The organism is Pontibacter ruber, assembly GCF_023630205.1.
GTDB lineage: Bacteria > Bacteroidota > Bacteroidia > Cytophagales > Hymenobacteraceae > Pontibacter > Pontibacter ruber.
This window is the reverse complement of record NZ_JALPRR010000001.1, coordinates 1094257-1209326: the sequence shown is the minus strand read 5'-3', so window position 1 is coordinate 1209326 and position 115070 is coordinate 1094257. Positions and strand designations below refer to the sequence as shown.

Here is a 115070-nt window from a genome sequence, read left to right as displayed (position 1 = left end):
CAGAAGACAGTACCAAAGTACATCAGTATACTTACAGCGACTTGGATGGAGGGAAGTATGGCCTTGGAACTGTGGATGGTCCCTTCTTTGAGTGGTACAAGAGCGGGAAGTTAAAACAACAGATGGATTATAAGGGTAACGACCTGCAGGAGTATAAGCACTGGTATGAGAACGGGCAGCTTCATTACAGAAGAAAGTATAACAGTGGTCTGACAAAAGATACCCTTACGGCTTATTATGAGTCCGGAAGAGTACGAAGACTGGAAGTTTATGAGAAGAATAAATTAATCTCTGGGAAACTGTTCGATGAAGCTGGCAAAGAATTAAAATTCTTTCCGATGGAGCAGATGCCGGAATTTCCTGGCGGCGAGAGCATAATGCTTAGGTGGCTTGCTATGAACATCAAATATCCTAAAGCTGTTCGAAAGGCTGAAGCACAAGGTTTGGTTGTTATATCATTTGTGGTAAGTAAGGATGGTAACGTAGAAGATGCAGAAGTGATAAAGGGGTTTCATCCTGATGCTGAAGCTGAAGGGCTACGGGTTGTGAATAAGATGCCGAAGTGGAAGCCTGGCTTGCAAGAAGGAGAGCCTGTTCCTGTACGCTATACTTTGCCTTTGAAATTTTCCTTCAAATAAATCAGCCTATAAAACCATGAAAAAACACCTGCTTACCTTGCTCTTTACCTGCGGCCTGATCTATACTTGTTTTGCTCAAACCACCGTCCCGCAACAGGATGTGGCCACCATAGAAGCCATCACGGCAGCCGGCCTGAAGATTATTTCCGGGCCGAAAGGGCAGAAGCGGGACATGGAACAGTTTAAAGCACTGTTCCTGCCGGACGCGCAGATGGGAGGCGTGTTCTACAAAGGTGACAGCAGCTTCGTACGGATCACGACTGTTGCCACTTTTGCCGAAAAAAACGGACCGTATTATGAGAAAAACGGCTTTTACGAAAAGCAACTGAGCCTGAAAGTAGAGCAGTTTGACAACCTTGCTACTGCCTTCCAGGTGTATGAAACCCGCTACACACCCACTGGGAAAGTAGAAGCCCGCGGCGTAAACACCTACCAACTGGTATTTGACAAAGGCCGCTGGTGGATCGCCAGCCTGCTCTTTACTCCCGAGACGCCGGAGCACCAGATCCCGAAAAAGAACCTGAAATAGGCAGTCGGAAGTATAGTACCCTATGACGCGTTACCTGCTCTTTTTCCTGACCGGCTTTGCCCATGTGCTTATCATCCTGCTCTACAAAGAAGTGTCAGGAGGGCCTGCTTCCTTTTACCCCATACTTGGTATGGCGGGCGCCGTACCGCTCTTTGCCTTCGCCTCCTGGCTAACACTGTTCAGCATGCGGTTGGGAGCCGTGGTAGCGCTGTTGAGCCTGTTGCTGCTCATACCGTGGTCTGTGGCAGCTGTTATGCAGGCCTTGCAGCAGGATACCGCCTTAGACCAGGTTATCATCGTTATCCATGCTATTCTGATCCTGTTTGCGCTGTCCGCCTTGATCACGAGTGCCCGTTATACTTTCCGGAGAAGCTTGCCGTGGGGACTTGGTACCCCCAAGCCCGGGAATGTGCTAAAAGTTATACTTGCCCTGATCCCGATCATGATGGTTGTAGCCCTGGCAGTAGGCATGCAATGGGTATAGGTATGCTCCTAAATGAGAAAAGCCCCGCCAAAATGGCTGGGGCCTTCTCTCACCTTAAAACAAACTAATCTAAACTTTAACTAACCTTATCTTTATCCGCATCAAAGCGGTGTTTTATTGTCTTATGCTAAGTTGTGGTAATACACAACAAATTATTTTTCAAAAAAGTGGAGAGATGGTTTGCGTTTATGAAATATTAATCTCATATTAGCTTTCCAATATTCCCTCTGCCTTAAATCGGGTGCAAAATTAGTGTTTTAGTTTTCTAAAAAAAAGAAAACACAAAAAAGATTATTACAATTTTTTCCATTTCTCTTCCGGCTCCCTTCTTTGTAAGTATAACACTTTGATCCTCAGTACACATATAGCTGTTCCTATACTTTGATGCGGCCAAAAAAATTTTCTGATAAGATCATAAATTATTAAATCTGCTGTGCATCCTGCCGGGGTTTTGAGGTGGAATGCTGTTTAAACGCTGGTAAAGTAGGGTGCTGACGTGTGGGACCAAACAAAACGTATGGTTTAAGCGGAAGAAAACATACCTTTGGTAAAGCGCCTGTGAGCGCCTTGCTTTACGGGAAGTATGACTTGGGTCTGTTGTTACCAGTGGTGCTACGCATGCCACGTATGCCACCTTCAGGCTGCTGACCGCTTACTTGAATATTGCTGTATGAGTCCTTACCAAGATGCTGCGGAAGCGAAAATAGTATGCCCTCACTGCAAAAATGAAGTGCCTCTGGCAAAGCAGTGCCCCGTGTGCGGGCAAATACTTCCGAAGCCGAAAAAAGAATGGAAGATGCCCAAGCTTACACCTGTGGAGATATTTCTGGCAGTATTGGGCAGCATTATGTTATTGGTAGCATTAATAGCGGTCTAAAACCGCAACTATAGCAGAATACGCTTATGGCTACGCTACGACATCCTGCCTTTATTCTTGCCGTTGCGCTTTTTTGTATAAACCAGGCCCTTGAGCTGGCAAACGTTTATATCAGGCCGTTGCACACCTACCTCGATGACTTGCTGTGTATGCCTGTTATACTTACGCTGGCACTGGCAGCAGAGCGCGCCTACTTCAGAAACAACCGGTTTGTATTCCCTTTCCATTACATAGCAGGCGCCGTATTGGGCTACAGTATTTGTTTTGAGCTGCTCCTGCCCCAGCTCTCGCCAAAGTATACCGCCGACCTCCTGGATGTAGTGGCATATACATTGGGTGCCGTTCTGTTCCGCTATACCATCAACAAGCCGTTAAAACAAGCCGGTTCAGCTCCAGTGTAGCGCGCTTGCTGTTCCACATGAAAATAGTTTCAGGCACATTCCTACGCTATACTTTAAGCACACGGTAAATTTTCTTCTAAAAACATACAGGGCAGAAGCAACCTTTGCAGCTGCACAGACATCTTTTATCCGGAAACTGCCTGAGCAGCCTCGTGCATCAGTTTCCTGAAGAAGAAACCAAACACTTAATAATCTATAAACTATGAAAATTGTAAAGTTCTACGCAACCACACTGGCTGTATTCGCACTGACACTGCTGTTAACAGACGTGCCTGCCCTGGCACAACAGCTAAGAGGAAATGGCAAAATCATCACCCAGGAGAGGCAGGTATCCGGTTTCACAGGCATAGAGATAGGCGGTGGTTTCCAGGTGGAAGTAAGTAAAGGAAGCAAAGAAGGTGTGAGGCTGGAAGTAGAAGAGAACCTGATGGACAGGGTAAAAACCGAAGTGAAGGACGGTGTGCTGCACATCTACAACGACGGCGGTATTACAACTTCAAAGGGCATGAAAGCCTACATTACGGTTAAGGATTTGAACAAAGTAGGTGTAAGCGGCGGAGTAAAACTGACAGGCAAGTCAACTTTTAAAGCCAACACGTTTGAGCTGGACCTGAGTGGAGGCTCTAAAATTGCGCTGGCCATCGACACCAAAAAGCTGAAAGCAGACATGAGCGGCGCCAGCAAAGTAGATCTGGCAGGCAAAGCCGACGAAGTAGAGATGGACATGTCCGGCGCTTCGAGTGTGGATGCGGAAGAGCTGGAGACAAAGCGGATGAAGATAGGAGCCAGTGGCGCCAGCAAAGTAAAAGTATATGCAAAAGAGTCGCTGGATATAAGTGCTTCCGGGGCTTCTTCCGTCCAGTATAAAGGCAGTCCTAACATCACCTCCGACGTGTCGGCGGCAGCGCGCATTTCAAAACTCTAAGAGAATACAGACTATATACTACCTGGTAAGAGCAACCCCACGGGGTTGCTCTTTTATTTTATCCTTTGGCTGTGGTGCGCGTATAGTTAAACCAAAATAAAGTGTAAGAGATACGTACTAAAACTATGAGCGAAGCTAAGAAAACAACAAACCGCAAAGAAATAGAAGAGTGGGCCAAAAAGCACGGAGGGGTTCCTTCGATCATTAAAGGCACTGAGAACGACGGCAAAGGAGAAGGTGTGCTGCGCATTCACTTTCCGAAGAAAAGTGACAGCAACGAAAGCTTTGAAGAGATTAGTTGGGATGAGTTTTTTAAGGAGTTTGAGCACAACAAACTAGCCTTGCTTCATGACCCGAATGGCAACTTCAACAAACTGGTAAACAGAGACTAGGTATAAAAGAGAAGGCCGGTGTGAGTATACACCGGCCTTCTCTTTTATTTACTGCTTTGCAATAATTCTATAGTATGGCTAAGCAGGGATTGGTCTCCCCAGGGGCCATGGCTAGGTACCACCATCTTTGCTTTGGGGTACCGGTGTTGCAGACGCACGATGGCCGTTGGCCAGTTCTTCAGGTCTGCATCCGCAACATTGCCCAGGTTTTTTGCCTGCCCATCTTTCACAAGGCAACCGCCAAAAAGGATGCGTTGTTTTGGTAGGTACACCACCACGTTATCGGCGGTATGGCCGCCGCCCGGATAATATACTTCCACCAGCTGCCTGCCTACACTAAAAGTAGTATCTGAAGCAAACGTAACATCTGGTGTGCCCTTCTTATTTTCGGCGGCAAGTAAAGCTGTGAGCTCCGAAGCCATCAAAGGAATACCCTTGGTTTGTAGCGCATCAATTCCTCCCATCTTATCTTCATGGAAGTGAGTTGCCACACATGCCTTTACCGGTTGTTTCAGGTTGGTTTTTATCCAGGCCAGCAGCTGTTCGGTTGGCTCGTTCCCCCAGCCGGTATCTACCAGTACAACACCATCTTTCGAGGAGATGATCATGCCATGCGATGGAAACAGTACGCCGTTATACCGGTTAAAGGTAGTATGGATGTACACATCCGAGGCTATTTTAGTAACCTGCAGTTGCGGCTCCTGTGTCTGTGCCCGCAAAGCAGTGGCAGGCCACAGGAGCAACAGGCAAAGGAGTACGTTAGATAGTCGCTTCATTAAAGTATGAATGCTTAGCGCACCGGCACCGGCAGCACCGGCAAGCTGGTATGGCCATCGGCGTCTACGGCCTGTACAGCAAAAAAGTAGTTGTCTTTAGAATAGCCAATGGTGGTTTTGGTATCCTTCACAAAAAACTTTTTCTCCCACACCGGGCTGTTGGTCTCGCGCATTAGCACATAATAACCGGCCGGCTTCTTGCCTTTGGTTGGAGCCTCCCACTGCAGATCTGTTTTATTGGTTAGGTCAGCGGTGAGCACCCCAACTTTTTCCGGAGCCATTGGTGCACGGCCCAGGTTCGCCATGGTAGCCAGGTTCACGGCCGTGTTCTTACGCAGGTAATCAAAGTCCATGTACTCAACTAAGTCGCCGTACTGCTTGCCGTTTTCTTTGCGGATGTCCTGGTGCTGGTGGTCAAAGTCTTCGTTCATCTCGCTCATGCGCACCGCAGCATAACCTTGCTGGTTGAATGGGGTGTGGTCGCCACCGCGCAGGAAGCGGTCCGGACGATAACCTAGTACTACCTCCAGCTGATCCACGTACTGCTCGCCGGTGGTTTTCATGTAGCGGGCCAGGTTGCGGCTAGGGCCGTCGTTCTCGGAGCCAAGGGTACGGCGCAGGCGGGCCTGCTCTTCTGTTTCGTTGGAAGGTGTAGCCTCGCTGAACACACGCACGCGGGTATTGTCGTGCAGGCCGGTTTCAGCCGAGTAAGAGTTGCCTACGATGTCGTTGTTCAGCACCGCCACCAGGTTCCAGTTTTCTTTCTTTACGCGCTCTGCCAGGTGACGGGAGCCATAAAGTCCTTGCTCTTCGCCCTGGAAGGCCACAAACACCAGTGTAGCCGGGAACTGGCGTGAAGCCATAATCCGGGCCATTTCCATGACAATAGCAACCCCAGAAGCGTCGTCGTTAGCGCCCGGAGCTTTGCTCTTCGCATCCATCACGTCGGTTACGCGCGAGTCCAAGTGGCCGCTTACAAGGATCACACGGTTGTCGGTTGGGTCAGTTCCTTTCAGGGTTGCCATTACGTTTGCCATTTCCACATCCTGCGGTATGCGACGGCCGTCAGCTTTTACGGTGTAGCGGTCCATCTCCACGGTCATGCGGCCACCGGAGGTTTTGGCATACTTCTCAAATTCTGATTTTACCCATTCGCGGGCGGCACCAATACCTGTTTTTTTGCTGGTAGTGGAACTCAGCGAGTGGCGTGTTTCAAAAGAAACCATCTTCTCCACGAGCGCCTTCAGGTTCGCTGCAGATACCTCCTGTACCATCTTCTGGATCTCCTCATCCTGAGAGGCGGGTGCCTGTGCAACAGCAGTTGTATTCGTTAAAAAGAAACCTGCCAGCAGGACAGGCGCCAGCAGCCGGGTGAGTTTTGTTTTAAAAGTCATTTGTACTTGGTGAGTTTGTATTAGAGTTGAAATATAAGGAGGAATTGGGAAGTATAAAAAAGAAGGCTGTTTTTGAATAGAATGCCTGTTGCTTCTAAAACCGGGAGAGGTATGCTTTTAGCTGAAATTTATACTTTCTTTTTCTGTCATTTCGAACGGTAGTGAGAAATTTTATACTTGTAGCTGAAGTTTATACTTTATAGCCAGCAAGCTTTAGCTTTGTAGCTGCGTCTGTTCCTCAGTCTTATAAGCTTCTCGTTCCATAGTTCATTTTGGCTCGCTCAGGGCCGCGGGGCCTCGCCTTTGCGCCTCGCGCTGTCTATTGAAGCTGCCATCGCTGCGCTGCAGGCTGCCCTTCGGGCACCGCAACAATAGAAGGCGCTCAACGCAAAGGCTGGAAAGGACACTGCTTCGTGAGCGGCTATGCAACTGGAACAGATAAGGAAACAAAATCAGGATTCCCTCCTTGAGGAGGGCAGGGAGGTGTTTTATACTTCTACCATTAATACTTATACTTCGAAGTATAGCTATAACAGAAATTCCCCTCTTGGGAGAGGGGCGAGTTTATACTTTAGCAATCAGGTAAACGAAAGCCTGCATCGCTCTCCTTCCAGAAGGTGTAGTTCCTGCTCTACAGCCAGCACGTTCTTGGCAGCAATAAATTCTGACTGATAGCGCTGCGAGAGCTCGCGCCGTTTAATGGCTTCTAGGAAGCGGCGGGCGTCTTCCTGGCTTTCCAGGGTCAGGCCCGGCACCTGAGTGGGTTTGTCGTCTTCGCCTTTAGCCACCATCGTGAAGTAGGAGGTGTTGGTGTGTTTAACTACACCCGTCTTCACGTTCTCCGCAATCACTTTAATGCCCACCATCAGCGAAGTATTGCCTACGTAGTTCACCGAGGCTAGCAGCGATACCAACTCGCCTACCTCTACCGGCTGCAGAAAATGCACACCATCTACTGTTACGGTTACGCAGTAGTTGCCGGCATGCTTGGCGGCACAGGCGTAGGCTACTTTGTCCATTAGGGAGAGCAAAATACCGCCATGAATTTTGCCACCGAAGTTGGCGTAGCTCGGGATCATGAGCTCTGTTAGCGTGGTGCGGGAGTACGAAACAGGGCGAAATGCAGGTGTGGTCATGGCTATTTTATACTTTGGGAAGTATACGATAGCTATACTTTCTTTGTCTGAATCAGGATTTGCAGAATTAAAGGATTGACAGGATTTTAAGACCTCGCAGCGTGTGCAGCTTCTGCGAGCGTCGTTGTTGACATTAAGATAATCATCGGACTATAGGACGCAGTGAAATTTGTGAGATAATCCGGTTCATCTTTTCACATCCTGCAAATCCTGATTCAGACTACAGAAACACTACGTCCTTCACCACTTCATCGCCAATAGCGCGGTTCAGCAGTTCCACTACCTTGCTCTTCGACATGTTGAGCTCGTGCTTGAGCGGGGCAGAAGTAAGGCGTACAAAAAGCTTGTTATCTTTAAAGTATAGCTCCTTGGTTTTAATGGCAATCGGCTTGCCCATGATCTCTTCCCAGCGCTGCACCAGGTTCACCTCGTTCAGTTTGCCTTGCAGACGGTAAGCCTTCATCAGCGCTTTTATACTTTCGCCAATGGGCTGCACATCGGCTTTGCGCCTGTCAATCTCCTCTTTCTTTTTATAGTAGCGCACGGGTGGGGAATTTTTGAATGAGTGGTTGAGTGAATGAGTGAATACAAAAATAAGCCCGAACTGCTAAATAAGTATGCTTGCCGTGATTATTTATAGGACATCGTCTGATTCAGAAACAAAAGACAGCTGGATTTCTCATCAAGCTATTTTAGCTCTGATTTTTAATAATATGTAGACAGGTATAGCCAACATCGCAGAAAAGATTAATCCAGTAAATACAGATAAATTCCTGCCTGTATCACTAACCAATTGCTGCATAGCCGTTTTCTGTGCTGCTGTTATTTCTTCTCCTCCAAAGAGTCCGTCACCATTCAAATCATACCTGTTCAGTTCTCTTTGATAGTATATATCCGAACATGCTGCATTGCCAACGGTCAGTGCATAAACAGCCAAGAACAAAATAGCTGAGATCCAGATATGCCTGGAGCTATGTGTTCTAAATAACTCCTTTCTTTTCCTCAGTATAAGTGTTATCAGGAGTATGCTAATTATAGAAGGTATGAAAAGATGGTAAGGTATAGTAACCTGGTTCATAAGTATTGCTCAAATTAACTACACCTACCCAATCAATCTTACCTCCCCCTCTTTCACCTCAAATCTACGGATACTTTCGGAGAGGCCTTCCAGAATTTTATCTGTCCTTTCTAAATGAGTATCAGTTAAAAAGATCTGCCCGAAAGTATGGGCGGCTACCATTTGCATAAGCTTGGTGATGCGCTTCTCGTCGAGGCGGTCGAAAATATCGTCGAGCAGGAGCAGGGGCTTGTGGTGCTGCCGTTCGGCCATCACCTCGAAGTGCGCCAGCTTCAGGGCTATCACATAGCTTTTCTGTTGCCCCTGCGAGCCAAAGTGCTTCACGGGGTTGCCATCCATCAGGAACACGAAGTCGTCTTTGTGCGGCCCTACCGTAGTGCGCTGCAGCGCCAGGTCCTTGCGCTCGGCCTGTAGCAGCAGTTGGGTAAAATCAGCCCCCGGCAACTGGCTTTTGTAGGTAAGCGTTACCTCTTCGTGGCTGTCGGAAATATGGCGGTAGTGCTTCTGAAAAACAGGCACAAACAGCTCCAGAAACTTCTCACGCTCCTGCGCCAGCTGAGCCCCCAGCGGCACCAGTTGCTCATTGAGAATGTGCAGGTAATCGCGGTCGAAGTAGTGGCGCTCGGCAAACTGTTTAAGCAGCGAGTTGCGCTGTTTCAGAATGTAGTTGTACTGGATAAGCTGCTCCAGGTACGTGTGGTCGAGTTGCGAGATGAGGCTGTCGAAATACTTGCGGCGCTCCTCGCTGCCTTCGCGGATCAAATCAGTATCGTAAGGCGAGATCAGCACCACCGGGAAACGGCCGATGTGGTCGCTCATTTTCTCATACACTACCTTGTTGTGCGTTACCGTCTTTTTCTGCCCGGCTTTCAGGCTGCAAATGACCGTGTGCTTTTCACCTTCAATGGTAAAGGTACCTCTCACCATAAAATAATCCTCGCCCTGCTTGATGTTCTGGGCGTCGGAGCTGTTAAAGGCGCTCCGGGTCATGGAGAGGTAATGGATGGCATCGAGCAGGTTAGTTTTGCCGCTGCCGTTGTCGCCGATAAAGCAATTGATGTGCGGAGAGAAACTAACGGCTGCTTCGTCGTAGTTCTTGAAAAAGAGCAGACTGAGATTTTCGAGTACCATTAGTTTCTTCTTTGATTTCTTTTTCCTTAATTTCGCAAGCTGAACCCGTAAGCGGCTGTTTTGCCGCCGTTTTTAGCTACTGATGTGGCTGAGAGCGCTTCACGGTTAATACAAACGAATTTACATTTACCATGGCTGATACGAAAGAAAAGGCAAAAGCGAAGCCGGCGAAGGCAAAGGTACAAGCTGAACCAAAGTTTTCAAAGGAGACTTACATGAGGTGGTTTGAGTCGATGAAGCTCATCCGCCGCTTTGAGGAGAAAACCGGTCAGTTGTATGGCCAGCAGAAGATCAAAGGTTTCTGCCACCTGTACATCGGTCAGGAGGCTTGCGTAGCTGGTGCTGTTAGTGCCCTTACAAAAGACGATAAATGGATTACCGCTTACCGTGATCACGCGCACCCGCTGGCGCTGGGCACCAGCCCGAACGCGATCATGGCTGAGATGTTTGCAAAAGTTACCGGTTGCTCTAAAGGCAAAGGCGGCTCTATGCACATGTTCGATAAAGAAGTTAACTTCATGGGTGGCCACGGTATCGTAGGTGGTCAGGTGCCACTTGGTGCAGGCGTTGCCTTTGCCGAGAAGTATAACAACACTGGCAACCTGTGCATCTGCTACATGGGCGATGGTGCCGTACGTCAGGGTGCTTTCCACGAGGCGCTGAACATGGCCATGACCTGGAAGCTGCCTGTGATCTTTGTGATCGAGAACAACGGTTATGCGATGGGTACTTCGGTAACGCGTACTTCCAACGTAACGGAGCTGTACAAGCTGGGCCTGTCTTACGACATGCCATCTGAGCCGGTAGAGGCCATGAGCGTAGAGAACGTGCACGAAGCCGTAGCAAGAGCTGCCGAGCGTGCCCGGGCCGGTGAAGGACCAACCCTGCTTGAGTTCAGAACTTACCGCTACAAAGGCCACTCCATGTCGGACCCTGCCAAGTACAGAACCAAAGAGGAGCTGGAAGACTACAAAGGCCGCGACACCATAGAGGCTGTAAAGGCAACCATACTTAAGAACGGCTGGGCAACAGAAGAAGAGCTGGACCAGATCGATGAGCAAGTGAAGCAGCAGGTAGCTGAGTCTGTGAAGTTTGCAGAAGAGTCTCCGTATCCGGATCCTTCTGAGCTGTACACCGACATCTACGTAGAGAAGGACTACCCATACATAATGGATTAATTATTATAAACTATTGACGAATAGGAATTAAAAATTATAAATTTGTTGTTCTGCACTTGGCTGTAGTAGCACAAATTGATTTTTAATTCCTATTTTTGAATTTATTATTCAACCAATCTAATGGCAAAAGAAACAGTAAAAAAGCACAGCGAGTTTGAGGAGATCGTAGAGAATCCGGATGTGCTGGCAGAGCGCCTGGCGCAGTCGGAGGATTTCGTTAAAAAGAACAAATCAAAGCTACTCGGTGTGTTTGCCGCGATTGCCGCTCTTATTGTAGGTGGTTTTCTGTATTACAATTACCGCACCACTCAGAACCAGGAGGCACAGGATGCTTTGTTCCAGGCTGTTTATTACTTTGAGGCCGACTCAATGAGCAAGGCCTTGAACGGTGACGGTCAGTACGACGGCCTGCTTAAAATTGCCGATGACTACAGCGGAACAGACGCCGGTAACCTGGCCAATTTCTATGCCGGTGTGGCGTTGCTGAAAGAAGGCAAATTTGCTGAAGCACAGGATCACCTGGAGGATTTTAAATCAGACGATTTCCTGATGCAGGCCCGCGCCTATAGTTTGGTTGGAGATGCGCTGCTGGAGCAGGGTAAAAACAAAGAAGCTGCCGATATGTACAAAAAAGCAGCGGATCATAATGCAAACCAGTACTTCTCACCACAATACCTGATGAAAGCAGGTATCGCTTACGAAGCTGGCAACGACTTTAAAGCTGCCGCAGAAGTATACGACAAAATCATAAAGGATTTCGTAGCTTCAGCTGAAGTAGCAGACGCTAAAAAGTATAAGGCTCGAGCCGAAATGCTGGCTGGTGGCAGCAACTAACATATAAAAAGGCGTATGCCTAACGTATAAAGTACTAAGCGCTTTTGTCACACCGGCAGGAGCGCTTTTTTATTGGTATTTTGCCAAACTTGTACAGTAAAGAGGCTTCGCTATCTATGCTATACGAAACATAAAAAACGATTATCGAATAACGACCTATGGCTACAGCATTAAAGAATCTGAACGAATACAGCAACGAGCGTTTTACAGATATCTCAGAAAAGAAATTCGGTATTGTAGTAGCCGAATGGCACACCGAGATAACCGATGCCCTCAGCAACGGCGCCATCGAAACACTGCTGAAGCACGGAGCGCAGAAAGAGAACATCTACCGCAATACCGTACCCGGCAGCTTTGAGCTGACGCTGGGCGCGCAGTTCCTGGCGCAGCAGGAAGAAATTGATGCCGTAATTTGCATCGGCGTAGTAATCAAAGGCGATACCAAGCACGATGATTACATCAACCATGCCGTTGCACAGGGCCTCACCACTGTATCGCTAAAGTATAACAAGCCTGTTTCCTTCGGCCTGGTGACCACCAACAACCTGGAGCAGGCGCTTGACAGGGCTGGTGGTAAACACGGCAATAAAGGTGTAGAGGCTGCTGCTGCAGTCATTCACATGCTCAGCTTCTAAAACAAAGTATAAAATACAGCAAACGATAAATAAAAAGAGGCGCCATACCTAGACGCCTCTTTTTATTTATCGTTTATACTTGTTAAATATAGCGAAACAGTTATATATTTCTAATGCATAGTATAACGGCTATACCGGACAAAGTAACTCCCAAAAGGGAGGTAATTTGATCAGAAACTGGTAAGTTACTTAAGATGATGTAATTATTAATTTTGCATCCGGCATAGCTTATTAAAATGATTAGTCTTATTTTTGCACGAAATTTAGCTAAAATGCTACTATATAGCACGATAGTTGCATTGGAGTAGCATAGTTGGCAGTAAATAAACTAAAGCGCGATTGTTGTTGTTATGGCGGCAAACGAACTGTGTAGAAGTGCAAAGGTTAGTTTATCTAAAGCTAAGATAAAACGGAAATATAGTTCTAAAACAATAGAATGAACACAAACGAAGAAAAACAGCGTTATTCCAGAGAGGAACTGGCAGAATTTGAGAATATCATCCTGGAAAAACTGACGAATGCCCGTAAGGAAGTAGCTTTTATCAAAGAAACCCTGAGCCGCAGAAACGATTCAGGAACTGATAACACAGCTTCTCCTACAAAAGTGTTGGAAGATGGTGCAGATACTGCTGAGAAAGAAAGCCTAAACCAGCTGGCCTCCCGCCAGATGAAGTTTATCCAGCAGCTTGAAAATGCCCTGATCCGTATTAAAAACGGCACTTACGGCGTTTGTATCGTAACAGGTAAGCTTATCCCTAAGGAAAGACTGCGTGCCGTGCCTCATACACAGCACACAATCGAAGCTAAACTTCAGCGCAACGACTAGTTCCCTTTTACACTTGAATATCCTGCAGAACCATATTCAGGCACTCGTATTCTGTGCCCAGTCGCCAATAAGCATCGAGGAGATACAGCGCTGCCTTACCGAGTCGCTCGGAATGGAAGTGCTGGTGAGCGACGTGCTGGAAAGCATTGAAGCAATAAACGAGCAACTGACAGAAACAGGCTTTGCCTTCCAGATCTATGCCATCGGGGGTGGGTACCAGTTCCTGACAAAGCCGGAGTACCAGGATACGGTAAGTGTATACCTGAAACATAAATCAAAGAAAAAGTTGTCAGCGTCTTCTCTGGAGACGCTGGCAATTATTGCCTACAAGCAGCCAATTACAAGGTCGGCAGTAGAGCAGATACGCGGTGTGGGTTGCGACTACGCCATCCATAAACTTTTAGAGAAAGAACTCATTGAAATAAAAGGGAAGGCCGAAACCATAGGAAGACCCGTACTGTACGGCACGTCGCAGAAGTTCATGGATTATTTCGGCATCAACCACATCAAAGACCTCCCACAGCTGAAAGACTTTGCATCTGAAGAGAATATGATCGGCGAAGTAGCTGATTAGTATTACAGACCAGTCTTTTATACTTATAGGTATACTGACATACCTCCAATTTTATTACTGCACACAAAGGTACAGTAGCGATACTGCACCGCAATTATTTATACAATGGCAAGAAATTACGAACGACCTGACCGCGACGATAGCGGCGAAGATAAAAGAGGCTCCGAAAGAAGAACTTTCGGACGGCCATCTGGTGACCGCGAAGAAAAGAAAATTTTCAACAGAAGAGATAAAGCAGACAGATCAGATAACCGCGAAGGCAGAGAAGGCCGCTCGTTTGGTGCTGACAGAAGAGAAGGCGGTGCCCGAAAAACGTTTGGCGACCGTCGTGAGGGAGGCGAACGACGCAGCTTTGGTGGCGACCGCCGCGAAGGTGGTGAAAAACGCAGCTTCGGCTCTGACAAACGCGAAGGCGGCCGCTACGGCTCAAACAACAGAAGAGAAGACAGCGGCGAACGCAGATCTTACGGTAATGACCGTAGAGAGGGCGGAGAAAGACGCTCTTTTAACGGTGATAGAAATGAAGGAGGCGAAAGACGCTCGTTCAATTCTGACAGAAGAGAAGGTGGCGAGCGGCGTTCTTTTAACTCCGACAGAAGAGAGGGAGGCGAAAGACGTTCCTTCAACTCAGACCGTCGTGAAGGCGGGGAAAGAAAATCTTTTGGAAGAGGCGAAAGAGAAGGCCGTTCGTTTGGCGGTAACCGCGAAGGCGGCGAAAGACGCTCTTACAACAGCGACCGTCCAAACCGTTACGAAGGCAACCGCGAAGGCGAAGGCCGCAAGTATGGCGCTGACCGCAGAGAGGGAGGCGAAAGAGGCGAGCGCCGCTCGTTCAACTCCGACTTCAAAAAAGATCGTAACGATAGAGGCGACAGACGCGATAACCGCGGCTTTAACCGTGAAGAACGCGAAGACAAGCCTTTTTCAGGAGAGAAACGTAGCTTCAACAGCGATAAGAAGCCATTTGAGCGTAACCCGCGCCTGGGCCGTAATGCAGCTGAACGCGGCAAGCGCTACAACAGCGACAGAGAGGATAAACCGGAAACGCCGGACTATAACCTGAGCCGTTACAAGGATAACCCACGCATCAAGAAAACCAACCGCAAAGAGGAGGAAGATGGAACGATCCGTCTGAACCGCTACATCGCCAATGCCGGTGTTTGTTCGCGCCGCGAAGCCGATACACTGATTGAGGCAGGCGAGATAAAAGTAAACGGCGAGGTGATCACAGAGATGGGGTATAAAGTACAGCCAGGCGATACGGTACAGTATGGCAAGCAGGTGCTGAGCCGCGAAAAGATGGTGTACGTGCTGCTGAACAAGCCAAAAGATTTTATCACCACTACAGAAGATCCGGAAGGCAGAAAAACGGTGATGGAGCTGGTAGATAAGGCATCTACGGAGCGCATTTTCCCTGTTGGCCGCCTGGATCGCAACACCACAGGTCTGCTGCTGTTCACAAACGATGGCGAGGTAGCGCATAAACTGACGCACCCTTCCAACAACATCCGCAAGATCTACCAGGTGGAGCTGGACAAGCCGATCACCAAAGAAGACTTCAGAAAGATTGTTGAAGGCCTGGAATTGGAAGATGGTAAAGCAGAGGTAGACGACTTGGCCATCATCGGGGACTCCAACCGGTTCCTGGGCATTGAGATCCATATTGGCCGTAACCGCATTGTGCGCCGTATTTTCGAACACCTGGGTTACGACGTGGTATCACTGGACCGAGTGCAGTATGCCGGCCTGACCAAAAAGGACCTGCCACGCGGCAACTGGCGCTATCTTTCTGAAAAAGAAGTGATCCGTCTGAAGTACTTCATGTAAGAGCACATGCAGAGCGTTGCCATCGACATAGGAAACACGGGCAGTAAGTATGGCATCTTTGAAAGAGGCATACTGGTAAAACAGGCTTACTTTGAAGATCGGGAGAAGCTGCCGCAAGCGCTGCTGAACCAGACCTTCGATCATGCCATAGTGTCCTCGGTGGCAGGAAATGCACATACCATAAAGGAAAGGCTGGCTGTGTCAGGGAACTTTATAAAGCTCTCGGCACAGACAGCCTTGCCGTTTACAAGCCTTTACAAAACGCCTGAAACACTGGGCGCCGACAGGAAAGCAGGTGTAGCAGGAGCGGCTTATTTTTTTGAAGGACGCAACTGCCTCGTAATAGACGCTGGCACCTGCATCACCTACGACTTCCTCGACAGCAGCGGTAGGTATCATGGGGGCGGCATTTCGCCGGGTCTGGACATGAAATTTAAAGCGCTCCATACTTTTACCGGGCGCCTGCCGTTAATTCAGCGGGTAAATAATGCCTTTCCGCTAACCGGGCAGTCCACACAGGAGTCCATTCAGAGTGGAGTACAGGCAGGCACCATCGCCGAAATAGAAGGAATTATTTCTGCTCATACTCAAAAAGCAGGCAATCTTGTGGTTATACTTTGCGGAGGCGACGCAGGATTTTTTGAAAGTAAGTTAAAACAACCCATCTTTGTAATTCCTGAACTGGTCTTGATTGGCCTTTATAGAATATTGACATATAATGTATAAAACGCTCCGTGTACTGATTTGTGCTGCCGTGCTATGCCTTTCGCAGGCTGTGCAGGCGCAAAATATAGGCAACACCCCTTATTCCCGCTACGGCCTGGGAGAACTCAATTATAATCTTGGCACCATCCGTAACCTTGGCATGGGAGGCATTGGTGTAAGTGCCGGCAACAGCCTGCAAGCCAATACGGCTAACCCTGCACTGCTTTTCTACAACAGCACCACCGTGTTCGACATGGGGGTTGCAGGGCAGTTTAAAAGCCTGAAGGACGGAGAGAAATCGCAGCTGGATGGTAATGCAAACCTAGCATACATCACATTGGGCTTGCCTGTTACCAAGCGCTGGAGCACTGCTGTCAGTCTGCGTCCTTACAGCTCAGTAGATTATCAGATTGTTGCCTCGGAGACGTTGGAGAGCAAGCCCGATGCAACCAGCAGAAGTTATTATGAAGGCGATGGAGGCCTTTCGGAAGTATACTTTGGCCATGGCGTTAAAATCGCGAAAGGCCTGACGCTGGGAGTAAGCGGTTCTTACATTTTCGGCACCATTACCAAAGAATCGTCTTCCATGATAGAGGATACAACACTGGTTGACCCGATTCAGGACCTGGTGATCCAGAGCGAGCGGATCCGCTACAACGACCTGCTGCTCAGAGCAGGGGCAAACTACAGACAAGAGCTGAATGAAAAGCTGTTCCTGAGCGCAGGAGCCGTGTATACTTTGCCGGTAGACCTTGGTGCTAAACGCGTTACCTCTTATGAGCGAAGAACCATATATGACGAGGTAAGAGAAGAAAACATAATGCCGGATACCCTGAGTAAGTATGTTACAGTGCCTTCCAGCCTGCGGGCAGGCCTCAGCCTCGACAATGGCTCTAATCTGACGGTAGGGGCAGAGTTTTATTCTCAGAAGTGGTCTGCATACAGAAATATAGATGGAGAGCAGGAGCTGGCAGATAGTTACAGAATAGGGCTTGGTGCAGAGTATACGCCTAACGCCAACGCCATCGACAGTTACTTCAAGCGAATTACGTACCGTGGCGGCCTTACGTATACCAACACACCTTACAAGGTAAACGGAGTACAGATCAAAGATAAAGCCGTGACAATGGGCTTCACGTTTCCAATGGGTCGCCAGTCTTTCTCCGATCTTTACCAGTTTAACACAGCATTTGCAGTGGGCCGCCGTGGCGAGACCGGCAATGGCCTGATAGCAGAGAACTACCTCCAGTTCAGTGCCGGCATTACAGTCAACAGCCGCTGGTTCATGAAACGCAGGATAGAATAAACCATTCTGGTTTAAAAAGCATTATCTGGGAAGAGGCCGTTTTTGTAGCGGCCTTTTTTATGTACCGGCCAGGCACCACAACAAGTGGGCTGAGGTGAAAAGGTGCACGGAACAGATATAATTATTAACTTCACCTATAAATCAACGACCGGAACCAATGCTTAAAGCATGGATGTGGGGTATAATGGTTGCTGTAGTCGTTTTAGGCACTGCCTGCAACGAAGACCTGAAAGACCCAGATAAAGACAAGAAGTATAGCGGGCCGCTGATCGAGAACAACAACGTGATCACACTCTTCAGCGACTCGGCCAAGCTAGTCATAAAACTACAGGCGCCGGTGCAGCAGGAGTTTGAAAACGGAGACGGCGTTTTTCCGAAAGGGCTCTTTGTGGAGTTCTATGAGAAGCCGGGCCCCGTTTCGTCTACTCTGAAAGCCAACTATGGCAAGCAGCAGCGCGACAAAGACCTGTACCTGGTACGAGGCAACGTAGTGGTGGAGAACCTGACGAAAAAAGAAAAGCTGGAGACCGAAGAGCTCTATTGGAATAAGAGAAAAGCGGAGATCTATACAGATAAATTTGTCAAGATCACCACGGCAGAAGAAGTGCTGATGGGCCAGGGTCTGCGGGCCAACCAGGATTTTTCGCAATACAGGATCCTGAAACCTACCGGCATCATTAACCTGAAAGAAGAATGAACCAAAACCTGATTAACACCATTTTACTTTCATTGGCGTTTGTGGTGATTGTAATTGGTATTCACAGAAGCATTGAGGAGGCCGATATTGCCGGTAATTACTGGATCTTTATGGTGTCTTTCGTGCTTTTTATTATTTACCGTCACCGGAAAAAGAAAAACAGCGCCTGATGTTTCTTTTGTAGCATTACATGATAGACCCCAGTCAGATTATTATACTTGTAGTTGCGCTGCTGTTCGCTGCCTTTTTTGCAGGCATCGAGATCGCTCTGATGGCAGCCAACAAGATCCAGATAGAGCTAAACGAGAAGAACGGCCAGTTATCTGACCGTATTCTGTGGCACCTGTTGCAGCGCCCGTCGCACCTGATGGGAACTGCCCTGATCGGCAACGTACTGGCGCTTGTGTTGTATGGCTTTGCAATAGCCGCTGTGCTCCACACCTTGCTGGAGCTATACTTACCTGCACCGTTGCAGCTCAGTCCGCTTATCCTTATACTTCAGATCATCATTGCCTCGGTAGTTGTGTTGCTCACGGCCGAGTTCCTGCCGCGCAGCCTGTTTGTGGTTAACCCAAACCGCATGCTGCAGGTGCTGGCCATCCCGATCATGTTGTTTCATTACCTGCTTTACCCGGTCGTGTTCCTGATCGTGGCGATGAGCAAATGGATGGCAGAACGTGTTTTTAACGTTGAGTTTTCAGAAGATAAGCCGGTATTTGGCCTCACGAACCTCAACGCCTACATCAAAAACAGGCTCTACCACCCGGTAGCGGAACAGGCACCGGAAGTAGATGAGCAGATCTTCCACAATGCCCTTGAGTTCCGGACAGTAAAAGTGCGGGAATGTATGGTGCCGCGTACCGAGATTGAGGCTGTGGAACTGGAAGACAGCATTGCCACTCTCCGGCAGGCATTTGTACAGACAGGACACTCCAAGATCCTGGTGTACAAAGGCACAATTGACAACATTGTCGGTTACTGCCACCAATTGGCCATGTTCAGGCAGCCTAAAAGCATTTCAGAAGCACTGTCGCCGGTAAGTATGGTGCCGGAAAGTATGCTGGCCAGTGAGCTCTTTGTACGCTTCGTGGCCGAGCACCGGTCGGTAGCTGTGGTGCTGGACGAATTCGGAGGTACGGCAGGCATTGTGACCGTGGAAGATGTAATCGAGGAGATTTTCGGGGAGATACAGGACGAGTATGACCACGACGCACTATTGGAGCAGGTGGCACCCGATAGGAGCATGTACCTGCTGAGTGCCCGCCACGAGATCGATTACCTGAACGAGAAGTATGAGCTTGATCTGCCGGAAGGCGATTACGAAACACTCGGCGGGTTCATCTTTTCGGTGCTGGGCGAAATCCCTTCCCCTGGTGAGGTGATTGAAGTGCCGCCTTTCAGGATCACAGTCCTGTCGATGGACGATAACCGGATCAATGCTGTGAAGCTTGTTAAAAACACAGATTCTCAAGAAGATACTGCTTTTTAAACAGAATTAGACAAAATTTTGAATATTAGCGCGATTAACCTTATTTTGCACATCCTTTTTAAGTTGTATAACAAATGGCATTAATTAACAAGATTAGAGAAAAGTCTGGATGGGCTGTTGGCCTTATCGCCGCAGGACTTGGTTTATTTATAGTTGGAGGCGACTTGGTTGGCGGTAACTCAAAATTATTTGGGAACGATGCCACCATAGTTGGCGAAATAGCCGGCGAGGAAGTGGATTACCAGGAATTTGATGCGATATTCCAGCAGGTAAAGGCCAATTACGAGGGCCAGATTGGCCGTGCAGCCAACGAAGGCGAGCTGGCGATGGTACGTGAGCAGGCCTGGAACCAACTGATCTTTAAGATTGCCTTACAAAAAGAATACGATCGCCTTGGGCTGGAGGTAACAGAGGAAGAACTGGCAGACATGGTACAGGGTAACAACATTCACCCTTCCGTAAAGCAGGCTTTCACCAACCCACAAACAGGTGAGTTTGACCGCAACCAGGTAGTGCAGTACCTGCAGAACCTGGACCAGATGGGCCCGGAGGCGCGCCCAATGTGGACAAACTTTGAGCAGAGCCTTTTTGCCGACAGATTACAGGCAAAATATGCTAACCTGCTTGCCAAGTCGGTGTACGTTACCAACGCAGAAGCAAAAGACTATTACAACGCCCAGAATGCGTCAGCAAACCTGAAGCTGTTGTACGTGCCTTACTTCAGCATAGCAGACTCTGCGGTTAAGGTAACCGACGACCAGCTAAAAGACTACTACAACCGCAACAAAGAACTTTATAAGGTAGAGGAAGGCCGTTCCATCGAGTATGTAACCATACCGGTAAGCGCTTCAACCGAAGACAAAACATACATTGAGCAGGAAGTAAAAACGCTGACGCAGCAGTTTGCCCAGGCTACCAACGACTCTGCCTTTGTTAACACAAACTCTGATGTACCTTTTAACGGTACATACCTGACAGCCGGAGAGTTGCCGGAGCAGCTGCGCAACAGCCTGCCGCTCGAGAAGGGCAAAGTATACGGACCGTTTACTCAGGGCCAGACTCTGTCAGTTTTTAAGGTAGTTGACGCGAAAGAAGGTGCTGCCAGCACAGTAAGAGCAAGCCACATCCTGATCAAGCCGGAAAACGATACACCGGAAGCAAAAGCTGCTGCACTGGCAAAAGCGAACGACGTACTGGCACAGATTAAAAAAGGTGCTGATTTCGCTCAGATGGCTGCCCAGTACGGTACCGATGGTACTGCCTCTGTAGGTGGTGACCTGGGATACTTCTCAGAGGGCAAAATGGTGCCTGCTTTCGAGAAAGCTGTATTCGGAGCATCTTCAGTAGGCCTGCTGCCTAACCCTGTAGAAACAGAGTATGGTTACCACATCATCAAGATCACAGCTCCTAAAACAAAGCAAACCTATAAGATTGCAGCCGTGCAGCGTAACATCGAAGCTAGCGAAACAACCCGCGATGCCGCTTATGCTGTTGCTGATGAGCTTTCTGGTACAAGCGGTAGCTTAGAAGAGTTCAGATCAAATGTTGCAAAGAACAAATCGCTGGCCAAAGAGGAAGCTGCCAACATCGGTAAAAACAACATCCTGGTAAACAACCTGAACAATGCACGCGAACTGGTGCGTTGGGCTTATTCTAAAGATACTGAAATAGGCGACGTATCCCCTGTATTCGAGATCGAAGATCAGTTTGTGGTGGCAACGCTTACCGGCAGCCGTGAAAAAGGCTATGCCAAAGTAGAAGACATCAAGGAAGAACTGACTGCCGCTGTTCGCAACGAAGTGAAAGCAAAGCAGATTATTGCCAAACTTGAGAACGCAAAAGGCTCGCTCGACGAGATCGCTGCCAAGTATGGCCCTGATGCGCTGATCAGAACTGCAGATAATACATCTTTCGGATCTGGTATCATAGCAGGCGTTGGCGTTGAGCCGGTAGCTGTTGGCAAAGCCTTTGGTCTGAAGCCAGGCGGCCGCACAGGCGCTTTCGAAGGCCAGGGCGGTGTAGTTATGCTTGAACTGGTACAACTGAACAAAGCCCCTGAAACAAAAGACCTGGCTGCAGTAAAACAACAGCTGAGCACTGCACGCACTACCCGTGCCCAGTCTAACGCTTTCGAAGCCATCAAAGAGAAAGCGAACATAACAGACAACCGCGTGAAGTTCTTCTAATCACGTAATGTATAAAGTATAAACGACAAGAGCCGCTCCGAGAGAAGCGGCTCTTGTCGTTTATGGCCACTTGCAAACATAAAAGGTTATATTTATACTTTGTAAATAAAACAAGTATCAACTTTCGCCAGTACTTCGTTCTATAGTTTACATATGCCGGCAAAACTCCTCTTCTCTTTTGTATTGACGCTGCTGCTTTTGGTAGCCGCTCCTGTGGCCATGGCGCAGAACCAGGAACTGGAGCTGGCGCGGGAGTACCTGATGAAAGGCGACTACCAGAAAGCAGAAGGCATTTACAGCAAGCTCATAGACGAGCCACGATTATTTGCTGTGGTATACCCCGATTACCTGAAGACGCTGCTGGCCCAGCGCAACTACAAAGAGGCTGAAAAGCTGGTAAAGAAAACCATCAAACGCAATCCGGACATTTCTAACTATGCCATTGATCTGGGTATAGTATATGATGCGGCAGGCGATAAGGCAGCTGCCGAAAAGCACTTCGACAAGATCATTTCGCAAATGACAGCCGACCAAACGGTGGCTGTCGCCAGTGCCTTTATTCAGAACGAGCTTTTCGATTACGCTGAAAAAACCTACCTGCGCGGACGTGCGCTGAGCAAAAATCCGTACGAGTTTAACCGCCCGCTCATTGCTCTTTATACTTACCGGCAGAAGAACGAGAGCCTGGTAGGAGAGGCCCTGAACCTGCTGCAGGAAAACGAGCAGGAACTCCCATACGTGCAGAACATGCTTCAGAACAGCCTTCGTGACGAGAAAGCCTTTGATGCGCTGGAGAAAGAGCTGATCGTGCGCGTGCAGCAGCAGCCGGACAACCTTTCTTTTAACGAGTTGCTGATCTGGCTATACATACAGCGGCGCGACTTTTACAGTGCTTTGATGCAGGCCCGCTCTGTAGACAAGCGGACGCGCAGCGGGGGCACCCGCGTCATGGAGCTAGGCGCCATCAGCGCTAAGAACAAAGACTACCAGGGCGCTATCGAAGCTTTCGAATACATGGTAAAAGAATACCCGGGAGGGCCTTACTACCTGCTGGCCCGCCAGCGGCTGATCAATGCCCGCGAGGAACAGGTAGAGAATACGTTTCCGGTGGACCTGGCAAAGATACGCGCGCTGATAGCTGACTACGATGCCCTGCTGAAAGAAGTAGGACGTACCCCGCAAACGGTAGAAGCACTGCAGCACATGGCGGATCTGTATGCCTTCCACCTGGATGAAAAAGATAAAGCTATTGCCCTGCTGCAGGAAGCTATCAACATGCCGCGGGCTAACCCGGATATGGTGGCGGAAAGCAAACTGACGCTCGGAGATATTTACCTGTTGAAAGGAGAGCCCTGGGAGTCGACGCTGCTGTACTCGCAGGTGGAGAAATCGCATAAAGAGACACCCATTGGGCATGAGGCCAAGCTGCGTAATGCACGGCTTAATTATTACAAAGGTGATTTTGAGCTGGCACAGGCGCACCTGGATATCCTGAAGCTGGCTACCAGTCGCGAGATCGCCAACGATGCCATGGACCTGAGTCTGCTGATCACCGATAACACCGGGCTGGATACCTCTACAACAGCTATGAAAGAGTATGCCGCCATCGACCTGCTGATCTTCCAGAACAAGCTAGAGGAGGCACAGAAGAAGCTGGATGGCATGCTGCAGAAATACCCGGGCCACAGCCTTACAGACGAGATATATTTCCAGAAAGCCAGCATTTACGAGCGCACCGGTGATTTTCAGCAAGCTGTAGCTAGCCTGGAGAAAATCGTAGGCAACCCGCAGGTAGACATCCTGAGCGACGATGCCCTGTACAAAATGGCCTTTATTTACGAGGAGAACCTGAAAGACACCCAGAAAGCCCAGCAACTATACAACGAGCTGCTGGTAAAGCATCAGGGCAGCATTTATGTAGCAGAGGCACGCAAACGCTTCCGGAAGCTGCGCGGCGATGTGGCTAATTAATTGGCGCTAGTCGCCAAAGAAGATGAAGAGAATGAGCAGGAACAAGATGAAGAAACCATACATCACCATGTCCAGCGAATAATCTTTCCATTTCTCATAAAACTCTCTGAATCGTTTCATGCTTATTCCTGTTATGCTGGTACAAAAGTATAAAATTTTAGAGGAACGTCTAAGGCTGGGTGTGTGGTCTGGGCAGAAGTCCTAGAGAATTTAGCTACCTTTGCAATCAGTTAACAGTACTTGTAGTAGCGCATATGGAGAAACGGTGGGTATACAATGAAGAGGCATCGCCGGAGGTGATCAATGGTTTAGCCGAAAGCCTTAAAATAAGCCCGACACTGGCCAGCATTTTGTGCCAGCGCTCCATTTGTACCTACGAGGAAGCCAAAGCATTCTTCCGTCCCTTGCTAAGCGCTTTGCACGATCCCTTCCTGATGAAGGACATGGACAGGGCAGTAGATCGGCTAAGCGAAGCACTGCACAAATCAGAAAAAATACTGGTATATGGCGATTATGACGTGGATGGTACCACTTCGGTAGCGCTCATGTATAGTTTCCTTCGCCAGTACACTCACCAGATTGAGTACTACATCCCCGACAGGTACAAGGAAGGCTACGGCGTTTCAACACAAGGTATAGACTATGCTGCCGAGCACGGGTTCAGCCTTATCATAAGCCTCGACTGTGGCATCAAATCAGCGGATAAGGTAGCCTATGCCTCCCGTTTAGGTATAGATTTTATCATCTGCGACCACCACCTTCCCGATGAAGATGTTCCTCAGGCGGTAGCAGTACTCGACCCGAAGCGTATAGATTGCCCTTATCCATACAAAGAGCTCTCCGGCTGCGGCGTCGGCTTTAAACTGATCCAGGCCTTTTGTATGCAGCAGGGAATCCCTCAGGAAGAAGCCTATAAGCTGCTCGACCTGCTGGTAATAAGTATAGCTTCCGATATTGTGCCTATCACAGGCGAGAACCGCATTCTGGCACACTATGGTTTGCTGCACCTGAACGGTCCGCAACCCATGCGCCCGGGCCTGGATGCCCTGAAAGAGCTTGCCGGCCTCAAAGGGGATATGGATATCACCAGCATCGTGTTTGGTTTTGCGCCACGCATCAATGCGGCCGGACGTATGGGAGATGCCAAGCGTTCTGTTCGGATGCTGCTTGCCCAGACAAAGGAAGAAGCCTTTCAGGTTGCCGACATCATCAACGAATCGAACAAGGAACGCCGCGACAAAGACAGCAACATTACCAAAGAGGCGTTGCAGATGATCGAAGAAGACGAATTCGTGCGTGGCGCTAACTCAACGGTACTTTATAAGGAAAGCTGGCATAAAGGGGTGATCGGTATTGTAGCATCCCGCTGCATCGAGAAATACTACCGGCCTACCATCATTCTGACACACTCCAATGGCAAAGCATCAGGCTCGGCACGCTCGGTACACGGCTTTAACGTGCACAGCGCCATCGAAAGCTGCTCCGACCTGCTCGATCAGTTTGGGGGCCATATGTATGCTGCCGGCCTTACGCTTCCCGTAGAAAACGTCCCTGCCTTCCGGGAGCGCTTTGAGCAGTTTGTTTCCAGCACCATCACCAACGAGCAGAAAGTACCGCAGATTGAAATTGACGGGAAAATAAACCTGAACCAGATTACGCGCAATTTCTATAACATTGTGCGGCAGATGGAGCCATTTGGCCCGGGTAATATGCGGCCCGTGTTTGTTTCAGAGTGCGTGTACGACACCGGTTCTGTGCGGGTGGTAGGAGATTCTCACCTGAAGCTTCGCCTTACGCAAGACGGTTACTATAGCATTGATGCGATCGGTTTTGGCCTGAGCGACTATTATAACACCATATCCAAAGGCATTCCGTTTGACGTGTGTTATACGATAGAAGAAAACGTATACCGGGGCGTGATCACACTGCAGTTGCGGATCAAAGACATCCGGATAAAATAAAGAAAGGCTCCTTTAACGGGAGCCTTTCTTGTTTATAAAGTATGTTTGGTTCTACTGCAACGGTGGCATTTGCTCCTGCCATGGCAGTGCTGTATCGTCAGAAGCGGTAATCTCTGGCAGGCAAAGCTCGTGCAGCGTATCCCAGTCGCCGGCAAAGAAGTTCATGTCTACAGCCGCTGTTATTCCCGGTATTTTGCCACGGTCAGAATACTGCCAGAAAAGCCATTTGTCTGTCTGGTGTATTTCAGGCTCCACGGTGTTGTAACGGGCAATCCAGAAATGATAATCCTGGAAGTGGCCCTGCAGCCAGCGGCGGTAATAGCCCTGGTTCGTATAGATGATGGGCTTTACGCCATAATGTTCTGTGATAGCCTCCAGCCAGATACGGATGTTGCGGCGCATCTCGTCAGCACTTACACCTTTGTTGATCACTTCTACATCCAGCACCGGAGGAAGGTCGCCGGGCTCCAGCCGTACATTACTTTTAAAGATATCGATCTGGCCTTGTATAGGGGCTGCAGGAATAAAAAAGTGATAGGCTCCGCGCTTGATACCTACACGCTTTGTTTCCTCCCAGTTCCGTGTAAAGTATGGGTCTAGTCTGTAGTCGTCCTGTGTTGCCTTTACAAAGGCAAAGGTTACATCGGCCTCTTTTACCAGTGGCCAGTCTACCTCTTTCTGCCACTTAGACACGTCAATGCCCTTTAAGCTGGAGGGGCTGAGCGTAGTTGCAGTGGCAGCAGCTGTTTTGTTTCCATTTTTGGTGTTCTCAGAAGAAGCTTCGGCAAACAAACCTGCTACTCCAACATAAAGTATCAGGCCACTATATGCCAGTTTATGAAAAGCAGAAACGAGTAAATTTACTACCATGTAAAGGGGGAATTGAATTGGTATTACAAACTATTAATTGAACGAGATAAAAACAAGTGGATGTTACAACTTTCCTAATAAATGTTTTTATAATTAAAATATGGCAAAGCTAATATTCAGAAGCAGTTACGTAATCTTGTAGCACATTAAAGGCAAGAAGGTACCAGATGGTTCCATACTTTGCAGGGCGCATCTATATTATGTAACTTTAACCCAATGAAACTTCGAGCAGAACATTTATTCAAGAAATATAAATCGCGCACCGTAGTGAATGACGTGAGCGTGGAAGTGAACCAGGGAGAAATTGTGGGGTTGCTGGGGCCGAATGGTGCGGGTAAAACTACTTCTTTCTACATGATTGTTGGGCTTGTAAAGCCCAACAGTGGCCATATCTACCTCGATTCGGAAGACATTACAGACCTGCCTATGTACCAGCGAGCCAAGCGGGGAGTGGGTTACCTGGCGCAGGAAGCTTCTGTGTTCCGCCAACTGACGGTGGAAGAAAACATTATGGCCGTGCTGGAAATGACGGATAAGACCAAGCAGGAACAGCACGACAAGGTGGAAGAGCTTCTGGAGGAGTTTTCATTAACGCACGTGCGCAAAAACAAAGGCATCGTACTTTCCGGTGGCGAGCGCCGGCGTACGGAAATTGCCCGCGCACTGGCTGTAGACCCTAAATTCGTTCTGCTGGATGAGCCTTTTGCCGGCGTAGACCCCATTGCGGTAGAGGAGATCCAAAGTATAGTTGCCAAGCTTAAAAATAAAAACATTGGCATCCTTATTACCGACCACAACGTAAACGAAACCCTTTCCATTACCGACCGCGCCTATCTGCTTTTCGAAGGCAAGATCCTGAAAGCTGGTACTGCCGAAGAACTGGCCGCCGACGAACAAGTACGCCGCGTATACCTGGGCAAGCACTTCGAGCTGAAGCGGAAAATCTGATCAGTTAGCATTTATCAGTAAACAGTAATCAATTGCACAACTTTATGCTGTCTGTTCCGATAGGTATAGCTTATCAAGATTTGGTATGGACAGCAACAATCTTTATAAAAAATGTTATGCTTTTGCTATTAGGATCGTAAAGGCACATCAGCATCTGAGTACAGGAAAAAGAGAATTTACACTATCGAAGCAACTTTTACGTAGTGGTACCTCTATTGGAGCTAATGTGGCAGAAGCAAATGGAGGAATCTCTGTTGCGGATTTCTCATCAAAAATTTCATTAGCCTATAAAGAGAGTTTGGAAACAAAATATTGGCTAAGTTTATTGAAAGATACTGGTTACCTGGAGGCACCTATTGCCGAAAGTATGTTAGTAGATGCCGATGAACTCAGTAAGATTTTATTTTCTATATTGAAGTCTACAAGGATCAGCTCTAAAAACGCCGGAAAGTAGGCAAAAAATCTGTTTACTGTTTATTGTTAACTGTTAACTGCAAGAGTGGAGATTATTAATTCAATCGTGACGTGGGTCATGAAGAAGCGGATCCATGATATTGATCTGTTTCGCAAGTACCCGCATGAGGTGCAGGCCGAGCTGTTTCAGAACCTGATCAGCACAGCTAAAAACACGGAGTGGGGCAGGAAGTATGGCTATGCCGATATCACCACCATGGCGCAGTTCCAGGAGCGGGTGCCTGTTTCCACATACGAAGGTTTGTACCCATACATCGAGCGGGTGATGAAAGGCGAGCAGAACCTGCTTTGGCCAAGTAAGATCGAGTGGTTCGCCAAATCGTCGGGTACAACCAATGCCCGCAGCAAGTATATTCCGGTAAGCCCTGAGGCACTGGAAGAATGCCATTACAAAGGGGGCAAAGACATGCTCTCCATCTACGTTAACCTCTACCCCGAAACCAAACTGTTTACAGGCAAAGGCTTGTCTATTGGCGGCAGTCATCGGCCTAATGAGTTTAACACCAAAACTTCCTGTGGAGACGTGTCTGCTGTGATCATGCAGAACCTGCCGATCTGGGCAGAAGCCATGCGTACACCACCCCTGAAGGTTGCCCTGATGGACAACTGGGAAGAGAAGATCGAAAAGATGGTAGAGCTGACGGTACAGGAGAACGTGACAAGTATGAGTGGCGTACCCACCTGGACCTATGTACTGCTGAAGCGCATTCTGGAAGTGACGGGCAAAAGCAACATTCTGGAAGTATGGCCAAATCTGGAGCTGTTCACGCACGGAGCCGTGGCTTTTGGTCCTTACCGCCAACTGTTCCGGGAGATCATCCCTTCCGATAAAATGAATTACCTGGAAGTATACAATGCTTCCGAAGGATTCTTTGGCATACAGGACCAGGCAGGCACCGAAGACGAGATGCTGCTGATGCTGGACTATGGGGTATACTACGAGTTTATACCGATGGATCAGTTTGAGGAAGAGAACCCGAAAACGCTGACTCTGGACCAGGTAGAGCTAGGCAAAAACTACGCACTGGTGATCTCGACAAATGCCGGTCTGTGGCGTTACAAGATTGGCGACACCGTGAAATTTACTTCCCTTGACCCCTACCGCATTAAAATATCCGGCCGCACAAAACACTTCATCAATGCTTTTGGCGAAGAAGTGATCGTTGAGAATGCAGAGGAAGCTATTACCAAAGCCTGCAATGCGACGGGCGCCATCATCACCAACTTCACGGCTGCTCCAGTGTACATGGAGAGCGGCAAGCGAGGCGGACACGAGTGGCTGATCGAGTTTGAGAAAGAGCCATCGAGCCTGCAGCGGTTCACGGAGGTGTTGGATACGACCCTGCGCGAGATCAACTCTGATTACGATGCCAAGCGCCAAAAAGACATTGCCCTACAGGAGCCGATTGTGCACGCCATGCCCCCGAACAGCTTCATGAACTGGCTGCGCCACAAAGGCAAGCTGGGTGGGCAAAACAAAGTGCCCCGCCTCTCCAACTCCCGCGAGTACCTGGAGGAGATCATGGAGGTGAATGGAGTTCGGGGGATCTGAGTCCCGAGTTCCGAAATAATAGAGAGCATAAACTAAAAACCCCGGCAAGTATAAATTGCCGGGGCTTTTAGTTTTTATTATAGTTATACTTTAGAAGTACAACCCATTCATAATTTTTAATTTCTAATTCATAATTGGAGCAAAGCGACCTCTATTCCAGGAAGCTGCTCATAAAGCCACCTTCTTTGTTGGCGTTTGCACCGGCAGGCATTAGGGCTTCGATAAGCTTCTTCACCGGCATCGACTGCAGCCATACACGGCCTGTGCCACGCAGGGTAGCCAGGAACAAGCCTTCCCCGCCGAAGATCATCGACTTCAACCCGCCGGCTCGCTGCACGCTGAAATCTATACCAGGCTCGAAGGCAACCACACAGCCGGTATCTACGCGGAGGGTTTCGTTGTTCAGCTGCTTCTCTATTACGGTGCCACCGGCATGTATAAAGGCCAACCCGTCGCCGGAGAGCTTCTGAAGTATAAATCCTTCTCCCCCGAAAAATCCGGCACCCAGTTTCTGGTTAAAATGCAGTGCTACTTTTGTGCCCAGTGCTGCCGCCAGGAAAGCATCTTTCTGCACGATCAGGCTGTTGCCGCGTGCTTCCCGAAGATCAACCGGCAGAATAGTGCCCGGGTAAGGGGCCGAGAAAGCTACACGGCTTTTGCCATGCCCGTGGTGGGTAAAGTGCGTCATAAACAGCGACTCGCCCGTTAGCAGGCGGCTGCCCACGGAAGCCAGCTTTCCTAAAAAGCCCTGGTTTGGGTTGGAGCCATCACCCATTTTGGTCTGAAAGTCGATGCCTTCTTCCATGTATACCATTGCGCCGGCTTCGGCGATAACGGTTTCGTTGGGGTCAAGCTCTATTTCTAGCATCTGGATGTCGTTGCCAACAATTCTGTAGTCGATCTCGTGGGAGTTTCTCATAGTTGTGCGATGTAAAAGATTGTTTATAGTAGCAATATATAAAGTTTGCTACTCCTCTTCCTCATCCTTGCTTCGCTTTTTGCGCGCCTTTGGCAAATCCTCCTCATTCTCTTCATCCGACACAGAACTGGTGTTGCGCACAAAGTCTTCTTCTGTTTCTTCTACCTCCTGGCTTTCCTCTATATGGTACTCTTCCTCTTCCTCCCGTTTGGCACGCTCTGCAGCATCGCGCTTCAGCAGTTTCTTGTCTTCCACGTTGCGGTTCAGGAACTCGTTGATCTGGTCGATGTTGTAATTGGAGGTAATTTCGCCCTGCGGGTTTACTTTGATCTCAAAACCTTCCAGGTCTTTGTGCACGCGGCTTTTCTTTTTGCCCTTGCTCTCTTTTTTATTTTTAGCCATAGTGATATCAGGTTAATACTTCTGATTTATAAGGCTAAAAGAGTAAATAGTTGCGATAGCCGCCGGATAGTTGCATACCTGGCTGTTTTGTCTGTGGCTTCTGCTGGCCTTTTAGCAAGTATGAAAAACTAAAAAGGCCAACCTGAACGGCTGGCCTTTTTTATACTTTGAAGCTATCCTTTATACTTAGGCAGCTGCGTACTGGCTAAGCTTTTCGATAGCAGTTTCGATGCGGGTGATGGTTTCTTCACGGCCAATCACCTCGATGATGTGCATCAGGTCCGGGCCGGCTTCTGCGCCAGTAACTGCCAGGCGAAGCGCCTGCAGCACCTGTCCGATCTTCATGCCGTGGCGCTCCAGAATGCTCATCAGCAGTTCTTTCACAGTATCTGCATTGAAGTTTTCCAGCGTCGGCAGCTCGTTCTTGAAGTCCTCGAACACGGCTACTGCCTGGCTGTTCCACTTCTTAGATGCTACTTTTTCGCTGTACTCGGTTGGTGCAACAAAGAAGTAGGCCGCCTCACGCCAGAAATCCTGCGGGAAGCTTACGCGCTCCTTCATCAAGCCAGCAATTTTCTCAGCTTTTTCCGGAGAGCAGGAAATGTTATGCTCTTCCAGCGCCTTCAGCAGGTAGCCTGCCAGTTCGTGGTCTGGTTTAGCGCGCAGGTACTGCTCGTTGAACCAGCGTGCCTTCTGAATATCGAAACGTGTGCCTGACTTACCGATACGCTCAACCGAGAATTCCTCTGCCAGTTCGTCCATCGAGAATATCTCCTGCTGCGTGCCCGGGTTCCAGCCCAGGAAGGCCAGGAAGTTAACAAAAGCCTCTGGCAGGTAGCCGCTCTCACGGTAGCCTGAAGATATTTCGCCGGTGAAAGGGTCCTGCCAGCGCAGCGGGAATACCGGGAAGCCCAGCTTATCGCCATCGCGCTTGCTCAGCTTGCCGTTTCCGTCCGGCTTCAGGAGCAGCGGCAGGTGCGCAAACTGTGGCATGGTATCTTCCCAGCCCAGGTAGCGGTACAACAGCACGTGCAACGGGGCAGATGGCAACCACTCCTCACCACGGATCACGTGGGTGATCTCCATCAGGTGGTCGTCTACGATGTTAGCCAGGTGGTAGGTTGGCATACCATCAGACTTCATCAGTACTTTATCGTCGATGGAAGAAGAATGTACCATTACCCAGCCACGGATCAGGTCTTTCAGGCGGATTTCCTCTTTGCGCGGTACTTTCAGGCGGATTACGTAAGGCTCACCGCTTTCCAGTTTCTGCTTCACTTCATCTTCCGGCAAAGTGAGGGAGTTCTTCATGGTCATGCGCGTGATGGCGTTGTACTGTGGTGTTGCCACCTTAGCAGCCTTCAGACGTTCACGCATTTCTTCCAGTTCCTCCGCTGTATCAAAAGCATAGTAGGCATGGCCGCTCTCGATCAGCTGCAGGGCATACTGCATGTACATTGGCTTGCGCTCCGACTGGTGGTAAGGCGCATACGGACCACCATCCCATGGGCTTTCGTCCAGCTTGATGCCGCACCACTCCAGCGACTGGCGGATGTAGTCTTCGGCACCCGGCACAAAGCGGTTCTGGTCGGTATCCTCAATGCGTAAGATCATTTTACCGCCGGTTTTCTTGGCCAGCAGGTAGTTGTAAAGGGCTGTGCGCACACCGCCGATATGGAGAGGCCCGGTCGGGCTTGGGGCAAAGCGTACTCTAACTTCTCTTTCCATGTATTGTTATCTATTCAATGCTTTCTGAAACTGGTGCAAAGGTACAAAATAAAGTGGCGTTTCGGTAACTGTAGTACAGCCGTGTTGCGCTTCCTATACTTTGTTGCCTGGAACTGAGTTTGGAAAGGCTAAAATAAACATAACCAGCAGGTTCCGTATTGGTAATGTATAGTTATACTTGCTAGCGATGGTGCGAAAGCGATTACATAATATCTGGTGCCTGCTCAAGGAGACTTCTCTTGAGTTTGTAGACAATAACTCTTTTCAGAAAGGAGCTGCACTGGCATATTACACTATTTTCGCGCTGCCCCCCATGCTGATCATCATCATCAGTGCGGCCGGCTATTTCTTTGGCGAACAGGCTGTCAGGGGTGAGATTTATGATCAGATAAAGGGTGTGGTTGGTTCTGCAGGAGCCTTGGAGGTGCAGCAGATGGTGGAGAACGTTAAACGCTTTCATGCGCTTAACTTTGCGGCTATCATCGGTGTGGTCACATTTTTTATAGCGGCCACGGGCGTTTTCGTTTCTTTGCAGGACTCGCTCAACGAAGTATGGCAGGTGCGGCCCAAGCCAAAGTATGGCTACTTAAAGCTGCTGCTGGACCGTGCCCTGTCATTTGGCATCATACTCTTTATTGCTGTTCTGCTGCTTGTTTCGCTGCTCGCCAATACTGTTTTAATCATGGTTGGTGATTTCCTGAAGGCGCATCTGGAGGGTTGGATCTTGTACGTGCTGCACCTGGCTGACTTTTTATCGTCGCTGGTGATCATCACGTTTATGTTTGCCTGCATCTATAAATTTTTGCCGGACGCCAAGATCATGTGGCGCGACGTGTCGGTAGGAGCACTGGTAACAGCACTGCTCTTTACGCTTACTAACAGGTTAATTGTCTTATACCTGGGTAGCAGCGACTTAGGGACAGTCTATGGTGCTGCAGGCTCGGTAGTGGTTATACTTTCCTGGGTGTTTTTCACCTCACAAATCGTTTTCTTTGGAGCTGTGTTCACGTTTGTGTACTCGCGCAAGTATGGCTTTAACATATATCCGGCAGAGTATGCGGTGCGGGTGATACGCGAAGAGGTGGAGGTTGGCGCATCTCCAGTTAATGCAGAGCCGGGCAAACATGCCAAGGAAGTTTATGGAGAAGAGGAAGTAAAGGCGCCAGTTCCGGAGGAAGACAAATCGGCCGGCGAGAATATTTGATAGAATTACGAATTATTGCCCCTAAGTATAATCAACGAAGATATAAGGAAGTATAAAGCCTGCTCTTATTGGGGAGCAGGCTTTATACTTTGTTTTTATTTAGCGGCGATGCAGGAGATCTCTACGTTCACGTCTTTTGGCAGGCGGCTCACTTCCACCGTTTCGCGTGCAGGCGGGTTGCTGGTAAAATAGCTGCCATAGGTTTCGTTGATGCGGCCAAAGTTATTCAGGTCTTTCACGAAGATGGTGCACTTGAGCACGTTGCTGAAATCCATGCCGGCTTCCTCAAGTATGGCCTGCAGGTTCTTCATCACCTGGTGTGTTTCATTTTCTATGCTGTCGTTGATCAGGTTGCCGCTTTGTGGGCCCAGCGCAATCTGGCCTGAAGCATACAAAATGCCGTTAGCCATTGTTGCCTGGCTGTAAGGCCCGATAGGGGCTGGAGCATTAGGAGAGTTGATAATGGTATGTGCCATAAACAGATTTGTTTAAATGTGTATCTTTACCACCAAAAGTACAGAAATATGCACATAGTTGTTTTATCCGGCCCCGAAATGGCGGCAGAGTTCCGGCTGAAGTTTCCGGAAGGACAAGGCGCAAACCGCTTCACGTTTCTGCATAGCCAAAGCCTGAGCGATTGCCAGCTGGAACCGACGGATGTGGTATTTGATTTCTTGCTGCATGAGCAGCCGGAGCGGATAAGTTATTATGCACCCGGGCAGATTGTTTTCTGTAATGCTGCTACAGTGCAGCTGGCAGCGCTTGCAAAGCAGGCCGAGTTGGAGCAGCTCTGTACCTTGATTGGCGTAAACGGATTACCGTCTTTGTTCAACCGCCCGATGCTTGAGGTAAGCCTGCTACAGCCCTCTGATGAAGGAAAGCTCCGCGAGGTATGTGAGCAATTAGGTACAGAGTATTTGATAGTAGCTGACCGGGTAGGGATGGTGACGCCGCGTATCCTGTGCATGATCATAAACGAGGCCTGTTATACGCTGCAGGAAAAAACTGCCGGTATCGCAGACATTGATCTTGGCATGAAGCTGGGTACCAACTATCCAAAAGGGCCTTTTGAGTGGGCAAACCAGATCGGTATCGTCAATGTATACCGGCTGCTCGAGGCGGTTTATGAAGATACGAAAGAAGAACGTTATAAGATCTGTCCGCTGCTGAAGACCAAGTACCTCCGCGGGGAGCAGTTCGAAGTATAAACGAATAATGCACTTTTGCTAAAGTATAAAAGGGCCGACTACACTTATGTAACCGGCCCTTTCTCTTTATAGCTTATCTGACTTTAAGTAGAATATGCTGCTAAAAACAGAAAAGGAAGCGTTAACGGCTTCCTTTTCTGTTGATTTATATTTTATACTTACTATTCCACGGTTACAGACTTAGCCAGGTTTCGTGGCTGATCTACGTTACAGCCGCGCATTACGGCGATGTGGTAAGAAAGTAACTGCAACGGAATTACAGAAAGCAACGGCGTCAGGTGCTCGCATGTTTCCGGGATCTCGATCACGTAATCTGCCATGGCCGGGATAGTTGTATCGCCTTCAGTAACGATCGCGATAACCTTGCCTTTGCGGGCACGCACCTCCTGCACATTCGATACGATCTTCTCATAAGAGCTGTCTTTTGTGGCAATTACCACAACCGGCATGTTCTCATCGATCAGCGCAATTGGTCCGTGCTTCATTTCTGCTGCCGGATAGCCTTCTGCGTGGATGTAAGAGATCTCTTTTAGCTTCAGAGCGCCTTCCAGAGCAACCGGGAAGTTATAACCACGGCCCAGGTATAGGAAGTTGGTCGCGTTTTTGAAGATGTCAGAGATGTTCTGTATCTGCTTGTCTAACTGGAGTGCCTGCTCCACTTTTGACGGAATGTTCTCCATTTCCACCATCAGCTGGCGCAACTTGGTTGTCTCCAGTGTTCCGCGCTTGCTACCCAAAATCATGGCAATAAGTGTAAGCACGGTTACCTGTGCGGTAAACGCTTTGGTGCTTGCTACCCCGATCTCAGGGCCGGCATGCGTATAGGCACCGGCGTCTGTTGCGCGCGCAATAGAAGAGCCCACCACGTTACAGATACCAAAAATAGTAGCACCTTTCGACTTGGCCAGCTCAATTGCCGCCAGTGTATCGGCTGTCTCTCCGGACTGGGAAATGGCAAGCACAATATCACGTTCGCTGATGATTGGGTTGCGGTAACGGAACTCTGAAGCATATTCTACTTCTACCGGTATGCGTGCCAGATCCTCGATCAGGTATTCTGCCACCAAGCCAGCGTGCCACGAGGTACCGCAGGCAACGATGATGATGCGTTCCGCATTCACGAACTTGTTCTCATACTCACGTAGGCCGCCCATCATCAGGTGACCGTTTTCTGCGATCAAGCGTCCACGCATGCTGTCTAAGATTGAGCGTGGCTGCTCGAATATTTCCTTCAGCATGAAGTGCTCGTAGCCGCCTTTCTCAATAGACTCGAGTGCCATTTCAAGACGCTGGATGTAAGGCGTCTGCTTAACGTCCTCTTTCGTACGGATCTCCATCTCGCCATCTTTGATCACCACGATTTCGTAGTCGTTCACATACACCACGTCGCTGGTATATTCAATGATAGGGGTAGCGTCTGAAGCCAGGAAGAACTCGCCTTCTCCAACACCAACTACCAAAGGGCTTCCTTTTCTGGCAGCTACCAGCTGATTCGGATCTTCTTTCGACAGAACAACAATAGCATAAGCGCCTACTACTTCATGCAGTGCCAAACGAACAGCTTCTGCCAATGAACAGTGGCTGTTTGTCCGGATGTCTTCGATCAGGTTAATGAAAACCTCAGAATCAGTTTCGCTTTGGAACGTATGTCCTTTGCTGATCAGGAGGGTTTTCAGGGCTGCGTAGTTCTCGATGATGCCGTTATGGATAATGGCGATGCTACCGGAGGTAGAGTAATGCGGGTGCGCGTTAACGTCGTTCGGCTCGCCGTGAGTGGCCCAACGGGTATGGCCCATACCAATATGGCCATGTACATCTTGATCTGCTATAAACGCCTCAAGCTCTGCTACTTTGCCCTTCTTCTTGTATACGTTGAGGCCACCGTTCATCAGCGCAATGCCGGCACTGTCATAACCTCTGTACTCCAGGCGCTTCAGGCCTTTCAACACAATTGGGCATGCGTCCCTATGCCCTACGTAAGCTACAATTCCACACATAGTTCGTTTTACTTTATAATGGTATTAAGGTATAAAAAGGTGTATCTTCTATAAAGTAGAATAGGTACCTTTAGGGGTACCTATTTTTGTATTAAGACGTTTTAACTTTTACTTTATTTTTGAATAATAAAGCAGAAGCTTCACACGGTTTGCGTCTGTATTGCTAAAGATAGCACGATAAGACCGTGGCTCCGTCTGTATCTGGCGGGTGCCGTTCTGGGCACTCGATACTACAGCAGGTGCTAGCAAGAGTCCGTCGTTTGGTTTCTTGTCCAGCAGCATGGCCTGTACATACGAGGTGATGTTAACGCTATAGTAATCCTTCTTCGCATCCTTCGTTACAACAACAGGAATTTGGGTGGTATTCATTGTGGAGGCTCCCTCTTGCTGAACAGACAACGGTACACCAGTGTTATTTTTCAGTATACGGTTCGAATTATTCGTCTGGTACAGCACCATTTGTGGTGGTGTAGGCAGGTTGTTGCTGGTAGAAGAGCCTTTTACCGGCAAGATTAACTCAGCGCGGTTCACGATAATGTTTGTACCGTTTTGCTCTTTTAGCTTGTTCAGGTACGGGAACGTAAGTTTGGTAAGCAGTTGCGTAGTAGCCTGTACATAGCTGTCGCCGCCTGTTTGGCTCGATGGTATATACATGCCTTTGGTAAGCTCTGCTACCGAAGTGCCGGTGCGGTCAGCTTTCACCAAGGTAGAGTTACGTACGTTGCTTCCGTCAAATGTAAACACATGCTTCTGTACCTTCTGCTCCGCTCCTGATCTGTAGGTCAACGTAATTTTGGTAGAGTCTGAAGCCAGGTTAAGGCCGATAAGACTACCCGTAGAACCTTCCGAGGCTACAATCGCCAGGCCATTCAGCAGGTTTATAAAGTTTTGCTGCGTCTTCAGCGGGTCTTTTCCGGACTGGGCAATCAGCTCATTGGCAAGCGCTTGCCCAAGGTTTATTTTAACCAGTCTGGTGCGCGTTACCGTTACGTCTTTGCCGTCCTTATCTTTCTCAACTACCTTTTCTCTGAGCGGGCGGAAAGTCTGAGTACCAAGGGGCGTGCTTTCGTAGGCAAGCTCGGTGTTGGTAAAGTATGATTTCTTGTCGTCATATTTTTCGGTAAGCCTGTGCGCACTTACCGTCATGTCCTGAAGCGTGTCGCCATACTTAAAGCCGTAGTCCAGGGTAAGCTCCAGCGATTGAGCAACCGGGTTTTCGCCGAAGTTAAGGTTAGACCCACCCAGACCTACTTCTGTGAACGTGGTAGCAGAAACAGTGCCTAATACCGGGTCTGCATACCTGCCTACCTCGGCCACCGACTGGTTGAACGACAGAATGGAGTCATTCAGCAGCACAGTGCCTGTATTTACAGTAAGTGTATCGGTATAATCAGTGCCTATCTGGTTTTTGTCCTGTAGTTCTAATCCTATGTCACTAGGGTCGTCGCAGGCTGTAAGGGCAGCAAATGAAAAGAAGAAAAGGAATAATCTTCTAGCGGCTAAGTTCATTATATAGATTGTAGTATGAATCTAAAAGGTTGTCGTCGGCGCTGATCGTGCTGATGCTCTTGGTCGGCATGAACTCGTTGAACAGGGCGCTGATGTTTTCACTGAAGTTCTCGTTCGTTTTGATTACAGAATCGGCATACTCCATACCTATTTTAATGAAGCTGTCGATGTCGGCAGACTCCAGATTGGTCAGCATGCTATCTTCTATATCCAACATTTTTACTTTTTCCATCAGGTCGCTGCCGAACTTATGCTTGTATTCGTGGTTATAAACCGTGAACATAGACTTGGCATCCTTGAAGATCGGGTCTTTCTTGTAAGTTGTCTTCAGGTACATCGGGATCAGGCCTGTCATCCAGTCGTTGCAATGTACAATATCTGGCTGCCAGCCAAGTTTCTTCACTGTCTCCAGCACGCCTTTGCAGAAGAAGATAGCCCGCTCGTCGTTGTCCTGGTGGAAATTGTTGTTTTTGTCAACGAAAACGGATTTTCTGTGGAAATAGTCTTCGTTATCAATAAAATATACTTGTAATTTGGCATTGGGAATAGAAGCCACCTTGATTACCAGGGGTTTCTCGTCGTCTCCAACGGCAATGTTGATGCCCGAAAGGCGAACCACCTCATGCAAACGGTTCTTACGCTCGTTGATAAGCCCGAATCTTGGAACGAAAATGCGGATTTCCATACCGCGCTCCTGCATCCCTTGCGGCAATGTATTAAGAAATTCTGCTACTTTCGTGGTTTGTAAGAAAGGAAGGATCTCGGTGGCGGCGTATAAGATTCGCAATTTAGACATGGTATGAAATTAAAAAATTAAAAGGCAACAGTATTGGGACGTGCAAAATTAGCAATTTTTATTCTAATTTTCAATTTTATCTTCTATAACTTACTTTTGCCGGCCTTTAACAAGAGTATCATACAACAACACACATGCAAGTTATAGAGCAGGCCAGCGTTATGCGGCAAACAGTGCAGGCGCTGCGTTGCGCCGGAAAACGAATCGGGTTTGTGCCTACCATGGGCGCCCTGCACGAGGGACACCTGCAATTGCTGCGCGCTTCTATAAAGGAGAACGATGTTACCATCTGCAGCATTTTCGTAAATCCGACACAATTCAACAATCCGGAAGATTTCAGGCTCTACCCCCGCACCTTACAAGACGATACAAAGCTGCTGCAGTCAGTCGGCTGCGACTACCTGTTTGCACCTGAAGTTTCGGAGATATACCCAAAACAGACGTTGCTGCGGTTTAGTTTCGGAGAGCTGGAAGAGGTAATGGAAGGCGCGCAGCGACCGGGGCACTTCAATGGCGTGGCAACCATCCTGAGCAAATTCTTTCACATGGTGCAGCCTCATAAGGCATATTTTGGGCAAAAGGACCTGCAGCAGGTAGCTGTAGTGCGGCAGTTGGTACGAGGCCTCAGCTTTGACCTGGAGCTGGTGTGCCATCCAACGGTTCGTGAGGAGAATGGGCTGGCCATGTCATCGCGGAACAGGCGCCTGACAGCCGAGCAGCGCCAGCTGGCAACCAGCTTGTACAAAGCCTTGCAATTAGCCGGTTCCCAACTTAAAAGCAAGCCGCTGGCAAGTATAAAAGAAGAGGTGGCAACCTACCTGCAAGGAGTAGAGCAGGTGCAGCTGGAGTACTTTGAAATAGCAGATCCGGAAACCCTGCAAACATTGCACGACCTGTCTCAGGTAGAGGAAGCGGCACTTTGCATTGCTGCCTTTGTAGGGGAGGTGCGCCTGATCGACAACATACTGGTGAATCTAAAGGAAGTATAAGTTGTTTGTTCTTTAGAAAGCAGGGGTAGGCGCTGCCAAGATGTTGATAGTTAATCTGCAGCTTATTGCCTAACTTTGCCGCGTTATTACAAAAACACATCATGCAGATTGAGGTTTTAAAATCAAAGATCCACCGTTGTAAGGTTACACAGGCAGAACTGCATTACGTAGGCAGTATCACCATTGATGAAGACCTGATGGATGCCGCCAACATCGTGGAGAATGAGAAAGTGACGATCGTAAACATCAACAACGGCGAACGCTTCGAGACTTATGTGATCAAGGGAGAGCGCGGTACCGGTACTGTTTGCCTGAATGGTCCTGCCGCCCGTAAGGTGCAGGTAGGTGATATTGTAATTGTTATTTCCTACTGCTCTATCCAATTCGAAGACGCCCGTAACCACAAGCCTACGCTCGTTTTCCCTGACCAGCACAACCGCCTGGTATAACGCACTGCATGAAAAAGCTGCTCTCTTTTCTAAGGTATGTATTGCTCTTCGGCGTATCCGCTTTCCTGATGTGGTATGCCCTGAAGGAGCTCGACTTTGAGAAGATGTGGGCAGAGCTGAAAAATGCCGATTATTTCTGGGTGTTCATTTCCCTGCTGATGGGTATGGCAGCATTCGGCAGCAGAGCCTACCGGTGGCAGATGCAGATTAAACCTACCGGCTACAGCCCTACACTTGCCAACACCTACCATGCTACCATGATAGGCTACCTGGCCAACCTGGTGCTGCCACGCATGGGAGAGGTGGTCCGATGCAGCGTGCTACGACGCACAGACGGCCTGCCGGTAAATACAGGTTTTGGTACCGTTATCGCAGAGCGCTTCATTGACATGATCATGCTGCTGCTGTTTATGGGACTCACGCTGCTGGTAGAGGTAAGCCGCATCAGTGATTTTTTTCTTGGGCTTCTTGCCGATAAGTACAATAACTTAGAACAAAACCTCGGCTCCCTGTACTGGGTGATCGTGCTGGGCTTAGCGGCTTTTGTTGCCACGCTTGTTTTAGGCGTGCTATACCTGAAGCGGTTGCGTAAGAATACATACTTCCAGCGTCTGGTTGCCTTTGTAAGAGGAATGCTGGAGGGAATATTCAGTATTGCACGGATTGAAAACCAGGCTACGTTCTGGATGCACACCCTGTTTGTCTGGGTCATGTATTACGGCATGAGCGTCGTGGTTTTCTATGCATTACCCGGCACATCGCACCTTTCCCTCTCCGCCGGCCTGGCCGTTTTTGTAATCGGAAGCCTGGGGATGGCAGCTCCTGTGCAAGGCGGAATAGGAGTATACCACCTGTTGGTGCAGACTGCTTTGCTGTTATATGGGGTGCCAAAAGAAGCAGGTATGGCCTATGCTCTGCTGGCGCATACTTCACAAACTCTTTTGGTTGTTTTACTGGGAGTGCTTAGTTTTATAGCAACCATGCTGCAGCGTACCAAAGCGCCTGCACCGGTTACGGATGCTTTAGCAACAACCCATGAATACGAGCGATAAGATCTATACTCTTCCGCAACTGCAAGCCAGGCTACAGGAATGGCGAAACCAGGGGCAAAAGGTTGTTTTTACCAACGGCTGCTTCGATCTGTTACACCTCGGTCACGTCGATTACCTCGAAAAAGCCAGACAAAATGGCGATAAACTGGTGGTCGGTCTCAACACAGACGCCTCCATCAGTCGTATAAAAGGCCCAAGCCGCCCGCTTCAGGACGAAATGTCACGTGCGCGTGTAATGGCATCCTTATTGTTTGTGGATGCAGTAGTGCTCTTCGACAGCGATACGCCGCTGCAGCTTATTGAGGCCCTACAGCCCGATGTGCTTGTAAAAGGAGACGATTATACGGTCGAGCAGATTGTAGGGCACGAAGTAGTGTTAGCCAGAGGAGGGCAAGTCAAAACAGTTCCGCTCGTAAAAGGTTACTCTACTAGTAATATCGTAAAGAAGATTGAGAATCAACTTAAAGAAGAATAAAGTATAGCTATGGCTGGTATTTATTTAATAGGTATAATTTTTATGCTGTTAAGCGTAGCGGTTAGCTGGCGCTTAAAAAGCAAGTTTCAAAAGTATTCACAGATTCCGTTGCAGTCCGGGCACACAGGCAAAGAGATAGCCGAGATGATGCTGGCAGACAATGGTATTTATGATGTGAAAGTGATTTCGGTAGCCGGTCGCCTGACCGACCACTACAACCCGGCTGATAAGACCGTTAACCTGAGCGAGTACGTGTACGAGGCAAGAAGCGCCGCCGCCGCTGCTGTTGCTGCTCACGAATGTGGCCACGCTGTGCAGCATGCCAAAGCATACAATTTCCTTAAGTTCCGTTCTGCCATGGTACCGGCCCTTAGCATTGCATCGCGCTACATGCAGTGGATCATCCTGATTGGTATCCTGATGCTACAGACAACACCAATTCCGTTAACGATCGGAGTTGCACTGTTTGCACTTACCACCATCTTCAGTTTTATAACACTGCCCGTAGAGTTTGACGCCAGCAAGCGCGCCCTGGCCTGGATCCAGAATAACAACATCGTAACACAGCAGGAATATGCCATGTCGAAAGATGCGCTGAAATGGGCTGCCCTTACTTACGTGGTGGCCGCACTGGGCTCTCTGGCAACGTTGCTTTACTACGTTTCGCTGTTAATGGGACGCCGTGAGTAGTACTAAGACAAACTTCTTATTCTGCCAATAGTTTGCGCCACCTGTTCTTCATGTGCAGGTGGCGCTTTTTATATGGCATAATCCTGATTTGTACTTTTATACTTTTTTGGTCAATCGCTATAATAGAATAGTATAATTATGGCAAAAGAGGTAACAATTATTACTATTACCAGTTGAATAAATAGTAGTGAATTTCATAGTTTTGTGCCCGAATAACCTTAATTAATTGCATCATATACTTACATAAGCATGAATTTTCAACTTACAGAAGAACATTTGGCAGTACAGGCTGCCGCGCGTGAATTTGCACAGGCCGAACTGTTGCCAGGCGTAATAGAGCGTGACGAGCATCAGAAGTTTCCGGCTGAGCAGATCAAGAAGATGGGTGAGCTCGGGTTTTTGGGTATGATGGTGGATCCGAAGTATGGCGGCGGCGGTATGGATACCATATCCTATGTGCTGGCCATGGAGGAGATCTCTAAAGTAGACGCCTCTGCTTCTGTTGTCATGTCGGTGAACAACTCGCTGGTGTGCTGGGGACTGGAGAAGTATGGAACAGAAGAGCAAAAGCAGAAATACCTGACACGTCTGGCAACAGGTGAGATCATCGGTGCTTTTTGCTTGTCGGAGCCGGAAGCGGGTTCAGACGCTACTTCGCAGCGTACTACTGCTGAAGACAAAGGCGATTACTACCTGCTGAACGGTACCAAGAACTGGATCACGAACGGTAGCACCGCATCGGTATACCTTGTTATTGCACAGACAGACGTAGCCAAAGGACACCGCGGCATCAACGCCCTGATTGTGGAGCGTGGCATGGAAGGTTTCGCGATAGGACCGAAAGAAAACAAACTGGGCATCCGTGGTTCTGATACGCACTCCCTGATGTTTACAGACGTGAAGGTACCAAAGGAAAACCGCATTGGCGAAGATGGTTTCGGCTTTAAGTTCGCCATGTCTACGCTGGCTGGTGGCCGTATCGGTATTGCCTCGCAGGCTTTGGGTATTGCGTCCGGTGCATACGAACTGGCAGTGAAATACTCTAAAGAGCGCAAGGCTTTTGGTGTGGAGATCGCGAAGCACCAGGCAATCCAGTTCAAACTGGCGGATATGGCGACTAACATTGAGGCTGCCCGCCTGCTCTGCCTGCAGGCAGCTTATGACAAAGACACGCACGCTGACTATGGTAAGTCTGGCGCAATGGCAAAACTTTTTGCATCAAAAGTGGCGATGGATACTACTATAGAAGCCGTACAGGTGCACGGTGGTTATGGTTTCGTGAAAGAATACCATGTGGAGCGTTTGATGCGCGATGCAAAAATCACACAAATTTACGAAGGTACCTCTGAGATACAGAAAATAGTAATTTCGAGAGAACTACTCAAGTAAATTAAACCTTAACTGCCTGTTCCTGTGTTGTTTAAGCCAAGAATAGTCTTTATTGAATTAAAATTTAATTTAAAAAATAATTTGAATTTTAATTAGATTAATCTTAGCTTTAGGCCATAAATAAAGGGTTTATAGTATAAAAGTTAGTTGGTAACACACATGGAAGATTACAATAAGATTATTGAGTCGCTTGGGGTGCGGTTCATTAAGGCTAAGAATCTGGTGTTGCAGCAGCCGTTTACGGTGCGCAACTACTACGATGTTGGCAACAATTTAATTCTGCTTCACAAGGGTAGTATTTTCTTTGGCGATGAAGAACAAATGGTAGAAGAGGGCGAACTGCTCTTTATACCGGGCGGACGCAGCACTAAAGTAACTTACGGCACCACCGAAGGCAGAACTATCTCTAACGATGATCTGATCACAAACAAGGAGAAGTTCTTCAAGAGCAACACAGATCTTGACCTGATCGGTGATGCTGAGGAGAGCCACAGCTTTGTGAGCTTCGAGGCTAAAGTTTTCGATTCAGTAAACTTCTTCGCCTCGCTTGACCTTCCGGCATTCCTGATCTCGGGCAACAACAAGTTGGCCAACCTGGTGATCAAAGTGGTGGAAGAGAGCTTGCAGGACTTGCCAGGTAAAGAGCGCCTGATCAACATCTACACCGAGAATATCGTGGTAGAGATCATCCGCCACATCCTGCGCAACCGTATGTTTGTAGAGCAGCTGGCAACAAACAGCACGTACTTTAAAGATCCGCGCCTGATCGATTTGTTCAACTACATCAAGGAGAACCTGGGTGGCGATCTTTCTAACAAAGTGCTTTCGAACGTAGCCAACGTGTCTGAAGATTATGTAGGGCAGTATTTCAAGATGCTGACTGGCATCAATCCTCAGGACTATATTGAATACCAGCGCATGGAGCGTGCCGTATTCCTGCTGCGTACTACCAAGAAGAGCATCCGTGAGATTGGTAAAGATGTGGGCTACAAAGACACAGCTTACTTCTGCCGTCGCTTCAAGATGATGTTCGGTATACCTGCCGGTAAAATGCGTCGCCGCGAATCAGCGATGAATATCTAAGGCAACGTTGTACGAAGCCACAAGAGTAGAAACCTCGGCCAAAAAGCCGGGGTTTTTTTCTATGTGGTTGCCTACCACAATTACATCGGCACCAGCCTCCAAAGCAGCCTGCGCTTTTTCTGCCGTGTTGATGCCTCCGCCAACTATAACCGGAACTTCCACTGCATTGCGCACGGCTGCGATCATCTCAGGGCTTATTGGCTTTAGAGCGCCGCTGCCGCCATCCATGTAAATGTAACGAAGCCCCAGTTGTTCGCCGGCCATGGCGGTGCAGGCAGCAATAGCAGGTTTGTCGTAAGGGATGGGGGTAGTGCCGCTCATGTAAGAGGCGGTGGTTTGGCGGCCGGTGTCTACCAGCATGTAGCCGGTTGGGTATACCTGCAGCTGGCTGGCTTTAAGTATAGGTGCCGATAGTACGTGCTGCCCGATCAGAAACTCCGGGTTGCGGCCTGAGATAAGCGAAAGCAGCAGAATGCCATCGGCTTGCTTGTCGATGTGCAGGCTGTTGCTCGGGAAAAGTATAACCGGGATGTTGCTGTTGGCTTTGATGAAACGGATGAGGTCGGCCTGATTGTCAGAGGTGATCAGGCTGCCGCCAACAAAAAAGAAATCTACATGGTTTGCTTCACTTAACGTGAGCAGGTGCAGGCAGGAGGCATCGTCTGTGTTGTCCGGATCGAGCAGTACAGCGAAATGCTTCCTGCCTGTTTTATGCTGCTTTTGCTTGTAAGGTTCGTTAAATGGCATCCTCTTCGGGAATAATATACTCAGTAGTTTGTACTTCCGTCACCTCTATTGGTCTTGCCGCAATATCGTGATTTTTAGACACACTACTTAAGTATTCTTCCACCTTTTTGGTAAGGTATACCATCAGGAGGGCTGCCAGCTGGTGCGTGATCATCTGTACCAGTTCGGAGCTCATGAAGGGCTTTGCAACGCCTGTATCGGGCTGCTGGTGGTGTGCGTGGTGCATGCGCTCCGAGGATAAGGTATATGCGTCTTCCTGCTCATGCACCATCGAGTCGTAGTCGTGCAGGGTGGCCGAGGCAGGAGGATACGTGGTATGGCTGATAAAAAGGTCTTTATCTTTCGCGCCTTTCTTTACCTTTTTTGTCTTTTTTTTTTCGCCGCCACTGAACATGCGGCGGATCAGGAAGCCTGCCAGCAAAACCCCTCCGGCAATAGCTACTTTTTTGCCGATCTCCTGGCTTTGCGACTTTATCTGTTCCACATCGCCCATCAGGGCATTTTTATACTCTTCTTTTTGTCTCTCCAGTAACTCCCGCTCGTTGTCAAACAGTGGGTTGCTTAGTTCGCTCATATAGTTTTTTCTCGTTTATCAGTCTTGTAGATTGTATTGTCAAAGGCTTTGTCGGCTACATTGTTGAATACCTTCTTGTCGAGCCCGATAACCAGGATGACCAGCACCGCTACATAGAAAAGTGCTATGATGCCAAAGCCCCAGAAAGAGCTGTCGAGAAGATGGTTTAGCAGCAGGCCCAGAAAAATGCTCACGAAAATAAAGCTCATAAATCCGAAGAAACCCAGCAGCACCGCATGTAGTAAACTTACAAACGATGTCTTGAGTTTTTCCTGAATTTCCAGCCGGATAATATCGATGCGGGTGTCGATATACCCCATCAGATTCTCAATGATATGTGTTTTTTCCCGTGTTCCGTTGTCCTGATTAGCCATAGTGCTAAGCTTTTTTTAGTGTTTTTTCTGTATACGCTTGAAAGTTCAAATATTTACGCAAACTGTCTTAAATTAAAAGTGTAGTACGGAATTTGGGGTATATTGTCGGTGTTAAAGTAAGTTAAGTAGTCATACTTTGTCATAAGCGCCTCTTTGGATCAGAACTTTTATACTATCCTGGGTATTAGTCCCACCGCATCCGCGCAGGAAGTGAAGCTGGCGTATAAGCGGCTCGCGCTCAAGTATCATCCGGACAAAAACCCGGGTAATGCACAAGCCGAAGAGCAGTTTAAGCTGGTGAATACGGCTTACCAGACACTTTCCAACCCGGGCAAAAGAGCTCGCTACGATCTGAAGCTGGAGTACCTGCGGGAGCGCCGCCGCGTAATGGAGCAGCAGCAACCCTACTATAACCCGCGTTATCGGCAAACTCGCGAGCCGGCCTCTGTATCCGAACGCTACTATTACAACATCCCTACCAGGCAGGAAAGGCGCTTTTCGCGCAAGGACCTATACATCACGCTGGGTTTTGTTGGCTTTCTTTTTCTGTTCAGCCTGCTGCTGAAAGTGGTGATGGACCATGTAACCGGCGAGGATAAGTATAAAACCGCTTTGACCTACATAGAAGGTGGCAAGTACAGCAGCGCTCATAGTTTGCTTACCGATGCGATTCATTTTATGCCGAAGCACACTGAAGCCTACCTGACAAGAGCCACCATTGAGATGAACGTGTATGAGAATTATGCGGCAGCCGTTAACGATCTGAATCAGGTGCTGGCCTTGCAGGAGCAACCTGTAGCTGAAACGTATTATATGCGCGGCAAATGCTACGTCAAGCTGTCTTACCACAAGCAGGCAGAAAACGATTTCAGCCGTGCCTTGCAGATAGACAGTACTTTGCACACAGCTCAACTGGAGCGAGGAGAAGTGCGCCTGTTTTACCTGAGAAAGTATGAGCAGGCCATCAACGATTTCAATGCTGTTCTAAAGCATAGCAAGCAGGGCGAAACCTGGGCAAAAGCGCTTACCTACCGTGGCTTTGGCTTCTATAAAATGGATAAGTATACGTTGTCGGAGGCTGACTACCGGCAGGTGCTGCAGTCCGATAAAAGCAACGGGCGTGTCTACTACTTGTTGGGTCGCACGGAGCTGTCTCAGCAACAGCAGGACTCTGCCTGTGCTCATTTCAACGATGCTTACCGCCTGGGGTATAGTGCAGCCTTGCTGGAGTTGCGGGCCAACTGTCAATAAACCTGTCATAGAAACATTCCTGTTTTCTGAGTCGATCTCCTTGTCAATTGCCGGGAGTATGTGCTAGATTATTTCCCTTCCGGTTTGTAAACTTAAATACCTGCTACAGGTTTTTACAGTGACAGGCCAATTTTTAGATAAGCAGGTATAAAGTCGGCCCTATGAACTAAACAATTACCTGGTGGGGAGCAGCCGTTTTAAACTTCCGCTAAAGTATAGCAGGCTTCGTTTTTGGACTAAAAAAGGTATAATACAAAAAACCCTTACCGGTTAGGGTAAGGGTTTAAGCTGGTGGTGATGATTGGAATCGAACCAACGACACAAGGATTTTCAGTCCTTTGCTCTACCAACTGAGCTACATCACCAGGGCACTTTTTAGCCTGTATCTACCACTGTGAGACAGCAGATGAGACAGTAACCTTTAAAGAACTGTCTTATGTTTACTGATCCACAAATTTACAATCCAGATCAATTATCCAAACGCAGCTTTATCAATTTTTACTTTGATGGCGAACGCTGTCGCTTCTATCATGGTAAGGCTATAGGTGTCTTTATATACCCTAATAAGGCTAAATCATTAACTGAGAGAACAAGACTACTAAGTCAGCTTAATAAGGCCTTTACAAGAGCTCTGTTGAAGGGTTGGAGTCCTAAGGAAGTACTTTACCAAACTAAGGAGAAAGTTCATCAAAAAGCCTTTAAAGATGTAGTGGAGCATATTGTTAGCGAAGTACAACGCAGTTCTTTCAGCAGCACTTATAAAAGAGATATTTCCAGTGTAGCTAATCAGCTTTTAAAGTGGTTACAGGAACAGGGAAGGGAGTATACTAATACAAATGAAATCACTGCTGTTGATATAGAGTGCTTCCTGCAGCAGTTTTCTTCTTCTGGTACCTACTATCAGAACAAGCGCAGAACGTTGGCTGGCGTGTTCTCTAAGCTTATGAAACAGGGTCATTGTAAAATTAATCCAGTGACAGCTACCTCTAAACGTAAAGTAAAGTCTGTGCTGCACCAAGCTTACACTCCAGAACAGTTGATGAATGTACTAACTTATCTTAAGGAGCACTTTCCTAACCTATTCCTTTGCGCTTTGCTCATGTATGGATTGCTCTTGCGACCACATAGGGAAATCAGGTTACTTAAGCGAAAACACTTCAATGAATCGATAACTCAGTTAACCCTAGGAGGTTATGAAAACAAAAGTGGTAGAATCAGAGCTATGCCAATACCTGAGTATGTTAGGATAGAGCTTCTAAGAAGGAAAGTAGATCAGCTCAATCCTGAACACTACATTGTTAGTGAATCTGCCATGTTCTATAATGAATCGTACTTCAATACTATATGGTCTAGAGCAAAGGGTAAAATGCTGCAGGAAGACATAATAGGTTCAAATCAAACACTTTATAGCTTTCGCCATGCTGCTGCTGTTAACGTTTTTAACAAGACACAGAATCTGAAATTGCTCCAACAACTATTAGGACACTCTAGCCTTAATACAAGTTTAATATATCTACGTAGTATTGGAGTTATTCAATTAGATTCGTCAATGATGCCAGAACTGGATAATAATGGAATTATCCTAGCTTGAAAACGTTCCTCAAGGCCAGGGCTTTACCTTAAGGACTAAACTAATTCTTCGCTAGGGCTTTGAAGAATTCATCATTAGGAATATAACCATACTTCTTGCCTTCGTTTCCAATTAAATTTATAGCATAGTGATTTAGTTTGTTATAGGTGTCTGATGCTTTAGTAAAAACTCTTAATTCATATTCATATTCACTTATCCTTGTTATAGCAGCTAAATCACCAGGTTTGGCTAATTTGGAGTATCTTAACTTGCCTGTACCCAATCTGAAGTCCAGGTTGTTGCCTGCCTCAAATGTTACTCTACATTTATTATCAATCACACCTAAATCAACATAGTTCATCCTTATTATAGTAGAATATGTTGGTTTAATCCCTCGCTTATTTTTAATTGTTAGAGCAGGGAAGAAGTCGAATGATTCTTTACTTACCCAAAAGTATTGTGATCCTCTACTCTCTTTGGTTTTACGATTTGCTTGAATTCGTGCAGTGTCAGAATGAACTAATGTCAGTAACATTGTTACTTCTTGCTCATTTTCAAAAGGAACTTTAAATCTACTTTCATCATATAATAGACTCCATGCTGGATCTAATCTCTTTGCTAAGGTTGGGGAATATATATCCCAACTTTGACTGAAAATGCTCTTTCTTAATTCTTCCCAAGAAAAGTTTAGTTCATCAACATGTTTGCCTCTCAATAAAAGAGAAGCTTCTATGTTTTGTGACATACCAGGACCAGTGAAATTTCCTGATGATATTACAACACCTTGATCAACATCTGATATAAAGCCATAACATTTGGCATGTAATAGCCTTTTCCTATTTATCAAATGGACTTCACATCCAATTTCTAACAATTGTTCAACGACTTGTATGCTGGAGAGCCTTTGTGATGTACTTCCTCCTAAGATTACTATGCATTTTCCTCCCTTGTCTATATGTTCTTTGAAGATCTCATAGAACCTAACTCCTCCATTGTAGTTCGAAAAGCCAGAAATTATGAAGTTGACTCCAACGCCAGCTTTTCTATCTTTAATCCAAACCTGTTCGAGCAAATCTAATAGGCCCTTTGAGCGAGGGTTTGTATTATAAACATTAGGATGAAAAGTGAATTGCATGTTATAGCTACTTTCTAAATACTATTAAAGATTCTCTTTCGACTGCATTAGAGGCATTCAATCCATAGCGCTGATAAGCTTCTAAGGGTGTAATTTCATGAATATGAAAACCAAGGCTTTGCCCAAGTATTCCTAAGAAATGAGGAGTATCTATATCTGTTCTTTTACCACCTATTTTGGTGTGATTATGTCCAACTATCAATGCAAAATGTCCTCCATCCCTTAGTAGGCTGTGTACAGAGGTAAAAGCTAAGGACATATCCTTAAAATATCTGTATAATAGAGAAGGCAATGCTTTCTTTCTGAAGCCATCATTAGGTGTTAGCATGGAATACAATCTGAAGCAGAAGTCATAGATTTCTTCAGGTAATTCTAATGAATTTGTAGCTAGGTTCTCAGCCCAAGCTTCCTGTTCAGCTTTCGCCCTAAATTCTCTACTCCCAATTAAGTCGCTTTCCAAGTTTTTGATCTCTCTAGCTGATATCATACCCAGCCATACTAAACTCAGTCTTTGAGTATCAATATAAGGTAAAGCTGTGGCATAGGGAGGGCTTGTGATAGCAAAATCAAACCCACTTCTTATGTTTTGATCTGGTATAGCATCTCGAATATCTAAATTTAGTGCATGGTTCTGAGTAGCTAAAGTACCAAATTGACTTTGAAAAAAAACAAGATTATTTAAGCTATTGTCTGCTGCAGCTATGAGAGCCTCTTTAAAAGGTGTTTCAGGAAGAGGGGTTCTTCTTCTTCTTATTCTTAAGTCGCTAGGTTCTTGCAGAGAGTAATCCCTTAGCAAGTTGCTCGCGATTACTAAAAATACATTGCGATGTATTTCTGGAAGGTTATTAGTCGCTAATCTAAAAGCTTCAATGTCTAAAAGAATATTTGCTGGGAACCAATCTATCAGGTATGCTAGCCTAATATCAGGCTCTGGTAGTTCAAAGTCCTCCCTAATTACAGAGAAATCTCTAAACAGCTGTTCTTTCGCCTCTCTCAGATCTGCTACACTGACCTGAAGACTTTCTATTTTAGTATTTGCAATAAATGCTGCTAGAGGATTGATATCTGTACCAATTGCCTGAATGTTATGGTGGGCAGCCTCAATTAGTGAAGTACCACTGCCACAGAAAGGATCGAGCACAAGGCTACCTTCCTGTACCCCAAAGATGTTATATAAAGACCTTACAACTTGAGGGTTGAACTTACCTTTATACTCATGCAGACCATGAGCAGAATACCTAGTATTCTGTTTCTTTAATCTAACGTTAGTTCTTGCTCCATTCTCAAACTTAAATTGGGTTGTTTCCACTAATGCTCCATTAGTCTGAGTATGGGAAAAATATACAAGCCTACTTAGGTTAACTTTATTTTGGGGTGCTAAAACTGTTACTTTATCTTTTGATTCATGTATCTCCTGAGGAGCAAGTAATGTTTCGATTTCCCTTATAGCTAATTTCTTCTCATAAGGGAAAAACTTGTACTTGTGCCAGAAGAGATTCACTGTATTATTCTCCATTGCTTCCACGCTTTTTAAGTACCACTATATATTCTTCTTTGATCCTAGCATGGGAGAGATTAAAGGATTTCCTACTAGCTTTGATTACTCTTGTAGTTGTTAAAACTTCATCGAAACCATTATTCTCCCCAGCTTCTTTAACTATTTTGTGGTTCTCAATTATTCTACCATGTATTTTTGAACGCCCAATTACAAATACAGCGTAGCCTCCTTCTATCATGTTTTCTTGAAGAGAGGCGAATAATTGATTCATCTGTCTAATGAAATCATGCTCTGTTTGATGGTTCTTCTTGAAATAATGTGCTCTTGCTCCAATTTCCTGCTCTTTTACATCTATTGGATCGTAGCCTAACCACCACATTCTGTACTTGTGATATAGCCAATATTCATAGGCGTTAGGATAAGGGGGGGATGTAATAACAAGTCCTACTTTCTTTCCAAAATCATTGGTGTTCAGGGTTAATGAGTTTTTGTTCAATACTGAAGACTTTGCTAGGGGATTAAGCCCTTTCTTAGCTTTTGCAAGCTTCTTTACAGCCTTATCAAAGAGATCAAAAACATCAGATTTTCCATAAGCTTTCTCTATTGCAGCGTATCTCGTATCACTTTCTTGATTAGATACTTTTACAATGATACTTGATAGACAGAACCTTAAAGCATCTTGAATATTCTGATTTTCAAGTCTGTCAATTTCTTTTATAATTATCGTTATAGCTTCCTGCACATCCCCTCTAAACCAATGGTTCAGGTTTGGAATCAAAGGAACTGCAACAACTCCTTCATGAGCAAGACATCGACTAATCACTTCTTTTGCTGATTGAAGGAATCCCTTATCTAATTTATTCACCTTAACCCTTGAAAGCAGACAAGCTATGGGGTTTAAGTCTACACCCACAGATTCAAAACCAGCTCTTTGTGCTTCAACTAAAGTGACGCCACTGCCACAAAAAGGATCTAAAACGATTGTATCCTTAGGAATAGGAAGTGTTTGTAAAACAGCTCTAGGAATATCAGAGATGAACTTAGCAGGATAAGGATGAATAGAGTGTATTTTGTCTGATACTGATTCTTGAAAGTTCCAATTAATATTTCTTAAGGCTTCATAGCCTTGTACTAAATCCTTAACTTCAGAAAATAAGTCCACCTTTAAAAAAAATAGTTATATAACAATATTCGACTAGAAAAAGAACCCAATTTAGTTAATAAAAGGGAATAAGAATGGGGTTGTATATTAAATGATTAAATACATACATTACTTTCTAGAGATCTTCTAAACATTAGCTATTGATTATACACAATTTGTATTTCCTCCAATTTTGTTGTGTAGCAGGGAGACTTATAGTCAGACTTCAGTAACCAGCTCTTGCTAAGCCCCTGCGCAGCTACCTGTACCTTGCTCTTCCCAAACCTGTCTGTCAGCCCATCCATCACTTTCATCAGGCTATTATGTTTCTGCCTGTCTACTGTATCGAGCAAGTCAAACTGAATTTGGTTTTCAGGGATGATCTCAGTTACGATTACGCCACTTTTCTTGTAGTAATAGTGTGGTTTAAAGATCGCTTTCAACGCCATTGTAGCATAATGGATCAACTCTATGTCTGAGTTGGTGGCTACAGGCATGCAGATGGTCTTGCTGCTGTAGTACTGTTTGTCGTGCTCTGAGAAAGGGTTCGTCTGAATAAAGACTGTGACCAGCCTGGCGCAGCTCTTCTGGCTTCTAAGCTTCTTAGCGCACTTAGCTGCATAGCTGGCTGTTGCTTCCTCTACATCCTTAAATGATGTAAGCTTGGAGCCAAAGCTTCTGGAAGTGCAGATACCCTTCTTAGCAGGAGTTACTTCTTCCAGTTCCAGACACGATTCACCCCTTAATTCCTTTAACAGCCTGACGCCTACCACAGTCATGTGCTTCTTGACCCAATTCTCTGAAGCGTTCGCAAAGTCGAGTGCAGTATGGATGTTATGCTTCTTCAGAAACTTAGCATACTGGCCTCCAATACCCCATACATCTTCCACCTTCGTTGCTTCAAGCGCTTTCTTAATGTGATAGGGTTCTGTTAAAACCAACACACCATTGGCTTTAGAGGACTTCTTGGCCAGCTTATTAGCGACCTTTGCCAGTGCTTTGGTGGGTGCGACTCCCAGACTGACAGGAATACCAGTCCATTGGGTTACTGTTCGCTTTATAGTCCATGCATAACTGAACAAATCAATGTCGTAGAAGTCACCAAGGTCCAGAAAGCATTCATCAATCGAGTAAACTTCTACATGAGGCGTGAACTGTGAGAGCGTCTGCATGACCCTGTCAGACATATCCCCATACAGCACGTAGTTGGAAGAAAAGGCGTGCACCTGTTTATGCTCTACCAGATTCCTGATCTGAAAGAAAGGATCTCCCATCTGAATGCCCAAGGCCTTCGCCTCGTTGCTTCTGGCGATCACGCACCCATCGTTGTTAGAGAGCACCACCACAGGCTTCCCATTCAGCGAGGGATCAAAAACACGTTCGCAGGAAGCATAAAAGTTGTTGCAGTCGCAGAGGGCATAGAGACTGGTCATCGCTTTACTGGTTTGTGCAGTATCCACACCACTACGCCCCACACACGCATATCCATTTCCTCTGTAATCTCTATGGGTTTATAAGCAGGGTTAGCAGGATAGAGGTAGGCTTTGTTGTTGATCTTGCGAAAGGTCTTCACTGTAAACTCCCCATCCAGAAAACAGACAACTGGTAGCCCATCAGCAGGTTTTAATGACTTATCGATTACCAGCACATCCCCATCATGGATGTTGGCGTCCTGCATGGAATTACCCCTTACCCTCATCATGTAAGTGGAAGTAGGGTTCTGTACAAGGTATTCCTGCAGGTTGATTCTATCTTCCAGGTAGTCATCAGCAGGGGAGGGAAAGCCTGCTGAAACGTAGGAGCCAAACAGAGGAAGCGTTATGCTATCTAAAACTTCAAAATCAAGTTGCTCTAGAACGTGGGTGTTGATAGGAATAACCTTTGCACTACACATAACAGTTATTGTTATATCGATTAACTAATATAGTTAGCAAATACGTATTAACTTATGATATATACTAAAAAAATTAGTTATATTTTTCCCCACAGTTATCTACATTTCTCAAAGTAATTGATTATCAATATTAGACTAACATAATACTTTGGTGATATTACTTATATTTAAATGCTACAATAATCACAGCAGATGACGCAAAGAAAAGATGTAGAGAGGTATAAGGTTCCTCAGGCTGAAGACAAAGATGTTTTATATGCAGCAGGTGAAGCATTAGCTAACATCCTGCCTATTGCAGGACCTGAGTTGTTCAGGCTTGTCTTTTCCTCACCCTTGGAAACCAGGAGAGACAAATGGATGGAGGAAGTAAGCAAAGGATTAACTGAGCTGCATAATAAGCGCTTCATCGATATCAATACATTAGCTCAGAATGAGGAATTTGTAACTCTTGCCACAGAGGCAACTAGAGTTGCTTTGGCTCAACACGAAGAAGAAAAGCTGCAATACCTGAAGAATGCTCTTCTGAACTCACTGTTACAGGATCTGAAGTTCGACATTAGATTTACGTTCTTAAAGGCTTTGGAGCAGCTTACACCAAGGCATGCTCAAGTGCTTAGATATGTAAAGACCAAGTTTCTTGAAAACCCATATCTCCTTCTGAACTATGAACAGATTGTAAAGGAAGTAGCTTCAGCTTATTTTGATGGCATTGAGGAAGTTGCTGGGGTATTCTTTGATGATCTGTGTAAACTCAAGTTTATAGAGAAGAAGGTTGTTAACCAAGGCGCTTTTAAAGCAAGGCCAGCTGTATATGACCATTATTCTTTTAGGAAGTAGGGAGACATGTTCCTAGGCTTCATAGAGCAGCCTGATCTCAAAGAGAGTTGATTATTTCTGGTATGTTATTCAAAGGTGAATTGACCAGAGGTGATACAGGATAGGCCTTCATGTCTTCTGCTTTAAAAGGTTTAAGAAGAGATAGCAGGTCCTCCTGTGCTTTATGCTCGTTCAGCCATAGCTCCTCTGCTTCTGGCGACAGAATCACAGGCATACGATCATGAATAGGCTTTACCAGGTCATTCGCCTCAGTCGTAATAATGGTATAAGTGTGCAGCACTTCCTCAGTATTCTTATCCAGCCACTCGTCCCATAGACCTGCAAAGGAAAATAGCGCTTCGTTCTTTAGCAGTATCCTGTAAGGCACCTTCCCCTGAGGCATAACCATCCACTCGTAAAACCCATCAGCAGGCACCAAACATCTCTTCGATTTGAGCAGGTTTCTAAAGGAGGGCTTCTCTGTTAAGGTCTCAGCCCTTGCATTGATAGAGCGTTTTATTGATTTCACATCCTTTGCCCAGAAGGGCTGCAGGCCCCAAGAGAAGAGCTGTATTTCGTCAGGCTGCTTGTTGGTAACAACAGGTAAAGTCTGGGAGGGTGCAGCGTTGTAATGCGCCTCCTGTAGGTGGTTTTCAAGGAGCCTGGAAACACGCGATCTACCCTTTGCTTTAGGGATGACTGAATATCTTCCACACATAAACTTTTAGTTAAGGTCTGGTGTTAGTGCGACTAAGATATACATATTCTTGTACTTATAAGAAGTTATAAGCCAGCAAAGCCAGATCCTGCATGAAGAACCTTTTACTCTCTATCGTTATTGCAATATGTAGTTATGAAGCATGTGCTCAGGCTTCTACAACAGCCCATCTAAAACCAACTACAAAGCCAACTGCTCAGTCTGCAAACAATGCTGATTCCAAAGTTTATATCTGTAAAGGAAGCTCAGCCTATGCCTATCACAAGAATAAAGCTTGTGAAGGGTTGACATATTGTACACGAACTATAGTATCAGTTACAATGAAGGAAGCAGAAGGAACTTATAAGAGGAAACCTTGTAAGGCGTGTTACTGATATGGGTTCAGCTTACATGTGATGTATTCATGTTAGGGACTTTAACTTTATCTCCTCAATCCATTCAGCTAATTCGTTAATGCCTCCTTTTTTTCTACAGTATCCACAGCCCCATGTATTTGATTCTGTAGAAATCGCTATCCAGTGGCCTCTTCTTGAAGGGCAGCTCGCCTGCCATGAGGTGCCAGTATCGTTGCAGGGTTCAGGATTTAGCTTGTACGTTTCGCATACTTGAGTCAGTTCACTGGTGTTAAGCCTTGCTTTTGCCTTTCGCTCTCTTATAAGTTTAATAGCAGCGTTCAGCATGTCATCGAATTCAACTTTAGTAAACATGTCACTTCTGACATACCAAGGGTGGCCATAGCCTAAGTCACTGAGGTGTTCAATAAGAAACGCTGTTAGTGCAGTGCGTACATCTGCAGGTTCTTGATGGAATACTTTATGGTGCACATTAATGGAATCCTTGAAGAAACTCATTTTCTTGTCAGCTTTAAATTCACTGATAACGTTGAGCTCGTTCTTAGATAAACTGTAAGAAAGGTTAGTCTCACCTAGTTCTATGTCCCACTCACCTGTCTGATCATAGGTTAAGAAATAAGTGTAATTATTTGATGTAATCATGAAGAGTGATATTATTAATAAACCTGCTTACCAAGAAATAGATGGCTCCAGTCTATTTAGTTGTAAAGCTATTACTACTTGTGTTCTGCACCACAACCAAAGCTTACTACTCTATTAAGAGTACCTAATTACAGGCTTATATCATAAGTAATTGATGAATTTCCTTCTGTTATAGTAACTCTACCAGTAGCACTGGTTATCTCGCCAGTAGTATAATCTGTTTGATAGTAAAGGGTGCCTCCTGTGTATAGATAGCCTGAATTATTGTAACCAGAATGAACACTGCCCCCATTGCCAAAGTCAATTGCTGTAACTCTGTCATACTCTACTTTAACACTCAAGGTGTAGGTACTTCTGGTGTAGGTGTTATAGTTATAATATTTTACTGTTGCCTTATACCAGCCATTTTCAATACCATAGTAGCAATTATTTTCAACTCTTCTAGGTTCTGGTTTAGCATAATTTTCTATTGTAATAAGTATTAATAAGCTTATTACTAGTAAGATTCTTTTCATTGTTAAATTACAGTTAGTTTTCGTGCAATTTACAATTTTCTTCCTATATTGCACTAGTTATATATTATTAACATTTAATATAAAGGAAAGAGGCTGAGATCCTTAACAACAAGTGGCGAATGCTGAAAAGCCTATAGAGTAAGCGCAACAGTAATCATTTATCAATTTGAAAAATCTATTACTTGCAGTTCTATTCCTGTTTTATTCGAGCCAATGTTTCTCTCAAGAAAAGAAACTTGATACTATCGTTAAGCTTAATGGAGAAACTTTAGTTGTTTCAGTTAGTGCTGTCAATGAGAAAGACATTGCATTTGTTTACCCAAATGAATCTGTAACAAATGTAATTAGCAAGAATCAAGTCAAGGAAGTACAGTTTGGAAGTGGCAGAATACAGAAGTTTTCAGAAAAGGTTATCGTAAAGAGTGAACTTGATTGGGAGAAAGTACAAATCACAACTTTGGAAAGCGATGTTGTAGGATTGGTAAGGAAAGGTGAAGTGAAAGCTAAAGCTGCAGGAGGATCAACGCTTTCAAACCAAAAGAATATTGATGAGAAGGCTACAATGAAACTTAAGAAAGAAGCTGCTGCATTAGGTGCTCATATCATCTTAATTCAATCTCAAAAGACAGAAACAGGAGGTTGGTCAGGTGCTGGAGGAATGGGAACAGTGCCTAAAAGCTTAAAGCAAGGAGTAGCATATGCATACGAATAACTAATTATAAAACAATTAGTAAGCACCATCTGACTTCCAGTTGGTGCTTTTTTATTATATTATATATTGTACTGATTGCTGCTAGAGGATAGTAAATATTTATAAGTACTTTCCTCCTCCCATTTTACTGCAGCTAATGGTGGTTGCTACGTTCTTTCAGTGGTTTTTTAACAAGGGAGAAACCATCTCACAGAACAATGCCTAAGAAATTCAGCATAACTCCCTTTATCTGATCTAGCTATCTAAGCTAGTAAGCACGAAATGAACAGGTGGATTATACCTGAAGAAGTGGTGTGGGTAGAGCTTCCCATTGATAAGGAATAAGATCAAACCAGACCCCCAACTCAGCACCCTGTCTACCTGTTTCTTTTCTCCTTTCCTGATCTTCCTGATAGCCTCGATACAAGTAACCTGAAAAGGGCAGAAGGCTCTCTGAAGCCTGTACTGCGAAAGAAACAAGCAGCTGTCATCGAACCTGCTGGGCTCTGGGCTGAGCAGTAGATTGGTTATCATGTTGTTTGTTGTTGTCTAGTCTAAAGATGAAAAAAGGGTAACACATAGTGTGCTACCCTGGTCGATTGGTTTAGGCTGCTCTCACCCCAAACACTGACTGTTCCATGGTTCTTGGAACAGGATCATAGTAGTAAGTATGAGAAAGGATGATCACCTCCCCACTATCAGGTATGGTGTACTCGTAAGGATCGCACTCCATCTTCTCGATCTGGCCAGGGAGTGTCTTCCCAATCAAAGTGGCGCATACCACATCATTAAAGGTACAGGAGATGGAAGCTTTCTTTGCAGTCGCATAGAACCTTCCTGTCTCTTTGGACTGAATCAGCTCCAGCTCTCCCTGCAGGATCAGTGCATTGAACTCTCTTCCATCTTCAGAGTTGCGTTTTTTCCAATCGACAATAGTTACCATTTGTAGTTAAGGATTTAAGGTTATACAAGCGAAAGGCACCCTGCCAGACGCAGGGATAGGGATGGGGGCAGACTCAGTATGTTATCTTGCGAAGGGAGTGGGGTAGATAAAAAATATAAAATATAAATATTTTATAGAGGCAATTATGGAGGTCTAAGTGATATTATAATGAATACATTCTTAATTTTATATATAGGTACTATATGTAGTATTGATTAATAAGTGTATATATTGAGAAAGTAAGGCAGGATCAGTGTGTTTATTATAAACAGGATAAATTAACAATGACAGAAAGTATTGTTACAAGAAGTGTGGCAATTGACACAAGTTATATTGAATCTCAGAATTTTTTGAAGGGAAAGGCGATAAATGAATTTGCTAGGTTATGTAAAGTAGATGTAATTCAAATCTATATAACTGATATTACTTATAATGAAGTACTAGCAAGGTTCAAAAAAAATTTGAATCCTCTTAAATCTTTTAAGTCTTTCAAGGATAGTATAAGAATTCTTAAGAATATAGATAGCTATGACGCTATATTCGATATGCCTGAGTTTGACAAAGAAGCCTTATCCAAAAGTTTTAAGGAGAGCTGGGATGATTGGTTAAAAGTAAATAAAATAGAAATTATTGAGACGACTAATATTCAGATTGGGAGTGTGTTTGCTGCTTACTTTGATAATACTCCCCCATTTAGGGATGGAATAAAAAAACATGAATTTCCAGATGCTTTTACTCTTAAAGGTCTTGAAGAACACTTCAATAAATTAGGCAGACAATGCTATATTGTATCTGGAGATAAGGATATTTTAGAGTACAGTAGTGATTTTTTGTTGCCCATCAAAGATGGTTCAGAGTTATTAGACTTAATCATACGTACTAGTGAAGAATATATAGAAAAGGAAAAGTACTTTGCAAAGATTCAAAACTTATTAACTAACAATAGAGAGAGATTAGAATTCGATTTACAGAAGGAAATACGTGATTATATTGAATACAATCTAAGACAAATAAATGCTAAAGGATTATATCTTTATATAAAACTTGAATCATTTAAACTTAAACATATTAACCTTGGACCTTACCTTATTACTCATCTTGATAATACACATGCTAGAATTGAATTTGAGGTCGAAATAGAATTTAGTGCTGTGCTTTGGTTATATAACCTCAAAGAAGCATATCATGATGTAGAAAACGATATATGGCACAATTATGATCAGGAGAAATATAATATCAAATATCACAATACTGTACCAGTAACCTTCAAAGTACATCACACTCCTACTGCAGGTGAAAGGTTTGCAAGTATCAATGTAGAATCTATTAATAATGGAGAATCATTAGAGATATATGAAATGAACAATTTCAAACTTTAGTTTAATTGTATGTAATACAAATATCCTTAATTATTTTACACTCTCTATTTTCAGTTAAAGCTATATTAATATAATGTCTGTGGTTTAACAGGAGCTTGAATCTGTTAATTTATTAGGCTGATCTACACTGTTGCAGTTTTTCAGGCACTTTTAAAACCACAACCCATAGTCCCTGCATAGCTTTAACAAGTTATTATAAAGCAACAAAGTGGTTGAAGCTTGCGCTCCAGCCACTTTGCATAGTTTGCATAGGTTGTATTATCTATCTTTTGACGTAGCTTCCATAGCTAGTATAATCTAGCTTTTTGGAATCCCTGAGCAATTGAAGGTACTTGTCTATTGTTCGCGTTCCCATGCCATTCGCAATGCCAATCTCTATTGCTTCCTTTCTCTTGAATGTTTTTGGAAGCTCATCATAAAACTGTCGAACCATTTTTTCATTGATACCTCCAGTTTGGGGCAAGCGATTGAACATCAGTAAAGCATGAGCCTTATATACCTCAACAAGCTTCATTGCAATTTTAAAGTCAATATCAGAACAGCTAATTTCGTAATCTTTAATCCTATTCTCATATTTCCTGAGGCAGGATAACACCATCGCGATTCGATAAAAAATTAGCCCTAAGCGTTTTATTGTGCTTAAAACGTCCCCTCCTATATTGTCCCTTACTTCATCGTGCCAGATTGCAAATTGCTTGTTAAGCTGGTCCCATTGGGATTTTGTAAGGTTAAATTTAGTTGGGTTGGCGCTTAAGTATTCTGCCATCTTTAGAACTTGTTCAGACTGGCTTTTAAAGTGCGTATCTAAGTTTGGCTTCCCTTCTTCTGGAGACACGCTCTGCCATTCAGACTTAGAGCTGAAGGTGTAGAATATAAACCTGCTGAACAACCCATCTTCTGCTGATGGAATCAATCCCTCCACCTGAGAAGGTGTTCCAGACATAGCAACAGTGAGCCTAGGTTTTTTAATCTCATAGTACTCGCTGTTAGTCTTTCTTGTGTAGCTGACAGGCTCATGATGAAAGCCTTTCCTTAGCAAGTCAGAGAAGTTTCCCCAATCTTGTTTCAGGCTATTTGCTAAAGTATCAGCTTCTGTTTCACAGAATATGCCCTTTCCTTCTCCCTCCATAAGGTGTTTGATGATTGCAGAGGCGCTTGCATTTCCTGGTATGAACAGTACCTGGAGCGCAGGCCTTGGAGGTAAGGAATCATCTGGTTCTTCACTATTCTCACTTTGCTTGCTCAGGGCCTCCTCGTACTGTTGCAGTGCTGCTTTACTTTCTTCTATAAGCTTTTCGTGATAGGCATCTCCAAGCATTTTGGCATAGATGAACACGCCCTTTCCACTTGCTGGGGGTGCTACTATGAAGCAGTACAGGTTTGCATAAACCTCTCTTTGCCCATATTCACCTTCAACATTATCCATACACCCACTAAGAATGGTCAATGCGCCAGTCAGAAAGACATCTCTCTCCCTGGAGTTGCTAAATACCTTGCTATTTTCCTTCAGAAGCTTAGGTAGTAAGTCATAAACCTTATCTAGTATGATGGGGGTGTCGAAAAGTTCGATTTCCTCCCCTTGTGAATTGTTTGCTTGATTATCTGGCTGTGCAAACTGTGCAGAGTTTGCAAACTTTTCGTTTTCAGCAGCCTCAGGTGATTCTGAGTCTATTGAAGTGAGGCCTTCTGCCTCAACAATGTCTATGTTGTTATTTTTCATTTTGTTTATGATTAAGCTGGCTTATCGCCAACATTGTAAAATAGAAACACTCATGTGAATGTCTCATTTAAGTAGCTTCTAGGTTTTGGGGCGAAGTAGCCTTCCTGCTCTACTACACTGGTAATGCACGATTTTGCAGGAAGCGCTATCTCTTTATGTTGGTTAAAATAGAGTTCAAGTTTGTTATGCTTGATCAATCCTTCTTGGAGAGAAAGGTTTGGACACTAATTCTGCATAGTAGATAAGGTTATTATCTATAAGAATTGAGAATATACTCTTCAGTGCAGCTGGAGACAAATAGGTGTCAGGTTTATTGACGTTTCCAGCATATGGTTCTAGACTATCATCTAAGAACCACCCTTTCTCTATGCTTTCTTGGTTCTGCTTAAAACCTACACTTATTATTCCAAGCCTCATTAGATAGTCAAAGAAGTCTTCCTCAGAGAGGTTAAATAGTGAGCCAGCATCTGATATCGAATAGATAAGGCTATGGCCTTCATTAAGATCACGTTGTCTTAGTTGTTGGTTTCTGACCAACTCATTTTTAGTAAGTATCATTATATTGTTTGAACTATATATTATGATTGCTTGCATGTACTTCATGCAGCAGGTTTACATGCAAGAATGTCGTAGCGCTAATTAACACTCCTTCTGTAGTTGCAAGCTCTGCAGATAGATAATCGATCTTAGGGTACCTAAACTATGTCTGCTTGTTGTATTGCTTTGCAAACATAGCAGGCGTGTAGGCTACTATTTCAAGCTGGAGGAAAAGGGGTAGAGGAAGGTGTAGAGGAATGCATAAAGCATTAGGCAAGCAAAACCTATCTGAAAGAACTTCTGAAGGGCATTTTGGAAATGGTTGTACTAGCGAAAAAGATGATAAAAAAATTTATCTTGTAGAGAAGGAGAGTTGCTGAATTATGTCGTTTAACTTCTTGGTTTCCATGGGGAGTTGGGCTTTGCTTATCTTGATTTCGCTAAATGCATTGCCATTCTCTCCCTTAAAACAAGATATAGCGACTTTCCAATGACCTACCCTTGGTTCAATTAGCCCTTGCTCACATAGCTGTCGAATAAGAAACCTAAGCTGTCCATCTTTGCCTGTCCAGATCACAGAGTGACTACTTTCGACACCTTTAAAAATATTCTTTAACTCACTAATCACTGAACGAGGACTTTCTTTCTTTAATTTAAGTGAGAAATTAGATACTAGCCCTGCATTTAGTAAGCCACGAACAAAGGAGTCTAACTTGTAATTAGCTGTATCCTTGTCTCCCTTGCTTTTAAAATACTTAATACCTGTATAAGTAAATGTTTGAGGCAGGAGGGGGGCTTTCCTTTTTAAGGTTGAAGTAATCTTTGGTTCTTGTATTGTGGTTTCAGAGGAGCTGCCTTCTAGAAGCCTACTGTATGATGTTCTAAGTTCTTGCTGTATAAAGTTTAATGATTCTATAATAGAAGGGTATGGGCTAAACTCTTTGCTTACTGCTGCACCTTGTTTCAGTTGATCGATTTGATGTAGAGCATCAAGAAGAAATTCTCTTCCCTCTATTCTTGAACTATTGTGAAGCTTCTGGTTAATAAGATGGAGGACTGTGATTTGCTCTTTGTCCACCATCTCTTTCATCTCCATTGCTAAATCAAATGAAATGGTTATAGGTTGGCTATTATGATTAAAGTGAGTATATGAAGCTCTTTTATCCTTAAAATTCACCTCATAGTCTACTAGCTTTGGATTTAGCTGAAGACGATCTTCTTCCCACCTTTGAAGCCTTCCTAGCCTTATCAAAGAAATATAAAAATCCAATGCTGACATAAATATGCAGTTATGCTATCGTTTTAGAATTTGAATACCAGCTTATGTATGATTTAGTTCAGTATTGCTAAAATGATTTGAAGTATCTGGATAGGGATTGGGGGCCAAATAGATCGATTGTCTAAATTATTTAATGTTCTTTTCCTTTGTCGATTTTATAAGGACATATTAAGATATCAGCTTTGTAAAGACAATTCATGTCTAATGACCTTTTGGACAATATGAAAGACTTCTTCCAGCTTGTCAACTATCTGGTCCTCGTCTGGATTTATTAGAACGTCAAAAGTAAGGAACGCTCTTCCATTACTAGTCTCATAAGCACAATTTGGTAGGAGAGATACCACCTTTTCCCTGAAGTAGTTCCAGTCTTTAATATTCCAGGTAGTAATCTGGATGATATACTTACCTATAGGGTTTCTTTTAGCCCTCTTAAAGTGAGTTTCAATACCTATCTTATGATTATTTATTGTGAAGCTGCAGCCTAGGTCGAAACCACCCCAGACCCACCACTTATGCCCTGTCCTGTCAGATATTGCCTCTTGCAATGAGCTGATGTGCTGGTTTTGTATTTGAACGATGCGATTATTGAACTCTTCATATAGGTGTACCAGCTCGTCTATCTTATCTGAATTATCAAAAAAGAAATCTGATAAAGGTTGGTTAAGGATGTTGCTTCCTTCCATGTTTTCCATTGTAGCCATGAAGTCTTTTAGGTAGATGAAGTATTTGTCGCTGCTCTGATTAAGATAAAACCCAATATTTTGTTTGACGCTGTTGAACAGGTCTGAGTAAGTGATATTGGTAAATCCATTTGCCTTCATCCAGTCTACCTCACTCTTTCTTTGAATCTTCCTTAAAGTAAGTACTACCCCAACAACTGATTCCTTCTTGTAAGACTCAAGCTTTTTGCGATATATGTCTAAAGGGTTGTAAAGGCTGGCGTCTATCTTGTTTTCAATGCCAATAACGAAGTTTTCACCAACTATGACGATGTCTATCCTTTTTCCATCAGCGTTGTCCTCGACTATGATCTGTAGTTGGTCTGATCTATACTGTAGACTTGAATATCCCTGAACCAGCTGAGTTAAACAGTTTATAAATAAATCATTTAATCCATGCTCATTTGTAGGTTGCAAATAGAAGCTTAACAGCTTGCTGCATATCTCTTCAAATCTTCTATAAGGATACTGACACAGTTCCAAGTAAGTAGGCTGCTGTACAAATTTAGGCAATGAGCTAAACTCATCTATCAATTGTTCGAGTTCTGCAGGTGTACTCATATAATAAATATTTGAATTATAAATATATAAAAAATAGCTTGTCGCGTTTATAAATAAATGACTATATATTTATGTATTCGTTATGAACAATCGATGAACCTTCTTCTAGACACCTTATTGGTAGCTCAGGATACTATAGCTGCAGCCAAGATCTTACCACATGATATTGTAGTTGTAGACAGCCTTGCACTTAGCAAGCAGACAATAAAAGACATTGCTGAAGCTACTAAAGATGAACCTTCATGGACAGATAAAGTGCAAGCATATTCTGCTCTAGCTGGAATTGTAGTAGGTGTTATTGCTGGTTTATTAGCTTGGTTATCCTACAGGAGTACAATTAGACAGCAACAAGATCAGATAAACGACCAGCAACAAGAAATTAATAGCTTGGCTGTTATTGCAGATAGGCTAGAAGCACAGGTTAATTTGGGCAAAGAGAAAAGGAGAAATGAAATTAAACCTTACTTAAGGCTTAAAGAAAGCTTTTCTCCATATACCATAGATAGCTCCAAGCTATCTCTTCTTAAAACTGTTAAAGATGTTGAAGTCGAATGTCAGCGCCTAAACTTCTTCTTAAATGTCGAAAAGAATCCTGCATTTAATGTTAGATTGGTTGACCCTATCAATCCTATAATTATCAAAGCTTTTGTAGACTTTCCTGAGAGTAAAGAGATTAGAGTTGGTTCATTCTTAGTAACATTATATATCAACAAAGATGTTGATCTTAGAACTGCAGATTACTCACTCTTATTTCAATATAAAGACATTGATGGAAATGAATACTTACAAGAAGCTTTTAGTAAACCACCAAGATCAAACCCTAGGGTGCAAGCATTTGAATTTGATAATCCTGTGCTATTAAAAGCTGTAACTGTTTCTGTCTGAAGGGGTGCTTTAATTATTTCTAATCTAACCATCATTATGCTTTTAGATTTACTATCATTTATTAATTATCTGATGTCACCTTCTATAACAGATTGGTTACAAGCTGTAGCTGCTATAGTTGGAGCTATTGGCGTTGTTTGGACTCTTATAGATTTGAAGAACAATAGTATAGATCAACAGAAAGAACTCAATACACTCGCTAAGATAGCTGATGGGTTAGCAAATCAAGTAAAAGTCGCCACAGAGAGAAGAAGGCTTGAGATAAGGCCAAACCTAATCTTGAACACTAAGAGCTATAATGGTACTTACTTTGGGATTACAGTAGAGAACACAGGTGGAACAGCAACTGATATAAGCTTATTTTCTCCTCCTGATCCTTATGATGGTTACTTAGAAGAGATAGATTTTTCTTTTAAGGATGGTAGTTCAGTCATATATCCTCAATCAAAACAAGTTATCCAAGTTAATGTAAGGGGTATAAGTTCAGTAGAGATTCTTGATCTTTTTAAGTTTAGTATATATTATACAGATCACGATGGGAACGAGTATGTACAGCAGGTTGTAGGCATGGGTGGTCAATTACATTATACTCTTCCTTCGTATCTGGGTCACATTTCTGAGTGGGGGGACTCACAATATGAGAGGTCTAATAAATATGAGAGGGTTTATTACCAGATATATGATATACCAAAGGCTTCTATGGTTTTCTAACTGCTTAATAAAAAGTGCGAGTGTGGTAAATGCATTACCAATTGTCTTTGATCGAACCTATGTCGAGCTGTTCTCAAATCAGTAACTGTTACCTCGATTATAAGCGAGACAGCAAATGAGACAGCAAGTGGGACAAAAATAGGTTAAAGGGCAGCTTCACGTAGTTTATCACGTACATTTAGTAAAGTCTCATCTGTTATAATCAGAGTAAGTTAAATGGCTCAGGAATGAGCATAGAGGCCATAAAAACAAAAAACCCTCACTACTTAAAGCGAGGGTTTCTGGTGGTGATGATTGGAATCGAACCAACGACACAAGGATTTTCAGTCCTTTGCTCTACCAACTGAGCTACATCACCAGCTCTTGTTGTGTCCCTGTCTTTCGTAAGGGTATGCAAAAGTAGTAACTAACTTTGAAGGTGCAAATATTCGGCTAGAAAAATTTTAAAAAAATATACCGCCTGCACGTTTATTCTTCGTATTCTGCTATCTTTAGGTACAAATTAGTATGTATAACGAATAATTTGCCAGAATAAAAGTGGACAACTTTGGAATAGAAAACATTATTTTCCTGATCGTGGCTGCCATAGGTATAGGCCTTTTTGTATGGCAAATCCGGAAGATTCGCAAAAATGTGCTGATAGGCCGCGATGTGGAACTTAGCGATAACTCATCCGAACGCTTAAACAAAATGTTGCTGGTTGCTTTCGGGCAGCAGAAGATGTTCAAGCGTATGCTGCCGGCCGTATTGCACCTTTTTGTATACATTGGCTTCCTGGTGATTAACATCGAGGTGCTGGAGATCCTGATCGACGGTATTTTCGGAACGCACCGCGTGCTGGGCTTTATGGGGCCGGTGTACAGTGCCCTGATGTTTGTGAACGAGATATTGGCTGCGCTGGTAATTGTGGCCTGCGCTATTTTCCTGTGGAGACGAAACGTGACCCAGGTACCTCGTTTGGCACGTGGCGTTGAAATGCGCGCCTGGCCAAAGCTGGACGCCAACGTGATCCTGATCACAGAGATCGTGCTGATGTTTGCGCTGTTCGCCTTCAACATCTCTGACCTGAAACTGGCTGAACTGAAAGGCCACGAACTGGCAGGCAGCTTCCCGGTAAGCCAGCTGTTTGTAAATGCATTTGGCTCTGATGCTGGCACGCTTGAAGCAATCGCTACGACAGGCTGGTGGATCCACATCCTGGGTATACTTGCTTTTATGAACTACCTGCCAAGTTCCAAGCACTTCCACATCATCATGGCCTTCCCGAACGTGTACTTCTCCAAGCTGTTGCCAAAGGGTAAGTTTGCCACTAACCCGGCGATTACGCACGAGATCAAAGCCATGCTGGACCCAAGCTACCAGCCGCCTGCTCCTGAAGTGGACGCCGAAGGTAACCCGGTGATGCAGCGTTTTGGTGCCAAAGACGTGGAAGACCTGAGCTGGAAGCAGCTAATGGATGCTTATACCTGTACCGAGTGCGGTCGCTGTACTTCTGTTTGCCCCGCTAACATTACCGGTAAACTGCTCTCGCCACGCAAGATCATCATGGACACCCGCGACCGTATGGAGGAGAAAGGTGAGCACCCGGCTATCTTCAGACCAAACCATTACAAGGAGTTGGGTGTGGAGCGTGTAGCCACTACAGATGAGAAAACCCTGCTTCGTGGCTATATAACGCCGGAAGAGCTGTGGGCCTGTACCTCGTGCAACGCCTGCGTAGAGTCCTGTCCGGTTAACATCGACCAGCTTTCCACCATCATGGACCTGCGCCGCTACCTGGTGCTGGAAGAGTCGGCGGCACCGGCATCGCTGAATGCTATGTTCACCAACATCGAGAACAACGGTGCACCCTGGGCTTTCCCGGCCTCCGACCGCTTTAACTGGGCCGAAGAACTGTATGTGCCTTCTAAAAACTAGACAAAAGAATTTTTAGACAAAGGATAAAAGACATCATTATACGGGAAATATAAATTTAAATCCTTTGTCTTTTGTCAAGTAGTCCTTTGTCGTTTGAATACAAGATAAGATGGAAAATAAAAGATTAGTAAAAGTGCCGACCATGGCAGAAATGGCTGCTAATGGCGAAGAGCCGGAAGTGCTGTTCTGGGTTGGTTGTGCGGGCTCTTTCGACGACCGTTATAAAAGAGTAACCCGCGCGTTTGTGCAGATACTGGAGCATGTAGGTATAAAGTATGCCGTTTTGGGCACAGAAGAAAGCTGCACCGGTGACCCGGCTAAGCGTGCCGGTAACGAGTTCCTGTTCCAGATGCAGGCCCTTACCAATATCGAAGTGCTGAATGCTTACAACATCAAGAAGATTGTAACCGCCTGCCCGCACTGCTTCAACACGATCAAAAATGAGTACCCGGACCTGGGCGGTAACTATGAGGTAATTCACCATTCTACGTTCCTGCAGCAGCTCATTAACGAAGGTAAGGTAAAAATGCAGGGAGGCGGCGAGTTCAAAGGCAAGCGCATTACCTATCATGATTCCTGCTACCTGGGCCGTGCCAACGATATTTACGAAGCACCGCGTGATGTATTGGCAGCATTAGATGCCGACCTTGTTGAAATGAAGCGTAGCCGCGCCAATGGTTTGTGCTGTGGTGCCGGTGGTGCGCAGATGTTTAAAGAGCCGGAACCAGGCAACAAAGACATCAACATCGAAAGAACAGAAGAAGCCTTGGCTACACTGGGCACAGGCAACGGCGTGATCGCAACAGCCTGTCCGTTCTGTATGGTGATGATGAACGATGGCGTGAAGAACAAGGAACAGGAAGAAAACGTAAAAGTTTTTGACATTGCCGAGCTGATCGCTCAAGCCGAAGGGCTTACAAAATAATACCTGATTGTTGATTGTTAATTGTTGATTGTTGTTTTACTCCCGGATTGATTTCGGCACTTCTGTTTTGGCTATATAAAGTGTGAGAACAGGTAAAGCGAGTATACAACATCAGCGAGTAACTCTTTAAGAACAATCAACAATTAACAATCAACAATTAAGAATATGTACATTCCGTTTGACCAACTGCCTCCGCAGTCAAGGCTTTGGATTTACCAGTCTAACAGACCGCTGACAGAGGCAGAAGTGGCAGAAATAAAACCATTGCTGGAGCGTTTTGCTACAGAGTGGAGCAGTCATGGCAAGGGCCTGCAGGCCTCAGCAGAGCTGCTGCACAACCAGTTTCTCGTGCTGGCTAATAACGAAAGCGCTACTTCCGCCAGCGGCTGCTCCATCGATGCATCCGTACGATTTGTGCGGGAGCTGGAGGAGCGTTTTAAGGTTTCTTTCTTCGACCGGACAAGGCTTGCTTTCCTGAAAGATGGGAAAGTACAAACAGTAGGGATGCAGGAGCTGAAACAAAAAGTTGCTGCCGGCGAGATAGATGAAAATACATTATACTTTGATACATTAGTAAATAATTATGGAGAGCTACAGGCGCGGTGGCCACGCCCTGCCCGCAACAGTTGGCTCTCCAGGTATTTTTAATCTGGCTACTAAACCTCATTCTGCTCATGCATCAGACGCAATTATTAAAGCCATTTACCTACCACATGAAGCTAACTGGTTTGCTTATGCTTCTTGTATTGCTGCTGGGAGCCGGCTGCGCAGGCAGCTACCTTAGCAAAGGCGATAAGCGTTTCGAGCAGGAGCAATACGAGCGGGCCATCGAGTTTTACAAGCAGGCGCTTGCCAAGACCAATAGCCCAGGTGAGGTAAACTATAAAATAGCAGAGGCTTACCGCCTGTCGAACAGGCTTGCGCAGGCCGAGCCTTTTTATAAAGCTGCGCTGGATAATAAGTATCGCAAAGATAATGTATACTTCTACTACGGTCTGGCACTGAAAGCTGCTGGCAATTACGAAGGTGCGCGCAACCAACTGCAGGATTATGTGAAGATTGGAGGTACACCGGCTCTGAAAGCTGCAGCGGCCCGCGAGGTAGAAAACCTGAGCAGGTTAAGCGAGATACAGCGCCAGAGCCAGGGGTATGAGATCAAGAACCTGGAAGCTCTCAACACCGAGGCTTCTGAATTTGGCCCGTATGTGCTGAACAATGAACTGGTCTTTTCTTCTACACGCGGCCCTGGCAAAGAGTACCTGGGCAATGGCGAAGGCTTTCTCAGCATTTATGCCTCCACGCTCAGCGACTCGGTTGCCACCATACGCCAGCTGAACGCCGTAAATGTAGAAGGCATACACAATGCATTGGCTACCTTCAAGAACGAGGGCCAGACCATAGTATTCGCCCGTGGTAACGAAGGCACCAAGAAGGGCCGCCAGAACGTAGACCTGTTCATTTCTTTCTTCCGCTCCAATGCCTGGACAGAGCCAAAGCTGTTAAGTATAAACGACCCTCGTGCATGGGATTCTTCACCGGCTTTCTCCCCTGATGGCAGAACCTTATACTTTACCTCCAACCGCAAAGGCGGCCTAGGCGGGCACGACGTGTACAAATCAACCATAGATGAAGACGGACGCTTCTCTGATCCTGAGAATCTTGGCCCTGAAATCAACACGCCCGGCAACGAGACCTTTGTTTCGGTAGGGGCAGACAGTACCTTATATATTGCGTCTGATGGCCTGCCTGGCTTTGGCGGCCTCGACCTGTTCCGCATAGAGAATGGCAAACCGGTGAACATGGGTATGCCTATCAACTCCAGCGGCGACGACTTCGGCATTTATATGCAGACCGGCACCAAAGGCTATTTTTCTTCTAACCGCCAGGGGGGTAAAGGCAGCGATGATATTTATGCACTTGCCAAATCAGGCCGCAAACGGGTTAACTTCTTTGTAGATGGCACGGTTTACCAGCGCCGCGAAGGAGCCAAGCAGCAGACAAGAGTAGCGAACATACCGGTAGTGCTGCAGGATGAAACAGGCAAAAAGCTGCGTGAGGTTAAAGCCGATGAGAGCGGCCAGTTCACTTTCAGCCTCGATACAGCCTCTACGTATTCCTTGGTTGCTGAAAAGCCCGGCTTCTTTACAGCCCGCCAGCGCATTACCACAGTAGGTAAAATGCCTCCACAGAGCGAATTGCCCGAAGAGGTAAATGATGTTCGCCTAACAGCTACACTCGTGCTGAGCGAGATCGTGAAAGAAAAGCCGATCGTGCTGGAGAACATCTTCTACGATTTCGACAAAGCTGACATTCGTCCGGACGCTGCCAAAGAACTCGACAAGCTGGTAGAGATCCTGAACGACAACCCAAAAATTTCCATCGAGCTTAGCTCACATACCGACTCGCGTGGTGTGGATGTATACAACCAGGACCTGTCGCAGCGCCGTGCGCAATCTGCAGTTAACTACATTATCTCGAAAGGGATAGATAAGAGCAGGATCACGGCCAAAGGCTATGGCGAGAGCCGACCTGTAGTGCGTAATGCCAAAACGGAAGAACAGCACCAGCGCAACCGCCGCACTGAGTTCAAAGTGGTGCGCGTGCAGGAATAAGCTTTTTAAAGTTACGAGTTACGGGTTCTGAGTCACGAGTTGGAACTAGAAGTATAAAAGGGAAGGCGGTAGATTTCTACCGCCTTCCCTTTTATACTTACTTATACTTTAGCCGAACCAGTTACGCATATGCTCAGCCTAACAGCACACAGCCCTCGCTCGCGTCCCGCGAGTGTGAGCCATCCCACGGCCTCCGGCCGCTTGCTTTGGTATAAAAGTTATTACTACAGCGCTTATACTTCTTGATTGGTTGTAGCAGAAATTCTCCTCTTGCAGACTAGCGAGAACGTGAGTTCGAAGCTAGCGAGCGTAGCTCTGAGGGGTGTGTTTATACTACTGCTATAGAACTCTCATACTTTCAAGTATGGCAGTAACTGAATACCCCTCCTGATTTAAGGAGAGGGTCGGGGTGAGGAAGATGTAAAACCAACTCAAGACTCAGATCTCTTATATTATCTGATCAAAAACTTAACTCCTAAGCCAATGTTACTGCTGTTTCTGAGGTCGAAGGTTGGCTGCGTGCTGGTGTTATCGAGGCGCAGGAAAGTAGAGCGGTAGTCGAGGGAAAGGGCAATGGGCGCCTTGGGGAAAGTATACTCAACACCAATAGTGGCAACACCTACCGGGTTAACTTTAATGTGTTCGCTTGTACTTCTGCCGTCATAGTAGTAGTTGCGGCTTCTTAACACGCCCACACCCAGCCCGGCATAAGGCCTGAAGCGCGAAGAGGTAAGCAGTTGCGGTTGCCAGATGTAGCTGAGCGAGGCCAGGAAATATCGGTTTTGCGGGTTAACCGTGGACTGGGCCTCCAAGGCAGATTGTTTCCCGATGAAGTACTTAGCTGTAATACTTAAGTCTGCACCTGTCGGACCTCCGGCAGAAAAACGTGCACCAACGGCCACTTTATAAGGAGCCGTAGCCTGAGGTTTAACACTGAGCGAATCCTGGGCCTGCAGCGTAGCAGGCAGGCTGAGGCCGCAGAGGCACAGCAGCAAAGGGAGGATAATCTTTTTCATAGTTTGTAAGGGGTTAGAAGGTATGATATATAGGTAGATGTTAGTTTTCAGGAAAGCGTTGCATGTTATCAAGAAAAAAGTCGGGAAACATTTGCGGCCGTTGCGTATAAAGCAATTCGCGGGGCGGATTTTATACTTTTGTCTGCCACTAATACCACAGCCTTTCTTAAATTTGTAAGGAAACCACCATCGTTATGGAAAACAGATACCTGCAACGTGGCGTCTCGGCCTCTAAAGAAGACGTGCACAATGCCATCAAGAACATCGACAAAGGTTTATTCCCGAAAGCATTCTGCAAGATCATCCCTGATATACTTACCGGCGACCCCGAGTACTGCGCGCTGATGCATGCCGACGGAGCCGGCACCAAGTCATCGCTGGCGTACATGTACTGGAAAGAGACCGGTGACCTGAGCGTATGGAAAGGCATTGCCCAGGATGCGGTGATCATGAACACCGACGACCTGCTGTGCGTGGGCGCTACCGACAACATCCTGCTTTCTTCCACCATCGGGCGTAACAAGAACCTGGTGCCCGGCGAGGTGATCGCAGCCATCATCAACGGCACTGAAGAAGTGCTGCAAATGCTGCGTGACAACGGCATCGGCATCTACAGCACCGGCGGCGAAACAGCCGACGTAGGCGACCTGGTACGCACCATTATTGTAGACAGCACCGTGACCGCCCGCATGCGCCGCGACGAGGTGATCTCGAACCACACCATACAGCCCGGTGACGTGATCGTGGGTTTTGCTTCGTATGGGCAGGCTACGTACGAAGATGAGTACAATGGTGGCATGGGTAGCAACGGCCTAACCTCGGCCCGCCACGATGTGTTCCATAAATACCTGTCGGCATCTTACCCGGAGAGTTTTGACCCGGAACTGCCAAAAGACCTGGTTTACTCCGGCAAGTATAAACTGACCGATGTGAACGAGGAAACCGGCCTGGAGATGGGCAAGCTGGTGCTGTCGCCAACGCGTACGTATGCACCAATTGTGAAGGAGATCCTGAAAGAGCACCGCCCGCACATCCACGGCATGGTGCACTGCAGCGGCGGCGCCCAGACCAAAGTGCTGCACTTTACCGATAAGGTACACATCATCAAAAACAACCTTTTCCCGACGCCTCCGCTGTTCCGCATCATTCAGGAAGAGAGCCATACCGACTGGAAAGAGATGTACAAGGTGTTTAACATGGGCCACCGCCTCGAGATTTACCTGCCGAAGGAGTACGCTCAGAACCTGATCGATATTTCGAAAGCGTTTGGGGTGGAGGCGCAGATCATTGGCCGCGTAGAAGCCAGCGACCGCAACGAGCTTACCATCAAGAGCAGCCACGGCAAGTTCTACTACGAAGGTTAACAGCAGTAGCTATACTTATACTTTACCAAAACCACAGGCCCCACGCCTGTGGTTTTTTTGTACCTGTTTGTTACAAACCGCTGCTCTTGTGCCTGCAGTTACGGGGTTAAATGGCTTCATACAGGCTCAATGCAGTTCGCAGAGAAGCTGGTAGAAGGTATAGCTTATGTTACAAAAAGTATAAATATTGCCTTTTGTATATAGAATATAACCTATACCGTGGGTGTGTCAATTTAACCTTCGAAAACAAACTACAAACTCATCACCATGGAGCAATGGAATCAGCTTACTAAAGCAATTCTCACATTCATTCTGCTGTTGCTTTCCTTTTTTGTACAGGCCCAGAAACATGCCACCCCGGATACAGCAAGTAAGAAGTTGTTTGTAGGAGTTATAGCCAGTACAGTGGGTTATAACTTGAAGTATGCTCATGAGCCTAAGGGCGGAGATCTTCGGCCTGCTGTTACGCCCTACCTGAAGTATAAATTTAGCAAGCGGCTTAGCGCGCAGGTGGGGGTATCTTATGACAGTTACAAATTTGATGTAGAGCAAATCTATGTGGAATCGCCTGAAAAGCTGATCTACCTGCGGGAGTATAACCATACCAGGGGAGTGGCCATGCCGGTAACCGTAAATTACACGCTTCTCTACCCGTTCAGGAAACTGGAGCTTTACGGTACGGCCATGGTTACGCCAATTTTCAGTACATCAAAATCCGAAAAGTCGGAGCGGACAGAGGAAGTCACCACAGTTACTTACAGCGCCAAAACTTCCGGCATCAATACCTTTCTTACCCTCGGTATAGGCTTGGCTTACCCCCTGAGTGATCGCTTTGACATGTATGGCAACTATTACCGGCTCAACCGGAATTTCAACAACAGGCTGAGACCAAAAGATGAATACCCTTATCCAGGCTCCTTAGCCATCGGTATCAACTATAAGCTATAGCTATCTTAGTTACAACCTCAGCTTCTAATCGCAACCACGCATGAAAACTCTTTTAACTGTATTGTTGTTTCTGGCAATGACTTTCTCAGCCATAGCGCAGCAGCCGGATTCAACTTACATCGAAAAAGGTAAGTTCACTGTAGGGCTTGATGTAAGTTTTATACCATTTCATATTTACTATAAAGAACCAAAAGGATCAGGTGCTATACGATCTGGTTATTTTGTGCCAATTTCCTTAACCGCAGGTTACCAGCTAAGCCGTCGGGCTAATGTGCGGGTGGGGCTGGGCTTCGGAGGAGACAAAGATGAAGGAGATTATACAGTGCAGGATGTTAAATACGAGGTGGCATCTAAAACCTTTGCCATTGCCGGTTCTGTATCCTTTTCGCACATCTTCTTTAACCTGTACAGGAAGTTTCCGATATATGGTACCCTTTCTGTTATACCTGCTTATGGCATCACTAAAGGGAAGATGGTAGCAACGAATGCGGAAGGCTCTAGTACCCTTACCACAAGAGACACCGGCATGGATGTTTTTGCTACAGCAGGAGTGGGGTTTAACTACAAGATCAGCAAGAGGTTCTACGGAGATGCCTCGTATTACTTCTATAAAAGAAACCTGACCGGGCGAAACTCTTTTGATCATGACTGGGAAAGTTACGCGCCATTGCCAAGAAGAATTTTCAAATCGCTGGAGTTTGGCGTGAACTATAAATTATAGTTGCCCTGGCTGAACCGTTTTTCAACTGCAAAAGTTAATGCTCAATCAACACCACAGGTACATTACCTGTGGTGTTTTTGCTACAGCTCATGTTACCCCGGCAGGGTAAAGGTTCCTGCTTTTTGCACTGAAATAAGGATTTAGCAAGTATAAAAGCTCAGTTCTGATATGTTTTTAACCTAATTTTCAATGTTACTTATTGCACTGAAATTTCTTTCTTTTAGTAAAGTATAAACGTCAACTTCACCAACAGATAGTTAAGCAAACACACTATGAAGCAGCTTTACGACTTCCTGTGCCGGCTCTCGGAAACACTGAAGGGCTGTAGGCTGCAACATAGTTTGCTGCTGTTCCTGCTTATGGCCACAACACCTGCCTGGGCTCAGGCGCAGCCAGATTCGCTCAGGGCCGAGGCATTGGCGCAAGTACGGGAAAAATCTTCTCCCTATAAAACTGCTTTCGGTTTCCGTTACGCTGTTAATGCCGGGCAGGAGAACACAGTATCGCTGAAACATTTTATTAAACGAAGCGCAGCACTTGAGGCGCAGGTTACGAGCCTCTACGAGAAGCATACTTACCAAGGCACATTGTGGTATGTGATGCAGCCGAACATACAGCAGTATGGCCCAGTAATGCCTTTCCTGGGCGTAGGAGCAGGCGCTATGCTGAAGCTGGGGGATGCGCGTAGCGAGACCTCTGACCTGGGGACAAGCTTTGCCGGGGTTGGGTCGGTGGGCGTTGAGTTTAAACCACGAAATATACCCATGAGCCTTGCTGTGGATTACAAGCGTACCTTAGTAGAGGAAGGCGATGCCTTTTTATACGATCGTGCAGAAAGAACGCACAACTACGGCGCTGTATTGCGCTTTATGTTGAGGTAAAAGATTAGGTTATAGATTAATTGAATTGTTTAGGTTAGATTTTTTTAGCAGGCCGGGTACATACCCGGCCTGTTATCTTTATAGGGATATAGTAACCTAAAGTATAAACTAAGATTTAAAAGCAGGAGAATCTGGCACAATAATTGGCTCCGCTCAAAGTATAGACTTTAACCTATACTTGCCATGAAAAGACTTCTACTTCCGCTCCTGCTTGTGCTGCTGGCTTTGCCGGCATGGGCACAAGGTTCTTTAACCTTCACCACCTACAAAGGCGAGCCCTTCCTGATGAAACTGAACGGCCGTACCGTAACCCGTGCTGCAACCAACTTTGTACGTATCGACAACCTGAGGCCCGGCAGGCACCTGGTGGAGGTGAAGATCATGGGTCGCTATGGAGTGTACAGTATGGGTACAAAAGTATATGTAAACAACGGATACGAGTCTAACTATGAGGTACTCACCAAGGGCAGAAGCGGCAAAGTATGGGTAAGGCTCGTAGACGAGGTGCCGTTGCCAAGGGTAGTAGTACCCTATCCAAGGCCACACTATCCAGACCACCACAACAACTACGACCGTCACGACAGGTATGATAATGACTGCCGCAACCTCATGGGCAAGTATGACCTGGACAGGCTGATAGAGTCTATGAGAAGCCGTGACTTTGAAAGCACCCGCCTCACAATTGCCCGTGAAGCTTTGCGCAACAACAGTATTTTGTCTGAGGACCTGCGCCGCCTGCTCGAGCAGTTTGACTATGAAAGCACCCGCGTTGAATTCGCCAAGTTCGCCTACGACTACGTCTGTGATAAAGAACGCTTCTACTACATCTACGACATCTTCAAGTTTGACAGCAGCGTGCGGGAACTGGAGGAGTACACCAGCAGGAGGAGACCGTATTAGTTCCGAGTCATGAGTGCTGAGTCTCGAGTTATATTTCACTCCAGCCCTCTAAGAACAGGAGGGGGAGCTCAGACCTCGCAGCGTGCGCAGCTCCTGCGAGGTCTTGGTGGCTGTAGGTTATTGCCTGAGCTAGAGTTTACACACCCCTACCCCTCTCAAGAGGGGAATTTCTGTCATAGGTATTTCTCAGGTTATACTTTCATCGTTTTCCAACCACCCTAACCCCTTCTTGTCTAAGGAGGGGAATTTTACTGCCTGTTGTTAATCTTCAAAGTATAAGTTTCATAGCTGTAGGTATAGCGCGGACAGGTCGCGACCTGTCCCTACACATGGTTCCAGTTGCATAGCCAGAAGCTAAGAAGTATCTGTTCCAGTCCTTGGGTTGAGCGCCTTCTGGGTTTCCGGTGCCCTCCAGGGCATTGCGACCGAAGGGTAGCAAAGGAAAGCTAGACAGCGCTCAACCCAAGGACGAGGCCCCGCGGCCGTGAGCGTTCCAAAGTATAAAATGAAAGTATAGGTTAGTAGGACTGAGGAAAACAAGTAGCTACGAAGCAAAGGCCAGCCTGCCACAAGTATAAACCTCGGCTATAGGTATAAGATTTCTCGCTCTGCTCGAAATGACAACATTAGAAATGGCCGTAAACAAGAAAGGCTTCTCCTGTGATAGAGAAGCCTTTCTTGTTATACTATCTAAAATCCTTATCTCAATCGATCCACTGACCTTACCAGGTTCTCATCTCGTCTGATGAAGCGGTTGGCTAAAGCGTTGAGCAACAGCGCAAGCACCGGCATGTAGAAACCGGCCTCAAAGCTACCTTCCTTTGCTTCTACCAGGGGACTGGCTACAAACTCTGCATAATAGTATGAAGTAATGAGCAGTGCTGCCAGAATCAACGTATTAAACAGGCCCAGTTTCATTTGGGTGAGGCGGTTCTTGAACTGGAAGATCTCGTACAGCGCAATCACGGCTGCAGCAATGGCCAGCATGCCAATGGCTATAGAGCTTTGAACAGGAGTACCCTCCGCAGCATCTGCAGGTGCATAAGAGTTGATGTTCCAGGCGGTGAGCACAACTTCTTCGCCTGTGGTAGCGTCGGCTTTAGACCATAGCGGCAGAAACAACATCGAAATTGCGGCTATAGCCAGCAGGAACAGAAATACGGTTTGAATTCTTTGTATCATGAAGTGGTTAATTTAAATTGCAAAGAGTTGCAAAATTAGACAAAGACCTGTAAATCCAAAAAGATGAATTCAGCTTACATTGTAGATATAGTTAGAACGCCTGTTGGAAAGTTTGGCGGCACGCTCAGCAGCGTAAGGCCCGACGATATGGCTGCCTTTGTACTGAAGGCCCTGCTGGCCCGTAACCCGCAGCTCGACCCCGCCCTGATAGAGGATGTGGTGCTGGGCGCTGCCAACCAGGCCGGCGAAGACAACCGCAACGTAGCGCGTATGGCTCTGCTGCTGGCTGGTCTTCCAGAGGAGATTGGCGGCGTAACGGTTAACAGGCTTTGCGCATCTGGCTTGCAGTCCATTATCGATGCCTCCCGTGCCATTGCCTGCGGTGACGGCGAAGTATACCTGGCAGGCGGCGTGGAAAGTATGACGCGTGCTCCTTTTGTAATGGCGAAAGCCGAAACTCCTTTTGCCCGCACTGCCGAAATTTACGACACCACCATTGGCTGGCGTTTCACTAATCCGGCCTTGTCGGCGCTGCACTACCCGTTTACGATGGGCGAAACAGCCGAGAACGTAGCGGAACGCGAAGGCATTTCACGTGAAACCCAGGACGAGTTAGCCCACAGCTCGCAGCTAAAGTATAAAGCAGCCGCAGAGGCCGGTAAGTTTAAAGACGAGATTGTGCCCGTAGAGATACCCCAGCGCAAAGGCGATCCTATCATTTTCGATACCGACGAGCATCCGCGCCTTTCTTCAGTAGAGAAACTGGGCACGCTGGCTCCGGCTTTCAAAAAAGGAGGTACGGTAACAGCCGGTAATGCCTCGGGTATCAACGATGGCGCAGCGGCTTCCATTATTGTAAGCGAAGAGGTGCTGAAACGCTATAACCTGAAGCCAATGGCCCGCATAGCAGGCGTAGGCGTAGCCGGTGTAGACCCGGCGCACATGGGCCTGGGCCCGATTCCAGCCACGCACAAAGCCTTGAAGCGAGCATGTATTAGTATAAACGACATCGGGCTGGCTGAAATAAACGAAGCTTTTGCAGCGCAGGCCGTACCTTGTATGCAACGACTCGAGATCAACCCGGCTATCGTGAACGTGAACGGCGGTTCCATTGCCATTGGTCACCCGCTTGGGGCAAGTGGTACGCGTATCTCAGCAACGCTGCTGCACGAGATGAAGCGCCGCGACAATGTTCGCTATGGCTTGGCTACCATGTGCGTGGGCGTGGGCCAGGGTGTTGCGATCATCTACGAGAAGATGTAAGTAAAATTCTATACTTATAGAAAAGCCCCTCTTGCTACAGCCGGAGGGGCTTTTGCTTTATTATATGAGCCTCTTATACCCATTGATGCAAAATTGGCACTGCCTTTGCTTATACTTCATCAAACCTAAAGCAAACGCTTATGAAAAAGTTGATAACCTTGTTATTGGTAGGTATAATGGCTTTTGGGGCTCAGGTAGCCACAGCAGATAGCCACGATGGTGATAAAGGCAAAGGAAAGAAGAAGGGTAGGCCTTCTTTTGTGGATGAAAAGCACCGGGCGCATGCCGAGTGGAAGCGGGAGAAGGAATACGAGAAAGCCCGCAAAAAGCAAAATAAAGACTACGACGATGATGATCGTTGGGAGGACAGAAGAAGAGATGACGATGATCGTTGGGAAGATAGCAGAAGAGAGGACGAGCGCAGAAGAGAAGATGAGACCAGAGAGCAACGCCGTGAGCGCGAACGCTGGGAGAGCCGCGAAGAGCAGCGCCGCCCTTCACGTAACCGCAGCCTAGGCGAGATTCTGCAGGAGGGAGTAAGAAACGGCGAGATAGGTAACCGTGCTCCTGAATCTTACCGCAAGAACTAGTGCTGGGAAAACATTTTGCTTAGAGAATACAGCCTAACCCTTTGCAGAGGGCGCCCCCGATAGGGGCGCCCTCTCTATTGTTATAGGAGTCAGGCAGTGGCCGTTGAAGTATAGTTATTAGTGAGAATACCAACAAAGGCCCTATAGGTTGCTGTGGATCAATCATTAATTTGCATATACCGCCAGTTTAAGCGCCGCGGTAACTGGTGGTTGAGTATAGCAGCCAGTTTGTAACTGGCGAAAGTATGATTGCAAGGTGCCAGTTACAAACTGGCCTCATGTGCAGCCACAAGTTGCGCTAACGCTAAACTTGCGGCATGGAGAGAACACCAGCAACGGCACCAAGCCATTCTTGCAGATTTTGTCGGAGGAAAAGCTTTTCCTGCTCACTATCATCAGGAAATCTTATATTTGCCCTATGCGGTATTTTCTGGAGATCGCCTACGACGGCACACTTTACCATGGCTGGCAGATACAGCCCAACGCGCGCGCTGTACAAGAGGTGCTCGACGATTGCCTGAGCAAAGTGCTGCGTCACCCGATCAGCTCGACTGGCAGTGGCCGTACCGATACCGGCGTGCATGCCAGCCAGCAGTTCGTGCATTTCGATGTACCTGAGGCTTTAGATCCTGCACAGATGGTGTACCGCTTCAACCGCCTGTTGCCCGACGATATCGTGGCAAAGAACTTATACCTGGTGCCGGACGAGGCACACGCCCGCTACGATGCCTTCGCGCGCACCTACCATTATCACATCACACTGGCTAAAGATCCTTTCAAGCGCTTCTACGCCACCTACCTGAACCGTCAGCCAGACGTTGAAAAGATGAACGAGGCGGCGGCCGTTCTGCTGAAGTACGAGGATTTTACTACCTTCAGCAAAGTGAAAGGCGATACCAAGCACTACAACTGCAACATCTACGAAGCTATGTGGCGGCAGGAGGGGGATGCACTGCAGTTTACCATCCGGGCCAACCGTTTCTTAAGGGGCATGGTGCGTTTGGTGGTAGGCACGCTGCTCGACGTAGGCCGTGGCAAACTGACGGTAGCACAGTTCGAACAGGTTATTGCCAGCCAGGACAGAAGCAAGGCAAGCGGCGCTGCTCCGGCAGAAGGTTTATACCTGGCCAGGGTTGAATACCCTGAGCATCTTTTTCAGACACACCTTAAATAACCAAATAAGCTTATGCAACTAGAAGAAGATCATCTGGGGCCACACCTGAACGGCAAACACCTGCGTCCGGAAAGCCTCATGATGAGTTACGGGTACAACCCGGAGTGGTCGGAAATGGCCGTTAAAGCCCCCATCTATCAAACATCTACCTTCGTTTTCAAAACTGCTGAAGAGGGCAAAGCCTTTTTCGAACTGGCGTATGGGCTGCGCGAGAAAGGAGCAGAGGAGCAACTTGGCCTGATCTACAGCCGCCTCAACAACCCTGACCTGGAGATACTGGAAAATCGACTGCGCTTCTGGGACGGTGCCGAAGACGCGGCTGTTTTTGCCAGTGGCATGGCGGCGATCAGCACCTCCTTGCTGGCGCTGCTCAAGCCCGGCGACGTGATCCTGCACAGCGAACCCATCTACGGCGGCTCCGATTATTACATCAAAAACATCCTTCCGAAATTCGGTATACAGAGCATTGGCTTCCAGGCGAGCGCTACCGCCGAAGAAGTGGAGCAACTGCTGGAAGAAACGGGTGTGGCGGATAAGCTGGCCATGATCTACGTAGAAACGCCAGCTAACCCGACAAACCACCTGGTTGACATCGAGGCCTGCGCGGCACTGGCTAAAAAACACTCTACTGCCGATAAGAAAGTGATCGTGGCGGTGGATAATACCTTCCTGGGGCCGGTTTTCTCGCACCCGCTAAAGCACGGTGCTGATCTTATACTTTACTCGGCAACCAAGTACATCGGAGGCCACTCCGATCTGATCGCGGGTGCCTGCCTGGGCTCTGCCCCGTTGATGAAACAGGTGAAAGCTATGCGTACGTTTATGGGCTCCATGGCAAGCCCGTGGACCGGCTGGATGCTGATGCGCTCGCTGGAAACCCTGAAAATACGCATGGAAGCGCAGGCAAAAGGTGCCGAAGTAGTTGCCGCTTACCTGAAGCAGCACCCGAAAGTGGAGAAGATCTACTACCTGGGTTACCTGCAGGACAACCCGCAGCAACAAGCCATTTTCGAGAAGCAGTGCACTTCAGCAGGCTCCATGATCGCGTTTGACCTGAAAGGCGGTGAAAAAGAAGCGTTCCTGTTCCTGAACAACCTCAAGCTCATAAAACTGGCCGTAAGCTTAGGCGGTACCGAGTCGCTTGCCGAGCACCCGGCCTCCATGACCCACTCCGACATTTGCCCTGCCGACCGAGCCGTGATGGGCATTGGCGAAAGTATGATCCGTATTTCGGTAGGCGTCGAGCATCCGGAAGATATCATCGCGGATATTGAACAGGCCTTAGCCAAAGTAGAAGAGTTGGTTGAGGAAGAAGTATAAATATATAAGTGGAAGTATAGTAGAAAGCCGGAGCAGTAGTAGCTCCGGCTTTTTTATTCCCTTCCTCTAAAAACAGGGGAGGATGCTGTTATCTCGACACTCTTGAGGCGAGAGCCGAAGAGAGCCAGCATAGCTGTGAGAGATCTGGTACGGGTAAAGTATAAACCCACCCCTGCACCCCTCCAAGGAGGGGAATTCTGCTAGTGTTATACTTCAAAGTATGGGTTACATAGATGCTGTTGTAACATCTCACCCTAGCCCTCTCCTCAAGGAGAGGGGACTGTATTCCAGTTGCATAGCCGCTACCGAAGCAGTATTGTTCCAGTCCTTGGGTTGAGCGCCTTCTATTGTTGCGGTGCTGAGCGTAGCGAAGCAGCCCGCAGCGGAGCGAGGAGCAGCTTCAATAGACAGCGCGATGCCCAAGGACGAGGCCCCGCGGCCCTGAGCGCACCAAAAGCAGCTATAGAACAAAAGGTGAGTAAGACTGGGGATGAGAAGAGGCTACGAAGCAAAGGCTAGCCAGCACAAAGTATAAACCTAAGCGCTAAGAAGAGATTTTATCTGTCTCAAATGACAGATACTACAGCAATCTCCCTTCAACCAATAACTCCCTTAGAAACATTACTATCCCCGCTAAAACCATTAACTTTACAGCTGGTTACAAGTAGAAGCACGTAACAGAAAAGGCTGCTCCGGCAGTAAGCTTATACTTCAACCTCAAGACCTGACCTGTAACAAACTTGGAAAATACGCCTAAAACAACTGGTAAAGTCTTCGACTCCGATGTGCTCAAACGGCTTTTCACGTTCGTGAAGCCCTACGTCAGGATCTTTTACTTTATCGTATTCCTTACTTTTGCCTCGGCTATACTTGCCGCCGTGCGCCCTTTCCTGATCCAGTATACTGTGGATAACGAGATCCTGCAGAACGACTGGGAAGGCCTGAACAAGATGTTCGTGCTACTGGGGGTGCTGCTGGTGGTGCATGCCATTGTGCAGTACCTGCATACTTATTTCGCGGGTTGGCTGGGGCAGTACGTGGTGCGCGACATCAGGGTAAAGCTTTATCGCCACATCCTTGACCTGCGTCTCAAGTTCTTCGACCGCACGCCCATCGGCACGCTTGTTACCCGCAACGTGTCGGATGTGGAGACGCTTTCGGATGTATTCAGCGAGGGCCTGGCCGCCATGATCGGTGATATCCTGCAGCTGGTATTCATCCTGGGCTTTATGTTCTACATCGACTGGGAGCTGACGCTGGTGAGCCTTTCCACGCTGCCGATCATGCTCTTCAGTACCTACGTGTTCAAAGAAAAGATAAAAGACACCTTCCAGGAGGTGCGCACGGCCGTGGCCAGGCTCAACTCGTTTGTGCAGGAGCACATCACGGGCATGAGCATCGTGCAGATTTTCAACAACGAGAAGCGCGAGATGGACAAGTTCCGGGAGATCAACAAGGAGCATACCCGCGCCAACATTCGCTCGGTGCTCTACTACTCGGTATACTTCCCGGTAGCCGAAATCATTGGTGCAGCCGGCTTGGGTCTGCTGGTATGGTACGGTGCCCACGGCGTGATCGATGATGATATCTCGCTGGGTACGCTGATGGCATTTATCCTTTACATCCAGATGTTCTTCCGCCCGATCCGCATGATCGCTGACCGGTTCAATACGCTGCAGTTGGGGGTGGTAAGTACCGAGCGCCTCATGCGCCTGCTCGACAGCAAAGAAATGATCGCCGACAACGGCACCTTTGCTCCCGAAACCATTCGCGGCGATGTGGCTTTCCGCAATGTGTGGTTTGCCTACAACGAAGAGGAGTGGGTGCTGCGCAACATTTCGTTTGATGTGAAAGCCGGCGAAACTGTCGCTTTTGTGGGAGCAACAGGTGCCGGTAAAACATCCGTGATCAACCTGCTGACGCGCTTTTACGAGATCAACGGCGGCAATATTTACGTGGATGGGCACGATTTGAAAGAGTTTGATCTAAGTGTGCTTCGCCACCGCATTGGCGTGGTGCTGCAGGATGTATTCCTCTTCTCCGGTACCATTGCCGATAACATCAGTTTAGGCAACAAAAGTATAACCGAAGAGCAGATGTGGCATGCCGCCGACCTGGTAGGCGCCCGCAAGTTCATCGAACGGTTACCGGGAGGACTGCACTACAAAGTAATGGAGCGCGGTGCCACGCTTTCAGTGGGGCAGCGGCAGCTGATCTCGTTTGTGCGCGCCATGGTCTATAACCCGCGCATCATCATCCTGGACGAGGCCACCTCCAGCGTAGATTCCGAAACTGAAGAGCTGATCCAGTATGCTATTGATCAGCTAATGCGTGGCCGTACGTCCATCGTTATCGCCCACCGCCTCAGCACCATCCAGAAGGCGGACAAAATCATTGTGATGGAGCGGGGCGAAATAATGGAAACCGGTAACCACGAAGAACTGCTGCGGCACAACGGTTACTACGCCCAGCTGTACCAGATGCAGTACAAGAACATGATCGATCTATGAACAAAAAAGCCTTATTAGTACTGGTTGTGCTTACCATCATCGGTATAACTTTTTATACGTACCTCGGAGGATTCACCAAACCAACAGTAACGATTGCCACCTCAAAAACCATGTATGTGGCGGGTGTGCCATTCGAAGGCTCCATGAAAGATGAGAAGCTGCAGAATGCCTTTAAAATGTCGGCTGATGTATTGCAGAAGGGCAGCTTAAAGGGCACATTGGGTAACATCTACTACAACGATCCGGAAAAAAGCGGCGATAGCCTTCGTGCCTTTATTGGCATCATCATCCCTGACTCTACAGCTAAGCTGCCAAATGGTTATACGTTGCGCACGGTGCCCGGCGGGCGCAAGGTGATCCATGCCGAAGCAAATGCCAACTTAGCGCTGTTGCCCCGCAAGCTGTACACCGCCGCTTTTGATTACGCCAAGGAAGAGAAGCTGAAGATGGAAGAATTTTACGTAGAGTGGTTCCCGGAAGAGGACCAGGGGGTGCTGGAGGTTTTGGTAAAGCAATAACGCCGGCTTGTAAGTATAGATTTATACTTTATATTTGAGTAAAGCGGAAGAGGCGTAAGCAATACATCCACACGTGAAACCGGGGCAAGCGTAAAGTGAGCAAAAAGGCAGAGGTAAAAAAGGAGCTGATACTGGCAGCAGCCAAATCGGTTTTTGGGAAGCTGGGCTACAGCAAAGCCACGCTGGACGATATTGCGCACGCCATTGGTCTCAAAAAGCCCACACTATACTACTACTATAAAAGCAAGGAGGTCCTGTTTATCGAGGCTTTCTCGCAGGAGTGGAAAGACAGCCTTTACCGCATCAAGAAAATTGCCGAGCAGGAGCAGGACCCCCACAAACGCCTGCTGCTGTACATACGCTCTTCGCTACGCTACTACCAGGAGATCGTAACGCAGCACACCATCTCTATTAAGGTGCTGATTGAGACACGCAGCCTCTTTCAGGAGCTCTTCAAAGAGTCCCGGGCAAAGGAGGCCAATTTTTATACCAGCGTGATAAAAGAGGGTATCAGCCGCGGAGATTTTATCCCTTGCGAGGCCGAACGGGTAGGCTATTCCATCATGGTGATCAAAGACCTGATCCAGTTCGAGGAGTTCCAGCGGGTATACTACCACCACCTTCCTACCATTGATTTTCAGAAGATAGAGGAAGATGTGCTCTTTACAGTAAATCTGATTATTACCGGCATCCGGAAGTGTGAAGTATAAAGTACAAAAGCCGGGCTGCCGAAGAAGGTTTTATTCGGATGCCTTCAGCTGGTCCAGCTTTGCTTTCAGCGCTTCCACGTCTGCGTGATGGCCTTTGGCAACTTCTGCTGCGTCCAGCTCAAGAAGCATATCTTTCATCTGTTTGAGGTAAGCGGCTTTGTCTTTTTTCAGGCAGCCTTTGTGATGATCGTGGCAGGTGCCGTCTTCATCCATCGGCTTAAACATGCTGCCTTCGCCGTAAATGAGCCACTGCGGGTTCAAGTCCTGAAAATTTTTAAGTATGGCTACCAGCTCATCCAGGAGGTAATTCTGCCCGGAAATGATGTTGGAGAGGGTTTCACGTGAGGAGCCCGTCATTTTTTCCAGGTCATCCAGCTCCAGCTCTTTCAGGTGCGTATAAAATCTGAATCTTTTGCCGATTTGTTGCAAGTCAACAGCCATACCGAATAGAATTTAGTTGTTAGAAGTAGCTATACGTTAATTTTCGAATAACTATACGTACCTATAACATAATCTATCTCAAAAAATTCCTGCAAAGTCCTTAATGTGTGCCAAAGCCTGCCTTTCAGGCATTAACAATGAGGCAGAAAAGGCAAGCTATTCCATGTCTTCGGTTTGTAACTGGCGCTCATACAGCACTTTGTACAGGCCGGCCTGGGCAATCAGCTCATCGTGGGTGCCGTGCTGCACAATCTCCCCGTCATCCAGTACCAGTATGCGGTCGGCCAGCTTTACCGACGACACTCGGTGCGAGATAATGATGGACGTGCGGTTGACCATGATGCGGCGCAGGCTGTTAAGGATGGCGTCTTCTGTTCTAGTGTCTACCGCCGAGAGCGAGTCGTCAAGGATAAGTATACTTGGTTCGCGCACCAGCGCCCTGGCTATGGATACGCGCTGCTTCTGTCCGCCAGACAGTGTAATACCGCGTTCGCCCAGTTTGGTCTCGAACTGCTCCGGGAAGCGCATGATGTTCTCATACACGTCGGCATCTTTAGCGGCCTGCACCATCTGCTCTTCGGTTATACTTGGCAGGCCAAAACCAATGTTGTTTCGGATAGAGTCAGAGAACAGGAACACATCCTGCGGCACATACCCGATCTGGCTGCGCAGGCTCTCCAGGTTGTAGTCGCGCACGTCAATGCCGTCGATCAGAATGCGGCCCCGGGTGGCGTCGTACATACGCGGTAACAGGTTGGCAATCGTGCTCTTCCCGGAACCTGTGTTACCGATAATGGCCAGCGTCTCGCCGTGGCGGATGCGGAACGATACATCCTTCAGTGCATGGATGTTGGTGTCCGGATAAACAAAATCAACATGCTCGAATACGATATCGCCTTCGATCGGCTTAATGATGTTTTCACGGGAAACAATGTCGGTTTTGGTATGCAGAAACTCGTTGATACGCGCCTGCGATGCCGCTGCCCGCTGCACAAGGCTGGCCGTCCAACCAAGCGAGGTTACCGGCCAGGTCAGCATGTTCACGTAGATGATGAACTCGGCAATGTTACCGGTGGTAATGGTGCCGTTGATCACTTCCTGCCCGCCAATGTATACTGTTATAATAGTGCTCAGGCCCACCAGGAACAAAACCAGCGGGAAGAACAGCGAGTTAACAAAGTTCAGCTCCAGTGATTTGTCTTTATAGGTGTTGCTGGCCGTAGTAAAGTTGGCGTGCGAGTCATCTTCGCGCACAAACGACTTGAGCACCCGGATGCCTGAAAAAGCTTCCTGCACAAATGTAGTGATACCCGACAGGCTCTTCTGGATATCGTCGGATTTGCGCTCGATGATGTTGTTTACATAGTAAATGCTGATGGCAAGTATCGGCAGCGGGATCAACGTATACATGGTCAGCTTCACGTTAACCGACAGCATGTACGGAATCACCATGATGAAAAGTATGACCAGGTTGATGCCATACATAATGGCCGGTCCCAGGTACATGCGCACCCGGCTTACATCTTCCGAAATGCGCGACATCAGGTCGCCGGTGTTGTTTTTGCGGTAAAAGCTCAGCGGCAGGCTCTGGTAGTGCTCGTAAATTTCGTTCTTTAGATCGTTCTCGATCAGGCGGCTCATCACGATAATGGTCTGGCGCACAAAGAACAGGAACACGCCCCGCAGCAGCGCCATCACTAGGATCACCACCCCATACACCAGGATACTCTTCGCGAAAATATCATAAACCGTCTCCTGCTGGCTTGTTCCTTCGTAGAGGCTGTGGAGGTTGATGCCTTCCCGGATCAGGTTAAAGGAATGACGCACCACCTGGGCCGGCAGTATCTGGAAAAAGTTGGAAATGATAGTAAACACAAGGCCCCAGAAGAGCCTGTATTTATACTTGAGGAGGTACTTATTTAAATAGCGTAATGATTTCACAGCAATAGGTTAAAGCCTTAGGCTTTTACGTGGAGTTACAAAGTACAAATTGAATTAATCAAAAAAAGAATTAATTTTGCGGTGCGAAAGGGTTAGTGTTTACTAGCCTCATGCACACAAAGATAGAATAACCCTTAATCAAATTCATAAATGGTCGAAATTAAAGAAGTAGAACTGAAGAAAGACAACTCGATCTTCGGTCAGATATCAGAATACAACCATGAGAAAGTGGTTTTCTGCCATGACCACGACACAGGCCTGAAAGCCATCATCGGCATCCACAACACAGTACTTGGTCCTGCTTTGGGTGGTACGCGTATGTGGTCTTATGCTTCTGATGCAGAGGCACTGGAGGATGTGTTGCGTCTTTCAAGAGGTATGACCTATAAAGCCGCTATCTCCGGCCTGAACCTGGGCGGTGGTAAGGCTGTGATCATCGGTGATTCTAAAAAAGATAAATCTGAGGCTTTGATGCGCCGTTACGGTCGTTTCGTGAAGAACCTGAACGGTGCTTACATCACTGCCGAAGACGTAGGAACCACTACAAAAGATATGGAGTACATCAAGATGGAAACAGATCACGTAGCGGGTTTGCCTGAAGCTATGGGCGGTAGCGGTGACCCTTCGCCGGTAACAGCTTACGGTACGTACATGGGCATGAAAGCGGCTGCTAAAAAAGCATACGGCTCTGATTCCCTTTCCGGCAAGAAGATCTCTGTACAGGGTGTGGGCCACGTTGGTGGTTACCTGGTAGAGCTGCTGGCAAAAGAAAATGCAGAAATTTTCATCACAGATATCTACGAAGACCGTCTGCGTGAGATTTCAACCAAGTATGGCGCTAAAGTAGTTGGCATGGACGAGATCTATGACCTGGATGTAGATATTTATGCACCATGCGCCCTGGGCGGTACAGTAAACGATAACACCCTAAGCCGTCTGAAGTGCCAGATCATTGCAGGTTCAGCTAACAACCAGCTGCGCGACGAGAAAATACAAGGCCCTGCTCTGGCAGAGCGTGGCATTCTGTATGCGCCTGACTTCCTGATCAACGCAGGTGGTCTGATCAACGTGTACTCTGAGCTGATCGGTTACAACCGCGAGAGCGCGTATGCCCAGACAGAGCGTATCTACGGCTATACCCTGGATATTTTCGAGCTTGCCGAGAAAGAGGGCATCCATACGCAGTTAGCTGCTACAAAAATAGCTGAGAAGCGTATTCAGAGCATTGGCAAGGTACACTCTACCTACTAAGAAGCAACAGTAGTTACTATAACTATAAAGTCAAAAGTGCTGCATAACCTGTGGCACTTTTGCTTTAAACAAAGCGCTTTGCCTGCAGGCCTGTGAACTAACTTACCAAAGTATAGTTTATAGTTTCAGTATCAAGAAAAGTGCCGTATGGCAACTTTCCTTATCAGTACCGGTGTAGCAACAAGCGCCGGATTTGTTTTTATACTTACAACACAATACGCTCTTAAATATAATTATGCTCAACCGCAGAACACTACGAATCAAAGCCATGCAGGCGATTTATGCATACATGCAGGCCGAAGGTTCCGATTATCTGCTGGCGCTTGACCAGATAGCAGACGACTTTGCTCCCGACCTGAACTCGATGGAGGTGCAGGACCGAAAGCTGCTCGAAGGGAAAAAGCAGATCGCCCAGCTGCTCTTCAAAGAGTGGTTTGACACGCGCCAGTTCGAGACCGAGGAAACAGACAAAGAGATAATCGATGCGGTAAACAGAGCCATCGTTTATTATCAGAACCTGGTCAAGAAGGATTACAAGCACTACGGCAACCAGATGCTGAACGCCGTAGAGCGCATCTACGACCATTACCTGGCCACACTCCAGATACTGGAGGTGATCGTAAACCTGATCGAGGAGGAAGAAGAGAAAAAAGAAAAACGTTTTACCGCAGCCAAAGGCCCGGATGTAAAACGTTTCCTGGAAAACCGCGTGGTGCAGCGCCTGCTCAGCAACAAATCCTATCAGCAGCACATCATCCGCCGCAGCATCAGCTGGGGCTCCGATATCAGCGAGATCAGGCTGGTTTACAAAAACATCCTGAAAGAGGATGAGGCCTTTTTAACCTACCTGTCACTGCCTCAGCCAACGGCTGAAGACGACTTCGAGATCGTCAAACATATTTTCAAAAACATTATTTTTAAAGAAAAAAACTTACAATCTTTGTTTGAAGAGCAGGATCTGAACTGGGTCGAGAACAAAGCCATTGTAAAGAGCCTGGTCAACAAAACGATCAAGATCTTTAGCGAAGAGTCTGAGGAAGAGCCTGTTCTGCTGGATCTGTCTGCCAACTGGGAAGACGATAAAGCCTTTTTCGAGGAGCTTTACCACCAGACCATCCAGGATGATGAGAAGTATGAGGCGCTAATAGCCGCCAGCGTGAAGAACTGGGATGTGGAGCGTGTGGCCCTGCTCGATAAGATCATACTTAAGATGGCACTGTGCGAAATGCACATCTTCAGAAGCATACCTGTAAAAGTTACCATCAACGAGTATATCGAGATTTCCAAGCTGTACAGCACGCCAAAAAGCAAGCAGTTCGTGAACGGGGTGCTTGACAAGATGGCCCAGGAGCTTACGACAAAAGGTGATATACGCAAGTCCGGACGCGGCCTGATCGACAACAAATAGGCTTAATTATTGCAACTAGCCGTGGTATCGAAAACTCCGTAAAAGGAGGAAAATGAACACGACATATTTGAATATAGAGAACTATGAGTAAGAAGACAAACAACTTACTGGCCTTTATGTCAGGCGCTGCCACAGGTGCTGCCGTTGGTGCTGCTGTGGGTATTTTATTTGCCCCTGAAAAAGGCCGGGAAACACGTGACCGGCTTAGCTACCGCCTTGAGAAATACCGCGACAACCTGTCTGATCTGTTAGAGCAGCTGATGGCAAGCCGTGATATGGTGCCGTCAAGCACAGCTAAATCAGAAGGACAGCGGGTGATACAGGACGCCAAGGACAAAGCAGAAAAGCTGCTCGGCGACGTGGATTCCCTTATTAATGAGATCAATAGCAGGAAAGAACTATAAAACATGAGACATATTACACTTATTCCTGGCGACGGGATAGGTCCTGAAATAACGGAAGCTGTAAAAGCAATTTTTAGTGCGGCCAATGTGCCTGTAACCTGGGAAGAGGAAAACGCTGGCCAAACTACTTTTGATGCAATCGGAGAGTTGATCCCTTCCACACTGATTGCTTCTTTAAAGGAAAACAGAGTGGCTCTGAAGGGCCCTATCACGACACCGGTTGGCAAAGGCTTCAAAAGCATCAACGTGCAGCTGCGCCAGATGTTTGACCTGTACTCAAACGTAAGACCAGCTAAAACGACGCCCGGTATCGATACAAAATTCAGCAACGTGAACCTGGTGCTGTTCCGCGAGAACACCGAAGGTGCATACTCTGGCCTGGAAATTTTTGACGAGCGCCTGCAGATCTCTGATTCTATTGCCCGCATCACGCGCACCGGCTGTGAGAAAATTATTCGTGCGGCCTTTGAGTACGCTAACAAGCACAACTGCAAAAAGGTAACTGCCGTGCACAAGGCAAACATCCTGAAAAGCGCAGGCGCCTTGTTCCTGAGCATCTTCAGCCAGATTGCCAAAGAGTATCCGCACATCCAGGCGGATGACAAGATCATCGACAACATGTGCATGCAGCTGGTTGTAAAACCAGAGCAGTTCGACGTAGTGGTGACAACTAACCTGTTTGGCGATATCCTCTCTGACCTTTGCGCAGGTCTGGTAGGCGGCCTGGGTGTTGTATCCGGTGCCAACATCGGCAGCGACATGGCCATTTTTGAGGCTGTACACGGCTCTGCTCCTGATATTGCAGGCAAAGGACTGGCTAACCCGACAGCCTTGCTTCGCTCTGCGATCATGATGCTGCACCACATCGACCTGAAAGAAGAAGCCGGCCGCATAGAGGCAGCGCTCGACGCAACTTTAGCAAACAAAGAAGAGTGCACCGGCGACCTGGGTGGCCGTGCCGGCACTATGGAGTTCGCTAACAACATCATTGCAAAATTATAGAACCGAATAAAATTGTTCTTATCATGAAAAAGAACCTGTTTTTCCCTTTTGTATTAGCCGCAGGCCTGTTAGCTACCAGCTGTGACCAGGCAGCAACTACTACTGATAATGCTGCAGCCGGCGAAGCTACAGCTACAACGCCTGCCGAGCAGCCACAGCAAGTAGCCAATCCTAACGTGGCAGTTGCTGAGGAAGTAACACCATCTGCTGATGCGCCGGTAATGTCGTTCAAAGAAACAGAATACGACTTCGGTACAATCAAGCAGGGCGAGAAGGTTAACCATACTTTCCAGTTCACCAACACTGGTAAAACACCTCTTATCATTGAGAGCGCTTCTGCATCGTGCGGCTGTACAGCTCCGGACTGGACCAAAACACCGGTAGCACCAGGCCAGACAGGCGAGGTGAAAGTGGAGTTCAACAGTGCTGGCAAATTCGGACAGCAGTCTCCAACCGTAACCATCAGAGCCAACACAGAACCTAACATTGTTAGAATCTCTATGAAAGGCAATGTAGAGGGCAGCAGCGTGCCTACTGCCGGCGCAGAGGGACCTGTAAAAATCAACTAAGCTTGCCTGTAGAGGTAAGTACAATTAAATCGTTTTATGCAAACTATATTCTTACAGGCCGCACCAGACGGAGGCATGCTTCCGCAACTGCTCATGTTTGGTGCCATTATCTTGGTTTTCTATTTCTTCATGATCAGGCCGCAGCAGAAGAAGGCCAGCGACCAGAAGAAGTTTCGTGAAGAGTTGACCAAAGGCATGCGCGTGGTAACCATTGGTGGCCTGCACGGCACATTGGTTGGAATAGAAGCCGACACCGTTGTGATCGAAGTGGACAAAGGCCTGCGCCTGACGTTCGATAAGTCTGCAATCTCTATGGAAGCCACCGCTAAGGTGAAGTAAAAACAAGTAACATTGCCTTTTGAGAAAGCCCGAAATATCATTTTATGGTTTGTAAGGCCATTCAGACCACAAACAAAGCAATACTGGCGCGTAGTATTGCTTTGTTTTGTGGCGGCCTCTACATTCTGGCTGCTCAATGCCCTCAATAAAAGCTACTCCACACAAACTACCTACCCGGTCAAGTTTGTATACAACGATAAGCGGCTGGTGCCCGTTAAGCCGCTGCCTGAAGAAGTAGCCATCAACGTAACCGGCAAAGGATGGAAGCTGCTGCGCAAAGCCCTGCGGCTGGAAGTGCAGCCTGCCGAGATCTACATCCGTAATCTTCCCCGCAATAATTATCTGCTTGGCTCTGCCCTTCGGCCCGCTCTGGTCAATGCCATGGATGGATTGCAGCTCAACTTCGTAGTGACAGATACCCTATACTTTGATTTTGACAGCAAGGTAAAGCGCCGCGTCGCTTTAAAACTGGATCCAAGGCAAGCCATCGCTGCAGACCGCTATGCTGTAGTCGGGCCAATCAGAATTGCGCCGGACTCCATAACATTTACCGGTCCCTCTTCTATGGTAGACAGCATTCCCGATCCGTTTGTGCTGCGGCTGCCGGAACAAAAGCTGACAGCTCCTGCTGAGATAGAAACCCCTATTATCTACGACTATCAGGCACTGGTGAAATCCGACATAGCGGAGGCGGTTGTAAAGGTAAATGTAAAAGCGCTGGTGCAGGAAGAGCGCCAGGTAGAGCCTGAACTGGTGAACGTGCCCGAAGGTGAGAGCGTGACCATGCTACCTGGTGCCGTGCTGGTGCGCTATCAGTTGCTTGCCGACTCGGTGCCGCTCATGAACCGGGACTCCTTTAAAGCTGTACTTGATTACGCCAAGCGTAACCAACGAGACTCCACGCTGGTGCCGGAACTGGTACAAAAGCCTGCAGGAGCCCGTAACATAACATTATGGCCGGATCGGGTAAAAGTCATACTTAGGTAAGCAGATGTTGAAAATAGGTATAACCGGAGGCATAGGCGTTGGCAAAACAGTGGTTTGCCGCCTGTTCCAGCTGCTGGGTATACCTGTGTACGATGCCGATACCCGTGCCAAGTGGGTCATGCACCACAACCAGATCCTGAAAAAAGAATTAACGGAAGCCTTCGGCGCAGATGCTTATAACAAAGCCGGCGAGCTGAACCGCACCTACCTGGCAGGGGTGGTCTTTAACAATCCCGAACGCCTGGCACAGCTCAATGGTCTTGTGCATCCGCGTGTGGGCGAAGATTTCACCGACTGGCTAAAAGCACACGCAGGGGCTCCTTACATCATCAAAGAAGCAGCATTAATGTATGAGTCGGAGTCGTGGCGGCAGATGGATCAGATCATCACCGTATACGCTCCAATGGACGTTCGCATCAAACGCCTGCTGCAGCGCGACCCACACCGCACAGAAGCTGACATCCGGGCCATTATAGGGAAGCAACTGAAAGAGGAAGAGAAAATGAAGCGTGCCGATTACGTTATTTACAACGACGATAAGCAACTGCTCATCCCTCAGGTACTCACGCTACACGAGAAATTCCTGGCCCAAAGCAGCGCTGCCACTGCAGGCGCCTAAATCCCATACTTTATACTTGCTCTACCTGAATGTTACCGCTGGCTATACCAACAGCGGGAGGCACGTCGTTGACTAAAGTACAAGCTTTAGTGCAAGAAAATGCAGGGGCAAAAGGAGAAAGGGTTATACTTAGATAAAGTATGGACATAAAAAAAGGACAACTTTGCAGTTGTCCTTTTGTGGGGCGTACTGGATTCGAACCAGTGACCCCCTGCTTGTAAGGCAGGTGCTCTGAACCAGCTGAGCTAACACCCCGTTTTTTCGTTTCGTTGACCTGTTGTCCCCGTTTGATGATGCAAATATGGGGTGTTTTTCTGAATCTGCAAAACGTTTGCGAAAAAAAACTTAAATTTTTTTTCAACCGCAGCCATCTATTGTACGCCTGTATTTCTGGCTGTACCTTTAGGTTTCGTAAGGTGCTTAAAATCTGTTATTTCCCTTGAGGCAAAAAAGGCTTGTTAAAAAAGTGCTATTTTATTCTGCTGCTATTTTTTTTGCGGCAGTGGGCGTAGCATTGGCAGTAGTGTTCGCTTATCAGGATAAAATAATCAATCTTTTTGTGGCCGAGGCTAACAAGCACATCAAAACCAAGGTAGAGGTAGAGAAAATATCGCTCTCACTCTGGGACAAATTTCCGCAGGTAGCTGTAGCCCTCGATAAAGTTAACGTAATCGAGAGCGTGCCTGAAAGCACCAAGTCGCTGGCCCGGGCCCAAAAACTATACTTTACTTTCAGCCTGTGGGACATCGTGCGCGGCAAGTATAACGTGAAGCAACTGTTCATGGAGAACGGCGAAGTGCACGTGCGGGTATTGCCAACAGGTAAAGTGAACTATGACGTGCTGGTGACGGATACAACGGCTGCCAGCGAGGACTTTGCCTTCAACCTGGAAAAGATCAGCCTGAATGAAGTAGAGGTGCGTTACACCGATGAGATTCTGAAACAAAGCCATCAGGTAAAAGCCCACCAGATGGCAGCTGCGTTAGCCATACAGAACGAAACCATTGCCATAGAGGCGGAAGGCAAGGCAACGGTTAACACGATCAGAATAAGTTCAGGAGAGTACTTCAAAGGCAAAGCTGTAGATGTGCAGACTGCTCTTACAGTGAACCGGCAGAGCAAAACCATACTACTGCAGCCATCGGTTATAAAAGTTGAAGGCGCGGCTTACGAACTCGGCGGCTCGATTGGCTACGCAGGCCCCACAACGCTTGACCTGAAGCTGAACGGTAAAAATACAAGTATACAATCGATGCTGTCGTTGTTGCCGCAAAGTATAAGCAAAGAGTTCAGCCAGTACCGCAGCGACGGAGACATTTATTTTAACGGAGCCGTGAAAGGAAAAGTAACTGCCCGGGACAATCCTGAGATAACCGTTAATTTCGGCTGCCGCAATGCCTCGTTCTACCATCCGGACGTGAAGCAGCGCGTCGAGAAGTTAAATTTTGCCGGCAGCTTTACAAACGGCAAACAGCACAATGCGGCCACCTCCAGACTGGAACTTAAGAACATTACAGGTGTGCTCAGCGGGCACCCGTTCTCCGGAAATCTCACCTACAGCAATTTCGAAAATCCCACCATTGCTTTTGACGCCAAGGGCAAACTGGATGTTGGCTATGTACTGGGTCTGGCAAAGCTCGAAGAAGTACGCAGCGGCAGCGGCATAGCAGATGTGCGGATCGCGTTCTCGGGTAACTTCAACGAGTTTAAAGCACGACCCGGCAACAGCACCGTGCATACTTCCGGCGATGTCACGCTGCACAATGTATCGCTGGCGCTGCAGGACCTGCCGCTGCCACTCACCAACCTCAACGGCAACTTTATGTTCAAGAAGAACGATGTGGCCGTTTCGGATTTCAGTGGCAAGCTGGGTGAGTCGGACTTTGTGCTGAACGGTATGTTCCGCAACGTGATGGCCTGGTTGCTGCTGAACAAGCAACGGCTGCTGGTGGAGGCAGACTTCCGGAGCAATTACATGAACTTTGATCAGTTGTTGAGCCAGGAACAGAATACGGCTGCCAGCGCCCGAAAAGAAGTCAGCACCTCCGGTTATAAGTTTGTTATCTCGCCGGCCATTGCCTTTGATCTTACGGCCTCCATCGGGAAAATGAAGTTCAGGCGGTTTCAGGGCGAGCAGGTAAAAGGGGAAGTGACGCTGCGAAACCAGGTAGTGTCTTCGCCTAATATTTCTTTCAATACCATTGGCGGCAGCTTTGCCGTGCGTGGCACGCTTGATGCCCGTTCCCGTGAGCACATCAAGGTCAGCACTGCCTCGCGGCTCGACAACATGAATGTGGAAAGCCTGTTTTATGTATTCGAGAACTTTGGACAGGATTTTATAGTTGACCGGAACCTGCGCGGCAACCTTACCGCAGACATTGTATCGGAAGTGTACTTTGACAGCGGCCTGAACCCTAAGACCGACCTGCTGCAGGCCGAAATAGCCGCTACCGTACGCAACGGTCAGCTAATCAATTTTGCACCCATGCAAAAGATGTCAGCTTTCGTAAAGCGTTCCGAGTTGGCCAACATGCATTTTGCCGAACTGCATAATAATTTCTGGATACAGCAGCGCACCATTTATATTCCTGAAATGGATATCCGCTCGAATTTATCGGCTATGCCGGTTGTCTCAGTCTCTGGCATGCATACGTTCGATCAGGACATGGACTACAAGATCAAGCTGCCGTTGCTAAAGAGCCGCAGGCCCGATAAGGACTCCGTGTACGGTGTGGTGGCAGATGATACAGATGCCGGCAACAGCATGCTCTATCTCACCCTGAAAGGCAAGGAAAACAACTTTAAGGTAGCCTATGACAATGAGCGGGTGCGTGAAAAAATACGCGATGATCTGAAGCAGGAGAAACAGGAACTCCGAGACCTGTTGCGGGGCAAAAAACCACAGAAAAAAGAGAAGAAGGTAGAACTGCAGGAAGATGAGTATTTTGATTTTGACAACTAAAGCTCTGCAAGAGAATAACAGGTGGTGACTGTCAGTAGTTTATACTTCCCATACAAAGAAATAACACGCCAAGTTAATTTATATAGATTAAGTTATATTTAACCTATACTCTGTGTTATGATAAGTTTACTCTTAAATAAGAGAGGAATATTAAAAAAATTATGTTTCAGGTATAACTATAACCTATAAGGCACGTTAAAGAAAGCAAAACTACAAAAAACAACAAGAGGTTGAGAGTAGTATAATGGTTTTAGGTTTAATCGGATACTTGATTAGGTTATATTGTTTAGAAGGGTTTTGAATATAATGCTACCGAGGTATCCTCGATGAGAGATTAAAAATATAAGGGTGAAAAAAAAGCCGGAGTTTCTCCGGCTTTTTTGTTTTCGATCACTCCATATCTGAAGCAGGCATAACCTGAAGGCGCTGACTGGCAGGCTGCTTTTCCTGCGGGCGCTCTATGTACAGCGTCTGAGACGGGAAAGCGAATTCGGCACCGTTCCTTTCTACGATCTCCACAATCTTGTACGTGATCTCCTGCTTGATGTCGATATACTCGTTCCAATCAATTGTATTGATAAAGTAGAGCACCATTACGTCTTTTGAGTGAGGGCCCAGTTTCAGGAACCGGGTGCGTCCGTCCTGGTTCGTCATCGGGTGGTTGTCAATGTACTCCTGGATCTCCGTAACGATTGTTCTGATCTGTTCTGAAGTGGTGTTATAGGTCAGGTTGATATCAAAGTTAACCCGGCGGAAGGTGCGCAGCGTCAGGTTGTTGAGCGGCTTATCGATCATACTTTTGTTTGGCACCGTTACAAAGGTTTTTTCCAGCGTTCGGATGCGCGTACTTCTAAAGCCGATCTTTTCAATCACGCCTGTTATACCACCCACTTCCACAAGGTCGCCTACCACAAACGGTTGGTCCAGGAAAATGGTGAAGGAAGCCAGCAGGTTCTCTAAGCTTTCTTTGGCTGCAAACGCAATGGCTAAACCACCCACTCCCAGACCTGCTACCAGGCCTGCTACGTTCACGCCAAACACCGAGCCCAGCATTACCAGGAACGCAAAGATCCAAATCATGACCTTCGAGAAGTCCTTAAAGAAAGGCACCAGCTGGTCGTCGAGCTTAGAGGCTGTTTTTGCGCTCCGGTGGCTAAAGATCAGCCCGACAAAGTCGGCAAAGCGGGTGATGACCCACGTAACGGCCACGATCACAAAGATCTGGTAAGTACGGAAAGCAAACCGTTTGATGAACGGTTCATTCTTGTTGCCGGCTTCTGTCGGATCCAGTGGAAAATCCAGCATTTGGACGGCAAAGTAGAGGAAGACAAGGAAAAGAAGCACCTCCAGCGGCTGTATCAGCAGGCGCCGGAAAGAGGTCTGGCTTTCTTCATCATCCGAGAACCGCTTTACCAGCTTAAACATGATGCCCGTAACTAACCGGGACAACAGTGTTTTGAAGATAAAGCCAAACAGCAGGATGCCGGCAAACCACAGGTAATTGGCAATGGTGTTGCCTAAAAACTCATACTTTAACAAATCACTCCAAAGCATAGGCAAATAATATTACAGGAGCTCACTGAGCGCAATCTCAAAGCTGGTTTTGGCAATTTCTGTTCTCTGGGTGTTCTTCTGGTAGGTTCTCTCCAGCGCTCTTCTGATAGTGTTGGAGATGTCGGTGAAAATGGCTTCATCTGTGATTTCAACATCACTTTCCATCAGGTAGGCAAACACACGGGCCATACCGCAGTTGGCAATAAAGTCCGGTATAACCGAAACATTCTGGTCGGCAAACTCGCCGGTTGGGCCGAAGAAGATCTCCGGATCTTGGAACGGCACGTTGGCTCCGGAGGAGATAACCTCCAGTCCGCTGCCGATCATCTGCTCTAGTTGCGGACGTGTTACCAGCCTGGAAGCCGCTGCAGGTATAAATATCTCTGCTCCCATAGACCAGATGCGATTATTTACTTCTTCAAAAGATAACAGGCCCTGCGGGTTCAAGGCATTGCCTTGGCGGTTCAGGAACAGTTCTGTGATCTCCTCGAAAGTATAACCCTCCGGGTTCAGCAGGCCACCGGCCCTGTCGATGATACCCACAATTCTGGCGCCTTTGGCTGCCAGGTAGTAGGCTGCCGCAGCACCCACGTTGCCCCAGCCCTGGATAATGGCACGCTTTCCTTCAAACTGCCCGCCCCAGATATCATAATAATGACGCACCGCCTCGGCAACGCCAAAGCCAGTGATCATGTCGGCTACCGTATACTTGCGTGCCGTGGATGGCGTATAGTGGGCGTCTTCAATCACTTTCACGACTCCCTGGCGCAACTGCCCGATCTTGTTGATCTTTTGTGGTTCGGTGGCATTAAAATGTCCGTTCACAACGCCTTCCTGCGGATGCCACAAGCCATAATCTTCCGTGATCGGAATTACCTCATGTATCTCGTCCACGTTCAGGTCGCCGCCGGTGCCGTAGTAGTTTTTCAGTAAGGGGAATACGGCTTTGTACCAGCGCTCCAGCACGCCACGCTTGCGCGGGTCGGCAGGGTCAAAGTTGATGCCGGATTTAGCACCGCCAATGGCAGGGCCCGAAACGGTAAATTTCACTTCCATGGTCTTCGCCAGAGATTCCACCTCGCGCTTGTCCAGGCCTTTGCGCATGCGGGTGCCACCACCTGCCGCTCCGCCACGCAGCGAGTTGATCACCACCCAGCCTTCGGCTTCTGTTTCAGGGTCTTTCCACTCAAATACTATTTCAGGTCTTTTGTTCTCGAATTTCTCAAGTAAGTCTTTCATTTTAAAAGGCTTGGTTATTAAGGTTTGGCAAAGGTACAAAATTTGGCGGGAGCATACTTCCGCAGGCAAGCTAGCCCAGGTAAATAGCGCCTCCTATGTTGTTTTTAGCGGCTCCTGTAACGCTACGAAGGCAATTGTGCTCTCCGCGCCAGCGCAATACCCCCAGAAAGGCAAAGATCAAGGCTTCTTTAAAAGAAACCACCTCGGGAGCCGGAATCTCTACCCGGTACTGTGGCCCCAGGTACTGCTGAAATAGCTCTACCAGAAAGGTATTAAATGCACCACCGCCAGTTAACAGCACCCGGTGCTGCCCCTCGTGCAATGGTTCCAGGGCCTGTTGCAGTTGCATGGCAACGTGGTGGCAGGTCGTGTGCAGTTTGTCCTCCAACGAATAAGAAGAGGTAGCTAGTGTATGCAGGCTGTTTTCTAGGATCCACTCTTTGCCTAGCGACTTGGGGTAAGGATCGGAGAAATATGCAGGGGCGTTCAGTTGCAGCAGCAGGTCATGGCGTAAGGTGCCTTGTCGGGCCATTTGGCCACCCGCGTCGTAGGCCATGCCTGCGCTGTTGGCAAGCGTGTTGAGTAACATATTACAGGCACTTATATCAAAAGCCAGTCGTTTGCCGTTCTTGGAAAACGACACATTGGAAATGCCCCCTAGGTTCACACAAAAGTCATAGTCTTTGAAAAGCAGCTCATCGCCTATAGGTACAAGCGGAGCGCCCTGGCCACCCAAGGCAATGTCGAGGGTGCGGAAGTCGCAGACAACGGGAAGTTGGGCATGAGCTGCCAGGTAGGCGCCGTTGCCGAGCTGCAGGGAGATGTGCTGGTCGGGTTGGTGGAAGATGGTATGCCCGTGCGAGGCAACGAAATCAAGCTGCAGGTTGTGCTCCTCTACAAAGGTGCGGACCTGCTGTCCCAAATATTTTCCATAGGCATGATCGAGGGCAATTAGCTCGCGTCCGGTAGCTGTTTCGGCACCCCGGAGGGAGTCAATCCAACAATCAGCATATACCAATGTATTAGCATTAAGTATATTATATATCCAATTATGCTCTTTATACGTAAATCTACAATAAGCTATGTCTAGCCCGTCTAACGAGGTGCCAGACATAAGTCCGAGTACATGAAAAGTGTCCATGGGACGAAGTTAAGCAAATGATTCAATGGCAGGTTAGTTAATCGAGCCTGGTGTCGTATAATTCTTAATTGTGAATAGGAGTGTTAAATGTATGTAGAAACTGTAAGGTAGAATTTTAAATTATGAAAAGTTTGTTGTCTAGAATTGAGTCAAAAAAAATAGATAAGGCGGCTGCCATGCTGAAAGTGCTGGCTCACCCAAAACGGCTGGCTATTGTGGATCTGCTTGGTAAGGAGGAGAAAATGACCGTTACTGAGATTTATAAGTACCTGGATCTGCCTCAGGCTATTGCATCACAACACCTCATTACCCTTAAAGACAAGGGCGTGCTTTCTTCTTTTAAAGTAGGCACCAAAATCTATTATTCACTCTCTATTCCGAAGTTGATTGATGTGATAGATTGCCTGGAAGAATGCTGCATCGATATTTAAGGGTAGCTTGGTACGGAGCAACTGCTCCGGCGAGTTGCTATACTTTAAAAGCCTAAGGTCTCTGTCACCTTCTGTAAAAAGAAGCTCACAGAGACCTTAGGCTTTTAAATTTTACTAAAAAAATATAGCTGTTTACTTATTTTCGGAGCCGGCCTCTGCTGACTGCTTTTCCAGGTCAAAAAGGTCGTTCAGCACGTCCATCAGCGTCTCTGCCTCACCCCGCTTACAGGCTGCTTTGAGCTGCAGTACCGGCAGTTTGATGATCTTCTGCATCATGGATTTGGTTACGCTATCCAGGCGTTTGGCTTCTTCCGGACCGAGCTTTTTCATGTAGCGTGCCATCTCTTCCTGACGGATCGCTTCCAGCGCATTCTTCAGCTTGTTGATCGTTGGCGACACCATCATCTCTTTGGTCCAGTCCTGAAAGGCGTCTATACTTTCAGCGATGATCGCCTTAACCTTAGGAATGGAAGCGATACGCTGCTGCAGTGCCTCTGAGGCTTTGTTCTGAATTGTGTCGATGTTGTAAAGCAGCACACCCGGTATACTTTCCACCTCCGGCTCCACGCTGCGGGGTACCGACAGGTCGATGAAGAACTTGTAGGAAAGTACGTTCAGGCGCGCAATCATCTCTTTGGTAAAGAAAGGCGTTTCGCGGGCTACCGAAGAAATCACAACATCCGCCTCTTTCAGCCCTTGTACGATCTGCTCAAAAGGGAGCACTTCCATGCCGCATTCGTCAGCCAGAAGCTGTGCCTTGGCCAAGGTGCGGTTGGTGATCTTTACGTTCTTGAAGCTGGTGTTGTCTTTCAGGTTACGGCATACATCGGCACCTATCTCACCCAAACCCACCACCAGGATCTTAGGATCCGCGATGTCGGCGGTAAGCTCTTCTATCAGTTCGATAGCGGCATAGGACGTAGAGGCAGCTCCGTCACGGAAGGCTGTCTCCTGTACCACGCGTTTGTTGGTGAAGAAGATAGAGTGCATCAGGCGGTGCAGGAACGGACCAGCCGTCTCGTTGTCGGCTGCCCACTGGTAGGCCTGTTTCACCTGGTTGGATATCTGCATATCGCCCACCACCTGCGATTCAAGCCCCATCGACACCTCATAAAGGTGCTGTACGGCATCGGAGTGCTCGTTCAGGATGGTGAAATAGTCGAGGTATTGGCTGATGTTAGAAATGCCTTTGGTGATGCCGAGCAGCTTTACGATTTCGGTGCTGTAGTCGGTATCGGCATTATAGTATACTTCGGTGCGGTTGCAGGTAGAGAGCACCAATATATCAGAGGCCTGTATAAAGTCCTTGAGTGTCTGAAGAAATTGCCTGCACGAGATCTCATCTAAGGCAATCAGTTCCCTGATATCCAGCGGCGCTTTCTTGTAAGACAGGCTGATTGCTTTGAAATTCTGAAGCATGATAACGTCTGAAATTCTAAAGTGCAAAATTAACTCCTGAATTATTAAAATAAAAGTTACTTGCCCTTAATAACTAATTTATACTAATTTCAAATAAATTACGTGTTGTCTGCATGATACCCATCTACTCCCAAAAGAACAGGATCAAACTTATTGTTGTTATCATCGCACTGATCATTGGGGCTGCTACCATCACATATACGAATGTTCTTGTAAGCAAACTATCGGAGCGGGAACAAGAGCTGGTGCAATTGTACGCCAAAGGGCTCCGCTACATGATCAATGCGCCAAGCGACGATAACATTGTGTTTATCGAAGAAGAGATCCTGTCTTCCAACCATACGGTTCCGGTTATACTTACGGATGAAAGTGAGAACATTCTTGACTATAAGAACATCGATTTGCCTGAAGGAATTTCAGAAAAGCGAAAAAATGAGCTGCTGCAACGCGAAATAAACAAGATGAAGGCGCAGCATGCGCCTATTGTGGTGCCGTGGGCCGAGGGCTCGGAAAACTATGTGTTCTATAAAGATTCCGCTTTGCTGTCGCAGCTGCGCTACTACCCGTATGTGCAGCTGATGGTTATTGCCTGCTTCGCCCTGATGGCGTACTTTGCTTTTAGCTACTCGCGCAAGGCCGAGCAGAACCGGGTGTGGGTAGGTCTGGCAAAAGAAACCGCGCACCAACTGGGCACGCCGCTCTCCTCGCTGATGGCCTGGTATGAGTACATGAAGTCGAGCCCGAAATTTGAGAACGAGCCGATCACGGCGGAGCTCTGGAAAGATATCCGGCGCCTGGAAATCATTACGGAACGCTTCTCCAACATCGGCTCCGTGCCGCTGCTACGCGACGAAAACATCCTGCAGGTTACTCAAAATGCGATCAATTACCTGCAGAACCGCATTTCCAGCAAGGTAGCGTTCAGCGTGCAATCAGCTTTTTCCCCGGACATCACAGCCAAAGTAAACGTGCCGCTTTTTGATTGGGTGATCGAGAACATCTGCAAAAATGCAGTGGATGCCATGGAAGGTAAAGGAAGTATAACCCTGAATCTGGTACTGCTGGGTAAAAGTAATATTGCCCTCGATATTACCGATACCGGCAAAGGCATCCCGAAAAGCAAGATCGATTCGGTTTTTCTGCCGGGCTATACGACCAAAAAGCGTGGCTGGGGTCTTGGCTTAGCCTTGGCTAAGCGCATCATCGACAACTATCACCAGGGCAAGCTGTTCGTGAAAGCATCAGAAGTGGGCAAAGGCACTACCTTCCGGATCGTGCTGAACAGATAGGTAGGAGTTAGAAAGGTAGAGAGTTAGAAAGTTAAAAAGGTGTAAAAGTATAGAAGTTGAAGTCTTTTGTCCTTTGTCAAATGGTCCATTGTCAGGAAGTAAATGGTTGAGGTAGTAAAGTACAGCGCAGAGTATAAACAGGAGTGGGATGGTTTTGTGGCCGGGTCTAAGAACGGCACTTTCCTGTTGCTGCGCGACTACATGGAGTACCATGCCGACAGGTTTCAGGACCACTCGCTGTTGTTTTACCGCAAAGGAAAGCTGGTAGCGGTGTTGCCGGCTAATGTAGCAGGGGAGGAGATTTACTCGCATGCGGGTCTCACGTATGGCGGCATCATCAGCAACCAGAAAATGAAGGTACCGGTAATGCTGCAAGTGTTTGAGTCTATGCGAGCCTATTGCCATACGCTTGGCTTTAGCAGCTTATACTATAAAACCATTCCGCACATCTTTCATCGCACGCCCGCTGAGGAAGACCTGTATGCGCTGTTCAGAAACCAGGCACAACTTTACCGGCGCGATGTGGGGTCGGCTATAGCCCTGGAACAAAGTATAAAGTATAGCAAAAAGAGACGCTGGCAGGTTAGCAAAGCGCAGAAGTATGGAATGGAGCTTGGCAGGTCCGAGGATTTTGCCCGGTTCATGCAGATAGAGCAGGAACTATTGCAGGAGCGGTACAACAAACAGCCGGTGCATACGGCAGCCGAAATGCAGCGCCTTGCTTCACTTTTCCCGGACAACATCAAACTTTACACGGCAAGTATAGAAGGAGAGATATTGGCCGGCATAATTGTTTACGAAACAGACACCGTGGCGCATTGCCAGTACATTGCCAGCACTGCCCGTGGCCGCAGCCTGTTTGCGCCGGATGCCTTGATCGATCACCTGCTGACTAAAGTATATCCGCACAAAAAGTACTTCAACTTGGGCATTTCCACCGAGCAGCAGGGGCAGTTTCTAAACGAGGGGTTGAACGATAACAAGGAAAGCTACGGAGCCCGTGCCATCGTGCACGATTTCTATAAGCTGCCGCTATAAAGTAAAAACGCTGCCTTTTCTGGGCAGCGTTTTTACTTTATAGGTAAGAAGCGATCACCTCCCCGGCTTTATCTGACAAAGCAGTTAAACCGGTTCCGTTACTTGGCCCTGTTCACGATGAACACGCCCGCCAGGATAATGAGCATGCCTACATAATGCCACAGATGTATCGTTTCGCCGTCCAGCACGCCCCACATCAGCGCTACGATCGGGATAAGGTAGGTGGTGGAACTGGCAAACAGGGTAGTGGTAATATGGATGAGCTTGTTGAAAAGCACCAGCGCAATGGCCGTGCTGAACACGGCAAGTATGGCAATGTACATCAGCGCCTCCCAGGCCCCCGGCACATGCTGCAGCTTATAAAAGAAGTCAGTGGTAAACAGGTATACCAGTGCAACAGGCCCTACTGTAAGCAGTGCCAGGCTGGAAACGGCAATGGCTTTCATGCCCTGCAGGCGGTGCTTGATGATGTTGGCGCTGGCGCCGTAGAAAATAGTTGCCAGTACAATATACAGGCCATAGTACATGTTGCCGAGGCCTGCGTTGTCGTTGCCCGTGAAAATTAGGACTACGGTTCCCAAAATGCCAATGATGATGCCGACCATGCGCATCCAAGTAATGGACTGGCTGAAGAAAACGGCTCCTACCAACAGCGTGAACAGCGCTGTGAGCGAGTTAAGTACGCCGGCCAGTCCACTGGCAAGGCGAGTTTCGGCAATAGCAAACAGGAAAGCGGGAAAGAAATTGCCCAGAAGGCCGCTGCCCAGCAAAAACTTCCAGCGGCCTGGCTCCACCTTGCGCAGGTTTTTAATAGCGAAAGGCAGCAAGGCCGCACAGGCGATCACCATACGCAGGGCGCCCAGCTCATCCGAAGAGTAAACGACCAGCCCTTTTTTGATAAGTATAAACGAGGTACCCCAGATCAGGGCAAGTATGATCACCAGCAGCCAGGCAATTGCCGGCGTGCCCGTTGTTTGCTGTGCAGGAGTAGTAGCGGTTTTGATAGTTAGAAAGTTAGAAGGTTAAAAAGTGAGAAAGTATCTGCAAAAATAAAGAGTTGGAACATCAGATTTGTTTATTCGATGCCCCAACTCCTGAAATTATTATTTATAGATGGAAGATCACGCTAGCATGATCGCAAAAGCTCAACTTTCTAACCCTCTAACTTTTTAACTTTCTAACTCTCAAGCGTAGCTCATGGTTTGCGCGATCTCGTCCAGCGTGTCGTAGATCTCGTTGATGTCTTCGGACTGCACCAGTTTCATGCGCAAGGGCTTGAAGTGCGACAGGCCGCGGAAATAGTTGGTGTAATGGCGGCGCATTTCGAAAATGCCCAGTTTTTCGCCTTTCCACTCCAGCGAATGCGTAAAGTGCTGGCGGCATACTTCCACGCGCTCTTCCAGGGTTGGCGGAGCCAGTACTTCACCGGTTTTCATGTAGTGCTTGATCTCGTTGAAGATCCACGGATGGCCAATGCTGGCGCGACCGATCATGATACCATCCACGCCATACTTGTTCTTATACTCCAGTGCCTTCTCCGGCGAGTCGATGTCGCCGTTGCCAAAGATCGGGATCTTCATGCGCGGGTTGTTTTTTACATCTGCAATCAGTGTCCAGTCGGCTTCGCCTTTGTACATCTGCACGCGCGTGCGGCCGTGTATACTTAAGGCTTGTATGCCGATATCCTGCAGGCGCTCGGCCGTTTCCACAATATTTTTGGTGTTATCATCCCAGCCCAGGCGGGTTTTTACGGTTACAGGCAGGTTGGTCGCTTTCACGATCTCCTCGGTCATTTTCACCATTTTAGGGATGTCGCGCAACAGGGCTGCTCCGGCTCCTTTGCAGGCTACGTTCTTTACCGGGCAACCGTAGTTGATGTCGATCAGGTCAGGGCCTGCCTGCGATGATACGATGGCTGCCTCCCGCATCGATTCAATTTCAGAGCCGAATATCTGTATACCGATCGGGCGCTCGTAGTCAAAAATGTCCAGTTTTTGCACACTTTTCGCTGCGTCGCGTATTAATCCCTCGGAGGATATAAACTCTGTGTACATCAGGTCTGCGCCATTGGCTTTGCACACTTTTCGGAACGGCGGGTCGCTTACGTCCTCCATCGGTGCCAGCAAAAGCGGAAACTCGCCCAGTTCTATGTTCGCTATCTTTACCAAAGCAAAATCTAATTTTTCGCGTAAATTTACGTCAATAAAACCTAATCTGCTCTATGAATGGTTTCATCTCCAAAGGCCGGCACCCATTTTTTATACTGCTGCTGCTGCTAGCGTTTATGCTGGGCGGGTATTTTATCGCCAGTTTTATTTACCTGCTGCTGGTAAACCTGCTCTTTGGGATCGGCGTTGCCGAATTGACTACAATTCTCTCAAATCCTGTTGATCATCCGGAAGGAGCCGATGTGATGTTGCTGTTCCAGGGCCTGGTGCAGTTTTGCTCTTTTGTATTGGCACCGTTGCTGATGCTCCGCATCTTGAACTATAACATCGATCAGTACCTGAACTGGAAAGAGCGCCCCTGGCTGGGGCTTGTGCTGCTGGCTGGTCTGATTGTGGTTTTGATCATGCCCTTCAATTCCCTGATCATCAACTGGAACGCCAAACTGGACCTGCCCGGGTTTATGGATGGATTTGAGCAATGGGCACGCGCCAAAGAAGATGAACTGGCCGAGCTGACCAAGCTGATCGCCAACTTTGCAACAGTACCGCGCCTGCTGGTGGGCCTGCTTACCATTGCCGTTATACCTGCCATTGGCGAAGAGCTGGTGTTCCGGGGCATTGTGCAGCGCCAGGTACACCGCTGGTCGGGTAACGCGCACGTAGCTGTGTGGGTGGCTGCTCTGATCTTTGCCGCCATACACGTGCAGTTTTTTGGCTTTGTGCCGCGCGCCTTGCTGGGGGCCCTGTTTGGCTATTTATACTTATGGTCGGGCAATCTGATCGTGCCGATTGTAGCGCACTTTGTAAACAACGGCTTTACGGTATTTCTGCTGTACCTGCAACAGACCAAATCCATTGAGTATGATGTAGAGTCGACAGAGCCGATGCCAATATATACTATTATTATGTCGCTGGTGCTGAGCATCGCCGTGTTGTACTACCTGTATCAGCGGTTCCGGCAGGTGCCGGCCCGCACCGAGGTAATTGCCGGGGCTGTAGAAGAATAGCTTTTGCGTTTTTGTTTTTAAAAGCTACTTTTACGGCTGTCGCACTTCCGACCCAAGCATTACATGAGTAAAACGATTTCCTCTCTTAGCAATCTGCAGCAGCGTCTTATCGTCGGAGTGTTAGGGGCTGCCCTGTTTGTCGGTAGCATCCTGTTCAGCGAATGGACTTACTTTTTACTCTTTCTCGGGCTGGCATTACTGGGCGTGCTGGAGTTTTACCGATTGTTGAAGCCGCTGGGTATAAAGCCGAATCAGACGATCGGTATCATTTCCGGCGGATTCTTTTATGTCTCCATATTTCTGATCGAGAAGGAGATCATGCCGGCTGATCTGTTGTATCTTTTCCCGCCAATCGTGTTTCTTGCCTTTGTGCTGGAGCTCTACCGCAAACAGGAACAACCGTTTACCAACATTGCTTTCACGCTGCTGGGGGTGCTGTATGTGGCCGTGCCTTTTGGCTTGCTGCACAAGCTGGGTTACCTGCAGGGCGAGTACAGCTGGCAGCCTATACTTGGCTTGCTGCTGCTGATCTGGGCATCGGACACGGGCGCCTATATTGCAGGCAAAACTTTCGGGAAGCATAAACTTTTTCCGCGCATCTCGCCAGGCAAAACCTGGGAAGGCTGGGTAGGAGGCACCATGCTTTCGTTGGTAGTGGCCTGGGCCATCTCTATCCCTTTCAACGACCTGGAGCTTTACCAGTGGTTGGGTGTAGCTGTTATTACCGCTGTTTTCGGGGTGCTCGGCGATCTGGTAGAGTCGCTTTTGAAGCGTAGCCTGAGTGTAAAAGATTCGGGAACCTTGCTGCCCGGGCATGGCGGCATCCTCGACCGCTTCGATAGCCTGCTGCTGGTGATCCCTTTTATTGTAGCCTTTCTTAAGATTTTCTAATTTTTGTTCTTTGCTTTTTAGGAGCTTGTAAGTATAAATTACATAACTTTACTGCCCTAAATTCTTAATCACTGAGTTAAATCAATAAGGATTAAAATCATGTTATACAAAGAGCCTGCGCCGATCAAGGATAGGGAAAACCCGTTTGAATCCATGATGTCGCGCTTCAATATCGCAGCAGAAGTGCTCGGGTTGGACGAAGAAACGTACAACGTTCTTAAATCTCCTACCCGCCAGGTTATCGTTAACGTTCCTGTTACGATGGACGATGGCAAGGTACGCGTGTTTGAAGGTTACCGTGTAGTGCACTCAACTATCCTTGGCCCGTCAAAAGGCGGTATCCGTTATGCACCGGATGTGTTTCTGGATGAAGTGAAGGCGCTGGCAGCCTGGATGACCTGGAAATGTGCTGTAGTTGATATTCCTTACGGTGGTGCCAAAGGTGGTATCATCTGCGATCCATACTCTATGTCTGCCGGCGAGATCGAGCGTCTGACAAGAGCTTATACCCAATCCCTGATCGACATCTTTGGTCCTGACCAGGACATACCTGCGCCAGACATGGGCACGGGCCCACGCGAGATGGCCTGGCTGATGGACGAATATTCCAAAACAAAAGGCTCTACAGTACACGCTGTGGTAACAGGCAAGCCGCTTGTACTGGGCGGTTCATTGGGCCGTGTAGAAGCTACCGGTCGTGGTGTAATGGTGTCGGCCATGGCTGCGATGGATAAACTGGGCATGGACCCGACTAAATCTACAGCTGCTATACAAGGTTTTGGCAACGTTGGCTCATGGGCTGCAAAACTAATGGCCGAGCGCGGTGTTAAGATATTGGGTATCAGTGATGTGAGCGGTGCTTACTGGAACGATAAGGGTATCGATATCGAAGAAGCCATTGCGTATAAGAACGCACATAACGGTCGTCTGGAAGGCTACAAAGGAGCTGAGATGATGGATCCGGATGAACTGCTTACTTCTAAAGTGGACGTAATCATACCGGCTGCTGTAGAAGACGTGATCACGATCAAGAACGTGGATAAGATCCAGGCGAGACTGATTGTGGAAGGCGCCAACGGCCCTACGTCTTACAAAGCAGATAACATCATCAACGAGAAGGGCATCATGGTAGTGCCGGATATCCTGGCGAACTCAGGTGGTGTAACAGTATCATACTTTGAGTGGGTGCAAAACCGCATGGGCTTCAAATGGACACTGGACCGCGTAAACGAGCGTGCCGAGCGTATCATGAACGAGTCGTTTGAGCGTGTGTATGCTGCTTCGCAGAAGTATAACGTGCCAATGCGTATTGCTGCCTATATCGTTGCCATCGACAAAGTGGCCATGACATACAAGTACCGCGGAGGTTTCTAAGATTAATATTTAGATTTTAAATTTATATTGTTTAATGCAGGTAATAGCTCATCCTTTTTGCAGGATGGGCTATTATGACTTATAAAAAGAGCCTGCGGCAAATTCATTACACGGATGAAAATTCACAAAGAAGGAAGAAGAATTTTATTTTTTACTTTGCTCATTTTGCTGGTGTTAAACCTGTTGTTGTACAACTTCAACGCCGACAACAATACGTTTAACCGAATTTTCTCTGGTGTATCCGCCGTGCTCTTTCTGCTGATCCTGCAGTTTTTCCGCAGCCCGTACCGCAACCTGCTGCTGCACGAAGACCTGATCGTGGCCCCTGCCGATGGTAAGGTAGTAGTGATCGAGGAGATCGAGGAGACAGAATACTTCAAAGACAAGCGCAAGCAGATCTCCATCTTCATGTCGCCTATCAACGTGCACGTGACACGCAACCCGGTATCAGGCATTGTGAAGTATTTCAAGTACCATCCGGGCAATTACTTTGTGGCCTGGCACCCGAAATCGAGCACGCAGAACGAGCGTACCACGGTGGTGGTGGAATCTACCGCAGGGCCCGAAGTGTTGTTCCGCCAGATAGCCGGAGCCATGGCGCGCCGTATTGTTTGGTATGTGAGCGAAGGCGATGAAGTAAGCCAGGGCGAAGAGTTCGGATTCATCAAGTTCGGCTCCCGTGTGGACGTGTTCCTGCCATTGGATGCT

At 47.2% G+C, this 115070-nt stretch carries 111 protein-coding genes and 3 tRNA genes (2 of these 114 only partly in view); 71 read left to right on the top strand and 43 right to left on the bottom strand.

Features of this window, described 5'->3' with window-relative positions; all coding sequences use genetic code 11:
• The 6 genes from MJ611_RS05430 to MJ611_RS05405 form a co-directional block, all read left to right on the top strand.
• A protein-coding gene (locus tag MJ611_RS05430) for an energy transducer TonB (RefSeq protein WP_250428490.1) crosses the window boundary here: on the top strand, positions 1-638 show its 3' portion. Its footprint begins 190 nt before the window's first position; 638 of the gene's 828 nt are visible here — the last part of the coding sequence; the start codon falls outside the window, past its left edge; its stop codon occupies positions 636-638.
• A 16-nt stretch (positions 639-654) separates the two neighbouring features.
• On the top strand, positions 655-1167 hold the full coding sequence (locus MJ611_RS05425) for a hypothetical protein (protein WP_250428489.1): 513 nt from the start codon (positions 655-657) through the stop codon (positions 1165-1167).
• Positions 1168-1189: 22 nt separating this feature from the next.
• Entirely contained in the window at positions 1190-1651 is a 462-nt protein-coding gene (locus MJ611_RS05420; protein WP_250428488.1) for a hypothetical protein, read from the top strand.
• Between the two features lie 903 nt (positions 1652-2554).
• Complete coding sequence (locus MJ611_RS05415) at positions 2555-2929, top strand: magnesium citrate secondary transporter (protein WP_250428487.1); 375 nt, start codon at positions 2555-2557, stop codon at positions 2927-2929.
• A gap of 202 nt (positions 2930-3131) precedes the next feature.
• Positions 3132-3854 (top strand): head GIN domain-containing protein, encoded by a 723-nt coding sequence (locus MJ611_RS05410; protein ID WP_250428486.1) that lies wholly within the window; start codon positions 3132-3134, stop codon positions 3852-3854.
• Positions 3855-3979: 125 nt separating this feature from the next.
• Positions 3980-4246, top strand: coding sequence for a hypothetical protein (locus tag MJ611_RS05405; protein WP_250428485.1), 267 nt, complete (start codon positions 3980-3982; stop codon positions 4244-4246).
• Positions 4247-4290: 44 nt separating this feature from the next.
• Here the strand turns inward: MJ611_RS05405 and bla are convergent, their stop codons facing one another.
• The 6 genes from bla to recF form a co-directional block, all read right to left on the bottom strand.
• On the bottom strand, positions 4291-5022 hold the full coding sequence (gene bla, locus MJ611_RS05400) for a subclass B1 metallo-beta-lactamase (RefSeq protein WP_250428484.1): 732 nt from the start codon (positions 5020-5022) through the stop codon (positions 4291-4293).
• 14 nt (positions 5023-5036) lie between these two features.
• Positions 5037-6416, bottom strand: coding sequence for a M20/M25/M40 family metallo-hydrolase (locus MJ611_RS05395; protein WP_250428483.1), 1380 nt, complete (start codon positions 6414-6416; stop codon positions 5037-5039).
• A 578-nt stretch (positions 6417-6994) separates the two neighbouring features.
• A complete protein-coding gene (locus MJ611_RS05390) occupies positions 6995-7552 on the bottom strand; it encodes an acyl-CoA thioesterase (protein WP_250428482.1) in 558 nt (185 codons plus the stop codon).
• A gap of 220 nt (positions 7553-7772) precedes the next feature.
• Positions 7773-8096: a DUF721 domain-containing protein gene (locus tag MJ611_RS05385; protein ID WP_250428481.1), complete on the bottom strand. Its 324-nt coding sequence runs from the start codon at positions 8094-8096 to the stop codon at positions 7773-7775.
• Between the two features lie 138 nt (positions 8097-8234).
• The gene (locus MJ611_RS05380) at positions 8235-8630 is read right to left on the bottom strand and encodes a hypothetical protein (RefSeq protein ID WP_250428480.1); all 396 of its coding nucleotides are present in this window, start codon (positions 8628-8630) and stop codon (positions 8235-8237) included.
• Between the two features lie 24 nt (positions 8631-8654).
• Positions 8655-9761, bottom strand: a complete 1107-nt coding sequence (gene recF, locus MJ611_RS05375; RefSeq protein ID WP_250428479.1) for a DNA replication/repair protein RecF — start codon at positions 9759-9761, stop codon at positions 8655-8657.
• A 131-nt stretch (positions 9762-9892) separates the two neighbouring features.
• On the opposite strand from recF, the gene pdhA reads away from it, so the two are divergent.
• The 14 genes from pdhA (at position 9893) to recJ (ending at position 25950) form a co-directional block, all read left to right on the top strand.
• Positions 9893-10939 (top strand): pyruvate dehydrogenase (acetyl-transferring) E1 component subunit alpha, encoded by a 1047-nt coding sequence (gene pdhA / locus MJ611_RS05370; protein ID WP_250428478.1) that lies wholly within the window; start codon positions 9893-9895, stop codon positions 10937-10939.
• A gap of 120 nt (positions 10940-11059) precedes the next feature.
• The gene (locus MJ611_RS05365) at positions 11060-11773 is read left to right on the top strand and encodes a tetratricopeptide repeat protein (RefSeq protein WP_250428477.1); all 714 of its coding nucleotides are present in this window, start codon (positions 11060-11062) and stop codon (positions 11771-11773) included.
• Positions 11774-11931: 158 nt separating this feature from the next.
• Positions 11932-12408: a 6,7-dimethyl-8-ribityllumazine synthase gene (gene ribH / locus MJ611_RS05360; protein ID WP_250428476.1), complete on the top strand. Its 477-nt coding sequence runs from the start codon at positions 11932-11934 to the stop codon at positions 12406-12408.
• A gap of 436 nt (positions 12409-12844) precedes the next feature.
• Complete coding sequence (locus MJ611_RS05355) at positions 12845-13234, top strand: TraR/DksA family transcriptional regulator (RefSeq protein ID WP_250428475.1); 390 nt, start codon at positions 12845-12847, stop codon at positions 13232-13234.
• A 13-nt stretch (positions 13235-13247) separates the two neighbouring features.
• Complete coding sequence (gene scpB / locus MJ611_RS05350; protein ID WP_250428474.1) at positions 13248-13808, top strand: SMC-Scp complex subunit ScpB; 561 nt, start codon at positions 13248-13250, stop codon at positions 13806-13808.
• A 105-nt stretch (positions 13809-13913) separates the two neighbouring features.
• Positions 13914-15635, top strand: coding sequence for a pseudouridine synthase (locus MJ611_RS05345; RefSeq protein ID WP_250428473.1), 1722 nt, complete (start codon positions 13914-13916; stop codon positions 15633-15635).
• Positions 15636-15641: 6 nt separating this feature from the next.
• Positions 15642-16361: a type III pantothenate kinase gene (locus tag MJ611_RS05340; protein WP_250428472.1), complete on the top strand. Its 720-nt coding sequence runs from the start codon at positions 15642-15644 to the stop codon at positions 16359-16361.
• Positions 16354-17646, top strand: coding sequence for a hypothetical protein (locus MJ611_RS05335; RefSeq protein ID WP_250428471.1), 1293 nt, complete (start codon positions 16354-16356; stop codon positions 17644-17646). The genes MJ611_RS05340 and MJ611_RS05335 overlap by 8 nt, the downstream gene beginning before the upstream one ends.
• Before the next feature lie 157 nt (positions 17647-17803).
• Entirely contained in the window at positions 17804-18343 is a 540-nt protein-coding gene (gene lptC, locus MJ611_RS05330) for an LPS export ABC transporter periplasmic protein LptC (protein WP_250428470.1), read from the top strand.
• Complete coding sequence (locus MJ611_RS05325; RefSeq protein ID WP_250428469.1) at positions 18340-18513, top strand: hypothetical protein; 174 nt, start codon at positions 18340-18342, stop codon at positions 18511-18513. The genes lptC and MJ611_RS05325 overlap by 4 nt, the downstream gene beginning before the upstream one ends.
• Positions 18514-18533: 20 nt before the next feature.
• The gene (locus MJ611_RS05320; protein ID WP_250428468.1) at positions 18534-19832 is read left to right on the top strand and encodes a hemolysin family protein; all 1299 of its coding nucleotides are present in this window, start codon (positions 18534-18536) and stop codon (positions 19830-19832) included.
• Between the two features lie 74 nt (positions 19833-19906).
• Entirely contained in the window at positions 19907-22018 is a 2112-nt protein-coding gene (locus MJ611_RS05315; RefSeq protein ID WP_250428467.1) for a peptidylprolyl isomerase, read from the top strand.
• A 153-nt stretch (positions 22019-22171) separates the two neighbouring features.
• Positions 22172-23989, top strand: coding sequence for a tetratricopeptide repeat protein (locus tag MJ611_RS05310; RefSeq protein ID WP_250428466.1), 1818 nt, complete (start codon positions 22172-22174; stop codon positions 23987-23989).
• A gap of 254 nt (positions 23990-24243) precedes the next feature.
• The gene (recJ, locus tag MJ611_RS05305) at positions 24244-25950 is read left to right on the top strand and encodes a single-stranded-DNA-specific exonuclease RecJ (protein ID WP_250428465.1); all 1707 of its coding nucleotides are present in this window, start codon (positions 24244-24246) and stop codon (positions 25948-25950) included.
• 51 nt (positions 25951-26001) lie between these two features.
• Here recJ and MJ611_RS05300 read toward each other — a convergent pair whose 3' ends face one another.
• Positions 26002-26820 carry a glycoside hydrolase family 25 protein gene (locus MJ611_RS05300; protein WP_250428464.1) on the bottom strand — a complete coding sequence of 273 codons (819 nt, stop codon included), beginning with the start codon at positions 26818-26820 and terminating at the stop codon, positions 26002-26004.
• A 216-nt stretch (positions 26821-27036) separates the two neighbouring features.
• Between MJ611_RS05300 and lptB the strand changes: the two genes are divergently transcribed.
• From lptB to MJ611_RS05285, 3 genes are all read left to right on the top strand, one after another.
• Complete coding sequence (gene lptB / locus MJ611_RS05295; protein WP_250428463.1) at positions 27037-27768, top strand: LPS export ABC transporter ATP-binding protein; 732 nt, start codon at positions 27037-27039, stop codon at positions 27766-27768.
• A gap of 85 nt (positions 27769-27853) precedes the next feature.
• Entirely contained in the window at positions 27854-28222 is a 369-nt protein-coding gene (locus tag MJ611_RS05290) for a four helix bundle protein (RefSeq protein ID WP_250428462.1), read from the top strand.
• A gap of 78 nt (positions 28223-28300) precedes the next feature.
• Positions 28301-29794, top strand: a complete 1494-nt coding sequence (locus MJ611_RS05285) for a GH3 auxin-responsive promoter family protein (protein ID WP_250428461.1) — start codon at positions 28301-28303, stop codon at positions 29792-29794.
• A gap of 151 nt (positions 29795-29945) precedes the next feature.
• On the opposite strand, the gene MJ611_RS05280 is transcribed toward MJ611_RS05285, so the two are convergent.
• From MJ611_RS05280 to gltX, 3 genes are all read right to left on the bottom strand, one after another.
• On the bottom strand, positions 29946-30713 hold the full coding sequence (locus MJ611_RS05280) for a TIGR00266 family protein (protein ID WP_250428460.1): 768 nt from the start codon (positions 30711-30713) through the stop codon (positions 29946-29948).
• Between the two features lie 48 nt (positions 30714-30761).
• The gene (locus tag MJ611_RS05275) at positions 30762-31115 is read right to left on the bottom strand and encodes a hypothetical protein (protein ID WP_250428459.1); all 354 of its coding nucleotides are present in this window, start codon (positions 31113-31115) and stop codon (positions 30762-30764) included.
• Between the two features lie 186 nt (positions 31116-31301).
• Entirely contained in the window at positions 31302-32843 is a 1542-nt protein-coding gene (gene gltX, locus MJ611_RS05270) for a glutamate--tRNA ligase (RefSeq protein WP_250428458.1), read from the bottom strand.
• A gap of 187 nt (positions 32844-33030) precedes the next feature.
• Here gltX and MJ611_RS05265 point away from each other — a divergent pair, with 187 nt between their 5' ends.
• Positions 33031-34047 carry a YihY/virulence factor BrkB family protein gene (locus tag MJ611_RS05265; protein WP_250428457.1) on the top strand — a complete coding sequence of 339 codons (1017 nt, stop codon included), beginning with the start codon at positions 33031-33033 and terminating at the stop codon, positions 34045-34047.
• Between the two features lie 95 nt (positions 34048-34142).
• Here MJ611_RS05265 and MJ611_RS05260 read toward each other — a convergent pair whose 3' ends face one another.
• The gene (locus MJ611_RS05260; protein ID WP_250428456.1) at positions 34143-34523 is read right to left on the bottom strand and encodes a RidA family protein; all 381 of its coding nucleotides are present in this window, start codon (positions 34521-34523) and stop codon (positions 34143-34145) included.
• Positions 34524-34571: 48 nt separating this feature from the next.
• Here MJ611_RS05260 and MJ611_RS05255 point away from each other — a divergent pair, with 48 nt between their 5' ends.
• Positions 34572-35255 carry a 3-hydroxyacyl-CoA dehydrogenase family protein gene (locus MJ611_RS05255; RefSeq protein WP_250428455.1) on the top strand — a complete coding sequence of 228 codons (684 nt, stop codon included), beginning with the start codon at positions 34572-34574 and terminating at the stop codon, positions 35253-35255.
• Positions 35256-35416: 161 nt separating this feature from the next.
• On the opposite strand, the gene glmS is transcribed toward MJ611_RS05255, so the two are convergent.
• The 3 genes from glmS to MJ611_RS05240 form a co-directional block, all read right to left on the bottom strand.
• The gene (glmS, locus tag MJ611_RS05250) at positions 35417-37252 is read right to left on the bottom strand and encodes a glutamine--fructose-6-phosphate transaminase (isomerizing) (RefSeq protein WP_250428454.1); all 1836 of its coding nucleotides are present in this window, start codon (positions 37250-37252) and stop codon (positions 35417-35419) included.
• 108 nt (positions 37253-37360) lie between these two features.
• Positions 37361-38761, bottom strand: coding sequence for a DUF4270 family protein (locus tag MJ611_RS05245; RefSeq protein ID WP_250428453.1), 1401 nt, complete (start codon positions 38759-38761; stop codon positions 37361-37363).
• Positions 38745-39557, bottom strand: a complete 813-nt coding sequence (locus MJ611_RS05240) for a glycogen/starch synthase (RefSeq protein WP_250428452.1) — start codon at positions 39555-39557, stop codon at positions 38745-38747. The genes MJ611_RS05245 and MJ611_RS05240 overlap by 17 nt, the downstream gene beginning before the upstream one ends.
• A 134-nt stretch (positions 39558-39691) precedes the next feature.
• Between MJ611_RS05240 and panC the strand changes: the two genes are divergently transcribed.
• The 7 genes from panC (at position 39692) to MJ611_RS05205 (ending at position 45684) form a co-directional block, all read left to right on the top strand.
• Positions 39692-40546: a pantoate--beta-alanine ligase gene (panC, locus tag MJ611_RS05235; RefSeq protein WP_250428451.1), complete on the top strand. Its 855-nt coding sequence runs from the start codon at positions 39692-39694 to the stop codon at positions 40544-40546.
• A gap of 101 nt (positions 40547-40647) precedes the next feature.
• Positions 40648-40995, top strand: a complete 348-nt coding sequence (gene panD / locus MJ611_RS05230) for an aspartate 1-decarboxylase (RefSeq protein WP_250428450.1) — start codon at positions 40648-40650, stop codon at positions 40993-40995.
• Between the two features lie 8 nt (positions 40996-41003).
• Positions 41004-42047, top strand: coding sequence for a lysylphosphatidylglycerol synthase transmembrane domain-containing protein (locus MJ611_RS05225; protein ID WP_250428449.1), 1044 nt, complete (start codon positions 41004-41006; stop codon positions 42045-42047).
• Positions 42031-42522, top strand: coding sequence for a D-glycero-beta-D-manno-heptose 1-phosphate adenylyltransferase (gene rfaE2, locus MJ611_RS05220; protein WP_250428448.1), 492 nt, complete (start codon positions 42031-42033; stop codon positions 42520-42522). Before MJ611_RS05225 ends, rfaE2 begins: the two co-directional genes overlap by 17 nt.
• A 9-nt stretch (positions 42523-42531) precedes the next feature.
• Positions 42532-43212, top strand: a complete 681-nt coding sequence (locus MJ611_RS05215) for a zinc metallopeptidase (RefSeq protein WP_250428447.1) — start codon at positions 42532-42534, stop codon at positions 43210-43212.
• 249 nt (positions 43213-43461) lie between these two features.
• Complete coding sequence (locus MJ611_RS05210) at positions 43462-44601, top strand: acyl-CoA dehydrogenase (protein WP_250428446.1); 1140 nt, start codon at positions 43462-43464, stop codon at positions 44599-44601.
• A 159-nt stretch (positions 44602-44760) separates the two neighbouring features.
• A complete protein-coding gene (locus tag MJ611_RS05205) occupies positions 44761-45684 on the top strand; it encodes an AraC family transcriptional regulator (protein ID WP_250428445.1) in 924 nt (307 codons plus the stop codon).
• Here the strand turns inward: MJ611_RS05205 and MJ611_RS05200 are convergent.
• The 3 genes from MJ611_RS05200 to MJ611_RS05190 are packed head-to-tail and all read right to left on the bottom strand — an operon-like array spanning position 45667 to position 47379.
• Positions 45667-46431 carry a geranylgeranylglyceryl/heptaprenylglyceryl phosphate synthase gene (locus MJ611_RS05200; protein WP_250428444.1) on the bottom strand — a complete coding sequence of 255 codons (765 nt, stop codon included), beginning with the start codon at positions 46429-46431 and terminating at the stop codon, positions 45667-45669. The genes MJ611_RS05205 and MJ611_RS05200 overlap by 18 nt on opposite strands.
• Positions 46421-47005 (bottom strand): hypothetical protein, encoded by a 585-nt coding sequence (locus tag MJ611_RS05195; protein ID WP_250428443.1) that lies wholly within the window; start codon positions 47003-47005, stop codon positions 46421-46423. Before MJ611_RS05195 ends, MJ611_RS05200 begins: the two co-directional genes overlap by 11 nt.
• Positions 47002-47379, bottom strand: a complete 378-nt coding sequence (locus tag MJ611_RS05190; protein ID WP_250428442.1) for a phage holin family protein — start codon at positions 47377-47379, stop codon at positions 47002-47004. The genes MJ611_RS05195 and MJ611_RS05190 overlap by 4 nt, the downstream gene beginning before the upstream one ends.
• Positions 47380-47532: 153 nt before the next feature.
• Here MJ611_RS05190 and MJ611_RS05185 point away from each other — a divergent pair, with 153 nt between their 5' ends.
• The gene (locus MJ611_RS05185) at positions 47533-48630 is read left to right on the top strand and encodes a tetratricopeptide repeat protein (RefSeq protein ID WP_250428441.1); all 1098 of its coding nucleotides are present in this window, start codon (positions 47533-47535) and stop codon (positions 48628-48630) included.
• Between the two features lie 289 nt (positions 48631-48919).
• On the opposite strand, the gene MJ611_RS05180 is transcribed toward MJ611_RS05185, so the two are convergent.
• A tRNA-Phe gene (locus MJ611_RS05180) sits at positions 48920-48995 on the bottom strand.
• Positions 48996-49066: 71 nt separating this feature from the next.
• Between MJ611_RS05180 and MJ611_RS05175 the strand changes: the two genes are divergently transcribed.
• Positions 49067-50221 carry a tyrosine-type recombinase/integrase gene (locus MJ611_RS05175; RefSeq protein WP_250428440.1) on the top strand — a complete coding sequence of 385 codons (1155 nt, stop codon included), beginning with the start codon at positions 49067-49069 and terminating at the stop codon, positions 50219-50221.
• Between the two features lie 40 nt (positions 50222-50261).
• On the opposite strand, the gene MJ611_RS05170 is transcribed toward MJ611_RS05175, so the two are convergent.
• The 5 genes from MJ611_RS05170 to MJ611_RS05150 form a co-directional block, all read right to left on the bottom strand.
• Entirely contained in the window at positions 50262-51335 is a 1074-nt protein-coding gene (locus tag MJ611_RS05170; protein ID WP_250428439.1) for a phospholipase D-like domain-containing protein, read from the bottom strand.
• 7 nt (positions 51336-51342) lie between these two features.
• A complete protein-coding gene (locus tag MJ611_RS05165; RefSeq protein ID WP_250428784.1) occupies positions 51343-52851 on the bottom strand; it encodes a DNA methyltransferase in 1509 nt (502 codons plus the stop codon).
• On the bottom strand, positions 52841-53995 hold the full coding sequence (locus MJ611_RS05160) for a DNA methyltransferase (RefSeq protein ID WP_250428438.1): 1155 nt from the start codon (positions 53993-53995) through the stop codon (positions 52841-52843). Before MJ611_RS05160 ends, MJ611_RS05165 begins: the two co-directional genes overlap by 11 nt.
• 137 nt (positions 53996-54132) lie before the next feature.
• Positions 54133-55407: a Y-family DNA polymerase gene (locus tag MJ611_RS05155; RefSeq protein WP_250428437.1), complete on the bottom strand. Its 1275-nt coding sequence runs from the start codon at positions 55405-55407 to the stop codon at positions 54133-54135.
• On the bottom strand, positions 55404-55868 hold the full coding sequence (locus MJ611_RS05150) for a LexA family protein (protein WP_250428436.1): 465 nt from the start codon (positions 55866-55868) through the stop codon (positions 55404-55406). The genes MJ611_RS05155 and MJ611_RS05150 overlap by 4 nt, the downstream gene beginning before the upstream one ends.
• 192 nt (positions 55869-56060) lie before the next feature.
• Between MJ611_RS05150 and MJ611_RS05145 the strand changes: the two genes are divergently transcribed.
• Complete coding sequence (locus tag MJ611_RS05145; protein WP_250428435.1) at positions 56061-56705, top strand: hypothetical protein; 645 nt, start codon at positions 56061-56063, stop codon at positions 56703-56705.
• 37 nt (positions 56706-56742) lie between these two features.
• On the opposite strand, the gene MJ611_RS05140 is transcribed toward MJ611_RS05145, so the two are convergent.
• The 3 genes from MJ611_RS05140 to MJ611_RS05130 form a co-directional block, all read right to left on the bottom strand.
• The gene (locus MJ611_RS05140; RefSeq protein WP_250428434.1) at positions 56743-57402 is read right to left on the bottom strand and encodes an SOS response-associated peptidase; all 660 of its coding nucleotides are present in this window, start codon (positions 57400-57402) and stop codon (positions 56743-56745) included.
• Positions 57403-57803: 401 nt separating this feature from the next.
• Entirely contained in the window at positions 57804-58397 is a 594-nt protein-coding gene (locus tag MJ611_RS05135) for a hypothetical protein (protein WP_250428433.1), read from the bottom strand.
• 128 nt (positions 58398-58525) lie between these two features.
• Entirely contained in the window at positions 58526-58912 is a 387-nt protein-coding gene (locus MJ611_RS05130) for a hypothetical protein (protein ID WP_250428432.1), read from the bottom strand.
• A 166-nt stretch (positions 58913-59078) separates the two neighbouring features.
• Between MJ611_RS05130 and MJ611_RS05125 the strand changes: the two genes are divergently transcribed.
• Complete coding sequence (locus MJ611_RS05125; protein ID WP_250428431.1) at positions 59079-59624, top strand: hypothetical protein; 546 nt, start codon at positions 59079-59081, stop codon at positions 59622-59624.
• A gap of 583 nt (positions 59625-60207) precedes the next feature.
• Here MJ611_RS05125 and MJ611_RS05120 read toward each other — a convergent pair.
• Entirely contained in the window at positions 60208-60546 is a 339-nt protein-coding gene (locus MJ611_RS05120; RefSeq protein WP_250428430.1) for a hypothetical protein, read from the bottom strand.
• A gap of 284 nt (positions 60547-60830) precedes the next feature.
• Between MJ611_RS05120 and MJ611_RS05115 the strand changes: the two genes are divergently transcribed.
• Positions 60831-61925: a PIN domain-containing protein gene (locus tag MJ611_RS05115; RefSeq protein WP_250428429.1), complete on the top strand. Its 1095-nt coding sequence runs from the start codon at positions 60831-60833 to the stop codon at positions 61923-61925.
• Positions 61926-62187: 262 nt separating this feature from the next.
• Here the strand turns inward: MJ611_RS05115 and MJ611_RS05110 are convergent, their stop codons facing one another.
• From MJ611_RS05110 to MJ611_RS05095, 4 genes are all read right to left on the bottom strand, one after another.
• Entirely contained in the window at positions 62188-63645 is a 1458-nt protein-coding gene (locus MJ611_RS05110) for a DUF3987 domain-containing protein (protein ID WP_250428428.1), read from the bottom strand.
• A gap of 183 nt (positions 63646-63828) precedes the next feature.
• Positions 63829-64248, bottom strand: coding sequence for a hypothetical protein (locus MJ611_RS05105; protein ID WP_250428427.1), 420 nt, complete (start codon positions 64246-64248; stop codon positions 63829-63831).
• Positions 64249-64534: 286 nt separating this feature from the next.
• The gene (locus MJ611_RS05100) at positions 64535-65461 is read right to left on the bottom strand and encodes a hypothetical protein (protein WP_250428426.1); all 927 of its coding nucleotides are present in this window, start codon (positions 65459-65461) and stop codon (positions 64535-64537) included.
• 176 nt (positions 65462-65637) lie between these two features.
• Positions 65638-66741: a PD-(D/E)XK nuclease family protein gene (locus MJ611_RS05095; RefSeq protein WP_250428425.1), complete on the bottom strand. Its 1104-nt coding sequence runs from the start codon at positions 66739-66741 to the stop codon at positions 65638-65640.
• 93 nt (positions 66742-66834) lie between these two features.
• Between MJ611_RS05095 and MJ611_RS05090 the strand changes: the two genes are divergently transcribed.
• Both MJ611_RS05090 and MJ611_RS05085 read left to right on the top strand, forming a co-directional pair.
• Complete coding sequence (locus MJ611_RS05090) at positions 66835-67626, top strand: hypothetical protein (protein WP_250428424.1); 792 nt, start codon at positions 66835-66837, stop codon at positions 67624-67626.
• A 36-nt stretch (positions 67627-67662) separates the two neighbouring features.
• Positions 67663-68337 carry a hypothetical protein gene (locus tag MJ611_RS05085; protein ID WP_250428423.1) on the top strand — a complete coding sequence of 225 codons (675 nt, stop codon included), beginning with the start codon at positions 67663-67665 and terminating at the stop codon, positions 68335-68337.
• 282 nt (positions 68338-68619) lie between these two features.
• On the opposite strand, the gene MJ611_RS05080 is transcribed toward MJ611_RS05085, so the two are convergent.
• Positions 68620-68695, bottom strand: a tRNA-Phe gene (locus tag MJ611_RS05080).
• Positions 68696-68874: 179 nt separating this feature from the next.
• Here MJ611_RS05080 and MJ611_RS05075 point away from each other — a divergent pair.
• From MJ611_RS05075 to MJ611_RS05060, 4 genes are all read left to right on the top strand, one after another.
• Complete coding sequence (locus tag MJ611_RS05075; protein ID WP_250428422.1) at positions 68875-70254, top strand: 4Fe-4S dicluster domain-containing protein; 1380 nt, start codon at positions 68875-68877, stop codon at positions 70252-70254.
• 142 nt (positions 70255-70396) lie between these two features.
• Positions 70397-71179, top strand: coding sequence for a (Fe-S)-binding protein (locus MJ611_RS05070; protein ID WP_250428782.1), 783 nt, complete (start codon positions 70397-70399; stop codon positions 71177-71179).
• Positions 71180-71344: 165 nt separating this feature from the next.
• Positions 71345-71827 (top strand): hypothetical protein, encoded by a 483-nt coding sequence (locus tag MJ611_RS05065; protein WP_250428421.1) that lies wholly within the window; start codon positions 71345-71347, stop codon positions 71825-71827.
• A 26-nt stretch (positions 71828-71853) separates the two neighbouring features.
• A complete protein-coding gene (locus MJ611_RS05060) occupies positions 71854-73791 on the top strand; it encodes an OmpA family protein (RefSeq protein ID WP_250428420.1) in 1938 nt (645 codons plus the stop codon).
• Positions 73792-74243: 452 nt separating this feature from the next.
• On the opposite strand, the gene MJ611_RS05055 is transcribed toward MJ611_RS05060, so the two are convergent.
• Positions 74244-74807 (bottom strand): porin family protein, encoded by a 564-nt coding sequence (locus MJ611_RS05055; RefSeq protein ID WP_250428419.1) that lies wholly within the window; start codon positions 74805-74807, stop codon positions 74244-74246.
• Between the two features lie 194 nt (positions 74808-75001).
• Here MJ611_RS05055 and MJ611_RS05050 point away from each other — a divergent pair, with 194 nt between their 5' ends.
• The 5 genes from MJ611_RS05050 (at position 75002) to MJ611_RS05030 (ending at position 79621) form a co-directional block, all read left to right on the top strand.
• Entirely contained in the window at positions 75002-76171 is a 1170-nt protein-coding gene (locus MJ611_RS05050; protein ID WP_250428418.1) for an AIR synthase related protein, read from the top strand.
• A gap of 267 nt (positions 76172-76438) precedes the next feature.
• Positions 76439-77119, top strand: a complete 681-nt coding sequence (locus tag MJ611_RS05045; protein WP_250428417.1) for an outer membrane beta-barrel protein — start codon at positions 76439-76441, stop codon at positions 77117-77119.
• A 40-nt stretch (positions 77120-77159) separates the two neighbouring features.
• The gene (locus tag MJ611_RS05040) at positions 77160-77840 is read left to right on the top strand and encodes an outer membrane beta-barrel protein (RefSeq protein ID WP_250428416.1); all 681 of its coding nucleotides are present in this window, start codon (positions 77160-77162) and stop codon (positions 77838-77840) included.
• Positions 77841-78112: 272 nt separating this feature from the next.
• Positions 78113-78721, top strand: a complete 609-nt coding sequence (locus MJ611_RS05035) for a hypothetical protein (protein ID WP_250428415.1) — start codon at positions 78113-78115, stop codon at positions 78719-78721.
• 183 nt (positions 78722-78904) lie between these two features.
• The gene (locus MJ611_RS05030) at positions 78905-79621 is read left to right on the top strand and encodes a DUF4476 domain-containing protein (protein WP_250428414.1); all 717 of its coding nucleotides are present in this window, start codon (positions 78905-78907) and stop codon (positions 79619-79621) included.
• Positions 79622-80320: 699 nt separating this feature from the next.
• Here the strand turns inward: MJ611_RS05030 and MJ611_RS05025 are convergent.
• Positions 80321-80803 (bottom strand): DUF4293 domain-containing protein, encoded by a 483-nt coding sequence (locus MJ611_RS05025; protein WP_250428413.1) that lies wholly within the window; start codon positions 80801-80803, stop codon positions 80321-80323.
• Positions 80804-80866: 63 nt separating this feature from the next.
• On the opposite strand from MJ611_RS05025, the gene MJ611_RS05020 reads away from it, so the two are divergent.
• The 7 genes from MJ611_RS05020 (at position 80867) to MJ611_RS04990 (ending at position 88888) form a co-directional block, all read left to right on the top strand.
• A complete protein-coding gene (locus MJ611_RS05020) occupies positions 80867-82066 on the top strand; it encodes a thiolase family protein (protein WP_250428412.1) in 1200 nt (399 codons plus the stop codon).
• 140 nt (positions 82067-82206) lie between these two features.
• Positions 82207-82656 carry a hypothetical protein gene (locus MJ611_RS05015; protein WP_250428411.1) on the top strand — a complete coding sequence of 150 codons (450 nt, stop codon included), beginning with the start codon at positions 82207-82209 and terminating at the stop codon, positions 82654-82656.
• Between the two features lie 418 nt (positions 82657-83074).
• Positions 83075-83830 carry a tRNA pseudouridine(38-40) synthase TruA gene (gene truA, locus MJ611_RS05010; RefSeq protein WP_250428780.1) on the top strand — a complete coding sequence of 252 codons (756 nt, stop codon included), beginning with the start codon at positions 83075-83077 and terminating at the stop codon, positions 83828-83830.
• A gap of 12 nt (positions 83831-83842) precedes the next feature.
• Positions 83843-85150 carry a cystathionine gamma-synthase family protein gene (locus tag MJ611_RS05005; RefSeq protein WP_250428410.1) on the top strand — a complete coding sequence of 436 codons (1308 nt, stop codon included), beginning with the start codon at positions 83843-83845 and terminating at the stop codon, positions 85148-85150.
• 740 nt (positions 85151-85890) lie between these two features.
• Positions 85891-87660 carry an ABC transporter ATP-binding protein gene (locus tag MJ611_RS05000; protein ID WP_250428409.1) on the top strand — a complete coding sequence of 590 codons (1770 nt, stop codon included), beginning with the start codon at positions 85891-85893 and terminating at the stop codon, positions 87658-87660.
• Positions 87657-88178: a GyrI-like domain-containing protein gene (locus MJ611_RS04995; RefSeq protein ID WP_250428408.1), complete on the top strand. Its 522-nt coding sequence runs from the start codon at positions 87657-87659 to the stop codon at positions 88176-88178. The genes MJ611_RS05000 and MJ611_RS04995 overlap by 4 nt, the downstream gene beginning before the upstream one ends.
• 95 nt (positions 88179-88273) lie before the next feature.
• Complete coding sequence (locus MJ611_RS04990; protein ID WP_250428407.1) at positions 88274-88888, top strand: TetR/AcrR family transcriptional regulator; 615 nt, start codon at positions 88274-88276, stop codon at positions 88886-88888.
• 30 nt (positions 88889-88918) lie between these two features.
• Here the strand turns inward: MJ611_RS04990 and MJ611_RS04985 are convergent, their stop codons facing one another.
• Both MJ611_RS04985 and MJ611_RS04980 read right to left on the bottom strand, forming a co-directional pair.
• The gene (locus MJ611_RS04985) at positions 88919-89329 is read right to left on the bottom strand and encodes a helix-turn-helix domain-containing protein (protein WP_250428406.1); all 411 of its coding nucleotides are present in this window, start codon (positions 89327-89329) and stop codon (positions 88919-88921) included.
• Positions 89330-89485: 156 nt separating this feature from the next.
• On the bottom strand, positions 89486-91270 hold the full coding sequence (locus MJ611_RS04980) for an ABC transporter ATP-binding protein (RefSeq protein ID WP_250428405.1): 1785 nt from the start codon (positions 91268-91270) through the stop codon (positions 89486-89488).
• 150 nt (positions 91271-91420) lie between these two features.
• Here MJ611_RS04980 and MJ611_RS04975 point away from each other — a divergent pair, with 150 nt between their 5' ends.
• From MJ611_RS04975 to coaE, 8 genes are all read left to right on the top strand, one after another.
• Complete coding sequence (locus MJ611_RS04975) at positions 91421-92521, top strand: Glu/Leu/Phe/Val family dehydrogenase (protein ID WP_250428404.1); 1101 nt, start codon at positions 91421-91423, stop codon at positions 92519-92521.
• 268 nt (positions 92522-92789) lie between these two features.
• Entirely contained in the window at positions 92790-93929 is a 1140-nt protein-coding gene (nusB, locus tag MJ611_RS04970; protein WP_250428403.1) for a transcription antitermination factor NusB, read from the top strand.
• Between the two features lie 83 nt (positions 93930-94012).
• Positions 94013-94333: a YtxH domain-containing protein gene (locus tag MJ611_RS04965; protein WP_250428402.1), complete on the top strand. Its 321-nt coding sequence runs from the start codon at positions 94013-94015 to the stop codon at positions 94331-94333.
• A gap of 3 nt (positions 94334-94336) precedes the next feature.
• Positions 94337-95335 carry an isocitrate/isopropylmalate dehydrogenase family protein gene (locus MJ611_RS04960; RefSeq protein ID WP_250428401.1) on the top strand — a complete coding sequence of 333 codons (999 nt, stop codon included), beginning with the start codon at positions 94337-94339 and terminating at the stop codon, positions 95333-95335.
• A gap of 23 nt (positions 95336-95358) precedes the next feature.
• Positions 95359-95904, top strand: coding sequence for a DUF1573 domain-containing protein (locus MJ611_RS04955; protein ID WP_250428400.1), 546 nt, complete (start codon positions 95359-95361; stop codon positions 95902-95904).
• Positions 95905-95940: 36 nt separating this feature from the next.
• The gene (yajC, locus tag MJ611_RS04950; protein WP_250428399.1) at positions 95941-96243 is read left to right on the top strand and encodes a preprotein translocase subunit YajC; all 303 of its coding nucleotides are present in this window, start codon (positions 95941-95943) and stop codon (positions 96241-96243) included.
• 108 nt (positions 96244-96351) lie between these two features.
• Entirely contained in the window at positions 96352-97230 is an 879-nt protein-coding gene (locus MJ611_RS04945; RefSeq protein ID WP_250428398.1) for a YbbR-like domain-containing protein, read from the top strand.
• A 4-nt stretch (positions 97231-97234) separates the two neighbouring features.
• Entirely contained in the window at positions 97235-97849 is a 615-nt protein-coding gene (gene coaE / locus MJ611_RS04940) for a dephospho-CoA kinase (protein WP_250428397.1), read from the top strand.
• A gap of 180 nt (positions 97850-98029) precedes the next feature.
• Here the strand turns inward: coaE and MJ611_RS04935 are convergent.
• Positions 98030-98104, bottom strand: a tRNA-Val gene (locus MJ611_RS04935).
• Between the two features lie 211 nt (positions 98105-98315).
• Here MJ611_RS04935 and MJ611_RS04930 point away from each other — a divergent pair.
• Positions 98316-100811, top strand: a complete 2496-nt coding sequence (locus MJ611_RS04930) for a YhdP family protein (protein WP_250428396.1) — start codon at positions 98316-98318, stop codon at positions 100809-100811.
• 390 nt (positions 100812-101201) lie between these two features.
• Here MJ611_RS04930 and MJ611_RS04925 read toward each other — a convergent pair whose 3' ends face one another.
• From MJ611_RS04925 to MJ611_RS04915, 3 genes are all read right to left on the bottom strand, one after another.
• The gene (locus MJ611_RS04925) at positions 101202-102365 is read right to left on the bottom strand and encodes a mechanosensitive ion channel family protein (protein WP_250428395.1); all 1164 of its coding nucleotides are present in this window, start codon (positions 102363-102365) and stop codon (positions 101202-101204) included.
• Between the two features lie 12 nt (positions 102366-102377).
• Positions 102378-103604 carry a Glu/Leu/Phe/Val dehydrogenase dimerization domain-containing protein gene (locus MJ611_RS04920; protein ID WP_250428394.1) on the bottom strand — a complete coding sequence of 409 codons (1227 nt, stop codon included), beginning with the start codon at positions 103602-103604 and terminating at the stop codon, positions 102378-102380.
• 70 nt (positions 103605-103674) lie between these two features.
• Entirely contained in the window at positions 103675-104745 is a 1071-nt protein-coding gene (locus MJ611_RS04915) for an anhydro-N-acetylmuramic acid kinase (protein ID WP_262921585.1), read from the bottom strand.
• A gap of 122 nt (positions 104746-104867) precedes the next feature.
• On the opposite strand from MJ611_RS04915, the gene MJ611_RS04910 reads away from it, so the two are divergent.
• Positions 104868-105176: an ArsR/SmtB family transcription factor gene (locus MJ611_RS04910; RefSeq protein WP_018476478.1), complete on the top strand. Its 309-nt coding sequence runs from the start codon at positions 104868-104870 to the stop codon at positions 105174-105176.
• Between the two features lie 132 nt (positions 105177-105308).
• Here the strand turns inward: MJ611_RS04910 and hemA are convergent, their stop codons facing one another.
• Positions 105309-106595, bottom strand: coding sequence for a glutamyl-tRNA reductase (gene hemA / locus MJ611_RS04905; RefSeq protein WP_250428393.1), 1287 nt, complete (start codon positions 106593-106595; stop codon positions 105309-105311).
• A 113-nt stretch (positions 106596-106708) separates the two neighbouring features.
• On the opposite strand from hemA, the gene MJ611_RS04900 reads away from it, so the two are divergent.
• Complete coding sequence (locus MJ611_RS04900; RefSeq protein ID WP_250428392.1) at positions 106709-107884, top strand: sensor histidine kinase; 1176 nt, start codon at positions 106709-106711, stop codon at positions 107882-107884.
• A 102-nt stretch (positions 107885-107986) separates the two neighbouring features.
• Positions 107987-108922 carry a GNAT family N-acetyltransferase gene (locus MJ611_RS04895; protein ID WP_250428391.1) on the top strand — a complete coding sequence of 312 codons (936 nt, stop codon included), beginning with the start codon at positions 107987-107989 and terminating at the stop codon, positions 108920-108922.
• Positions 108923-109020: 98 nt separating this feature from the next.
• Here MJ611_RS04895 and MJ611_RS04890 read toward each other — a convergent pair whose 3' ends face one another.
• Positions 109021-109863: a DMT family transporter gene (locus tag MJ611_RS04890; protein ID WP_250428390.1), complete on the bottom strand. Its 843-nt coding sequence runs from the start codon at positions 109861-109863 to the stop codon at positions 109021-109023.
• A 243-nt stretch (positions 109864-110106) separates the two neighbouring features.
• On the bottom strand, positions 110107-111090 hold the full coding sequence (gene dusB / locus MJ611_RS04885; protein WP_250428389.1) for a tRNA dihydrouridine synthase DusB: 984 nt from the start codon (positions 111088-111090) through the stop codon (positions 110107-110109).
• A 53-nt stretch (positions 111091-111143) separates the two neighbouring features.
• Here dusB and MJ611_RS04880 point away from each other — a divergent pair, with 53 nt between their 5' ends.
• From MJ611_RS04880 to MJ611_RS04865, 4 genes are all read left to right on the top strand, one after another.
• Positions 111144-112097 (top strand): CPBP family intramembrane glutamic endopeptidase, encoded by a 954-nt coding sequence (locus MJ611_RS04880; RefSeq protein ID WP_250428388.1) that lies wholly within the window; start codon positions 111144-111146, stop codon positions 112095-112097.
• Between the two features lie 63 nt (positions 112098-112160).
• Positions 112161-112988 carry a phosphatidate cytidylyltransferase gene (locus tag MJ611_RS04875; protein WP_250428387.1) on the top strand — a complete coding sequence of 276 codons (828 nt, stop codon included), beginning with the start codon at positions 112161-112163 and terminating at the stop codon, positions 112986-112988.
• A 99-nt stretch (positions 112989-113087) separates the two neighbouring features.
• Positions 113088-114362 (top strand): Glu/Leu/Phe/Val family dehydrogenase, encoded by a 1275-nt coding sequence (locus tag MJ611_RS04870; RefSeq protein ID WP_250428386.1) that lies wholly within the window; start codon positions 113088-113090, stop codon positions 114360-114362.
• A 114-nt stretch (positions 114363-114476) separates the two neighbouring features.
• Positions 114477-115070 carry the 5' portion of a phosphatidylserine decarboxylase family protein gene (locus MJ611_RS04865; RefSeq protein ID WP_250428385.1) on the top strand. 90 nt of this gene lie beyond the right edge of the window, so the window shows 594 of its 684 coding nt (coding positions 1-594); it begins with the start codon at positions 114477-114479; its stop codon lies beyond the right edge, outside the window.

What these genes read in the sequence shown, in the direction of transcription:
- MJ611_RS05425 (WP_250428489.1), top strand. Translation starts at nt 655, where the DNA reads ATGAAAAAACACCTGCTTACCTTGCTCTTTACCTGCGGCCTGATCTAT.
- MJ611_RS05420 (WP_250428488.1), top strand. Translation starts at nt 1,190, where the DNA reads ATGACGCGTTACCTGCTCTTTTTCCTGACCGGCTTTGCCCATGTGCTT.
- MJ611_RS05415 (WP_250428487.1), top strand. Translation starts at nt 2,555, where the DNA reads ATGGCTACGCTACGACATCCTGCCTTTATTCTTGCCGTTGCGCTTTTT.
- MJ611_RS05410 (WP_250428486.1), top strand. Translation starts at nt 3,132, where the DNA reads ATGAAAATTGTAAAGTTCTACGCAACCACACTGGCTGTATTCGCACTG.
- MJ611_RS05405 (WP_250428485.1), top strand. Translation starts at nt 3,980, where the DNA reads ATGAGCGAAGCTAAGAAAACAACAAACCGCAAAGAAATAGAAGAGTGG.
- bla (WP_250428484.1), bottom strand. Translation starts at nt 5,022, where the DNA reads ATGAAGCGACTATCTAACGTACTCCTTTGCCTGTTGCTCCTGTGGCCT.
- MJ611_RS05395 (WP_250428483.1), bottom strand. Translation starts at nt 6,416, where the DNA reads ATGACTTTTAAAACAAAACTCACCCGGCTGCTGGCGCCTGTCCTGCTG.
- MJ611_RS05390 (WP_250428482.1), bottom strand. Translation starts at nt 7,552, where the DNA reads ATGACCACACCTGCATTTCGCCCTGTTTCGTACTCCCGCACCACGCTA.
- MJ611_RS05380 (WP_250428480.1), bottom strand. Translation starts at nt 8,630, where the DNA reads ATGAACCAGGTTACTATACCTTACCATCTTTTCATACCTTCTATAATT.
- recF (WP_250428479.1), bottom strand. Translation starts at nt 9,761, where the DNA reads ATGGTACTCGAAAATCTCAGTCTGCTCTTTTTCAAGAACTACGACGAA.
- pdhA (WP_250428478.1), top strand. Translation starts at nt 9,893, where the DNA reads ATGGCTGATACGAAAGAAAAGGCAAAAGCGAAGCCGGCGAAGGCAAAG.
- MJ611_RS05365 (WP_250428477.1), top strand. Translation starts at nt 11,060, where the DNA reads ATGGCAAAAGAAACAGTAAAAAAGCACAGCGAGTTTGAGGAGATCGTA.
- ribH (WP_250428476.1), top strand. Translation starts at nt 11,932, where the DNA reads ATGGCTACAGCATTAAAGAATCTGAACGAATACAGCAACGAGCGTTTT.
- MJ611_RS05355 (WP_250428475.1), top strand. Translation starts at nt 12,845, where the DNA reads ATGAACACAAACGAAGAAAAACAGCGTTATTCCAGAGAGGAACTGGCA.
- MJ611_RS05345 (WP_250428473.1), top strand. Translation starts at nt 13,914, where the DNA reads ATGGCAAGAAATTACGAACGACCTGACCGCGACGATAGCGGCGAAGAT.
- MJ611_RS05340 (WP_250428472.1), top strand. Translation starts at nt 15,642, where the DNA reads ATGCAGAGCGTTGCCATCGACATAGGAAACACGGGCAGTAAGTATGGC.
- MJ611_RS05335 (WP_250428471.1), top strand. Translation starts at nt 16,354, where the DNA reads ATGTATAAAACGCTCCGTGTACTGATTTGTGCTGCCGTGCTATGCCTT.
- lptC (WP_250428470.1), top strand. Translation starts at nt 17,804, where the DNA reads ATGCTTAAAGCATGGATGTGGGGTATAATGGTTGCTGTAGTCGTTTTA.
- MJ611_RS05325 (WP_250428469.1), top strand. Translation starts at nt 18,340, where the DNA reads ATGAACCAAAACCTGATTAACACCATTTTACTTTCATTGGCGTTTGTG.
- MJ611_RS05320 (WP_250428468.1), top strand. Translation starts at nt 18,534, where the DNA reads ATGATAGACCCCAGTCAGATTATTATACTTGTAGTTGCGCTGCTGTTC.
- MJ611_RS05315 (WP_250428467.1), top strand. Translation starts at nt 19,907, where the DNA reads ATGGCATTAATTAACAAGATTAGAGAAAAGTCTGGATGGGCTGTTGGC.
- MJ611_RS05310 (WP_250428466.1), top strand. Translation starts at nt 22,172, where the DNA reads ATGCCGGCAAAACTCCTCTTCTCTTTTGTATTGACGCTGCTGCTTTTG.
- recJ (WP_250428465.1), top strand. Translation starts at nt 24,244, where the DNA reads ATGGAGAAACGGTGGGTATACAATGAAGAGGCATCGCCGGAGGTGATC.
- MJ611_RS05300 (WP_250428464.1), bottom strand. Translation starts at nt 26,820, where the DNA reads ATGGTAGTAAATTTACTCGTTTCTGCTTTTCATAAACTGGCATATAGT.
- lptB (WP_250428463.1), top strand. Translation starts at nt 27,037, where the DNA reads ATGAAACTTCGAGCAGAACATTTATTCAAGAAATATAAATCGCGCACC.
- MJ611_RS05290 (WP_250428462.1), top strand. Translation starts at nt 27,854, where the DNA reads ATGGACAGCAACAATCTTTATAAAAAATGTTATGCTTTTGCTATTAGG.
- MJ611_RS05285 (WP_250428461.1), top strand. Translation starts at nt 28,301, where the DNA reads ATGAAGAAGCGGATCCATGATATTGATCTGTTTCGCAAGTACCCGCAT.
- MJ611_RS05280 (WP_250428460.1), bottom strand. Translation starts at nt 30,713, where the DNA reads ATGAGAAACTCCCACGAGATCGACTACAGAATTGTTGGCAACGACATC.
- MJ611_RS05275 (WP_250428459.1), bottom strand. Translation starts at nt 31,115, where the DNA reads ATGGCTAAAAATAAAAAAGAGAGCAAGGGCAAAAAGAAAAGCCGCGTG.
- gltX (WP_250428458.1), bottom strand. Translation starts at nt 32,843, where the DNA reads ATGGAAAGAGAAGTTAGAGTACGCTTTGCCCCAAGCCCGACCGGGCCT.
- MJ611_RS05265 (WP_250428457.1), top strand. Translation starts at nt 33,031, where the DNA reads ATGGTGCGAAAGCGATTACATAATATCTGGTGCCTGCTCAAGGAGACT.
- MJ611_RS05260 (WP_250428456.1), bottom strand. Translation starts at nt 34,523, where the DNA reads ATGGCACATACCATTATCAACTCTCCTAATGCTCCAGCCCCTATCGGG.
- MJ611_RS05255 (WP_250428455.1), top strand. Translation starts at nt 34,572, where the DNA reads ATGCACATAGTTGTTTTATCCGGCCCCGAAATGGCGGCAGAGTTCCGG.
- glmS (WP_250428454.1), bottom strand. Translation starts at nt 37,252, where the DNA reads ATGTGTGGAATTGTAGCTTACGTAGGGCATAGGGACGCATGCCCAATT.
- MJ611_RS05245 (WP_250428453.1), bottom strand. Translation starts at nt 38,761, where the DNA reads ATGAACTTAGCCGCTAGAAGATTATTCCTTTTCTTCTTTTCATTTGCT.
- MJ611_RS05240 (WP_250428452.1), bottom strand. Translation starts at nt 39,557, where the DNA reads ATGTCTAAATTGCGAATCTTATACGCCGCCACCGAGATCCTTCCTTTC.
- panC (WP_250428451.1), top strand. Translation starts at nt 39,692, where the DNA reads ATGCAAGTTATAGAGCAGGCCAGCGTTATGCGGCAAACAGTGCAGGCG.
- panD (WP_250428450.1), top strand. Translation starts at nt 40,648, where the DNA reads ATGCAGATTGAGGTTTTAAAATCAAAGATCCACCGTTGTAAGGTTACA.
- MJ611_RS05225 (WP_250428449.1), top strand. Translation starts at nt 41,004, where the DNA reads ATGAAAAAGCTGCTCTCTTTTCTAAGGTATGTATTGCTCTTCGGCGTA.
- rfaE2 (WP_250428448.1), top strand. Translation starts at nt 42,031, where the DNA reads ATGAATACGAGCGATAAGATCTATACTCTTCCGCAACTGCAAGCCAGG.
- MJ611_RS05215 (WP_250428447.1), top strand. Translation starts at nt 42,532, where the DNA reads ATGGCTGGTATTTATTTAATAGGTATAATTTTTATGCTGTTAAGCGTA.
- MJ611_RS05210 (WP_250428446.1), top strand. Translation starts at nt 43,462, where the DNA reads ATGAATTTTCAACTTACAGAAGAACATTTGGCAGTACAGGCTGCCGCG.
- MJ611_RS05205 (WP_250428445.1), top strand. Translation starts at nt 44,761, where the DNA reads ATGGAAGATTACAATAAGATTATTGAGTCGCTTGGGGTGCGGTTCATT.
- MJ611_RS05200 (WP_250428444.1), bottom strand. Translation starts at nt 46,431, where the DNA reads ATGCCATTTAACGAACCTTACAAGCAAAAGCAGCATAAAACAGGCAGG.
- MJ611_RS05195 (WP_250428443.1), bottom strand. Translation starts at nt 47,005, where the DNA reads ATGAGCGAACTAAGCAACCCACTGTTTGACAACGAGCGGGAGTTACTG.
- MJ611_RS05190 (WP_250428442.1), bottom strand. Translation starts at nt 47,379, where the DNA reads ATGGCTAATCAGGACAACGGAACACGGGAAAAAACACATATCATTGAG.
- MJ611_RS05175 (WP_250428440.1), top strand. Translation starts at nt 49,067, where the DNA reads ATGTTTACTGATCCACAAATTTACAATCCAGATCAATTATCCAAACGC.
- MJ611_RS05170 (WP_250428439.1), bottom strand. Translation starts at nt 51,335, where the DNA reads ATGCAATTCACTTTTCATCCTAATGTTTATAATACAAACCCTCGCTCA.
- MJ611_RS05165 (WP_250428784.1), bottom strand. Translation starts at nt 52,851, where the DNA reads ATGGAGAATAATACAGTGAATCTCTTCTGGCACAAGTACAAGTTTTTC.
- MJ611_RS05155 (WP_250428437.1), bottom strand. Translation starts at nt 55,407, where the DNA reads ATGACCAGTCTCTATGCCCTCTGCGACTGCAACAACTTTTATGCTTCC.
- MJ611_RS05150 (WP_250428436.1), bottom strand. Translation starts at nt 55,868, where the DNA reads ATGTGTAGTGCAAAGGTTATTCCTATCAACACCCACGTTCTAGAGCAA.
- MJ611_RS05145 (WP_250428435.1), top strand. Translation starts at nt 56,061, where the DNA reads ATGACGCAAAGAAAAGATGTAGAGAGGTATAAGGTTCCTCAGGCTGAA.
- MJ611_RS05140 (WP_250428434.1), bottom strand. Translation starts at nt 57,402, where the DNA reads ATGTGTGGAAGATATTCAGTCATCCCTAAAGCAAAGGGTAGATCGCGT.
- MJ611_RS05135 (WP_250428433.1), bottom strand. Translation starts at nt 58,397, where the DNA reads ATGATTACATCAAATAATTACACTTATTTCTTAACCTATGATCAGACA.
- MJ611_RS05130 (WP_250428432.1), bottom strand. Translation starts at nt 58,912, where the DNA reads ATGAAAAGAATCTTACTAGTAATAAGCTTATTAATACTTATTACAATA.
- MJ611_RS05120 (WP_250428430.1), bottom strand. Translation starts at nt 60,546, where the DNA reads ATGGTAACTATTGTCGATTGGAAAAAACGCAACTCTGAAGATGGAAGA.
- MJ611_RS05115 (WP_250428429.1), top strand. Translation starts at nt 60,831, where the DNA reads ATGACAGAAAGTATTGTTACAAGAAGTGTGGCAATTGACACAAGTTAT.
- MJ611_RS05110 (WP_250428428.1), bottom strand. Translation starts at nt 63,645, where the DNA reads ATGAAAAATAACAACATAGACATTGTTGAGGCAGAAGGCCTCACTTCA.
- MJ611_RS05105 (WP_250428427.1), bottom strand. Translation starts at nt 64,248, where the DNA reads ATGAAGTACATGCAAGCAATCATAATATATAGTTCAAACAATATAATG.
- MJ611_RS05100 (WP_250428426.1), bottom strand. Translation starts at nt 65,461, where the DNA reads ATGTCAGCATTGGATTTTTATATTTCTTTGATAAGGCTAGGAAGGCTT.
- MJ611_RS05095 (WP_250428425.1), bottom strand. Translation starts at nt 66,741, where the DNA reads ATGAGTACACCTGCAGAACTCGAACAATTGATAGATGAGTTTAGCTCA.
- MJ611_RS05090 (WP_250428424.1), top strand. Translation starts at nt 66,835, where the DNA reads ATGAACCTTCTTCTAGACACCTTATTGGTAGCTCAGGATACTATAGCT.
- MJ611_RS05085 (WP_250428423.1), top strand. Translation starts at nt 67,663, where the DNA reads ATGCTTTTAGATTTACTATCATTTATTAATTATCTGATGTCACCTTCT.
- MJ611_RS05070 (WP_250428782.1), top strand. Translation starts at nt 70,397, where the DNA reads ATGGCAGAAATGGCTGCTAATGGCGAAGAGCCGGAAGTGCTGTTCTGG.
- MJ611_RS05065 (WP_250428421.1), top strand. Translation starts at nt 71,345, where the DNA reads ATGTACATTCCGTTTGACCAACTGCCTCCGCAGTCAAGGCTTTGGATT.
- MJ611_RS05060 (WP_250428420.1), top strand. Translation starts at nt 71,854, where the DNA reads ATGCATCAGACGCAATTATTAAAGCCATTTACCTACCACATGAAGCTA.
- MJ611_RS05055 (WP_250428419.1), bottom strand. Translation starts at nt 74,807, where the DNA reads ATGAAAAAGATTATCCTCCCTTTGCTGCTGTGCCTCTGCGGCCTCAGC.
- MJ611_RS05050 (WP_250428418.1), top strand. Translation starts at nt 75,002, where the DNA reads ATGGAAAACAGATACCTGCAACGTGGCGTCTCGGCCTCTAAAGAAGAC.
- MJ611_RS05045 (WP_250428417.1), top strand. Translation starts at nt 76,439, where the DNA reads ATGGAGCAATGGAATCAGCTTACTAAAGCAATTCTCACATTCATTCTG.
- MJ611_RS05040 (WP_250428416.1), top strand. Translation starts at nt 77,160, where the DNA reads ATGAAAACTCTTTTAACTGTATTGTTGTTTCTGGCAATGACTTTCTCA.
- MJ611_RS05035 (WP_250428415.1), top strand. Translation starts at nt 78,113, where the DNA reads ATGAAGCAGCTTTACGACTTCCTGTGCCGGCTCTCGGAAACACTGAAG.
- MJ611_RS05030 (WP_250428414.1), top strand. Translation starts at nt 78,905, where the DNA reads ATGAAAAGACTTCTACTTCCGCTCCTGCTTGTGCTGCTGGCTTTGCCG.
- MJ611_RS05025 (WP_250428413.1), bottom strand. Translation starts at nt 80,803, where the DNA reads ATGATACAAAGAATTCAAACCGTATTTCTGTTCCTGCTGGCTATAGCC.
- MJ611_RS05020 (WP_250428412.1), top strand. Translation starts at nt 80,867, where the DNA reads ATGAATTCAGCTTACATTGTAGATATAGTTAGAACGCCTGTTGGAAAG.
- MJ611_RS05015 (WP_250428411.1), top strand. Translation starts at nt 82,207, where the DNA reads ATGAAAAAGTTGATAACCTTGTTATTGGTAGGTATAATGGCTTTTGGG.
- truA (WP_250428780.1), top strand. Translation starts at nt 83,075, where the DNA reads ATGCGGTATTTTCTGGAGATCGCCTACGACGGCACACTTTACCATGGC.
- MJ611_RS05005 (WP_250428410.1), top strand. Translation starts at nt 83,843, where the DNA reads ATGCAACTAGAAGAAGATCATCTGGGGCCACACCTGAACGGCAAACAC.
- MJ611_RS04995 (WP_250428408.1), top strand. Translation starts at nt 87,657, where the DNA reads ATGAACAAAAAAGCCTTATTAGTACTGGTTGTGCTTACCATCATCGGT.
- MJ611_RS04985 (WP_250428406.1), bottom strand. Translation starts at nt 89,329, where the DNA reads ATGGCTGTTGACTTGCAACAAATCGGCAAAAGATTCAGATTTTATACG.
- MJ611_RS04975 (WP_250428404.1), top strand. Translation starts at nt 91,421, where the DNA reads ATGGTCGAAATTAAAGAAGTAGAACTGAAGAAAGACAACTCGATCTTC.
- nusB (WP_250428403.1), top strand. Translation starts at nt 92,790, where the DNA reads ATGCAGGCGATTTATGCATACATGCAGGCCGAAGGTTCCGATTATCTG.
- MJ611_RS04965 (WP_250428402.1), top strand. Translation starts at nt 94,013, where the DNA reads ATGAGTAAGAAGACAAACAACTTACTGGCCTTTATGTCAGGCGCTGCC.
- MJ611_RS04960 (WP_250428401.1), top strand. Translation starts at nt 94,337, where the DNA reads ATGAGACATATTACACTTATTCCTGGCGACGGGATAGGTCCTGAAATA.
- MJ611_RS04955 (WP_250428400.1), top strand. Translation starts at nt 95,359, where the DNA reads ATGAAAAAGAACCTGTTTTTCCCTTTTGTATTAGCCGCAGGCCTGTTA.
- yajC (WP_250428399.1), top strand. Translation starts at nt 95,941, where the DNA reads ATGCAAACTATATTCTTACAGGCCGCACCAGACGGAGGCATGCTTCCG.
- coaE (WP_250428397.1), top strand. Translation starts at nt 97,235, where the DNA reads ATGTTGAAAATAGGTATAACCGGAGGCATAGGCGTTGGCAAAACAGTG.
- MJ611_RS04925 (WP_250428395.1), bottom strand. Translation starts at nt 102,365, where the DNA reads ATGCTTTGGAGTGATTTGTTAAAGTATGAGTTTTTAGGCAACACCATT.
- MJ611_RS04920 (WP_250428394.1), bottom strand. Translation starts at nt 103,604, where the DNA reads ATGAAAGACTTACTTGAGAAATTCGAGAACAAAAGACCTGAAATAGTA.
- MJ611_RS04915 (WP_262921585.1), bottom strand. Translation starts at nt 104,745, where the DNA reads ATGGACACTTTTCATGTACTCGGACTTATGTCTGGCACCTCGTTAGAC.
- MJ611_RS04910 (WP_018476478.1), top strand. Translation starts at nt 104,868, where the DNA reads ATGAAAAGTTTGTTGTCTAGAATTGAGTCAAAAAAAATAGATAAGGCG.
- hemA (WP_250428393.1), bottom strand. Translation starts at nt 106,595, where the DNA reads ATGCTTCAGAATTTCAAAGCAATCAGCCTGTCTTACAAGAAAGCGCCG.
- MJ611_RS04900 (WP_250428392.1), top strand. Translation starts at nt 106,709, where the DNA reads ATGATACCCATCTACTCCCAAAAGAACAGGATCAAACTTATTGTTGTT.
- MJ611_RS04895 (WP_250428391.1), top strand. Translation starts at nt 107,987, where the DNA reads ATGGTTGAGGTAGTAAAGTACAGCGCAGAGTATAAACAGGAGTGGGAT.
- MJ611_RS04880 (WP_250428388.1), top strand. Translation starts at nt 111,144, where the DNA reads ATGAATGGTTTCATCTCCAAAGGCCGGCACCCATTTTTTATACTGCTG.
- MJ611_RS04875 (WP_250428387.1), top strand. Translation starts at nt 112,161, where the DNA reads ATGAGTAAAACGATTTCCTCTCTTAGCAATCTGCAGCAGCGTCTTATC.
- MJ611_RS04870 (WP_250428386.1), top strand. Translation starts at nt 113,088, where the DNA reads ATGTTATACAAAGAGCCTGCGCCGATCAAGGATAGGGAAAACCCGTTT.